The following is a 115,343-nucleotide window of genomic DNA, read 5'->3' as shown; positions in this document are numbered from 1 at the left end:
ACTTTCAACATTAACGATGACTTCATCGCCCTTTTCAGCAATAGCCAAAATTGCGCTGATCTCTTCGCGTAGTGAAGCGACTTCACCCGCGTCAATACTGCCTTTAAAGTCGACAACAAAGACTTTAGGCTCTGCTTCTTCAACCTTGTCTTTCTGCTCTTTCTCTTTGGCTTTCTCGTCTGCCTTTAACTGCTTCTCATAAGCCTTAAATGCTTTTTTCGAAAGCAGTTCTTCTTTAAGGTCATGCTTTAATGATTTTAAGTTATCGCTTAAATTAGTTAGCTTAAGCTCACCTTTATCGGTTTTATGTTTAATCGTTGAAGCCAGTACCACAATCACTACTGCTAGAATGGCTACAACGATAGTCACCGCTTTAGCTAAAAACAAACCGTACTCGTACAGGAATTCCAAAATATTCTCCAGCTTAAACTGATTATCTCTTCAATTGAGGCCTATTCTAGCAGCCTATTTGGCAATAAAACACGCCAATAAAAAACCCAGCTTTCGCTGGGTCTTTTTTTGTACAAATACGCTCTTTATTAGGCGTATTTTGCCTATGGGCAGCTTTGAAGCACTGAGCTATCTTGCACTAAGATAGTCGCAGAGCCTTTACCTGCTGTTAGCGCAAATGCGGCAACTTGTTGCTGCATTTCAACGGTTGCTTGTGCTGCCATACCATCTGTTACCCCATCGATTTCATCAGGGCTTACAATTGAGCTGTGGTGACCTTTACTAAAGCGCACTGCACCAGAACCTGCTTCAGTGCTATCTACACACTTAAGGCCAAGGCTAGCGATTAACGGCTCAGTACCTGACAGTGGGAAACCTTCTACTGTATTTGGCAATACCTGATCAGGCTTGTTAGTTGCATCACCCACCACTTCAATTAAGTGAATTGGTAATTGAGTGCTAGCAAGCGACACTGCATGGTTAATTGGATCTGCACTATCAAAGGCTGTTTGTACTGCAAAAGCAAAGGTTGGAATAAACTCTGCGTATACTGCAGCCACAATCGCGTTATATTCATCACTACCCGGTTCAGCACCATTTACGTTGGCTTCATCAACCAGCGCTTGGAACGACTCTGTAGCAACAATAGTGTCAAACAATACTGGGCCAAATGTTGGCGAACCTGCAAATGCACCGGCAAGTCCTCCCGCTGGTGCCACTAATGATGCAGCATTTAAGCCGTAAGCATTTGGCAGCTCAGTACCGCTAGCTGGGTCGCGAAGACCTGTTGCAGCGTAGTTAGAGAATGTTGAACCAACAATACCGCCTAAACTTAAGCCTTGAGCGCTAATTTGGCTGATATCAAAAATCTGCTGACCACCCGCTTGAGCGATCCCCATGTATAGACCTGTCAAGGCTGCACGTAGCGCTAAGTGATCTACCGTTGCTTGGCGGAAGTTATCACGAACAGTTAAGGTGCTAGCGATGTTAACAAAAGCTAGTGGATTACCATTTTTAAATGCATCTGGTGTACCAACAACAGCGCCATAGCTTGGATCTGTTGCTGAAACCTCATAAATACCATCACCGTTTGCATCAAATGAACGCGCACCATGCAATGGCATATCAATCGCTATCGTTGCAATACCAGAAGCTGCATAAGTTCCCGCATATGCTAGCGCCATCTCTTTACCACCACCTAAACCGTGCATCGCCACAGTTGTTGGCCAACCATTAGTTGGTGCAGTGAAAGGTAGGTTCTGTTCAGAATAAAATTCAGCTAGCTTCGTGACATTAGGAACCGTAATTTGCACTGGGACCTTTTCATAGCCTTTGATGGCAGGGATTGGATTAAACTTAGTCAGGTGCTTAGTGGTATCTGCAGGAGTGCCATCATCAAGTAACCATGCTTTACCAGCTAATAGTGCTGGGTTTGCAATACCTGCAGCAGGGTCAATACCATAAGCCATGGCTTGGCCTGCATAATTAGCTTGGCTTAAGCTGCCAGCTTCTAACGCAAGTAATACTGAAACAGGGCTATCACCTTGTGCTTTCCAGTGGCCATTAATCAATGGGTTTAAATTAGCGTCTAAACAAGCTGTAGATGAACAATCGCCATAAATGGGAATTTGAATCTCTGCAGCATATACATCGGCTATGTTTGAAATAGTATAAGCTAATTTATCAGCTGGCGTTAGGCCTATAGCCTGCGCAACTGTATAACCGAGTGGTGTTGGCATTGCTGTTAGCTTAGGCGCATAAGGGTTACCGTCTGTTGGGTCAACCATCAATAATTTAGTAGTCTCATACACATCGGCCACTGACTGAGTGGTAAACAAGCCTGAGTAAGTTACCTCTTCAACACTTGGGCCACCGGCTGCAGCCATGCCCTTCTCATAGCTGTTTACTAGAGTTTGTAAAAATAACTGATCAGGGGTTTCTAATGGCTTAGTTTCAATGTCTAACTTTAATAAATCATAAGAAGCAGACGGCGCAATTGGGCGGCCTGCAGAATCTTGAATAAGTGTGGTAGTCGCATAAATGTATGATTGACCAGCCTTAAGTGGCTTAAGTGGAATAATCGCAACTTTGTTACCTGAAGCCTGAGAAATGTAATCGACACCAAACTGTAGTTCGGCACCGACTTTACAGGCTGATACTGAAGGGGCTGCGCTACATTCTAGATCTGAAGAAAGTGCTCCACCTACTGTTGCCTCAAATACACGTACCGCACCTGGTTGTGCAACTGAAGCAGCATCAATTGTCAGCATTGTGCCGTCGCTATCTTTCGCTGGAACAACATCAATCGTTATTGGCGATGTTAGAGACCAACCATCTAACGCGCCTAATGCAATTTGAGGATCGACGTAATCACCCGACTCTTCACCAGGAATGGCTAAAGTACCGTCAGTCGTGCCGTTAAACAATAAGTCATTAGGTAATGGAACTTCACTATTTGCGGGGTCAAAGACAAAAACGGACTGAGGGATCAGTGGTTCGGTTTTGTCTACTAACTCGTTATAACTGTCTTCGCTACAAGCCGTGAGCCCCAGTGCTGAGGTGATTGCTACGCCCAAAAAGAGTTTTTTCATCTTTTTTCCCCAAATCTTGTTGTAATAATTTTGTTTTCACTAAGAAATTGGTCACAATAGTCAACAATGTATACCAATAGGACTTATTGTTAGTCCTTAACTAAGTTCAAGTTAACGTAAAATTATTGACTTAGCTACATTTTTGTCACAACCAAGCATTAATTGAACGCATAAAAATTAATCGTTTGTTTAAAACAACTGTTTAACACATCAGCGATTCTAGAAGTGACGGGCGTTTGAGCTCTGAGGAAGTATTAACTCATGTTGGAATATCAAGCAGCAAAAGATTTACTAAAAAACAAGACCATTTTAGTTACAGGTGCTGGTGACGGTATCGGTAAAGCAGCAGCAATAGCTTATGCAAAACATGGCGCCACCGTGATCTTATTAGGCAAAACAGTAAAAAAACTAGAAGCAGTTTATGACCTAATCGAACAAGCCGGTTACCCTACACCAGCCATTGTGCCTCTCGACTTAAAAGGCGCGACAGAGCAAAACTACAAGGATATGGCTGAAACGATTGAAGAACAGTTTGGTAAGCTTGACGGCCTATTGCATAACGCAAGCTTACTTGGCGTATTAGGCCCGTTCGAACACATCACCATGAGTACGGTAAATGATGTTCTACAAGTTAACCTTATTGCTGAAATAATGCTAACCAAAGCAATGTTGCCAATTATGCGCAAGTCAGAGAGTGCTTCTTTACTATTTACTTCTAGCAGTGTCGGTCGCCAAGGCCGTGCTTACTGGGGCGAATATGCAATTTCTAAGTTTGCTACCGAAGGCATGATGCAATCACTGGCTCATGAGTATGAAGATACGGTTATTCGCGTAAACAGCATTAACCCGGGCGCGACTCGTACTGGTATGCGCGCTAATGCTTACCCAGCTGAAAACCCACAAACTTTAAAAGCACCAGAAGACATTATGGCGACTTATCTGTATTTAATGGGTGATGATTCTAAAGACGTGAATGGTCAGCAGTTAAACGCGCAATAATTGTCAATTATGCGCAAAAAAGCTAACAAAAAGGCCGCTAATTAGCGGCCTTTTTAATCTTCATCATCAGTAACTTAATAAATTAAGTACGCTGACGCGATGGCTTTGGCTTACTTGTAGCAACTTTATGCTTGTGTACAGCACGCTTAATTTTAGCGCTACGTACTTTATTACGCGCCACACTGTGCTTGTCAGTACCAAGTAATGTACGCGTTTCTTCGTCCATACCAGCTGTTTTACGCAAGTAGTTTACTTCTTCAATTGGTAACTCAATCCAACCACCACGTGGTAGGGCTTTAGGTAGCTCAATCATACCGTAACGAATACGGATAAGACGGCTTACCTGAACTTCTTGAGATTCCCATAAACGACGAACTTCACGGTTACGGCCTTCAGCTAAGCTAACGTGCCACCATTTGTTCATGCCTTCGCCACCAGCAGCTTTAACTTTATCAAAGTTTGCTGGGCCGTCTTCCAAGGTTACGCCCATGCGTAAACGTTGAATACAAGCATCAGTCACTTCACCAAATGTACGCACAGCGTATTCACGCTCTACTTCATTTGATGGGTGCATTAGGCGGTTTGCTAATTCACCGTCAGAGGTGAATAACAATAAACCTGAAGTGTTAATATCCAAACGCCCTACTGCAACCCAGCGTGAATCGCGAGTTTTTGGTAGACGGTCAAATACTGTTGGACGCCCTTCAGGATCTTTACGACTACAAATTTCACCTTCAGGCTTGTGGTATGCAATAACGCGGCACACAACATCTTCTTCAGAACGAATTGAAACTGTACGGCCATCGATACGAATTTTTGCGTCTGATTCAACGCGATCGCCTAGGCTTGCAATTTCGCCGTCAACACTAACTCGACCTGCAGCAATCCATGCCTCCATCTCACGACGGGAGCCATGGCCTGCACGGGCCAAGACTTTCTGCAATTTTTCACTCATTAGTAGACTCTTCTGTTTTTTCGCTCACACTCTTTTCTGTTGAAAATAGTGCAGCTAATGATTCAGCATCAGATAAAGGCGGTAAGTCCGCAATGGTATCTAAGCCGAAATAAGCTAAAAAATCGGTCGTCGTTGCATAAAGTGCCGGTCTGCCCGGAACCTCTTTATGGCCAACAACTTTAATCCAATTTCTATCGTTTAAACTTTTGATAATGTGGCTACTAATAGCCACGCCACGCACAAATTCAATGTCACCACGGGTAACAGGTTGACGATACGCAATTACCGCCAATGTTTCTAAAGTCGCACGTGAATATTTTGGGGCCTTTTCTTGCCACAAGGGCTGTAAAAATGGACTCAGTTCAGCCAATGTCTGAAAACGATAACCACCAGCCACTTTTACTAATTGTACACCTCGATTCTCATAATCGAGCTGTAACTCTTCAATACATGCCTTAATTTTTACCCGTGACACATTAAAGTTAGCCAATACGCTTTCTTTTAATGCTTTAATTGTCATTGGTTTAGCTAACACAAATAGGCTAGCCTCGATTAACTGCTTAAGCTGATCTGGATTTATCTGCGACAACTTAATAGGCCCTAACATGTATCGTTGAAAACGGCTCAGCTTGTACCAGCTCAACCAGTAACTCTTTTACCAGCTCCATTAATGCCAAAAAGCTGACTACAACCCCACTGCGGCCTTCTTCAAAATCAAATAAGGCTTCAAATGGTAAGTAAGTCTCAGCATTGAGCTTAGCTAAAATTTGCGCCATGCGTTCACGAGTCGACAGGACTTCACGAACAACATGATGACTTTCAGTGGCTTCTATACGCTTTAATACTGAAGAAAACGCCCGAGCAATCTCAGTGAGAGACACCTCAGGAGGTAATAATTCAGGCTTGATATTCGCTGCGGGAACCGCTTTAGCTTGGAACATATCGCGTTCCATTCTCGGCAATTCATCCAGCTTTTCTTGCGCATCTTTGATCACTTCATAGGCTTTAAGTTGACGGATCAACTGTGCCCGTGGATCTTCTTCATCTTCTTGCTCAACCTCAGGTCTTGGCAGTAATAGTCGAGATTTAATCTCGGCTAAGGTAGCCGCCATCACCAAGTAATCTGCTGCAAGCTCCACTTTGGCGCCTTGCAGAAGATTCACATACTCTAAGTACTGTTGAGTAATTGAGAAAATCGGTAAATCAACAACATCAAGTTTTTGTTTACGGATTAAATAAAGCAAAAGATCTAACGGCCCTTCAAAGGACTCAAGAAAAACCTCTAATGCCTCTGGCGGAATAAAAAGGTCTTTCGGCATCACCTTAAAAGGTTCACCCCGAACCACGGCTAAAGGCAATTTTTGCTGAACGCCCTCCATCCGTAACACCCTCTATTTTCGCAAACGCGCGATTATACCTGTAAATGTTCACCGATTAAAGCCATCAACGCAGGCAATTAATCGCGCCGCAGTAATCGCGTTAAAGGAACGGTGTTACGTCGCCAGCACCTTCACGGATAACTTCAATCGTATCATCCGATAAATCAATCACTGTCGTTGGTTTTTCACCTAGATAACCACCATGAATAATCAAGTCAACTTGGTGTTCTAAGATGTCACGGATATGCTCAGGATCTGACTCAGTGAAGTCTTGCCCAGGCAGAATTAAACTGGTCGACATTAACGGCTCGTCTAGCGCTTCAAGCAAAGCCAGAGCAATCACGTTATCAGGTACACGGATACCTATAGTCTTCTTCTTTGGGTTTTGTAATCTTTTAGGTACCTCTTTTGAAGCCTTAAAGATAAAGGTGTAAGGGCCTGGTGTATTTTGCTTAAGTAAGCGGTATGCCTGATTGTCTACACGAGCATAATTAGCAAGTTCAGACTGATCGCGGCACATGAGTGAAAAGTTATGATCATTTTCAATCTGTCTAATGCGAGCAATCTTGCTCATTGCATCTTTGTCACCAATCAAGCAGCCAAGGGCATAACCTGAATCCGTTGGATAAACAATGACACCACCGCTTTTAATGACGTTCACTGCTTGACTAATTAAGCGCGCTTGAGGGTTTTCCTCATGCATATAAAAGAACTGACTCATTGCACTACCTTCCATTTTTCTGAATGCCAAACCCAATTTACGCCTTGGGGTTGGAACATATTTTTGCCGATCTCAATCCAGCTACCTGGAAAATGAAAATCGCTGCCTAACGAGCACGTTAAGCCATTATTTATGCTAAGCGAGATGAGGTTGTTACGATCATCAATGGTTTGCTGGCCTAACACCACTTCCATTGCATCACCACCAGCCTCTTTAAATTCACGCACTAAACGCTTAAGCCATTTAGCCGATAATTTGTAGCCACTTGGATGGGCAAGTACCGCGACCCCACCCGCTTGGTGAACTATGTCTATGGCACTGGCCATATCGCCCCAATTGTTAGGCACATAGCCGGTTTTACCGCGGGCTAAATACTTTTTAAATACATTAGCGGTATTAGTGGCATAGCCCTTTTCAGCTAACCAGCGCGCATAATGCCCGCGACTAATGGCAGCTTCACCCGCGTAACCTTTAGCACCTTCATAAGCGCCCTCAATACCGGCTTTAGCTAAGCGCTCACCTATCTCTTTAGCACGACTTGATCGTAGCTCACGTTGGTTAACTAAAAATGCGGCCAACTCGACATTATCGATATCAACATTGAGCGCAACGATATGAATATCAAAATTATTCCAGCGAGTTGAAATTTCAACCCCATTAATAAGTTCTAAAGGTGTGTCATGACGCTGATTAAAATGGTGAGCTTCTTTTAATCCATCTATGGTGTCGTGATCTGTAATGGCAAACATTTGCACGCCTTTAGATATCGCACGCTCAACCAATTCTGAAGGGGACAGTTGACCATCGGATGCGGTCGTATGGCTGTGTAAATCAACCAATCTTACATCTGTATTATTTTCATCTTTCATGTGCCTATGATACTTGAGTTTAGCCGCTAAGGGTGATTTTAATCCGCTTTTTAGTAATTTAATCCCGTGTATAAGCTTTTCTCTCATCATTGTTAGCCAGATTTTCCCCGACTTGCAGATGCTAACAAACGACTTAACCACTATTAACCACAATCACTTCAATATGACTAAACATAAAATATGTTCCTAGCATCTAACTTGCTAACTCATTAATAAACATGCGTTTAATTTGTACTTTTAAGCTCTCCTATCAAGTATTGGTTATTCTAGGTAGCAAATTGTTTATTTTTATTCAATTTCTTGAGAAAGCTCAAGAAATGTAAATTAATTCAATAACTTTATGTGCTGCAGCTTGCAGAACCCTTTTGAAGATTTCATTACTATGCTCACGCCTGACTAGGCTGACACCTGCCAATCTACAGTGATTGTTTAGATTGAGCTTTCGAGTAATTTAGTTAGTTATTGGATAAAAATAACCACATGAAAAAAACATACCTAGCTTTAGCGCTTTTGTGCGCTATGCCTGTGCTAGCTCACGCCGAAAAAGAGATGGAATTTGCGCCGTCATACCTAAGTGTTGAAGGTGATAAAAAGCCTGAGTTAAAACAATGGCGCGACTCAAACACTTGTAAAGGCTGTCACCCTCGTCAATGGAACGGCTGGCAAGGTTCGATGCATTCAATCGCCTTTATCGATCCAGTGTTCCAAGCTGAGTGGGCTATGGGTGAGAAAGAAACTAACGGCGCAGCTAAAAACCTTTGTGGTGGCTGTCATACAGTGCTAGGTACTGTTACTCAAACGGTTGAATTTAAATCTGAATCAGGCAAGTTTGGTGGTTTCACCACTCAAGCAATCGCGAATCAAGGCGTATCGTGTGAAGTGTGCCACAGCGTGGTTGATACCAACATGCAACACACAGCTATGGGTGAGCATGGTAATGCTTCATTAGAAATCGCTAACGACAAAGTTAAACGTGGCCCATTTGACGATGCTAAGCCACGTGGCCATAAGGCTGAATACTCAGAGCTACATACTAAGTCTGAATTCTGCGCTAACTGCCACAACGTATTTAACCCTGTTCACGACAACTTTGCCCTTGAACATACCTATGACGAGTGGAAGAAATCACCATACGCCGCAGCAGACATTCAATGTCAAGACTGTCACATGGTGCCTGTTGAAACAGCAATGCGCGTTGCAGACGAAATGCTACCGGCTAAAAAGCTTGAAGAGCACCGCTTAGGTGGTAAAGCTGCACGTGGCGGCCCTGTGCGTAGCTTAGTGCACGACCATGGTTTTGTGGGTGGTAATGCTGTTATCGCTCCACTTTTAGGAGTTAAAAACGGCCAAGCTCACGCAGATGAAGCGGTTAAGCGCTTAAAGTCTGCTGCAGCACTTGAAGCTAAAGTAACAGGTTCTGCCAATGCTCCAGTATTAGAAGTTACCGTATTTAACCGCCGCGCTGGCCATGATTTACCAACTAGCTTAACCTTTATCCGCCAGATCTGGTTGGAAGTTATCGTTCGTGATGTAAATGGCAAAGAGCTTTTACGCTCTGGTACATTAACGGCTGAAAACGCGTTACCAGAAGGTACTGTTATTTTCCAAGACACTGCGGTTGATGTGCATGGCAAGTCTGAACACAAACCATGGAAAGTGGCTAGCTTCTCAGTACAAAACACAATCCCTGCAAAAGGGTCTAAAACAGTTAAGTACCCGTTCAGCCTACCAGCAGGTGTAACAGACTACAGTGTTGAGACTAAACTACATTACCGCTCATTCGACCAAAGCGTTGCCGATCTACTACTTGAAGATAAAGTGATTGTACCTTCGGTTGAAATGGCTGAGTTAAGCCAGACTTATCAAGGTTTAGCGCTTAAGTAAGCAGCTTAATTAATTGTCACAATGAAAGATAACTCTGGGGTTATCGGCAAAACTAAAAAGGCCCACTCATCAATAATGAATGGGCCTTTTTAATGTCAAAATTCTATATCTCAATCAGCTTTAGCCTAAGCCCTAACTCAACTATCCTCGACTCAGCAAGATAAGCCTCATACTAACTTATAACGCATGATTTTATGCAGTTGATACTTAATAATCCTTTGATCAAGCTTTGTGGTACATAAGCTACCAAAGGTAACGACCGGCACAAAACATAACCAGTAACTAAACTCTTCAAATGGCACAACACCATTTGCCGCTAATACGGTATTAAGTAAAACAATTACAATGACTAAAAATGACGTTGATAACAAAAAACGTAAAAATCGACTCGTCGATTTAGCTAGATTAATAAGCGCATAAGTATCTGCACTAGAAGTGTATTTTAATTGAGGATACTTATTTTTAAGCCATAGACTGTAATTCAATTGCTGACCCTAGTTTCAGAAAGCAGATCTCGAGTGAAAATACCACTAGTCTAACGCCAAGTACAGCGACTCCTAAATCAATACATGCTAAACAAAACTTTAGTGCAGAAAAACAGCTGTACTTAATGCTATGCACAATTTAACAGAACTTGCTTCGCGCATTGCTCTTTCGTTGCCTCGGTAGAAATATCACCTAAGCAATAATCTAAACGGATAATGCGCTTTTCTGCTCTTGCAGTATTCTCACCCAATAACTCCCAGTCCATGCGTTTTACAGCTTTAAGAGCGAATTTCGCTAGGGGCTTTTTAGGTACAGAGCTTTCTACTTTAAGATTTTCTGCTCTCCCTTCTTCAGAGATATCAAATGATATAACGCTGCAGCCAGTGACACTAGTTCTAGCAAGTTCAATGGGATACAGAGTCTGTTTTTCTGAAATTCGACTCCATAACATTGAATCTTGACCTTGAAGGTTAGTAACTAACACTTCTCCATAAATAGATCTTGCATTACCGAGTTGAGGTATAAATAACATTAGTAAAACGACTATATTTAGGGCTTTCATAAACATTCCTTTGTTTTTAAATTGTTAAATAACCTATCACTTTAGAAAAAGGATATAAAGTCACAACTAAGAAATAAGGCAAGAGATAAGAAACCACTAATTAAGGGGTTAACTCTATATTTTAAAGGGGACTTTCATCAATCAAAGTTTATTTCCCATTAAATATAGCCTCGTTTGCGGATCAAGCTTTTCAATCGCGTATCTTAGGGTGTTTCTTGGCATGACTGCCGAGTTTTGCTCAATAAACGCTGGTTATATGTTACTTAATAAGCGATTTTTAACCATCTGCGTTTCATCTCCTCAACTACGACAACAAGCTGCGCTGATGATAAGCCTTTCACTTTTGCCAGTTAGGCTTGCATGCTACACTCAGCCACAGTTAAATTCATTCTAACTGATACAAATCTATGAAACAGTTGCTCGACTTTTTACCTCTTGTGATCTTCTTTGCAGTCTACAAGTTTTTCGATATTTACATTGCCAGTGGCGCCTTGATAGCAGCAACCGCATTACAACTTGTCATCAGCTACATGCTTTATAAAAAGCTTGAAAAGATGCACCTTATAACCTTTGTAATGGTTAGCGTATTTGGCTCGCTCACCCTCATTTTACATGATGACTCATTTATCAAATGGAAAGTGACCATAGTTTACGCCCTATTCGCGATTGCGTTAGCTATTAGCCAATTAATGAAAAAGCCGATTTTAAAAAGCATGCTCGGCAAAGAGCTCGTGGTTGCAGACAAGATCTGGGCCCACGTTACTTGGTACTGGGTAGCATTTTTCGTGATTTGTGGCTTAGTTAACGTCTATGTAGCATTTAGCCTTTCGCAAGAAACCTGGGTTAACTTTAAAGTATTTGGCTTAACGGCACTCACATTGCTTAATACCGTACTAACCGTTATTTACTTATTTAAAAACATGTCTGAAGAAGATCGTAAGGAACTCAAATAATGTGGTATATGATTTCATCGCAAGATATTGAAAATAGCTTAGAAAAACGTCTATCCGTTCGCGCAGACCACTTGGCTCGCTTGCAAACACTAGCAGATGAAGGACGCTTACTCATTGCCGGCCCTCATCCTGCAATTGATAGTGAAAATCCTGGTGAAGCAGGCTTTACTGGCTCATTGGTAGTTGCGGACTTTGCATCGCTTGAAGATGCACAGTGCTGGGCGGATGCTGATCCATATATCGCAGCTGGCGTTTATGAAAGCGTGATTGTAAAACCTTACAAATTGGTTTTACCTTAATAAAAGGACCTAATAATGAAAATTGTTTCATTTAACATCAACGGACTGCGCGCAAGATTGCACCAATTACAGGCACTAATTGATAGCCATCAGCCTGATATTATTGGTCTACAAGAAACCAAAGTGCATGATGAAGCGTTTCCAGTTGCTGATGTTGAAGCTATGGGCTACAAAGTGCATTACCATGGCGGCAAAGCCCATTACGGCGTTGCAATGCTATCAAAGGCTGAGCCCGTCAAACTACAAAAAGGTTTTCCAACAGATGAAGACGATGCACAGCGTCGTATGATTATAGGAACTTTTACTCAAGAAAATGGGCGTCCACTAACGGTACTTAACGGTTACTTTCCTCAAGGCGATAACATCAGCCACGAGACTAAATACCCTGCTAAGCGTAAGTTCTACAAAGATCTTATGCAGTACTTAAATGAACACCACAGTGCTGACGAAGATATCGCAATTATTGGTGACATCAATATCTCACCTGTAGATCTAGATATTGGTATTGGTGAGCCAAATGCCAAGCGTTGGCTGAAAACCGGTAAATGTAGTTTCCAACCTGAAGAGCGTGAATGGCTAAAAACCTTAATGGATTGGGGCTTGGTCGATACTTTCCGCGAACTTCATCCAACACGCACTGAGCGATACTCATGGTTTGATTATCGCAGCAAAGGTTTTGATGATAACCGTGGCCTACGTATTGACGTAGTGTTAGCCACTAAATCACTTGCAGAACGTCTTGTTGAATCAGATGTAGACTACGATTTACGCGGTATTGAAAAGCCATCTGATCATGCGCCTATCTGGAGCACATTTAGCTAGTTTTATAGCTATAAGTAAACCTAAAGACCAAACTAAAAGTTAGGCTCTAATTGAGGTTACATATAAAAAATGCCAGCAATATTGCTGGCATTTTTTATATGTCCGAGTTAAATCTCAGTGTCATTAGCGATTTAAAAATAAATCCTTACGACTCTTCAACAGTTGGCTCTGGCGTAACGCCTTGAAATTTGTTGGTTAAGGTTATCAACTGGCCTGTTAGCAAACTCATGCTGTAACCTAAAACCGCCCCTATCAATAATGGTGGAATAATCGCAGCGACATCACCGCCCATAGCAAAGGTGATGCAACAACCGATAAATGCGCCGGGAATAAATGCCAACTTTTGGTAGCTCGCCTGCAAACACATAGCCGAAGTAGCAATAGCCGTGAAAATGTAGCCAAATAACGGAGATACAAAGAAGCTACTACCAGAGATGATTAACCAGCCCCAGAATACACCTGATAAATTGGTACTCATCGCCATAAACATGCCTTTTAGGCCTGAATGCGTTTGAGCAAAAAAAGTGCTACAGCTTAAAAAACCAATCCAAGTTACTAAATGAAGCGCGTCCGCAACCCCCGCCCAAATACCTGCGAGTAATCCAGCTGATATAGCAATTTGCCAACGATGTTCCATAGCTCACCTCTTAACGTATAACTCACGTAACGCTCAACTCACTGACTAACGATTAGTGACATACTTTGTTAGTGAGTTAAATTCAGGCTAGCTAAACTACCTTTTTTATCTGTAAAAAAACACGATCTAGACCTAACTCCTGTACTCAAACGTCGATTTATCGCACAAAAACTTAAATTTTGTAGTAAAAGTACCTACAAATAGCTACTCAGCTATATTAATTATTAACAATACAAGCATTAAAAGTTTGTTTAAAACTGATGCTCCAGATCAGCCAATCTGTGTGTCAAAGAATACTTGAATGCTGAAAACAAAAAAGCGCCAGAAGGCGCTTCGTTTTTAGGCTACAGTTATGAGCTCTTTTGCTTACAACTATGGCCTAGCAAATATAACCAATCTAAATTGATTCTTATTTACCCAAACAGCTGATCAGCAACAAATGGGTTTTGCAAACGCTCATCACCAAAAGTCGATAATGGGCCATGACCGGGAATAAACTGCACATCTTTACCTAAAGGCCATAACTTTTGGGTGATCGAGTCAATTAAATCCTGATGATTAGATAACGGGAAGTCTGTGCGACCAATTGAGCCTCTAAATAATACATCCCCAACCCATGCAGTTTTGCTCGACTCTGCAAAAAACACCACGTGGCCCGGCGTATGCCCAGGGCAATGTAATACCTTTAATACTTGATTACCAACGGTAACCTCATCGCCTTCTTCTAAATACTGAGCAGGCGTAAACGCATCGCAATGAACAAAACCAAAATGCTGGCTCTGCTTTGGTAAACTGTCTAACCAGTAGTCATCAGCTTTATGTGGACCAACGATTGGCACATTAAGTTGTGCAGCTAACGCTGCCGCGCCACCAACATGATCAATATGGCCATGAGTCAGCAATACCTTTTCCACTACCACATTATTTTTGGCTGCTTCTTCTAAAATACGCTCAATATTTCCACCAGGATCGACAACCGCCGCTTTCATGGTTTCTGAACACCAAATTAAACTACAGTTTTGCTGAAATGGGGTAACGGGTATTAACTGATACTTCATCGATAAACACCTAAGGCTCTTTTTCGCTGTGAATGGCTAAAGGGTACGTTATGTTGGCCAATTCCACTATCTATTATTAGGATAATTTGCCCCATAGCTCACAAAAACTGCATTATATTTTTTACTCTGCACCCGTCGCTTTGTGGCAATTTGTTTCCATTTAGATAATCCTGATTAATGCCTCATATTTGGTATACAATCAGCGCAACCAGCACAATAGCTTGATGATTTTATCCAGTGCGATTAATCGCCGACTCCATCTCGCGGTGCTCACTTACTAGCGCATTGAAAAGGTCGATACCATGAACTCAGCTTGTTCAGCTCAGCTTACTTTCGCAGGTATGATTGCCCGTAAGCATTATTTTAGTTTACCTCTAGACTACCAACGCCCTGATGGCGAGAAAATCAGCGTATTTGCACGTGAAATATCAAGCCCTGATAACTGCGATAAAGACCTGCCCTTTATTGTATTCTTTCAAGGGGGGCCAGGTTTTGGTGCTGTGCGCCCAGCAGCAAATGGCGGCTGGATTAAGCGTGCCCTGCAAGAATATCGCGTGTTATTGCTCGACCAACGCGGCACAGGCCTTTCAACGCCAGTTAACTTTGCTAGCTTGTCGCACCTTACAAGCGATGAACAAACACAATATTTAAGCCACTTTAGGGCCGACAATATTATTCGTGATGCAGAGGCTATTCGTCAGCAGCTGACTGACAATCAAAAGTGGACAATTCTTGGGCAAAGCTTTGGTGGCTTTTGTGTCTTAAAATATTTAAGTGATGCGCCAGAGGGGCTAGCAGAAGCTTATATTACCGGCGGTATACCGTCGCTAACTCGTCACGCTGATGAGGTTTACCAAGCAACCTATAAGCGCGTTTTGGCAAAAAACCAAGATTTCTTCAGCAGGTTTACCGACGCACAAACACTGGTTAAATCACTGGCAAGCCATATAGAAAGCAACGAAGTGATTTTAGCAACCGGTGAGCGTTTAACCATTGAAATGCTGCAATTACTGGGCATTAATATTGGCATGGAGCAAGGGCCTGAAAGCGTTTACTACCTATTGGAGCAAGCGTTAATTGATACGCCATCTGGCACTCAAGTTAATCCGCTATTTTTGGCACATTTCTGCCAGTTACTCGACTTTAATACCAACCCTATTTTTGCTTTATTGCATGAGTCAATCTACTGTCAAAACACTGCGTCAAATTGGGCGGCGCACCGAGTAAGAAATGAGTTTGCAGAGTTTAATTATCAAGCGGATAAACCATTTTTATTTACTGGTGAAATGGTCTATCCGTGGATGTTTGAGCAATTTAATAATTTAAAACCGTTAAAGCAGGCTGCTGATGCATTGGCGCAAAAGCAAGACTGGCCGATGCTTTATGATTTAGACAAACTTGCCACCAACAAAGTGCCTGTTACGGCCGCAATATACAGTGAAGATATGTTTGTTGAGATGCGGTACAGCTTAGAAACAGCCACCCAAGTTGGCAACTTAAAATACTGGGTTACCTCCGAGTATGAACACAATGGGATCCGTATGGATGGTGAACATATTCTAGATAGATTAATTACAATTAATCGTGGGGAAAAGCTGCGTTAATTAATAAAGGCTTAAGCTTAATACGACATTATGTAATCTGTTCCTCACCTGTATCACTTTAGCAAGTCTTAACCAAGACTTGCTTTTTTTTGTGTAAAAATTACAGCTAGTTTTTACTACACAAATGACTCTCTCTCCGTGCTCTCACATTGGCAATTTTGCATTTCACGATTCATACTTTGAAGGTGAAAAAGCCAACTAAAAGTAACGACGGAGCCATTATGAATATTGATAAGCTCGATACACTATCTGCCGAAGTCCTCGTCGGTATTGCAAACGAACACCTACGTTTAAATTGTAAAGACCAGCAAGCACTGTTTTACGACTTAGATATTGATAGCAAGTTACTTGAGCAAAAACTCGCTGCTAGCGGATTTGAATATGACCCAATATGTAATCAATACAAAAATCGATAATTACCGAGATATAACGTTAAAAATTCATCGCCACCGAAAGCCTTCATCTTCAGTACACCATAATAATTTGTCGCCTTCTGCAACAGAATCATGACGCCAAACTTACTCGAATATCCACTAATAAACGGGTTTTTAGCGAGTACATTTGCTAGAATCCGTGCTAATTTTTTGGCAGCGACATGACTGCCCCACTCTGAACCACAAAAACAGCGTGGTATTGAGTCCCAAAGTTTTACTATTTAAGGCAGGCTATGACCGTTCTTCTAATGACTCCACCTATGACCCAGCTAAATACGCCCTACCCGGCAACAGCGTATTTAACGGGCTTTTTACGCTCTCGTGGCTATGAGGCGGTGCAACGTGATCCTGCGATTGAACTCTTTCTTGAGATGATGACCGCACCGGCGCTTGAAGTTATTCGTCAGCACGTAGAACAAAACTTTGAACATTTTGAAGACGATGAACTGCCCGATGCGATTTTTAACTTTTTGGCTGAATTTGACCGTTACCATCTCACCGTAGAGCCAGCAATTCGCTTTTTACAAGGCAAAGATCCAAGCCTTGCTATGCGCATTAATTCGCGCCGCTTTTTACCTGAAGGACCTGCCTTTGACACCATTGCACAAATGGAAGCCGTATCAGGTGATGTACTTCAAGCCGCATTTGGTAACCTTGGAGTACAAGACAAAGCAAAATATTTAGCAACCTTATTTATTAATGACCTTTCAACTGTTATTACCCAAGGTGTTGACCCTTACTTTGAAGTAAGCCGTTACGGGGAGCAATTAGCCGCGGCAAACCCAAGCTTTGATAACCTCTATGACACCTTGATGGATGAGCCTAGCTTTAGTTCAGAGATCTTAGAGCAACTTGTTGAGCAATACCTTGAAGAAACCCAACCTAGCGTAGTCGCATTAACCGTACCGTTCCCCGGTAATATGCTAGGAGCGCTGCGAATTGCGCAAACCTGTAAAGCTATCAACCCAGAGATCCCAATTGTTATGGGCGGTGGTTTTATCAATACCGAGCTTCGTGCCTTAAAAGATCCTCGGGTATTTGAGTTTGTTGACTTTATCTGTCTCGATGACGGCGAGCGACCTTTTATTACCCTGTTAGAGTACTTTCAAGGTCAGCGTGAAGTCGACGACTTGGTTCGCACTTACTTCCTTGCTGAAGATGAAAATGGCGAAGCCTATGTTCACTTTAATGAAAATGCTGAGCTACACGATATTCCGCAATCAGATGTTGGTGCGCCTGTTTACGATGGCTTACCGCTGGATGAATACCTCTCTTTGTGTGAAATGCTCAACCCTATGCACAGAATTTGGAGCGATGGTCGCTGGAACAAATTAACCATTGCCCATGGCTGCTACTGGCGGAAATGCAGCTTTTGCGATGTTAGCCTAGATTATATCGACCGTTTTGACTCCGCGAGTGCAGATGTGTTGGTAGACAGAATTGAGCAACTCATCGAAGAAACCGGTGAGACAGGCTTCCATTTTGTTGACGAAGCATTACCGCCAAAGCTGTTATTTACCATGGCCAAAAGACTTATCGAGCGCGGAGTGGTGATCAGTTGGTGGGGTAATATTCGTTTTGAGCGCACCTTTAGCAAAGCCCGTTGCCAGTTGTTAGCTGATTCTGGTTGTATCGCTGTCAGTGGTGGTCTTGAAGTTGCGTCAGATCGCTTATTAAAACTAATGAAAAAAGGCGTCAGTGTTGAGCGAGTTGCGCAAGTGACTAAAGCCTTTAGTGATGCAGGTATTTTGGTGCATGCTTACCTTATGTATGGTTTCCCAACACAAACTGAGCAAGAAACTGTCGACTCATTAGAGATGGTGCGCCAAATGATGCAGCAAGGCTGCTTCCAATCAGCATACTGGCATCGCTTTGTTGCAACAGTGCACAGCCCGATAGGCATTAATCCTGAGCAATTTGGTATCACACTTGAAGAGCGACCAGAAATCTTATTTGCTGAAAACGATGTTAATTTTACCGATCCGACGGGCACTGACCATGAAATGCTCGGTGAAGGTCTGCGTAAAGCGATTTACAACTATATGCATGGCATAGGTTTTGAACAGCCAATGAGCTTTTGGTTTAACCAAAAAGTGACACCGACAAAGATGAAAAAAGATCTGATTTCAAGAGCCATTACTAACTTAATTGAAACTGACTAACTGATTAACTGATTAACTGATTAACTCAGTTTGGTGCAATAAACCACTACAAGCCACTGTTTACAGTGGCTTGTTTGTTATCAATCAGCTTAAACAGCTTATATATCAATACAATAGCAATTACATTAATAAGCGTAGGCAGCGATTTTGAAAGCTCATACAGATTTGCAAAATCAATTGGTAAACCATTCACCTCTATCACCAGCAGCGATAGAGGTAATTGCATTAAGATAATTGCCAACCAATTAAATGGAAATTGGCTTAATAGTCGTCGATAAATAAAGACAATCGCCACTGCGCTCAAAAGCGTAATAGCACTATCTTGCAGTATGACTAGCAACCACTCAGGGCTATTGCTATTTAAGCCCTCCACCTCAATTAAATAACTCAATAGTGGCGAATAACTCGCAGCAATGCTAAAGGTAACGGCAGGTAGGCCGGCCGCAATCAAGCCTAATACCATAGCGGGAACATATTTCATCGCAAATCCTTTGCTTAGTCAAAATGATACAGATTAGAATTATGGCTCAAACCTTAACATAGTTAAAACGGGTTAACCCTGAACCTGTAAATATTTGCGTAACCCTATGCGGCTATGTCCTGTAGGAAAACCTTCAAAACGAGTAAACTCCTCAAAGCCTAAACGCTGATAAAACTCTGGCGCTTGCCAGCTTTGAGTCCACAGCCATAAACCGGACAGCTTTTCGCTCACAGCGTATAACTCTGCTTGTTGCATCAACTGCCTTCCCATACCGCTGCCACGACAACTATCAGCAACCCACAGTTCATCAATATATAACCAATCCCAAAGTAGATCAGCGGTTAAGGCTGCGACAAGATTGCCGTGTTCATCTTGCACTGTCCAATTAAGGCGTTGCTGTTCATATGCAGGTGCCAATTGTTGCTGGCTATGAGATTCAAACCCAGCTGATAACTGCACTTGTAATTGTGGGGCTAATTGGCCGTTACTAAATTCAATATTCATCATTTTAATCTCTAAAATTAACCGGCTAAATCTACACGATAAATAGCTCAACTTGTCACTATTATCGCCTATTTGTAGGGTTAAACTTATCAATACTTCTCATTTCAATAATGGTAAATTATTATTTAACTTATCAGCTTAATTCAATTCTTGTGTATCTTAGTGAATCTCAGATCACAGTAAGGCCTTAACATGCTCAATCCTACTTGGCTCAATACCTTTAAAACACTCATTGATGTTGGCCACTTTACTCAAACAGCTGAAAAGTTATATATGACTCAACCAGGTGTTAGCCAGCAAATTAAAAAGTTAGAGCAAGCTTGCGGCCACCCGCTAATTAAGCGTATTAACAAGCAATTTGAGATCACCGAACAAGGTAGGCAAGTTTACCAATATGCGCTAGATGTGGCGCAACATGAAGCTAAGCTTATCGAAAGTTTAAACTTTGATGATCCCTATTCAGGGCAATGCCGTCTATCCTGCTCAGGCTCTTTAGCATTGCTGTATTACCCTGAATTACTCAAGTTGCAGCAGCGCCACCCCAATTTATCCATTCATCTAGAGGCGGCGCCAAATAGCAAAGTCCTAAAAGACATAACTGAAGCGAGTATTGATCTTGGCATTGTGACCCATAAACCAAACGCCTGTGAGTTTAATATTGAACCATTAGGCTGTGAATATTTATGCCTGATTTTGCCAAAGCACTTTGAAGGTAAACAAGTTACCGCACAAACTCTGATGGAATGTGGCGTAGTAAAACATCCTGACTCAGCCCATTACTTATCACTCTACTTTGACCAATGTGGCGTAGCCGAATTCGCCGACATCAATATCGACAAACTACCCACCGCAAGTTATGTCAATCAACTCAGCCAAATTCTATTACCCGTATCGCAAGGCATTGGTTTTACTGTGCTCCCTAAAAGTGCTTTCGACAGTTTTATTCACAAGCAAGAGCTCACTTTACATCAAGCACCACAAAAAGTGACTGAGCAACTCTATTTGGTCAATAAGCGTAATCGCCAGCTACCTGCACGTTACCAAACCTTGCTAAAAGTGCTTAAAGCTAACGTATCACCGCTTTAAATAGACGCTCTAAATGCGATATAAAGCTACTCAGCCATAGCGCTGATTAGCTTTATACCCAATTAACGTTTCTTTGTTGCAGCGGCTTTAGTCGATTTACTTCTTGATGAGCTTGCTCTAGCACTTTTCGTTGTAGCGCTGACACCTTTAGTTGATGTACTTTTTCTCGCTGATGAACGGCGCTTTTTTAAACCTGCATCAGGAGATTTTACTCCTTGTAATGATGTTGGTAATTGCGCGCCAGCTTGTTCAATTAGAGCATGGATTGAGTTAATTAATGGCTGCATAAAGTTTTGATATTTGGCCTCTTTACGACTTATCGCATCGAGATTATTCTCCCATAACGCAGTCATATCTGGCGTAGTGGCACTTTGTGGCAAGCTATTGACTAATCCCTTACCGACTTCAGTTGCTAAGATGGACTTACCTTGGCGTGTTAAATAAGTGCGCTTAAATAACAACTCAATGATCCCCGCACGTGTTGCTTCAGTCCCTAAACCATCTGTATCTTTAAGGATTTTTCTAATTTCAGGATCGGTCACATAGCGGCTAATCCCCGTCATCGCACTAAGCAAGGTCGCATCAGTAAAATGCTTTGGTGGCTGAGTTTGTTTTTCGAGTAATTCGCCGCGCTCACAAAGTAATACTTGGCCTTTTTTCAGCGCTGGTATATTAGCCAGATGCTCGTCATCATCGGTTTGTTGGTCGCTGCTTGTATTACGACTCTCTTTATCTTTGCTTTGCTTTAACAGCTGTTTCCAACCTAAGGCAACTTCTTGCTTGGCCTTAGTTTTAAATAAACCACCGGCAATAATAATGTCGACTTGGGTCTCTTTATAAAGATACGCGGGGTAAAACTGCATCAGGTATTGCCGCGCAATTTGCAGGTATAACTGTTTCTCTGCCTGACTTAAACTGGCTAAATTGGCGGTTTTTTCTGTCGGCACAATCGCATGATGCGCGTCGACTTTTTTATCGTTCCATGCTTTAGATTTTAACTTGGTATTTGGGTCATCACAGCCAGCCACTAGCTCGCTCGCCCCACTCATAACGGCACGTACAACACTTGGCGCTAAGCCATGCTGCTCTACAGGTAGATAACGGCTATCTGAGCGTGGATAAGTAATAAGCTTATGTTTTTCATACAATGACTGACAGGTATCAAGCACCGCTTTGGCGCTCATACCAAAACGTTTAGCGGCGTCAATTTGCAGTGCAGATAAGCTATATGGCAGGGGGGCATTTTGTTTCTTATCTTGTGCGACAACTTTTTCGACAGTGCCGTTTTGGCCGTTTATCCGCCCTACTACATTTTGCGCTAAGCCTTTAGACAGTACTCGCCCTTCCTCATCCATATAGGGCTGACAGGCTTCACTAGGTTGCCATTTAGCGCTAAAGCGTTCTTGTTTATCTGTCGCTAAGTGCGCTAACACCTCATAAAAAGGCTTAGAAACAAATTCGGCAATCTCGGCATCACGGCGCACCACAAGCCCAAGCACAGGCGTTTGCACTCGGCCAACTGATAACACACCTTGATAACCGACTTTTCGTCCCTGAATGGTATAAGCTCTGGTCATATTCATGCCATATAACCAGTCAGCACGAGAACGCGCTAATGCTGACGTTGATAAAGGCACAAACTCTTTATTTAAGCGTAATTGGCCTAAAGCTCTTTTCACCGCTTGCGGGTTTAAGTCGCTTATCAATAATCGTTGTGCATTTTGTAATTTAGCGCCTTTAACCCCAAGGTGAGCAATGATCTCATCAACTAAAAGCTGACCTTCTCTATCAGGATCGCCTGCGTTAACTAGCTGGCTTGCTTCTTTAACTAGACCTCTAAGTACAGCAATTTGGCCACGCATCTTATACTTAGGCTTCATCTTCCAAGTTTCAGGAACGATTGGTAGATGTTCGAACTTCCAAGATTTGTATTCTGGAGCGTAAGCATCTGGCTCAGCTTGCTCAAGCAGGTGCCCGACACACCACGAAACACAGTCGCCATTGGCTGCACGAATAAAACCATCACCTTTCTTTAATGGCTTAGGTAAAACATCGGCTATCGCCCTGCCCAAACTTGGTTTTTCAGCAATATATAAGATCATCGGTAACAAAAAGATTACTGTATAAATTAACAGTAACTGTACATTGAAGTACTTGAAGGTGCAAACAAAAGCCGATAACTCAAGCGAGTTTGCCATTTGAAATGAACTGCCTGCTCAAAGATTGTAAATTTAGTTGAGAACCATTCTCATTAAGTGCTCTAATGGCGATATCTTAAACAGGGGGGATAAAGATGTTAGCGACTTTAAGTAACCATGGAGTTAGGCTCGATAAATTGATGCTATTTCATTTTTTATTAGTCACATCTTGGCTATTAATACTCTCTCCATTTGTACATTTAACCTTAGGTGCCGCGCCGCTATTACTGACCAGCCTTATCGTGCCATTAACCTGTATTAGCAGCTTAATTGGTCTTAAGATTGGCCATGGTTTTGATAAAAGACCCTGCAGCCTACTTTTTGCAAGCTGGATGTTAGTTTGGGCCATGCATTTATTCTAGAGCTTGAAATCGATGTATAAAAAAAGCCGAGCAATTGCTCGGCTTTTTCGTCAACCTCTTTCGAGGCTAACAGGCTTTATTATGGATGACAAACGTTATGCATCTCTAAGTTAGTGCCAATATCTTTACTGCGATTAGCTTTAGCGTCATCGTTACGCAATTGCGTAATATAATCTAGGTATTCTTGGTTTACGTCGTTAGTAACATATTTACCGTCAAATACAGAGGTTTCAAAACGCTTAATCGCTGGGTTTTCTTTACGTACCGCTTCAATTAGATCCGGTAGCGATTGGAAAATCATGCCATCGGCACCGATTAGCTTGGTGATCTCTTCAACATCACGACCGTGGGCAATAAGCTCATTAGTGGTTGGCATATCAATGCCGTATACGTTCGGGAAGCGAATTTCAGGGGCTGCTGATGCAAAGTACACTTTGTTAGCACCTGCTTCACGCGCCATCTCAATGATCTGCTCAGACGTAGTGCCACGAACAATTGAGTCATCAACCAGCAAGACGTTTTTGCCCTTAAACTCAGCGTTAATAGCGTTAAGTTTACGACGTACTGACTTTTTACGCTCTTGCTGACCCGGCATAATAAAGGTACGGCCGATATAACGGTTTTTCACAAAACCTTGGCGGTAAGGTAAGTCCATGTGGCGAGCGATCTCTAAGGCGATATCACACGAGGTTTCTGGGATTGGAATAACCACATCAATATCGTGATCTTCCCATTCTTTGTTGATCTTCTCACCCAGCATAGTCCCCATATTCACACGGCTGCTATAAACAGAAATGTTGTCAATGGTCGAATCCGGACGGGCAAAGTAAACGAACTCAAAAATACACGGTGCATAGCTTGGAGAATGTGCACATTGGCGGGTGTAAAGCTCACCTTCTAAGGTAATATAAACAGCTTCACCAGGTGCAACATCGCGCATAAACTCAAAGCCAACAGCATCAAGTGCTACGCTTTCAGAGGCAACCATATATTCAGTACCTGTCTCAGTTTCGTGCTTACCTAGCACAAGTGGACGAATACCAAATGGGTCTCTAAATGCAACCAAGCCCTGACCGATAATCATTGCCACAACCGCATAAGCACCGCGGGTTAATTCGTGAACTTGGGTGACGGCATTAAACACTTCATCAGGGCTTAGATTGTGAGTGGTGGTATTTTGTAACTCGTCGGCTAGCAGGTTCAGTAGCACTTCAGAGTCAGAAGTCGTATTAACGTGACGGCGTTGCTTCACTAGGCGCTCATGCAACTCAACCGTGTTGGTTAAGTTACCATTATGAGCAAGTGAAATACCAAATGGCGAGTTTACATAAAACGGCTGCGCCTCTGACGCACTTGAGCTACCTGCCGTAGGGTAACGCACATGCCCTATACCTGAATTACCTTGCAGGCGTTGCATATGCTTTGGCTCAAAAACATCCTTAACCAAACCATTAGCTTTACGTAATCTAAACGCATAGCCATCTACAGTCACAATGCCTGCAGCATCCTGTCCACGATGCTGAAGCACGGTCAGTGCATCATAAATGGTTTGATTAACCGATGTCTGACCTACTATTCCGACGATACCACACATGGGTGAGTTTCCTCATTGTAAGATGTTCTATTATTTAATATTTATTGCCGTAATCGCTTATCTAAACTCGACTATGACCAAGTAATGCTTTAATGCATTTTATATTTTGGGTACAAAGCTTGAGGTGTTTTCCACGTAGTCAAAAAACCACTGGATCACAACTCCAAATTCGGGCACGAGTGTAGAATCCTGCCACCAATCTGTGTTGGGTGCTCCGGTAAAAGCATCCATAAAAAACAGTAACGCGCTAACGATTAATGCGCCCCTAAGCGCACCAAAACATAAGCCCAATACTCTATCTGTGCCTGACAATCCGGTTTTAGAAACCAATTGACCAATTAAGTAGTTAACTAATGCGCCAAGCACCAGCGTTGCGACAAATAAGATAGCAATGGCTACACCATTACGTACCATTTCATCCTGCATCTGAGTGAGATGTTCTGCGAGCTTAAGATAGAACTGGCTTGCAATAAAAAAGGCGGCAAACCAAACAACGAGAGACATGGCTTCTTTTACAAAACCACGGACCAAACTTATCAGAGTTGATAGTCCGATAACGATAATGATGGCGTAATCAATCCAAACCATTTAAGAAATAATCCAGCAAAGGGGTTAAGACGGCGCGATTCTATCAGAGACAGAGTTATTTCTCACCCTTTGGCAACGAAATAACTTTTTCTCTGATAAAGACAATCGCAATTTACTATTTTTCCACAGGATTATAGGCAACAATGCGCCCTTTTAGCTCTGTGAGTTTATAGATATCGTTCTGCATACGGCTCAATTTATCTTTGGAGATATTGGGCCCAACAAACACTTTAGTTAACTGGCCATCAACAGGCTTTGTTGGCAAAGTATAAGCAGTAAAGCCTTTTGCTCTGAGTCGATTAACAAGACCTTTAACGTTGGCGGCATTATTGAAACTGCCTAGCTGAATCGTCCACGCGGCAGAAGGTTTTGTTACTGGCTTTGGTTGCGGTTTAGCTTCAGTTTTTGCGACCACTTTTTCAGTGACTTTAGCTGACTCAGTTGCTGGAGCTTTGGCAGCCGATTGCGCTTCATTAGCCTCTTCAGTTTCAGCGATATGCCAAGAATCATCACCATTTGAGTCCGCAGTTTCGCCCTCACCAAGATCAAGTGAATTAATATCTTGATCAGGCAAGTTGTCTTGCTCAGATAAACTGCTTTGTTCTATTTCAGGCCTTAGGGGAATTTCTGCAAACTGCTCCTCTTCGCGCTGTTTTTTGCCATCCAATATATCGGGTAAAAATATAACCCCTAGTGCCACAATTACAATGACGCCCACTAGACGGTTTTGAAATTGACTAGACAAGCTCTTCCCCCTTAAACAAATCTTTAAAACCCGCTACTGTGTAAAACGAGCCAAAAACAATAACAACATCATCGGCTTGTAACTGAGCTTTAATAGCCTGCCAAGCATCTTGCATCTGCGCAAATGTTTGTGCACTTGCGCCTTGAGGCATAAGTGCATTTAGCTCAATCGCTGATGCGCCGCGAGGCCCAGCTAAATCACATAAAAACCATTCATCCACATCTGTAGCTAGCACTTGTAATACTGAGCGTGCATCTTTATCTTTTAACATGCCGCAAAGCGCAAATAAACGCGCTTTTGGCATTGCCGCTAAACGCGACTTTAAATAACGGGCTGCATGAGGATTATGGGCAACGTCCACAATAACCTTTGGTGACTGACTCAAATGCTCTAATCGACCTGCAAGCTGAGTTTCGCCAACCGCTTTAGCAACTATCGCCGCAGGAATAGTCGGACATAAATGCTCTAGTACCGCGATAACGGTTGCAGCATTAGGTTGCGGCAAAAACGGCAATGGAAGTTGACTTAAATTAAACCGCTGACCTTGGTAGTGCCAATCTTGTGCCGTACATTGATAGCTAAACTCGCTGCCAACTCGATACAATAACGCGCCGGTATTTTCAGCTACTTGAATTAATGATTCTGGGCAATCTCCCTCACCAACAATAGCCGGTTTGTTTGCTCTAAAAATTCCTGCTTTTTCTGCGCCAACCAGCTCCCGGGTATCACCTAAATACTCTTGATGGTCTAAATCAATTGAAGTGACAACTGCAATGTCAGCGTCAATTAAATTTGTAGCATCTAAGCGACCGCCAAGACCGACTTCGAGTAACACAACATCAAGTTTGGCTGCTTTAAATAAATACAAACCAGCAAGCGTTGCGTACTCAAAGAAAGTTAATGAGATCTCAGCTCTTGCTAATTCAATCGCTTCAAACGCTGCAACTAATGCCACATCAGTTGCATCAACACCATTGATCCGCACTCGCTCATTGTAATTAAGCAAATGAGGCGAGCTATATACGCCAACACTTTTACCAGACAATTGCAGTGCGGCTTCAATCATGGCGCAAGTTGTGCCTTTACCGTTAGTCCCTGCAACCGTCACGACTTTTGTGTCAGCTAAGTGGTCAAGCTCCATACGCTTTGCCACTGCCTGCACTCGCGCTAACCCCATATCAATTTCAGTTGGGTGTATAGCGAGTAAAAAATCTAACCAAGTGGTTAGCGCTGCTCCGCTTGGCGGCGCAGCTTGCATAAGTGTATCGTTTTCAATCACAAAATTTATCCATTAACATCGTAAAAGGTTGCAAGCTTACGTTACAAAAAGGCATTCAAAGCAAGTTGGATTAATCCAACATAAATAACGGCCCTAGGGCGAGCTTTGGTAATTGGTAACTCTCAGGATAGGTCACATCAACTAAATACAGACCGTTCGGCTTGGCTGTTGCTGCGGCTTGATTTCTATCTTTCAGCGCAAGTAACTGCTCAATCCACTCGATAGGTTGATTGCCGTAACCGACTTCCAGCAAAGATCCCACAATATTACGCACCATGTGATGCAAAAATGCATTGGCTTTAATATCAACACAAATATACATACCTTGGCGAGTCACATTGACTTCGTGCACGCAGCGAAATGGCGTATTCGATTGGCAATGAACAGCTCTGAAACTAGTAAAGTCTTGCTCACCTAATAGGTATTGAGCCGCTTGATGCATTTTAGTTTCATCAATATCACCTGGGTAGTGACTCACGCCACCACGCAAAATACCAGGGCGTAATTGGTGATTATAAATCATGTAACGGTAACGTCTTGCAGTTGCAGTAAAGCGAGCGTGAAACTCATCATCAACAACTTTTACCCAGCGCACAGCGATATTATCAGGAAGGTGAACATTCACACCCAAGGTCCATGCAGTGTCTTTACGTATAGCGTTGGTTTCAAAGTGAACCACTTGACCTGTGGCCGAAACACCGGCATCGGTGCGCCCTGCACATTGCACAGCGATAGGCTCATTGGCGACTTTGGATAATGCCTTTTCTAAACGCGCCTGTACTGTGTCAACTTCCGCCTGACGTTGCCATCCGAAATATTGACTACCATCGTACTCTATACCTAGTACAACCCGCATTTCACACCTCTATCACTCGGTTAAACTGCTATAAGACTGTTAGCATTTTCGTAAAACAATCAAATAGGCAAAATCTATTAATTGGCGGCGATTCTAGCACACTCAGGACAAACGATGAGTATAAAAAAGGCGCCAAAGGCGCCGTTTTTACAATGTGATATTTATACTAACTCTTTCAGTAAGCCGACAGCTTCTGCCTGTTGGCGATCATTACCATCTAGCTCAACTTCTTTAAGTAGGGCTCGAGCGCTGTCATTATCATCAATTTCGATATAAGCACGGGCCAAGTCTAACTTAGCGTTGACAGAGTTCTCTTCATCATCAACATCGACCATTGAAGAGTTACCCATCAACGAGTTGAGCTCTCCCATATCAACATCAAACTGTTTATAAAGATCGGTTTCACCATTGTCTTCATCGGCTTCACTTAACAGCATATCAATATCGATAAAGCCATTATCACGTTGGAAATTGCTTAAATCTTGCTGCTCTGTCGCTTCATCGCTTGGCTTATGCTCAACATACTCTTCAGCATCGAGCGCGGCTAATGCTTCATCGACCGTCATTTTACTATCGCTGTCGAGCGTAAAGCTGTCATCAGATAAATCGAGTGAACTATCTTCAACATCACCGGCTTGAGCTAAATTACTCAGCAACTCTTCATCTGTTAACTCTGTTGCCGCTGCAATATCTAAATCAAAGTCTGAGTTTAACGCTTCAAGATTATTTTCTTTTTCCTTGAAACTATCGTCGTTAACAAGGCCGATTTCATTATCAGTTGATGTAGACAGAGGTGCAGAAATTGATTCCCAATCAAGCGAATTATCCGTGGTTTGATTGTCTGCTTTTAAATCGTCAAAGAACCCTGATTCTTTTTCGCTAACTTGTGACGCTTCTGTGGACTCAAACTCTGTTTTAGGCGCTAAAAATGCATCAATATCTGCTTGCTTGGCAAGTTCAACTTGTTCTTGCTGCGCTGCAGCCTCTTGTAGCTCTCGAGTTAAAAAGTCTTGTTCGTTCTCTGAACCATGCTTATCTGAATCAACTGTCTCGCTATCTTGATCTGCGCTACTGAAGTTAATGTTATCGAAATCTATACTTTCAACATCACTACTTAAATCAGAATCACTTGCTTCGGCTGTAAAGCTCTGAGTTTCTGTTTCTGTTTCTGTTTCTGTTTCTGGCTCAAGCTCAGGTACTAGCTCTGTTACAGGCTCAAGAGTATTTTCCGTTGTTGCAAGCTCTAGATCATCGCTTTCATTAGGATCAAATTTTGTTGTTTCTTCCGCGGTGTCAGTATGCTCTAAACCGCCTGTAATCTCGGGGCTGTCAGAGTCACTTGGCATATCAAACTCTGCCAACAAAGCATCAATTTCACTGTCTAATTCGCTATCAAGTTTTTGTTGCTCAGTGCTATCTTCATCTTCTAGCTCTGCCGCAATTTCAAAACCTAACGCAAGCTCGGCAGCCATTTCATCAGATAACGAATCAATATCTTGTTGAGATCCTGCATCATTCGAATCGTTTTCTAATGATGCTAATAATGCTTCTAATTCGTCATCAGTATTTACCGCATCATCGTCAGTGACAGTGTCTTGCGCCTGAGCTTCAGGTTCATCAAAACCTACAAGCAGCGCATCTAAATCATCGTCATCAGTATTTACCGCATCATCGCCTGTGACAGTGTCTTGCGCCTGAGTTTCTGGCTCATCAAAACCTGCAAATAATGAATCTAAATCGTCATCACTATTTACCGCATCATCGCCAGTGACAGTGTCTTGCGCCTGAGCTTCAGGTTCATCAAAACCTGCAAGCAGCGCATCTAAATCATCGTCATCAGTATTTACCGCATCATCGCCTGTGACAGTGTCTTGCGCCTGAGTTTCTGGCTCATCAAAACCTGCAAGCAGCGCATCTAAATCGTCATTATCACTATTTACCGCATCACCGCCTGTGACAGTGTCTTGCGCCTGAGCTTCAGGTTCATCAAAACCTGCAAGCAGCGCATCTAAATCATCATCTGTATTTACCTCATCATCGCCAATAACTGAATCTTGCGCTTGAGTTTCAGGTTCATCAAAACCTGCTAATAATGAATCTAAGTCATCGTCTGTACTAGAGTTAGTGTCAAACCCATCAAGAGAGTCAGCTTGGTCTTGCTCACCCATTGCTTCAGCCCACAAATCATCGAGAGACTGACCATCATCCTGACTATCTTCAACAACAATATCTTGTTCATGTGCAACAGCACCAGCGGCGATACCTGCAGCACCCACGGCAGCAATTTCTTTTAGCGGAAGATCATCGGCGCCACTGTCAGTATCTAGGTGAACAGCCATATCATCAGCGTCATCTGCTGTAGGCTCAGCATTATTAACTGGCTTATCTGCATCAGACGCGCTGTTCTCAACTTGTTGCTCTGCCGTTGAGTCTTGTGCTACTGGCTCCTTTTTACGACGTAAGAACAGCCAGAAAATCCCAATAACAATAATCGCTGGAAGCACAGCCCCTAGGACCAACAATAGTGGATTGTCCATTATGGTGCGCCACAGATTACTCGTTGGCTCGTTTTGTGATTCTGTAGCCTTAGCCATTTGTTGCTGACTGACTTGAATTTCTTGCTCTAGAGCCGCGGTTTCAGCTTTTGCCTCTTGCAGTGCTTGCTTTAACAGTGCGTTTTCTTGCTTAAGCTGACTGATTTCATCTTGAAACGCAGCTGTATCAGAAGAGCCCACCACGATTTCATCACTCGCTCGTGCCAGTTCGTCGGTAAGTTCTAAATTTTTAGCTTGGATTGATTCAACTTGTGCAGTTAAGCTCTTAACCTCTTCAGATAGCTCTGCAATCAGCGGGTTAGACTTTGAACTGCTATTTGGACTTACTGTATTTGCTGCAATTACTGGCTTAGGAGCCGCTTTAGCTGGAGTGCTAGGTTGAGTAACAACAGAACTTGAAGACCATCTTTGATCATTGTTTTCAGCACGAGCTTTGGCATCAGCAGCAGGCGTTTGTTGCATGACGGATTTACTCGGCACCAACAAAATCATGCCGCGCTCTAAACTGTTGTAATTTTTGCTTGAGAAAGCGTGCGGGTTAGCATCAAAAAGTGCTGACATAACTTGATAAACAGTAACACTATTATCAGGCTTTACAGCTTGAGCAATACTCCAAAAGGTATCCGCTGATGTTGTCGGACCATACTGGCGAACACCTTGAGGATCACTCTGATTTACTTGCGCATTTGTTTGAATATTACTTTTTACTTGGCCGTCGGGCCCGGTAATTTTCAGTGGCTCAGCGGCCGTCGCAGAATGAATCGAAGGAGCAGCAATAGCCACTATTCCAGTAGCTATTAAGCCAACAAGATACGAAGTGCGAAAGTTCATCAATCCTTCCCTTTAAAGCACGCTTGTGTCACCACCCTGGTGACGAGCTTTAGGCAATTGTATTTATTGAGATTACTATAAACTAGATTCCGATGCCCTGCTACTGTTCACATCTTTAAAACATAAAAAGCCCGCATTCTGCGGGCTTTTTCATCATTTACTTATATTAAAAACAGCGATTAATAATAATCTCTGATTAAAACCTCAGCAATTTGTACGCTGTTTAGTGCTGCACCTTTACGGATATTATCTGATACAACCCAAAGGTTTATGCCGTTTTCATGAGAGATATCTTTACGAATACGGCCAACATACACAGGATCACTGCCAGCGCCTTCAGTCACTGCCGTTGGGTAATCTTCATCACCTCCAAACAGTTCAACACCCGCTGCGCCGCGAAGTACTGACTTAACATCTTCAGCATCAACAGGTTGAAGTGTTTCTAAATGAATTGCTTCTGAGTGGCCATAAAACACTGGTACGCGCACTGCGGTTGGGTTCACAACGATATTGTCGTCGCCAAAGATTTTTTGCGTTTCCCACACCATCTTCATCTCTTCTTTGGTGTAGCCGTTTTCCATAAATTTATCAATTTGTGGTAATACGTTAAACGCGATTTGCTTTGGATACGCTTTTGGCTCTACTGGTAGGCCCTGCAATAACTTAGCGCACTGACCCGCTAATTCTTCAATCGCTTGCTTACCAGAACCAGACACTGATTGATAAGTCGCTACGTTAATACGCGAAATACCGTATGTATCGTAAATAGGCTTAAGTGCAACCAGCATTTGGATAGTTGAACAGTTTGGGTTGGCGATAATATTGCGATTTCTAAAATCAGCAATCGCTTCTGGGTTCACTTCTGGGATCACCAAAGGTACGTCAATGTCGTATCTAAAGTGCGAAGTGTTATCAATCACAACACAACCATTTTCAGCGGCAATTGGTGCCCACTTAGCAGAGACATCGCCACCAGCAGAAAAGAAACCGATCTGAGCCTGTGACCAGTCAAAGGTGTCTACGTCTAAAATTTCGACCTGTTTACCGTGGAAGCTGACCGTATCACCGGCACTGCGGCTGCTGGCTAATGGATATAAATTTGCAACCGGAAAGTTACGCTCTTCTAGGATCTCAATCATTGTTTGACCCACTGCGCCCGATGCACCTAATACGACAACATTAAATTCCTGCGACATAATTACAGCTCGACTCCTGAAAACCCTAAATTGGACAACCAATTTACATCAGTTTGCCCCGTGTTGCCTACCTTTAATGCACTAAATTCACGGCGATGTGTGTGATTTTTTCTCATCTGATCAAACCCCTGTGGATTTAAGAACTGTTTTCTAAATAATTCATCGTCATCGCGCAAATCATAGACAAATCTAGCCAGCTGTAATAACGCTCTTTCATTGCTCATTTCAGCGACTGAGAGCTGCTCACTCCAAAGGTTAGGAAGCAAACTATCCATTTGTTTATCTGCCGTTAAATTTAGCACTTTTGCTAATTGCTGGTAGAGCATGTAGGTGCCGCGGGCTTTGCCCTCGAGTGAGTAACCTGCAATGTGCGGCGTACAAAATTCAATATAGGGTACAAGCTCTGCCATAGGATTAGGCTCACCTTCCCACACATCGAGTACAACTTTAACATCGTCTCGCTGTTGCTTGAATTTAATCAAGGCGCGGTTATCGATAACTTCACCACGGCAACAGTTAAGTAACCAAGTATTTTGCTTTAAACTATTCAAACGCTGCTCATCGAACAAATACCAAGTCTTATGCTCACCTTGCTTGGTTATAGGCACATGTAAGCTAATGACATCAGATTTCTCTATTAGGCTATCTAAAGATACAAACTCTCGTCTGTCGCCACTTTGCTGTAATAGCGGATCACATAACAACACCTCAATACCATAGGCTTCAAGGCATTTAGCCACTGCCGTACCGGTATTACCTGCCCCCACAATCCCCACCACTTTGCCTTTTAGTGGGCTATTAAAGCGCTGCGCTAACTCAAGCATGGCGATAAATGCAAACTCGCCCACTGCTGTTGCGTTACAACCTGGCGCATTTGAAAAAGGTACATTACGACTTGCAAGGTACTCTTGATCAATATGATCGGTGCCTATGGTTGCGCTACCTACAAATTTAAGCTTGGAATTAAGTGCTAATAACTCTGGATTCACCCGAGTGACTGAACGCACTAACAGCACATCTGCATCTTGTACTTGCTCTGCGGTTAACTTCCTACCGTTTACAGTTTCAATCCTGCCAAAATCGGCAAATAACTGTTGTACATAAGGCATATTTTCATCGGCAAGGATTTTCATTAGGGTGTCCAATAACAGCTATAGTAGGTGTGGGACCATTCTAGCAAGAGGAACTATCCAATAGAAACAAAGGATTAAAATTTGCTTACATTACTAGTATTTAGTTTCTACTCAATTTCACTCTAGAAATTAGCGTGTTAATGATTGCTTATTCGCATCTCCAAAGTACATAACTGCAAGCGTGAGATTATCGCTCAATTTGCAGCCACTTTCGTTGATTACTCAACTATTCGCTGGTCAGTTAAGCAGCGTTTTTTGGTGATCTCGCTCTAAATTAATTCAGACAACCAATAGCAATAATCCAGAAATGTGACATTCCGCTTACAAGGGGGCTACCAATCCCACTTGATTAAACGTATATATAACTAGGTGCATATACGCAATTTTATATATCTAAAATTATTTAAAGTTGTGGGTTTATGAGCGAGAAAATCGATACACGCAGAAGAACGCTATTAAAAACAACAGCTGCGACAACGGCTTTAGCAACAGTAGGCTGCAGTAGCTCAATGACACCTGTCATTGAAGGAATTGAGCACGAGCTGCCAAAGTCAGACAAGATCACTGGCACCGGTAAATGGGTGGCTACAACCTGCCAAGGTTGTACCTCATGGTGTGCTAAACAAACGTACATTATTGAAGGGCGAGCTGTAAAAGTAAGAGGTAACCTAAACTCTCATGTTCATGGCGAGTCTAGCTGCCCAAGACAGCACCTAAGTCTGCAACAAGTTTATGATCCTGACAGAGTCCGAAGTCCTTTAATGCGTACCAACCCTAAAAAAGGCAAAGAACATGATCCTATGTTCAAGCCAATTTCTTGGGATGAAGCATTCGATCTACTCGCCGATAAGATCATCGCATTGCGTAATGCCGGTGAAGCGCACCAATACGCATTACTTCGTGGTAGATATTCGCATATCAATGAGTTTATCTATAAACACCTCACCAATATGATTGGCTCGCCAAACAACATATCTCACAGCTCGATTTGCGCAGAGGCGCATAAAATGGGGCCTTATTATCAGGATGGTAACTGGGGCTATAACCAATATGATATCGAGAATACCAAGTTTATTTTATCATTTGGTGCAGATCCTATCGCCAGTAACCGCCAAGTATCTTATTACTCAAAAACATGGGGCAGCGCGTTAGATAATGCCAAGGTCGTGGTGGTTGATCCGCGCCTATCCATTTCGGCGAGTAAAGCGCATAAATGTATCCCAATTGAACCAGCTCAAGACAGTGTGCTTGCACTTGCTATAGCACACGTCGCGTTAGTTGAAGGCATTTGGCATAAACCGTTTGTAGGTGACTTTAAGTCGGGTAGCAACCTCTTTAAAGCGGGACAAACCGTTGACCCAACACTCTTTGAGGAAAAGCACACTTACGGCCTTGTTGAGTGGTGGAACTTAACCCTAAAGGATTACACCCCTGAATGGGCAGAATCTATTAGCCAAATTCCTGCACAAACCATTGTGCAAATTGCTAAAGACATGGGCCAAGCTGCACCCGCAGTGCAAGTGTGGACATCTCGCGGCGCGGTAATGCATACGCGAGGTACTTATACCTCTTTAGCTTGCCATGCACTAAACGGACTATTTGGTGGTATCGACAGTAAAGGCGGCGTATTCCCCGCGAATAAAATCGCACTAAATAAAAAATTCCCAGACTCTAAGCCCTACCTTGACGACATCGCGGCTAAGAGTATTAAGCAACCTAAGATTGACCAGCGCGGCACCTTAGCCGTTCCAGCATTAAAGAAAGGCAAACCCGGCGGCGGTGTTGTTACCAGCAATACAGCAAATGGCATGTTAAGTGGCGACCCATACAAAATTAAAGTGATGTTGGCTTACTTCAATAACTTTAACTTCTCCTCCCCTGAGGGGCAGCGCTGGAATGATGCCTTGAGTGAAGTGGAGTTTATGGCTCACGTAACCACTAACATTTCTGAATTCAGCTGGTTTGCCGATATTATCTTGCCTGCAAATCATCACATGTTCGAAAAATGGGGCGTATTAGATTCAATTGGCAACAGTGTCCATCAAGTATCAGTACAGCAACCGTCAATTGATCGCTTGTGGAATACTAAAGATGACGAGTCCGAAATCCCCTATCTTCTCGCGAAAAAGCTAGCAGAAAAAGGCTTCGATAAACCATGGCGTTACATCAACGAGCAGTTGCTGGATCCAGAAACTAAACAGCCCGCTAGCAATGAGCTAGATTTCGGCAAGCTTCTTGTCAGATACGTTACCTCTCCTCTATGGCTCAATGCCTCGGATAAATATGGTCCACCTATGGCAGGCTGGGATGACTTTATCGACAAAGGTGTGTGGAATAGTCATCCATACAAACTTGGGTCACGCTGGGGCAATTTTAAAACTGAAACCAAACAGTTTGAGTTTTATAGCAAAACTTTAGAAAAAGCCTTAACTAAGCATGCCAAAAATCACCACGTTAGCGTAGATGATGTGATGCAAGCTTGTGATTATGATGCGAGAGGTCAGATAGCATTTGTGCCTCATTATGAAATGCCATACCGTTTTGGCGACGCTAAGCAATATCCGTTTTTACTAGTAGATCAAAAGTCACGCCTAAATAAAGAAGGCCGCTCAGCGAATACGCCATGGTACTACGAATTTAAAGATCTCGATCCTGGGGATATCGCCCAAGAAGACAGCGCCAAAATAAATCCAGTCGATGCAGAGCAACTCGGCATTAAAACTGGCGATCAAATTATGGTCACGAGTCCTGTAGGCCAACTCACTTGTACCGCAGTGTTATGGGAAGGCGTTAGACCTGGCACCATTGCAAAATGCTTTGGTCAAGGGCATTGGGCTTATGGCCGCAACGCCAGCAAAATATTTGGTAAAGCAGCACGGGGCGGCGCCAATAACGATATTATCGCCGATCGTTATGACCGCCTAAGCGGTGCATCAGCGTTTTATGGACATATTCGAATTCAAATAGCAAAGGTCTAAGGGGAATATTATGAGACTTGGAATGGTAATAGACCTACAGAAATGTGTTGGTTGTGGTGGCTGTGATTTAGCCTGTAAGACCGAAAATAACACGCCTGATGGCATAAAATGGTCAAATCATATCAATCAAACCGAAGGCCGTTTTCCGGATGTAAAGTACAGTTACATACCAACGCTTTGTAACCATTGTAGCGATGCCGCTTGTGTGAAAGTATGTCCAACTGGTGCAATGTACAAAGATAAACGTGGCTTAACTTTACAAGATAACGACAAGTGCATTGGCTGTAGAAAGTGCATGCGCGCCTGCCCTTACGGCGTAATAAGTTATAACAAGCAGATCCCACATCGCCAATGGCAAGACGATGAAGCGCTGATCAACAAAGGAATGGCATCACCTTATGATGTGTTAAAACAGGTAAACAGCAAAACCTTGCCTTACCTTAACCCTGAGCGTGGCGATACTTACCCAAATACCCGCTCAAGACGTACCACCGAAAAATGTACCTTGTGTGATCACCGCTTGGACCAAGGGCTAAAACCTGCATGTGTCTCAGCTTGTCCATCAGGTGCTCGAGTATTTGGCGATTTTGACGATCCAAACAGTGAAGCAGCAAGATTGGTAAAAATGCACAAAACTCAACAGTTAAACTTAGATGCGAATACTCGCCCTAATGTTTACTACATCCGCAGCTTCAATGTTAAAAACCTTTACTAACATTACATAGGCCAAGGAGCTGAGTCTTTCAGCTCCTTACTTTGATTCACATAGGAGCATTGGTCGCGCTTCATGCTCACCAATTTTGTTTAGTTTGGCTAACGCCTGTTCAATATATTGCTGATTTCCAGAATATGTCTCGCTAAGCGTGTTAAGTGCCCACTGTGGCAATTCATCATTAATAGAATAATAGATCCATTGGCCTTGACGACGATTAACAACGAGTCCAGCTGTTTTTAGCAAGGCTAAATTACGCGAGATCTTAGGCTGAATTTCATCAAGTGCTTCACTAAATTCGCAAACGCAAAGCTCTTTCTCAACATGCAAAAGTAAAATAATCGATAAACGAATTTTATCTGATAGTGCTTTAAATAAGCTAATAGGCTCAAGCTTAGTAGTCATGGGATCTTCTATTTGTAATTGAGGCTGTACATTATGAGTTGTAAATTTATTTAGTCAATTTCGCCGTTTAATTCATGACTCAATTTAAACCCAAGATTGCGATTTGCAGCAAGCTATATTGCTTACACGAATATACAGGCTTCCTTATGGCGCAACAGATAATAAAAAAGGGAGCCAATGCTCCCTTTACACTCACTTAGAGAAAGTCTAAATGCTTATTTGTACTTGCGCATTACCAAAGTTGCGTTTGTACCACCAAAACCAAAGCTGTTACTCATAACTGTGTTTAGTTCTTTTTCAGTCATTTCAGTCACAATTGGCATACCTGCAGCTTTTTCATCTAAATTATCGATGTTGATGCTTGGCGCAATGAAATTGCTTTCCATCATGATTAGGCTGTAAATCGCCTCATGTGCACCTGCAGCACCTAAAGCGTGACCAGTCAGTGACTTAGTCGATGCGATTGCTGGTAGGTTATCACCAAAGGTTTCACGTAGTGCTTCAAGCTCACGCATATCACCCACTGGCGTTGATGTACCATGCGTGTTGATGTAGTCAATTGGAGTATCAACATCCGCAAGTGCCATCTGCATACAACGAACAGCACCTTCACCTGATGGAGCAACCATGTCATAACCATCTGATGATGCGCCATAACCGATAACTTCAGCGTAGATTTTTGCACCACGAGCAAGAGCGTGCTCTAACTCTTCAACAACAACAATACCGCCGCCGCCAGAGATAACAAAACCATCACGGTCAGCATCATAAGTACGTGATGCTTTAGTTGGCTCATCATTATACTTAGTCGATAGTGCGCCCATAGCATCAAAGCCCATGGTTAGCGTCCAATCCACTTCTTCAGAACCACCAGCAAATACCATATCTTGCTTACCCATTTGGATAAGTTCGACTGCGTGGCCAATACAGTGGGCACTGGTTGCACAAGCAGAACTGATTGAGTAGTTCATGCCTTTAATTTTAAATGGCGTTGCCAAACACGCACTCGCAGTGCTCGACATAATGCGTGGCACGATATACGGGCCAACACGTTTAACGCCTTTTTCACGTAATGTGTCTGCTGCTTGAACCTGGTTTGCTGAAGATGCGCCACCTGTACCGACAATAATGCCAACACGTGGGTCTGAATACTGCTCTTCAGTTAAATCAGCGTCTTTAATCGCTTCTTGCATAGCGATATGTGCATATGCTGCAGCATTACCCATAAAGCGCAGTGCTTTACGGTCAATATATTCTGATGGGTCAATCTTAATGTCGCCCCAAACATGACTACGCAGCTTCATTTCTTCAAACTGATCTGAGTGGGTAATACCACTACGACCTGCTTTTAATGATTCAGTGACTTCTTGCTTGTTGTTACCGATACTTGACACTACGCCAAGTCCAGTGATCACGACTCTTTTCATTATTAACTTTCCATTCTGTACATCTAGTACCAATTTTGCTGAACCAATGGTATCGCTTTTAATCCATATAAGTGGTCAGCTTTCCATAAGGAACACAAAAATAATGCCGATTATGAGACCTTACGTATAATCTTTGCCAAAATCTACCCGTAAAAAGGTACACTTCCGACAAGTAAAAGCGATTGTAACGCATATTTGTGAGCGTTTAATTTAACATTAAAGACGGAACCATGACAGTAAGTAAAATTGTTCAGCAAATTATTGATACAAATTCCACCAATTCAGTAGTGATTGCTCAACTTGGATTAAGCTCGCTTAATAATTTAAAAGCGCTGGTTTTAAATCAAAGCAGCGCTCGAGTGTGCTTGAAAATATTCAGCCCAATTGACCAAACATTAGCTCAGGTTATAAAAGATAAACAGTTTGAACAAATTTGTGCTCATGAAAGCGTCTTACCAATACTTGCCATTGAAGGTTGCCAACGTCGCATATTAAATAACGGTCGCTTAGTGATTGATTTTCACTTTGGTCCGTTATTGCAACAGTTACAACAAATCCCAATGGTAAATTCTGGCTTTATCAATCATTGGTGCTTTGCAGAAAACCTTGATTATGAACTACTGACACTGGATATTTTTTGGCAGATGGCGAAGCTTAGCCAAGACAATGCCCAGCTTGATTTAGATAATCTAAATTGTTTACAGACTTCCGCTGAGGCCAATCTAAGTACTAATAACCATGCTAGTACTGAGCCAAACTCTAAAGTTAATACCGAGCAAACAATTATATCTTGGGCAAAACTGGTTGGCTTATATCAAAATGATCACCTTAAGGCCGATGATATTACCTTGTTAGAGCGCAGTGCGCTTCGCTCACAGCAGCAACAAAAACAAGCGCCCTATCCAATCAGCAGTATCTCTTCGCCTCAAGCAAGTGAGAATGCCCTGCCTATCGCAATTATTGGCGGCGGGGTTGCCAGTGCCAATTTGGCGCTTTCATTAGCGGAGCGCAGCCAGAAAGTGCATTTATTTTGTGAAGATAGCGCATTAGCTCAAGCAGCATCGGGCAACAAACAAGGTGCTATTTATCCGCTATTAACGCCGGATAACAATCATTTAAGTCAGTATTTTCAACAGGCATATTTGTTTAGCTTGCAAAGGCTAAAAACACTCGCTGCTCAAGGCCACTCAATTGATTATGATCTGTGTGGTGTGGTTCATACTGGGCATGATGAACGCAGCCGAAAACGCGTAGCCAAGATCATCGACAGCTATGACTGGCAATCACTTATCGCAACGAAGATCACTTCAGAGCAAGCATCCGAAATTGCCTCAGTGAAAATAGACGACGCAGGGATCTTATATCCGCTAGGAGGCTGGGTATCACCGCAAGACTTCACCCAAGCAGCATTTAAACAAGCTCAAGCCATTGCCGATGTAAAACTGGCGCTTGAAACACAAATTACTGCAATTGATTATCAAAACAATGCTTGGTACCTAAGTAATAAGCACCAGCGTTTTGGCCCATTTAGTGCGCTAGTTGTCGCCAATGGCAAATCACTTACTCAATACAATCAAACTCAGTACTTACAAGCTACAGGCTTTAGAGGACAAGTCAGTCATGCACCGAGTCGCGCTAAGTTATCCAAGCTAAGTACAGTATTGTGCGCGCATGGTTACATGACGCCTGGCAATAATGCACTGCACTGCTTAGGTGCCAGCTATGTGAAAAATGCAGAACATTTAGATTACTGCCCAACAGAGCAAATCGAGAATCTTAAAAAGATCCAACACAGTTATCTAGAGCAAGATTGGGTAAAAGATATTGATATTTCAGGGCACAGCGCCCGCGTGGGTGTACGCATGGTGACCCGTGATCACGCACCTATGATGGGACCTGCGCCAGATATAGACAGCATTCTCGCGCTTTATAAAAATCACCAGTTAACACCTGAAAGTCGAAAGTTTTGGCAGTCACACCCAGCCCCAACTTATCCAAAGCTATACGTATTAGGCGGCCTAGGCTCTCGTGGATTAAGCTCTGGCCCATTAGCAGCAGAAGCCCTTGCCGCACAAATTTGTGGTGAAAATCTTCCTATTAGCACTGATTTTGTGGCACTACTCAACCCAAATAGAATGTGGCTACGCAAACTGTTAAAAGGCAAGGCATTAGATAACAGTGAAACTAATGTTTAATTAGTTTCACTTCACAACAAACAAAGCGCCAATTAGGCGCTTTGTTTTTGACGACCATCGTGGGTTAAAGCTATTGCGCTCCCGCTTCCATCAGTGCGTTTTTAAAATCATTCACCCAACGGCGGTATACGGTTTTCACGTCTCCCCAATTAAAGACCTGAGTATTTTGACTCCATTGATCAAAACCTTGGCCTCTATCTGCAGCTTTTGCGAGGATCTCGCCGCTTTCACCATCTTTAATCACCGCTAATAGCATCATCGAACCTGAGTTTTCAGTATAGGTACGCCCCATAGAGCTATAGCTTCGGCGACTCGACTCAATGGGCGCACTCAAACGAATATCGGTAACTGCCGCTTCTATCACTAATGTGTTCGCGCCAGCTTTATCAACAAGCTCAAATGGTTGCTCACTATTAAACACATCTTTTACGGTGGTTTGAAATTGAGCCGACATTTTCTCTAGCGCTTCAGGCGGCAGATCGTAAGTCGCATTTAATCCATCAGCTCTTTTATCAATTCGAGGCGGCTTATAATCTGCTGGGTGATCATTGGTCACTTTTACGGGAGCAAAATATAACTTGGTGTATTTTTTCCACTCAACGTTCGGCCTTGCATAGGACAAGTCTAATTTTGAGTGGTCCACTTTAACTAACCCATCTTTGGTTGTTTCTGCATTAGGCCCCTGCTCTAGCCTAGCAGGTTCAGTGCTACAGGCCCCCAAACTCACTAAAGCTAATACCACTGCAGCCTTAATAGCTAAATTCTTTAATACTGGTGTTCGCATCAATAGTAATCCTTTTCTAGATGAACTTTTATCCCTCACGGTTACCCCGCTGTGCAGCTAAAAACAATCCCTAATCATAGTCAGCATACTTAAATATGGTCAGGAACGCAGTGACAGTCAAATAAAGGTAATACTTATTTAAAATTAAGAGGCTAGATAGTTTACGGCAGGGAGGAAACAATAAAGCCACTATAAAAGTGGCTTTAGGAGCTAACCTTGCAAATAGAGGCTCAACTTAGCGTTTTACTCGTACGCGGTTATTGGTATCACGACTGCTGCGAATAAGTTCATCGCTAGCAATTGAAGCCGATTTAGCTAAGCGGTCATATAGCAAAACATTGACTGATGCCGCTAAGTTCATACAGCCAACGGTTGGTACATAAACGACTGCATCAGCACTATTAACAATTTGCTGATTAATTGTGCCATCTTCTGGGCCAAAGATATAAATCGCTTTTTCTGGGTGTTCAAACTCTGGCAGCGCAATTGCACCTTCAACAAGATCGACACAGACCACTTTAACGTCAGATGCAATTGCATCGAGTAAAGACTCAACCTTAGTTAAAGGAATTGAGCTGCTAGCACGCTTGGTGTCAGTGTTATATTGCGCTGTGCCATTGCTGGCTGCTAGCTCATAGCGTTTACCTGTATAAAATACTGCATCGGCACTGTAGCAACCTACAGCGCGCATGATCCCACCAACATTTGTCGGGCTTTTTGGATTGACTAAGCCAATACCAACGTAACTACTCTTACTCATAACAGGGTAAACTCTTTCACTCTATCGATTGGCAAACACATTAATTAATAGGTTTGCCTTAACTGGCGAGGTTTAATAAGTTGCCAGCTTTTACTTATGCAGCTAATTTAGTGCTTAACTGTGCCCAAGCATCACTCACTAATGCATAATCAGCGTCGCTAAGCTCTTCTCTTGCTAATGCTAAACACTCGGTCATTTTCACTTCAAGTGCAGCCATATCTTGTTCGCTTTCAACTTCAAGCTGAGACAACACAACCGCAAAATGACCTTGTAAATAACCACTTGCAAATAATGCATCATCATCACCTTCAGCAACGATATTCTCAATCCAATCTTGTAGTGTCTGCTCGTACTTCTCAATCATCGAGGGCTCCGCTTTTTATCTGTATAGTAGGCAGCAACTATTCGCTGCCTGCTTAAGTATTCTTTCAAACAGTTTTTAAACATATCCGTGGTTATTAACTCAATCTTACTCAGTCTCAGTGTTAGCGGCGTTGCCCACAACAACTAAGCTAGATCTGGATTCGCAACTTGATACATCACGTAATCATGGTAGCCAGTGACCACCTTATAATAACCCGTTAACTGCTTATCTAATTCAGGGTCGCCACTATCCACAATTAATGGCCTACCTTCAAGTGCTTTTAACTTTGTTTTTGTCGCCAAGATTACAATATTGTCCTTACCGACACGTCGTATTAGCTCGGGACTCAACTGCTGATTACCTCGACCAAGAATGTGGCCTTGGCCGCCAATCAGCGTGATAAACAGCTTTAGTTGTTTATTTTCAGTGAGCTGCAATAGCTCATTCGCCGATAAGTCACTTGCAACTAAGGCTTCATCTTGAATGAGATCAACCCCCAACAAGGTATTTTCAAGTGCAAGTTCAGCCATAACCGCTGCTACAGTGCTACCTGACCCCATAATGCAAAAGTTATCTTCCATCAGCTCAATGGCTTCCGCAGCGAGATCGGCAAGCACTAACTCATCACTTTCTTTACCGCCCATTTTTACCGCTTGCACATATCTTGGCTCCGCCGGTACTTGCATCTCGCCAAAACGACGAGCACGCACAACACCTGTTCTGAAAGCAGCTTCATCAATATCCATTACATCTGCGCTCATTAGGCTAACTAATTCACCATCAAGCAGCATTTTAACCACCATGCCCGATGCATGCGGAGTAATGCCATAAACACCAGAGTGAATCTTCACCCCCGCAGGCACACCTAGTACAGGAATATTCTCGTCCGCAATCGCAAACACATCACGGGCAGTTCCATCCCCTCCAGCAAACAACAACAAATCTAAGGTTTCATTTAATAGCTCTGCCACCACTTTTTGGGTATCTTGCGCAGCAGTTTGATTCGGAGCTTGGTAAACCACGCGGGTTGTAAAGCCCATTGTCACCGCCAAGTCTTCACCCATCACGCCAGATGCGGTTATCACTTCAATGCTATCTTTGTAGGGTTCAATAACAGCTAATGCTTGCTGCATACGTAGGTGTGCTTTAGGCACTGCACCTTTAGCAATCGCTTGCTCAGCAACACCATCGCTACCTTTAAGTGCTACGCTACCACCTAGGCCGGCAAGTGGATTAATGATCAATCCAAGACGAAATGTGCTCACTATCAATACTCCGTTTTTGACATATTTTAATTATTATTGCGTCGCTAAATAATTATATTGCTATTCAATTAACTTAATTAGTTCAAAGTTAACATGCTACCTAATTAGCCTTGTTCGGCGACCTGTGCTACCGGCTTTGCTTTAGGAATAAATAACACGGCTAACATAGATAGAAACGCGCATCCTGCGGCAAAAATCCACGTTGAAACGGCACCGGAGCCGTCGCCCCAAATAATGCCACACAGCCAAGTGCCTAACGCGCCACCAACACCAAAGCTTAAGCTGGCATAGAGTGCCTGGCCTTGGCTACGCCTGTTGATATCAAAATGCTTGTGCACAAACTGAATTGAAGCCGCGTGGGTTAAACCAAAGGTAAAGGCATGCAATAACTGACTAATGCTGAGATAAAGGATATTTTCAACGCCATACGCCAACAATAACCAACGTACGGCTGTTAAACCTATGCTGACAATAAGCAGCAACTGAACACCAAAGCGACCGAGAAGTTTTGGGGCGTACATAAACATGAAAATTTCAGCGACCACACCCAGTGCCACAAAAATACCAGCAGCCGATTCTGAGTAACCCGCTTGTTTAAGGTAGAGTACAAAAAAGCCATAAAAAGGACCGGCACTCATTTGTAGCAACATGGCTGAAACTAAAAACCAAATCAGCGCTCTGTCGAATACCAGCGGTTTACGCTTAACCGTTTTGTCTACCACGGCTCTATTTGACGGTAACGGCAATGCACTAATCAGCATACCGATAAACAATGTCATGCCGATATAGGGCAAAATTTGCGGTCCCCAGTGACCAATCGCAAAACCACCACTGACCACCAGCACGATATAACCGACACTGCCCCAGCTGCGAATAGCACCATACCGATTCGCATCATCACCTAAGGTTTCAAGGGTTATCACTTCAAGCTGAGCAAGAATGGCATTCCAAAAGAAAGTATATACCGCCAAACTGATAGCTAGGTAGGCTAAACCACCATCATAGAAGAAGGTAAGATAAGTCAGAGCTGCTGCCCCAGCGCCAATTTTAACTAACTCTGAACGCATGCCCGTTTTGTCAGCGACTATCGCCCACAGGTTTGGCGCGATAATTCGTGTGCCCATTAAAATGGCGAGTAGAAAACCGATTTCCTGAGCGTCAAAACCACGACTATCAAAAAAAACGCCAAGGTAAGGCACCATGATGCCAAGGATAGAAAAGAAGAAGAAATAACATGCACAGAGCCAGCGAAGTTGCTGCTCTGTGCTTTTTGGTTGAAACATTAACGCATTCCGATAATAGGGGTACTGCTGTTGACATCCATATTTTGCGCACGGTGACGTAATAAGTGATCCATCAATACAATGGCTAACATAGCTTCAGCAATAGGTACTGCACGAATGCCTACACAAGGATCGTGACGCCCTTTAGTTACCACTTCTGCAGTTTCACCTTGAGCTGTCATGCTTTCACCTGGCACGCTTATGCTCGACGTCGGTTTCATTGCAATATGGGCGACAATCGGTTGCCCTGATGAAATGCCACCTAAAATGCCGCCAGCATGGTTAGAGGCAAAGCCTGCTGGCGACATTAAATCACGGTGCTCAGAACCTTTTTGGTTAACCACTTCAAAGCCATCACCAATTTCAACACCTTTAACCGCGTTAATTCCCATCAGCGCATGGGCAATATCCGCATCGAGTCTGTCAAATACCGGCTCGCCTAGGCCAACAGGCACACCCGTTGCCACCACTGAGACTTTTGCGCCGATTGAGTCGCCGCTCTTTTTCAGATCGCGCATATACTCATCTAATGAATCTAGCTTTGATGCATCAGGAAAGAAAAAGGCATTTTGCTCAATTTGCTCAAAATCAACTGTCTCTGCCGAAATAGGTCCAAGCTGTGATAAGTAAGCATGAATTTCTACTCCATGAACTTGCTTAAGGTATTTTTTAGCAACTGCACCTGCTGCAACGCGCATTGCAGTTTCACGGGCAGATGAACGGCCACCACCGCGATAATCCCGCTGACCATATTTTTGCTGGTAGGTGTAATCTGCATGCCCCGGGCGGAACAAGTCTTTAATGTTTGAGTAATCCTTGCTGCGCTGATCGGTGTTTTCAATCATTAAACCAATTGAAGTACCTGTAGTTTGACCTTCGAAAATGCCAGAAAGAATGCGCACCTCATCCGGTTCACGGCGAGCTGTTGTATAACGAGAGGTACCTGGGCGGCGTCTATCTAAATCGTGCTGCATATCAGCTTCTGTCAGCTCAACACCTGGAGGACAGCCATCAATAATACAGCCAATTGCAACGCCGTGGCTTTCACCGAATGTTGTTACTACGAAATTTTGTCCAATGCTGTTTCCCGACATTCGCTTTATCGCCCTCTATCTCTTTATTCTAATTTTCATTTACCCGCGTTTTATCGGTAAATTCCTCATCTAATACCAATCTAATGTAGGAGTACTGATTGGTATATACCTAAATAACCACAAGGCACTTAGATATAAGCCGCAGCTCTCACTGCGGCTAAACACTATTATTCACTATCTTTGTAGATAGCGAAAAGTGATTCATTTTCAACTAGCTGATCACGAGTTAACACAAACACACCGTCACCGCCGTTTTCAAAGTTAACCCAAGTAAATGGCACATCTGGGAATTGCTCGCTCAAGTGCACCATTGAATTACCGACTTCAACGACTAGTAAGCCATCTTCTGTCAGATAATCAGCCGCATTAGCAAGGATACGCTTGGTCAAATCTAAACCGTCACGGCCCGAAGCCAAGCCAATAGCTGGTTCATGGTGATACTCATCTGGCATATCGCCGATATCTTCCGCATCAACATAAGGAGGGTTAGATACGATTAGATCGTAGTGTGGCCCTTTTGGAATAGCCGAGAATAGATCAGATTCCATTGGGAATACTCTATCCATTACCTCAAGCGTTTCAATGTTAATTTGCGCCACTTCTAGTGCATCAACGCTAATATCAAGGGCATCTACTTCTGCATCTTCAAACTCATAAGCACAAGCAATTGCAATACATGCGCTACCGGTACATAAATCCAATACGCGGTTTACTGGCTTGTTGTATAACCAAGGGCTAAAACGATTAGCAATTAACTCTGCAATTGGTGAGCGCGGAACCAGTACGCGTTCATCGACATAAAACTCTAAGCCGGCAAAACGTGCTTGGTTTGTTAGGTATGGCACTGGCAAACGCTCTCTTACTCGGCGAATGATCAGTTCAACAATCTTATGTTTTTCACTAATAGTTAGATTAGAGTGAATAACTTGCTGACCAATTTCTTCTGGTAGGTGCAATGCGTGAAAAACTAACGCGACGGCCTCGTCCCATGCGTTGTCTGTACCATGGCCATAGTAAATATTTGCATCATTAAAACGACTGACACCCCAACGTAGCATATCGCCAATAGTGCGTAACTCTGTAACCGCTTCATCAACAAAAATCTTATCCAAAATTCACTCCAACTTTTTAATTCCGAATCATTGTAACTGAAGTCTATTCATAAGGCATCGGATTCAATAAAATAGAGGGATGAATAAAAACAAAGATCATGATGAATGGGCGCTTTTTGCAGAGTTGACTAAGGGTATTACCCCTTTACAACAAAATAAACGCCATTTTATCGCGGCACCTAAAGACCGCAAAATCATTGAAGAGAAAGAGCAGCAACTGCATGCTGATAGCTACTTTTCTGACACCTACCAACCGCTATTACCTGTGGATGGCCCAATGAAGTGGGCTCGAGACGATGTAGATAGCTATGATGTTAAGCGTCTTAGACGAGGAGATTACGTGCCCGATCTTTTATTAGATATGCACGGTATGCGTCAAACAGAAGCTAAACTAGAACTTGCTGCGCTTATCCAAGCCTGTATTAAGCAGCAAAGTCATTGTTGCTGCGTCATGCATGGTCATGGTACCGGTATATTAAAGCAAAATATTCCGATGTGGTTAGCTCAGCACCCGCATGTAAAAGCATTTCATCAAGCCACTAAAGAATGGGGGGGCGACGCTGCACTGCTGGTACTGATTGATATTGGCGATCAGCCCTATCGTCGTTAGATAATAAAAACACATTGTTGTAAAACGAAAAAAGTGAGTCACATTAGACTCACTTTTTAGGTGTTTGTAGCAGACGAAACCAATAACGCTAAATTAATACCCTGCCCTTACCGAATAAAAATCATCTATTAGTTAAAAGCATCAACTAATTGAGTGCGGCGCATGTTGCCATACAAGATCATTTTTTTCGTTTTCCCTACTAATCAAGGCGACCCCAGATGTGGCAAATAGCGGCGGTTCCTCTCCAGCAACAAGCTCACTAACAAGGTAACCAAGTAGTGGCATATGCGCTAATACCAGTACACTTTTTGCTTGATATTGCTCAGCATAAGCAAGTACCAGATCTGCTACTTGACCAGGATTACCAGAGGGGACTAACTCATCAAGCGTTATCCAATGCAACGGCTCAGGGAAGTGCTTACTGACTTCCTGCCAGCTCTGCTGCGCACGCAAGTAAGGACTGACTAAGACTAAATCAAACTCTGTGACTGAGCGCCCTAACCAGTTACTCATCAAGGCCGTGTGATGCCGACCTAAGTCGGTTAGTTTGCGTTCCCTGTCTGAATGCGCGTTATAACCCGCTTCACCATGACGCATTAAAAATAGCTGCATACTGCTTGGCTACTCCCAATTCTTTTATTGTTATAGACCAATTGTAGTCTGAATTGGTTCGCCAACATACCGTTATTTAGTTATTAATTAGTCGAATAGAAAGCCGAGCTTTAAAACAAGAGACTCCACCAAGCACAGTGCATAACTAAACTACTCACCTACCATTTTTTGCTTTGATTTGCCGTTCGATTTATTAAAACAAAATTAAAGTGTAAAAAATTTAGTCAAACTGGTAGCTAATTTAAACATTTGTAACGGTTGTGTTTGAAGATAATCGAAAATAATGGCAAGTTAGTTCAATAGTTTAATCAACTATACTTTCCTCAATTAGTTACGCGTATGGGTACATCTACATCTAGACTTGAGCAATCAAGATACGTTGTCTCACCTGTTGGTAATATTGGAGCCATGCATTGTCAAAAGTTACACAAATTAAAATCAGCCCAAATGATCATCGACGCTATCGCCATTTAACTCTAAAAAACGGTTTATCTGTTTTACTGGTTGAAGATAACGAAGCGACGCAATCGGCAGCTTCTATGGCTGTGGCTGTTGGCCATTTTGATGATCCGGTGGCACGCCCAGGCATGGCGCATTTTCTTGAACATATGTTGTTTCTTGGCACCGAAAAATATCCAGAATCTGGCGAATATTCTGCTTTTATTAATCAACATGGTGGCACCAATAACGCGTGGACTGGTACCGAACACACTAATTTTTTCTACAGCATTAACGCCGAGCAATTTGAAGATTCTCTAGATAGGTTTAGTCAGTTTTTTATTGCACCACTGTTTAACATTGATCTTGTCGATCGTGAACGTCATGCCATCGAGTCAGAATTTAGCATGAAGTTAAAAGATGATGTACGCCGCGTATATCAAGTGCAAAAGGAAACGGTAAACCCAGCTCATCCCTTCTCAAAATTTTCAGTCGGCAATCTTAAGACCTTGGCCGGCGAAGAAGAGGAGCTTAGACAGGAACTGCTTGAGTTTTACCAGCAGAAATACAGCGCAAATATCATGACCTTGTGTTTGGTAGCACCTAAAAGTCTAGATGAATTAGCCTCTTTAGCAGAACAGTATTTCAGTGATATTAGTGATCATACACGCACTGATCTTTACCCTGACGTTGCCATTTACTTACCAGAGCAGCTACAAAGTCAGATAAATATTATTCCATTAAAGGAGCAAAAACGCGTTGCTATTACTTTCGCTCTTCCTGAGCTTGAACGTTTTTACAAGCACAAACCGCTCACTTTTGTCAGTCATTTATTAGGCTATGAAGGTAAAGGCAGTTTACTGTCTTATTTGAAAGAATCTGGATTGGCGAATAACCTCTCCGCAGGCGGCGGCGTTAATGGTTATAACTTTAAAGATTACAATATCAGTATTCAACTTACTGACCGCGGTCTAGCAGACTTAGATGAGGTGATTAGCGCTACATTTGAGTATATTAACCTCATCAAAACCCAAGGATTACAGTCTTGGCGCTATGATGAACGTGCAGCATTACTCCAAATTGCATTTCAGTATCAAGAACAGGTCAACGCGTTAGATTTAGCGAGTCATTTAAGCATCAATATGCATCACTATGATATTGAGGATGTTATCTACGGTGACTACCGTATGGATGGTTTGCACCTTGAGGAAACCCAAGCGTTATTATCGTTAATGACACCAGAAAATATGCGTTTACAACTTATCGCATCTGGGCTTAATACCAATAAAAAGGCTGCGTGGTATCATTCTCCATATCAAATAAAATCAATTGCTCGCGAACGTTTAGCTCGCTGGTCGCAAACCGATGTTCGTGAACAATTGTATTTGCCGAGTAAAAACCCTTTCATTATCAATGAATGCGTTGCAAGACCAGATAAAAGTAACCATCCAGTACCAACTGTAGTGGCGCAAAAGCCCGGTTACCGGATTTGGCACCGTAAAGACGACGAGTTTAATGTGCCAAAAGGCCATCTATATTTATCACTCGATTCGGCTCAAGCGGCAGCGTCACCTAAACATGCAGCCTTAACCCGCTTGTATGTAGAAATGTTGCTCGACTACCTAACAGAGTGTACTTATCAAGCGGAAGTTGCCGGGCTAAGTTATAATATCTACCCACATCAAGGCGGAATAACACTGCACCTAACAGGCTTTACTGGCAAACAAGAAACTTTACTAGAACTCGTTATAGAAAAAGCACGTGAACGTAACTTTACCCAAAGCCGCTTTGAATTGATTAAGCGTCAAATCCTACGTGCTTGGTACAATCACTCTCAAGCAAAGCCTATATCACAACTGTTTACTAGCCTGACAGTAACGCTACAAAAACGTAGCTTTGAACCTACTAGAATGGCTGAGATTCTCGAAGAAATAACGCTGGACGACTTACACGCGCACGTGAAAAGTTTCTATGAAAAGATCCATCTTGAAGGTCTGGTCTATGGTGATTGGTTAGAAAGTGAAACTAAGGTATTAGGTGATCGACTAGAACGTATTTTATCTCTAGTCACAACACCAAGCCGAGAGTCATCTCGAGAGCTAATCGACCTTTCAAACAAAGGAACATTACTCCGAGAAATTCCGGTAGCACATCCTGATAGCAGCATTATTGTTTATTACCAATCTGACGTAGCCACGCCCGAAACAATGGCGTTATTCAGCTTGTTAAACCACACCATGTCGTCGACTTTCTTCCATGAGCTTCGAACTCAAAGACAGCTTGGTTATATGGTTGGCACAGGCTACCTACCTCTTAATCGTTATCCGGGAATTATTTTTTACATACAATCGCCAACGTGTGGACCTCAGCTTTTACTTGAAGCTATCGATGAATTTATTGCAGATTTTACTTATGCCGTATTACAAATTACAAATGAACAGTGGGAAGCAACGAAACACGGTTTGGTGAACCAAGTACTGGTAAAGGACTCGAGCCTTAAAGTCCGCAGTCAACGCTACTGGTCTAGCATTGGCAATAAAGACTATGACTTTAACCAACGCGAACTAGTAGCAGAGCAAATTAAGCTGCTAACTCGCGCAGATTTAATCAAGTTTATTATGCAAAGGATGCGTACTAAACATTGTGACCGTTTAGTGCTATTCAGCACTGGCGACTCTCACCACGACCAAGTCCCACTAGAGTCGGACAAAATGATCACCGACTTAAGAGCCTTTAAACAAGATGCAGCTCAGTTTGACTACTGAGCCATTTCTCATTGCTCTTTAGCATCTAGCGTCATGTAAAAACCTAAATATTTACCACATGAATAAACTCAAAAATAACTAACTGAATATAGTTGTTCTGACCACTAAAGGTTCGGAACAAAACAGATCAAGCCAGACTACGGTAAATTAGTAGATTAACTAGCATTACTATTCTCATAAATGCAATGATTATCAACTACAATTAACTCTCATTTTTTTGACAATGACGTCACTTTCTGAAAAAGTGTAATCAACAAATAATTTATCCTTTCTATTGGCGAATAATCAAACAAAAACATATGCCTAAAATTATTTTGCAAGCGATTTTTTTGTTCATTATCACTCTCGTTTGGGCTTCGCCTTTACGAGCACTCACCCTTAATTCAACGGCATTAGGTGTACCCGATGGCCTATCCCAGAGTAATGTAACCTCGATTGTGGAAGATCAAGATGGATATATCTGGATCGGCACCGTAAATGGACTGAATCGCTACGATGGAAAAGACTTTAAACACTACTTTCCGTCTGTCGATAATCAACTTCCGAGCGCATTTATACGCAGTCTGTTTATAAGTGACAGCGGCACCATGTATATAGGCACAGACAAAGGTCTAGCGATATACGATAGAATTAAAGATAAAGTTATATCTTCCAGCTCACTAGGAGCAAAAGTCGACAATGCAATCTGGAGTATTAGCCAATCTAATAATCATCTCTATTTAGGTTCTGAAAACTCCATTACAGTGGTCGATGAACTCGCAATCTCGTCAAGTTTACCTAAATTAAAAATCAAAGAGTTGATCTCCGGAGAGTTTGGTGCAGCCAAGCAAATTATTGAAATAAAAAATGATTTATTTATTAGGAATTATGCTGGAACAGTCATAAAGTTATCAAACATTTCCACTCCTATTACTAAATCAGCTACCTCTATGTATAGCATTAAGGATCAGCTATACATATTTTCTCCCGAAGGAGTTTTTAGCGTAAAAGATGAAAAGCTAGAGATAGTAAGCAAAAATATATACCAAAGTGCCAGTTACCAAGGAAAGTCTATCATTGCTCTATCTAAAAACGAAGTTTTTGATGTTTCATCAATAAACTCACCTGTTTTATTGGGAAGTTTTGAAGATAACGTTACAGACATCGAGTCCCCTCTTGTCATAAAGGGCATTACCAAGGATTTTATAATTAACCAGAATAGTGGACTAATTATAATCGATAAAAGTAGTAATATAATTAAGACAAAAAAGCTAACAACAAAAAATGTCTGGTCAATAGCAACGCATAAAGAGTCATTACTCGTTGCAACTGACGACCCCATAATCAAAGCTTACAGTACCGATTTGAAATTACTTGGTTCCTTCAATTCAAAATCACAAGGACCTAAATCGGCTATTTTAATAGATAGTTCTATATATGTAGCGAGCGCTAGTGGATTTATATCTATTGATACAATAACTGGAATTATTGAGACATTAGATCCAGAACCTTCATTTATTGTAAAATCAAGCACTGATAAAACAAAAGTAATAGTAGGTACCAACTCAGGCTCAATTATCAATTTTCAAATAAAAACAAAACTCAAAGAAAAATTCATAATCGACCAAGGTAACCCTGTCTTTGAAATAAAGACCTATAGAGATACTGTTTTTATTGCAACTCAAGGAGGACTCTTTAGGTTTGCAAACAATGAAGTGACCTCCGTGTTCTCCGAACAACTCGTTATTAGCCTTGCAATTAGTGGTAACAAAGTGTACTTCGGAACAGGTACAGGGCTAAATACCTTAAATGTCGATACAGGTCATATTGAAAATATTTATAAGAATAACAAACCAATTTTCTCGATATCAAAAAATGCTGACAACATCATAGCGTCATCTGTAAGTGAATTAATAATTACAAATAGTAAAAGAACATTTGTTGTAAATACAGATTTAGGTGTCCAAGAAGAATACAATGTACATGCAATACTGAGCAAGGATGATAAAACCTATGTTGGTGGTTTTTTTAGTATCACTATAATCCCAATTGATAAGTTAATGAGTTATCTACGAGATAATACTCCTCCTAAAGTAACATTAAGTGACCTTAAAATATTCAATATTTCAGAGAATGTTGATCAAGGTATACTGAAGAGCCAACTATCAAAAACGGCTGAAATCCAATTAAAATATTCTGACTACCCATTTACTATTTATTTCAACAGTCCAGGTAGTACATTCAGTAATATTGACTATGTGTATCAAATGCAAGGGCTCTCAGAGTCTTTGATACACTCCAAAGGCACAAATTCAGCAACCTACACCAATCTATCTCCTGGTGAATATAACTTCTTAATTTACGCCATAGATCCAATTACAGGTAAGCGGGGAGAAACAACCGAGCTAAAAATAGAAATCACCCCTCCTTGGTGGCTATCTAACTCAGCAAAGTCCGTCTACTTCCTTTGTGCCTTACTCATATCCATCATGATAGTCAGAACAATTTTACGTCGCCGTGAAATTCAAAAACAGATAGCTAAAAGTGAAGAGCGCCTCAAACTATCCTTATGGGGCAGTGGCGATGAAATGTGGGATTGGGATATTGAAACAGGTCAAATTTATCGTTCTAACATATGGGGATCATTAGAATTCCCTCAAGATGGTCAGCGTTCAGGAAACGAAAGTGGTGAAAGTAATATTCACCCTATGGATCAAGAAAGAGTTAGAGAAGCGTTAAATAAACATTTCTATGGCGAAACCGATCACTTTGAAGCAGCATACCGAGTTAAGGGCAAGGCTGAAGGCTGGGTGTGGATTTTAGATAGAGCCAAAATTGTTGAACGTGATGAGCACGATAATGCGCTACGAATGACTGGCACGATTAAAAATATCACTCACTTTAAACAAGCAGAAGAGCAACTAAAGCTATTTGAACGCGCGATTCAAAATATTTCAGAAGGCATGTTTATCCTTGATAGTGACTTTAGGTTTGTAGAGGTCAATGAAGCATGTTGCGATCAAATCATGCTTCACAAAAATGAGTTTACCGGCACTCTCTTCAACTTTGATTTATACCCTGATAGCTACTCCGAACAGATCCGCTCAATCTTAAAGCAGCAAGGACGTTGGAATAATGAAGTCGAAGCATTAAAAGGTAATGGCACAAGTTTTCTGATGGAGCTTTCCATTGATGCTATTTACGATGAACAAGGAGAGCTTTCTCACTACGTTGGGGTATTTTCTGATATTAGTCGCCGTAAACAACAGGAAGAGGAACTGAGAAAACTTACCAACAATGATTTACTCACTAACCTCCCCAACCGTTCAAACTTAATGGTGACATTAGGCAACTTAGTAAAGAGAGACTCCCACCATACATTAATGGTATTAGATTTAGATAACTTTAAGAAAATTAATGACTCTTTAGGTCATCAAGTCGGTGATGACCTGTTAATTCAAGTTGCAAAAAGAATTGAAGCGGCCGTACCCGGACATACTAGCATTTACCGCCTTGGCGGAGACGAGTTCGCAATTCTTATCGATAAAAATCCAGATATCGGTACGAGTGCCGTAATTGCTAAAACCGTTATCCATGCTTTTGAAGTACCTTTTGAATTAATCAATGAGAAAGTTGTTGTTGGTGTCAGTATCGGTATTGTGCTTTACCCTGAAGATGACCAGAACGAACAAGCTCTTTTACGAAAAGCAGATATTGCCATGTACCATGCAAAATCTGCCGGAGGTAATAGATATCAGTTTTACTCCGAATCACTAAATAAAAATGCTATTAGACAGCTCGAAGTTGAAAACCTTATTCGCGAAGGCTTGAAAGACGATCTGTTTGAAGTGTATTACCAACCTAAAATTGATTTAAAGTCTGGGCAAATGGCGGGGATGGAAGCTTTAGTTCGTTTAAATCACCCAGAACACGGTCTCATTCCGCCTAATAAGTTTATCCCTTTGGCTGAAGAGAATGGCTTAATTGTAGAAATTGGTGATCATGTACTTAAAAAGGCTTGTTTTGCAGCGCAGAAATGGCGAAGTCAGGGCTTATTTAATGGTCGAGTCGCCGTCAATTTATCGTCGAAACAATTCGCATTACCCGATCTTCAGCAGCGAATAGAGTCAATTTTACGACTTACTCAATTACCAGCAGCTAATTTAGAGTTAGAAATAACCGAAGGCACGGTAATTAGAGAACCAGAAAAAGCCATAAAGGTAATGCAGCAACTTGCTAAAATGGGAGTGAGTTTAGCACTAGATGATTTTGGTACTGGCTATTCTTCATTATCTTATTTAAAGCAATTTCCTATCCATACATTAAAAATTGATAAAGCATTTGTTGATGACATTGATAAATCAGATCGCGATTTAAAAATGGTGGATTCAATTATCACTATCGCCCATAACATGGGGCTTTCTGTAGTTGGCGAAGGCGTTGAAGAAACCTCTCAGCTTAATATATTAAAGGCTCTTAAGTGTGAAGAGATCCAAGGTTATATATTTAGTAAAGCTGTCACTGAATCCGAATTTACCAAGCTATTACGCCTAGACGCAAATAACCAATATCTGCCTCCAATTGACGGAACAAGAAACTAAACAACAACAATCTTTTATCATTGGCACAACAACTGCAAGTACCTTTTCATTAAGTCAAGAATATAACTTTATATTTAATACTCTATGAGAAGGTACAAAATGAAAAACACAATTAAAGGATTAATTACATCTGTTGCACTTGTTGGCGCATTTTCAGCTACAGCGTCTCAAAATAGCTTAGAGATAACATCTCTTCATGTTAATTCAGTAGAAACTAGCCAGATTAGTCTGTTAGCTGGTATTCCAAACATCAAGTTTAAGTCAGTAGAAACCGCAGCTATCCCAAACATTAAGTTTAAGCCTGTTCAAACTGCTGCTATCCCAAACATTAAGTTTAAGCCTGTACAAACTGCTGCTATCCCGAACATTAAGTTTAAGCCTGTTCAAACTGCTGCTATCCCAAACATTAAGTTCAAGCCTGTTCAAACTGCTGCTATCCCGAACATCAAGTTTGAGCCTGTGCAAACAGCAGCTATCCCGAACATCAAGTTTAAGCCTGTGCAAACAGCAGCTATCCCGAACATCAAGTTCAAGCCTGCTCAAACTGCAGCTATCCCGAACATCAAGTTCAAGCCTGCTCAAACTGCAGCTATCCCGAACATCAAGTTCAAGCCTATGCAAACAGCAGCTATCCCGAATATCAAGTTTAAGCCTGTTCAAACTGCAGCTATCCCGAATATTAAGTTTAAGCCTGTTCAAACTGCAGCTATCCCGAACATCAAGTTCAAGCCTGTTCAAACTGCAGCTATCCCGAACATCAAGTTCAAGCCTGTTCAAACTGCAGCTATCCCGAATATTAAGTTTAAGCCTGTTCAAACTGCTGCTATCCCGAACATCAAGTTCAAGCCTGTTCAAACTGCAGCTATCCCGAACATTAAGTTCAAGCCTGTTCAAACTGCTGCTATTCCGAACATTAAGTTTAAGCCACTACAAACAGCAGCTATCCCGAACATTAAGTTTAAGCCACTACAAACAGCAGCTATCCCGAACATTAAGTTTAAGCCAGTTCAAACTGCAGCTATCCCGAACATTAAGTTTAAGCCTGTTCAAACAGCAGCTATCCCGAACATTAAGTTCAAGCCTGTTCAAACTGCAGCTATCCCGAACATTAAGTTTAAGCCTGTTCAAACTGCTGCTATCCCGAACATCAAGTTTAAGCCTGTTCAAACTGCTGTTATCCCAAACAACAAGTTTAAGCCTGTTCAAACAGCAGCTATCCCGAACATTAAGTTTAAGCCAGTTCAAACAGCAGCTATCCCGAACATCAAGTTTATTAATCAAGTAACTGCTTAAGTAGGGAGTTTGATTATGTTTGATTCAATTATTAAAGCCCTAGGATTCGAGAAGCCTGTTCGTAAGAAGGAGCCTCTACCTGCAGGACTAAACAATTTAAAAGTTATTCCAGCCAAGGGTTGGTGGAACTAAAGCTAAAAATGAAAGACAGAGAGGTGAAATTATGTTTGATTCATTAATGAAAATATTTGGATTAGCAAAGCCTGCTCGTAAAAAAGTTCAGCTTCCAGAAGGCTTGAACCATTTAGAAGTTATTCCAGCAAAAGGTTGGTGGAATTAGTCGATTACCTTAAAGTAATTGATGACGACCTAAGTGGTTAATGAATAACAAAAAGGAGCCTAAGCTCCTTTTTTGTTATGTTCTACTCAGCCATATTGCTTCAATTCAATCATAAATATTTCGCTAGGTGCAGTGAGTAAGAACCTAAAATGAATAATCATATCCATTAAGCTATAAACGTATGAGTATGCCCTGCTTTCCCATCGCTTTGCGGTAAGCCAGCTGTTTATGTGAGTTCAGTAGCGGATAGGCTACAGGACCTACCGCTAAGCCTAATAACGCCCAGCGTTTAACTGGCAATCCTGCATTGAACGCAGAGTTTCCGAGCAAGTAACTTGAATAAACTAATATAAATCCAATAACAAATTCCACTTATCTACACCTCACTTCAAATAAGCTTGCCATCCTAGCCATAGCCAAGGCGGTCATTATATAGACAAAACACATTAAAAGAGAATGTTTTTTAGGCACCCCCTTACCTTTGGCACAAAAAAAGACGGCAAAATGTTGCCGCCTTGTTAATTCAAACAGTATCAGTTTAGCTAAAGCAAGTACTTTCTTTGTGCAATAGCATTGTTCGGTACATCGATACTTATTTGCTTAAGCATCGAAAAAACGGGTTCCTTCACTGGCCATCTGCTTGAGTTTTGCGGCTGGCTCAAATCGGTCGCCATATCGCGTTTGATAATTTTCTAACATCTTAACCAAATTACCTGCGCCTAATGTATCGATATAGTGGAAAGGGCCGCCTAAGAATGGTGGGAACCCAATGCCGAAAATAGCACCGATATCACCATCTCTAGCTGAAGCAATAATGCCTTCATCTAAACAGCGAACCGCTTCATTGAGCATTTGTACCACGCAGCGCTGAGCGACTTCTGAAGCTTCAGTGTCAACACCAGGTTTTAAACCCAAAACGCTATAGACTGTTTCATCTACTTCTTTAGTCTTCTTTTTACCACCATAGAGATAGAAACCTTTGCCATTTTTACGGCCTTTACGATCATCGGCAAGCAACTTGTCAAACGCGGCAGGTGCCATAAAGCGCTCACCTAACTCATTCTCTAGAATCGGTGAGATCTTAGCTCCTACATCAATCCCGACCTCATCGAGCAATGTCATGGGCCCAACAGGAAAGCCAAACTTAACCAGTGCCTTATCAAGGTGCTCAACGCTCTGCCCTTCTAACAGTAATTGCGCGGCCTCATTCATATACAAGGCTAAAATACGGTTAACATAAAAACCTGCACCGTCTTGAACTACGATTGGCGTCTTACCTTGTTTTTTCGCAAATGCTACCGTAGTCGCAATGGTTTCAGCCGATGTTTTTTCATGTGCAATGACTTCAACTAAAGGCATTTTTTCAACTGGCGAAAAGTAGTGCAAACCAATGACATTTTCTGGTCGACTAGCCACCTCTGCGATCTGTGATATCGGCAAAGATGACGTGTTCGATGCAAAAATAGTATTTTCACCACACTCACGCTCAACATCTTTAACCATTTGATGCTTGAGGGCTAAATCTTCAAACACAGCTTCAACAACAATATCGGCATCTTTAATGCCTTTATATTCTGTTGTGGTTGTCATCAATGCCATAGTGTTATCACGTACAGCTGGCGTCATATGGCGACGCTTAACGCCTTTATCTAACAATTTATATGCATAGGCTAATGCGTTACTCAGCCCAGCTTCATTAATGTCTTTAACTCGAGCTGGGATCTTTGCTTTAGTCGTGGTTACAGAGGCAATACCCCCCCCCATAAGCCCACCACCGAGTACCATTGCCTTTTTAACCTGCCGTGGCTCAACATCACCTGCGCCAGTTTCCTTTTTCATCTCAGTTGTAGCAAAGAAAATACTGCGTAGCGCTGCAGATTCTTTTGACATAACAAGTTCAGCAAAATGGCTGGCTTCAACCTCAAGGCCTTTTATCATGCCTTTAGTCATACCTTGTCGAACACAATCAATAATCTTGTTTGGCGCAGGATAATTACCTTGGGTTTTCTTAGCGACTTGTTTTGTAGCTTGATCAAAAATGATATTTCGTCCAGCGCTGGTGCCTTCAAGCACTTGGTTAACGATGGACTGTTTCTTTTTCTTTGTTGGGCGCTTATCGGCCAACGCCATTTCGACTGCAGTACGCAATAAAATAGACTCGGGTACAGCATCATCGACAAGACCCAACTTTACAGCTTGCTTAGGACGAAGTTGCTTACCCGTTAGCATCATATCCAGTGCTTTAGTCACACCAACTAACCGCGGTAAACGCTGAGTACCGCCACCACCTGGTAATAAACCTAATTGAACTTCTGGCACCCCCATCATAGTTTTAGGATGCAGTGAACACACACGCTTATGACACGCTAACGCTAGCTCTAATCCGCCACCAAGACACGCACCGTTAATCGCAGCAACAACCGGAATTGAAAGGTTTTCTAATTCGTTAAATACCACATGGCCTTGTTGCGATAAAAACTTTGCATCTTCAGCTGTTTTGCAGGCATCAAGCATTGAAATATCAGCGCCAGCAACAAAAGAGTCTTGTTTGCCAGAAATGAGCACTAAACCTTTAATACTGCTATCAGACTTGATTTCCGCTAATACTTCAGAGATCTCCGGACCAAATTCACTGCGTAGTGTATTCATGGTTTCGCCAGGCACGTCCATTGTCAGTACAGCGATCCCGTCTTCTCGACGGCTTAAATTAAATGTCTTTTCCATGTGATTACTCCACCTCAACAATCATTGCCGCACCTAAACCACCCGCAGCACATGCTGTTGCGAGACCTGTACCGCCGCCGCGGCGTTTAAGCTCATGACATACTTGGGTAACCAAGCGTGTACCGGTTGCAGCAAATGGATGACCATAAGCAAGAGAGCCACCAAGAACATTGAACTTAGCCATGTCAATTTCACCAATTGCACGATTCCGGCCAAGCTTTTCGGCAGCAAATTTTTTCGAAGCAAACATCTGCATATTCGCTAGTGTTTGCGCCGCAAATGCTTCATGCATCTCAATAAGTGTAAGATCTTCCAGCTCCATACCTGCGCGCTTTAGCGCTAACGGTGTTGCATAAGATGGGCCCATTAACATGTCTTGCCATACATCAATTGCCGTAAACGCATAACTTTTTATATAACCAATAGGTGTATAACCTAGAGCTTTAGCGCGGCCTTCGCTCATTAACAATACCGCTGAAGCACCATCAGTTAACGGCGTACTATTTGCTGCAGTAACCGAGCCATGCTTACGATCAAATGCAGGGCGCAGCTTAGCGTAAGATTCAAGTTTTGAGTCTTCACGAATATTGTTATCGCGATCAATAAATGCCTTGTATGGCGGCACGTGGGCTGTCATCACTTCTTCAGCTAACTTACCTGCATTCCAGGTTTCTGTAGCCAAAGAGTGAGAACGATGAGCTAAAGCGTCTTGATCAGCACGGCTAATATTGTAGGTCTTTGCCATCTGCTCAGCGGTTTGCCCCATCGACAAGCCTGTTGAGTATTCAGCCACTGCAGGCGGAACCGGCAACAGATCTTTTAATCCTAACCGACGGAAGATCGCCATTTTCTGGCCAAAGCTGCGCGCTTTATTCAAATCAACTAATGCATGAGCAAGCTTTTTAGAAACACCAATAGGCAAAACAGAAGAAGAATCTGCGCCACCAGCAATACCAATATCCATGTTGCCAGTCATTATTGACTCAGCAACATTAACGGTAGACTGAAAACTTGTCGCACACGCACGAGTAACACTATAAGCATCAGTACTCACATTCATGCCAGTACCAAGTACAATTTCGCGGGCGATATTGGGTGCTGCAGGCATTTGCACAACCTGGCCATATACCAATTGCTCAATTTCTTTAGGGTCAAGCTCAGAGCGAGACAGCAGCTCATTTACAACCATCTTGCCCATATCTAATGCAGAGACACCATGAAAGGCCGTTGCTTGTTTTGCAAATGGCGTGCGCAAACCGGAAACAATCGCTATCCGCTCGCCTCTGGCATTTGTCACCTGTTGTCTATCACTCATTTTTTGCCCTCTTATTCTGCGCGTGGTGTATTCACACGCTTTTTTATATCCTTGAGAAACCTATTTGCCGCAAATTAAACAGGTCTGACCATTAAAGTGTGATCTGATTCTAACTTCTTAATGAAAAGTTTTAAACACCTGTTTGTTTTTTTGTCTATAAAATATAAGAAAATTGTTAGTTAACAATGATTAATCTAACGTTTTCTCGATATTAAACTCATTAAGCTACGCCATTAAAGGCTTTATAAAGCGTTAGTTAGCTATTAAAGCTGTCATTTTGTCACCAAGTAAAGCTCTCCTTGCCCTATTAACATCAATTGGTACTAGCCAAACCCATAGGGAATTTTTTAGTATGTGGTTGGTCTATACCTTACTAACTTTAAATAAACCGAGTAGCATCATGCCTTTGAGTCGATTTCACGCGTTACGCGAATACTTAAACACTGTCATTTTAGGACAGCCTGTTCTCACCGAGAATCTACTAATTGCATTAATCGCCGACGGCCACTTGTTAGTTGAAGGCCCACCAGGTCTTGCAAAAACTCGTGCAGTTAAAGCACTTTGTGACGGCGTTGAAGGTGATTTTCATCGTATCCAGTTTACGCCTGACTTGTTACCAGCTGATTTAACTGGTACCGATATTTATCGTGCACAAACGGCAACCTTTGAATTCGAAGCGGGTCCAATTTTCCACAACCTCATTCTGGCGGACGAGATCAACCGCGCACCAGCTAAAGTGCAATCAGCGCTATTAGAGGCCATGGCCGAAGGCCAAGTCACCGTCGGTAAACATAGCTACCCACTACCAGAACTATTTCTGGTTATGGCAACCCAGAATCCATTAGAGAATGAAGGAACCTACCCATTACCTGAAGCGCAATTAGACCGCTTTTTAATGCATCTGAATTTAGATTACCCAAGTGCAGAGACTGAATTTGAGATCATGAGAATGTCTCGTAACGAAGCTCTAAAACAAGCAGCACCGCATGTAGAACCAATTATTCAGGGAGATATATTTGCTGCGCGCGAACATGCACTGCAAATATATTTGGCTGAGCCTCTCGAAAAATACATCGTCGACATCATTATGGCCACACGTAAACCCGAAGCTTATAGCCAAGAGCTAGCAAGCTGGCTTGAATACGGTGTAAGTCCTCGAGCAACCCTATCTTTAGAGCGTTGTGCCCGTGCTCGCGCATATTTATATGAGCGTGACTTTGTGTCACCGGAAGATATTCAAGCCGTTGCACCTAACGTACTGCGTCATCGCCTATTGCTGAGTTATCAAGCACAAGCTGATGGTGTGAGCGCCGATGATGTAATCAACCATATTCTTTCTCAAGTTGCGGTTCCTTAATGGTCGATACAGCACTGCCGTTGTTTAGCGACGGCATTCATATTACTGAAAAAGAACTCCTAGCCTGCCAAAGCTTAGCCAAAGCGCTGCCAGAAAAACGCGCCAAGGCGAAAGCAAGCCTTGCTGGTCACCGCGCCAGTTTGATTAAAGGCAGAGGTATGGAGTTTGCCGAGGTGCGCCATTACCAAAGTGGTGATGATGTGCGCACTATAGATTGGCGCGTCACCGCACGAACCGGTCAGGCACACACCAAACTTTTTGTCGAAGAGCGTGAACGTCCGGTACTTTTGTTACTTGATTTAAGTAGCAGCTTATATTTTGGCTCAAGCCTTATGTTGCAATCAGTACAAGCAGCACATCTTGCCACTACACTGGGTTGGAATGCGATTATGCATGGCGATCGTCTAGGCGCGTTAATCGCTACTGAACATGAGCATATAGAGCTTAAACCACGCAGTCGTCAGCAAGGCATTTTGCAAGTAGTATCAGCAATTAAAAAGCTGCACCACAATCAATTGCAAAACCTGACTCAAGAGCCTGAACCAGATCATATGGCCAAAGCCTGTCAGCGTTTGCGCCGCCTAGCCAAACCCGGATCATTAATTTGGATCGTTACAGACGGTAGTCACTTTTCACCCGCCTGCTTAGCTGCGTTGTCAGATTTAAAACGGCACTGTGATATTGGCGCGTTTTTAGTTACCGACCCGCTGCGCCAAGGCGAGCTAACGCTACCTAAGCATTTTCAATTGCCGGTTAGAGAAGGTGCTAAAGAGCTAATTATTGATCGTAACAGTTACGAGCAATGGCTTTTGAGCCAAAAAACGCTACAAAACAACTTTATTGAAATGATGCAAAAATTGAACGTTCAAACTCGAGTCGTCGATGCTGGTCGTCGTTTAAATCAACAATTAGGAGCGTTGAGATAAATGACTAGCTTAGCTAATCCTGCACTCGCTGGCATGCAGGATATCCAAACGCCAGCAGAGATCGGCCTTTGGCCATTTGCATACGGATATTGGATTGCTCTAATCCTTATTATTAGCTGCATTGCTGTTACGGTAATTTGGTATAAAAACCGCCGTAAAATTCATGCAGCTAAAAATGCAGCACTAACCGAACTAACAAAATTAGAGCTGCAAAATGAACAGTTTGTTTATGAAGTCAGCGCCATTCTAAAACGTGCTGCACTCAGTTACTCTCCGCGCAGCCAAGTTGCGCAACTTAGCGGTAATGATTGGTATAAATGGTTAAATGAGCAAGTCAGTACACCGCAAGATGAGTTGTGCGAATTACTGGCCAAACGTTTTCAAGCCAATGCATTTAGCGAATCAGATAAGACACAACTTAGAAATTGTGCCCAGCGCTGGATAAAATCCGCCTTGCCGTTAAAAAAGGCAGTAAAAAGTGAGGGAGCAACATGTTAACCCTTGCTTGGCCTTTATTATTGATATTATTACCTTTACCTCTGCTGTTTAGAAAAAAACAGCAAAGCAAGCCAATGACAGGCCACTTAGTGTTACCCGGTGCAAGTCAGTCATCTAATCAAGTGGTCACAGAGACGCGTCAGCGTACCCAAAAACGTTACTGGGTTGTTTGGTGCCTATTAGTGTTAGCCTGCGCGAGACCATTATGGGTTGGTGAGCCAATTGAGCTGCCTAGTAAAGGTCGCGATTTAATGCTGTCGGTGGATCTGTCTGGCAGTATGCAGATTGAGGATATGGTACTCGATGGTAAAACGGTTGATCGCTTTACCCTTATTCAGCATGTCATCAGTGACTTTATCGAACGCAGAAAAGGCGATCGAATTGGTCTTATCTTATTTGCAGATCATGCATATCTACAATCACCGCTCACTCAAGATAGACGCACTGTAGCGCAATATTTAAAAGAAGCGCAAATCGGCTTAGTCGGCAAGCAAACCGCAATTGGTGAAGCCATTGCTTTAGGGGTAAAGCGCTTTGATAAAGTAGAGCAAAGTAACCGCGTACTGATTCTGCTTACCGATGGCTCCAACAATGCTGGTGCTATCTCGCCTGAGCAAGCAACTGAAATTGCTAAGCAGCGTGGGATCACCATATACACCATAGGCGTTGGCGCAGATGTTATGGAGCGCAGAACCTTGTTTGGCAAAGAGCGCGTCAATCCATCGATGGATCTAGACGAAACTCAGCTACAGCAAATCGCTAGTGTCACAGGTGGCCAGTACTTCAGAGCACGTAATACCGAAGAGCTGGAAAAGATCTATCAAGTGATTGATAGCCTTGAGCCCGTAGCACGTGACCAACTTAGCTATCGCCCGCAAGCCGAGCTTTTTTATTGGCCACTAGCTTTAGCCCTTTTAGCATCAATTATTATGTCTTTTAGTTACATCACTTTTGGCATCAACCGCCGTAAAACCACCAATAAAGCTAACGCAGCTAAAGGAGGACGTTAACCATGCATTTTTTACGTCCAGAATGGTTTATAGCACTTGTGCCGTTGGCACTACTGTTATTTATTCTTTTTAAAAGCAAAGCCGCAAGCTCAAGTTGGGATCATTATATCGCACCGCACCTAGCCAAAATATTAGTCGGTGGCGTAAGCAGTAAAAAACGCAACAATGTATATTACCTAGCAATAGCATGGTTTATTGCAGTATTTGCACTAACAGGCCCAGCATTCGAAAAGCGCTCACTGCCAGTATATGAGTCAACCCAAGGTCGAGTGCTGGTGATGGATATGTCTCTATCTATGTACGCCGACGACTTAGCGCCAAATCGCTTAACCCAAGCTAAATATCGTGCAACCGATCTAATTGGTGAACTCAGTGACGGCGAAACCGGGTTAATTGCTTATGCCGGTGATGCATTTGCCATTAGTCCCCTTACCCGCGACAAAGCTACATTGCTAAATCTACTGCCAACATTAACCCCGAGCATTATGCCGGTTAGAGGCTCAAACCTTGAAGCCGCGATTACTCAGGCGCAGTCTTTACTCAGCCAAGGTGGCCACCTTCGTGGTGATATTGTGTTATTTACCGATGGCATTTCAACGGCACAGTTCAAACGTGCACAGTCAGCCGTAAAAGACAGCCCTTATCGTTTAGCTATCTTTGCTTTTGGTAGTCAACAAGGTGCGCCCATAAAATTACCAGATGGGCAACTGCTGCGCGATAACGCAAATCAAGTGGTCATAGCAAAAACTGACTATAGCCTATTAGACGAGCTAGCAAGTGATGCTAATGGCATCATGGTCGCAAACCGTGCCGACGGTAGCGATATAACACAAATAAAACAGTGGCTTGCTAATACAAATGACACCAAGGCCAGTGATTTACAAGGTGAAACCTGGGTCGACCTAGGCCCTTATGTCGCCTTGTTATTATTACTTCCCGCACTATTGAGTTTTAGAAATGGCATGTTAGCTGCCATAGCACTATTGATTATTGTGCAGCCAAACAATGTGGTCTATGCCAGCACTTGGGATAACTTATGGCAAACCCAAGACCAACAAGCGATGCAAGCCTACAAAACCGAGGAGTATGAAGCTGCAGCTAACCAGTTTGTTGAGCCTCAATGGCAAGCCAGCGCGTTATACAAAGCCGGCAAATATGCAGAAGCACTGACAGCTTTTGAGCAAGATAACTCAGCCAAAGGTTTATATAACCAAGGTAATGCCTTAATGCAACAAGGCCAATATCAACAAGCGCAAAAACGTTACGAAGCCGCTCTAGAGCAAACAGCCGGCTTTACTCAAGCGCAAACGAATTTGGATTTAGCCAAAAAACTGCAACAGCAACAAGAGCAAAATAGCGATCAGAATCAAGAGTCTGATCAGCAAAACAAAGACGGTGATCCTCAAGGTCAGCAGTCGCAAAGTGATCAGTCACACAATGATCAATCACAAGGTGAACAATCGCAGGATAGTCAGTCGCAAGCTCAGGATAAGCAATCTAATGACCAGCAACAGTCTGATTCAGAGCAGCAATCATCAGATAATGAGCAAACTTCAGAGCAAGATAGCGAGCAACAATCTCAACAAGATGAAGCTCAAAATGAACAGCAAAATAGTGAGCAACAAAGCGGTCAAAGTGAAGCAAATGAGCAGCAGCCAAACAATGAAGCGGAAATGCAAGCCTCTGCGAGCGAACCGCAAGCTCAACAATCTGAACAGCAAAAACAACTGACAGAGCAACAAGCTCAATCAAACTCAGCAGCGCAAACTGAAGAAAACCCAGAGCAGTCAGCTGAACTGTCTGAACAAGTTGCCGCAACAGCATTAGCCACAGATGAGCCGCTGCCACCAGAAATGGAGCGAGCGCTTCGCGCTATTGCCGATGATCCGCAGGTATTACTGCGCAACAAAATGCAACTTGAGTATCAGAAACGTCGCCATCAAGGCATCAATTCTAAGGAAAACGAACAGTGGTAATACGGTCTATTTTTGTGTTGGCGCTTCTCGCCCTAACTGCCTTTCCAGCAAGTGCGCTGACGCAACTGCAAGCATCAGTTGACAGCAACCCAATTATGGAAGGCGAAACTCTGGTGCTCACCGTCACAGCTGATGACGATATCAATAGTGGTAAATTAAACACTTCAGCACTGCTCAAAGACTTTATGGTGGGCCGCACCAGCATCAGTCGTAGCAAGAAGATCATGAATTTTGATGCTTCAAATGAAACACGCTGGCAAGTTTTGTTGTCGCCTAAAAAAGCTGGGAATGTTGTTATTCCAGCATTTACTATTGATGGGGTTAGCTCAACACCAATCAAGCTTTCAGTGCTGAAAGCAGGCTCTCAGCCACAACAAATGCAAAATATATTTATGCGCGCCAGCCTCTCAAATGAAGAGGTCTATGTCGGGCAAATGCTCACCTATAAAGTGAAGCTATATTTGGCTCTAGAACTACAGCGTGGTGTATTAAATGCTCCCGATCTCAATGGCGCTCAAATCAAGCAGCTTGGTGAAGACAGCGACAGCACCGAAATTGTTAACGGCCGCCGCTACCGAGTCATCGAGCGAAATTATTCAATTATTGCCGACCAACCAGGTGAGCTGAGCATCACTGGCGCCAGCTTTGCTGGTGACGTGTTAGTGCAATCAAGACGCAATGGTGCCATGTTCTCGTTTAACGAAAGCAAGCCAACTCAAACTCAAGCGCCAGATATAAAAGTACAAATAAAGCCGATCCCCCAAGATTATCATGGCGAATGGTTAGTATCAGATTTGGTGGTATTAAAAGAAGATTGGCCTGATAAAACTGTTGAATACAACATTGGCGATCCGATCACCCGTACAATTACCCTTTTAGCATCAAATACCGACGAAACGAGTCTGCCGGAAATTAGTCTATCGACACCTGCAGCATTAAAAACCTATCCAGAAAAAGCGCAGCGCAATACGTTCTTACGTGAAAATCAAATGGTGGCTCAACTAACACAGACCACTGCGATTGTAGCAACAAGCGGCGGCACTTATACTCTGCCAGAGATAAAAGTACCTTGGTGGAATCCGCACTTAAATAAGCAGCAATTTGCCACTTTGCCTGCACGCACTATTGTAATAAAAGGCGCTATTGCAGCCGCTCCGCAACAGCAACAACAGCTACAAACACCAGAGCCCGCAACCAACACCAGTGCAGGATTCTGGCCATGGTTATCTCTAGTGTTAGCGCTGTTATGGCTAATTACGTTAATGCTATGGATAAATGCACGTAAACAAAACAAAGCAAAACCTACAACTAAAGCGGTAATTACCAGCGCATCACCAAGCTCAAGTTTTGCAGAGTTAAAAGCCGCTTGTGATGCTAATAACCCTACCCGAGTATTAAATAGTATAAGCCGTTACTACACCGAGCTTTATCAGCGACCAATGTCATTAAGTCAAATTGCAATGACCGATGACTTTATCGCTAAAAGCATTAACCTTATACAAAAAGCGGCTTATGCACCTGTAAATACTAGCTCGGTTAATACTAGCCCAGTAAGCGGCTTGCAAAGCCAAGCTGAAGCAGTTGATTACGCCAAGCTAATTAATGTGGTTAAAGCGGCAAAAGCACAGCAGCAAAGCGTTAATACATCAGCGTTGGGTAAGTTAAATCCTTAATCAGCAATAAAGCGCTCCTGACTCGGTTTAGCCATAATAGTTTTAGCACTTTAAACCTAAAAAGCCCGAAGGTGCATCAAGCGCTTTCGGGCTTAATTTTCTGCCTGCCTTGTTTATTACAAGTCTTATTTATTGGCAGCCTCAATAGCTTCACACGCTTGTTTTTAACCCTGCTATTCCGCGCCTATCCACAAATCTACTTTCTCGAACCCCTCACTGCTATCTACAGCAATCCTTTTACCTCCCCCCGTTTTCAAACTCCTTTTCCATATCTAATGTCAGTCCAGGGCAAGGTTAACTGGAACTATGTTCTAAATCTGCAGCTAGCGCTAAATAAACAGCGTAATTGGTATTCCTCAAGTAACAAGGTTAAGCTGTGTTTTATTGATCCAATTAGAAAAATTAAAAATGTTTGAAAGTTGGCGAAATAAAAAGTCACAGTCCACGGTCTCTTCAGACATGGTTAGCAAACAACGACGATACGATAGCCTTGTCAGGGCACTTCATGCAGATATATATCGCTTTGCCTATTGGCTATGCGGCGATAAACATATTGCAGAAGACATCACTCAGGAAACCTTCCTTCGGGCTTGGCGTTCGCTTGATTCTTTAAAAGATGAAAAAGCCGCGAAGTCTTGGTTAATAACGATTTTACGCCGTGAAAACGCAAGGCGTTTTGAACGTAAGCAATTTAACTATTCAGATGTCGAGCAAGAGTTTATCGAAGATACCTTGTCATGCAGCACCGAGGAGCATGCTGAACAGCACTTGTTGCGTCGACAAATTGCCAAACTTGAGCTGGAATACCGTGAACCATTGTTACTACAAGTTATTGGTGGATTCAGCGGCGATGAAATAGCTAAGCTCCTCGACTTAAATCGTAATACCGTAATGACGCGACTATTTCGCGCGAGAAACCAATTGAAAGATGTACTTGAACAACCAAGTCACAGGGGGCAATCCAATGGATGAGCTAAAATTCCGCCGCCAGGCCTACAGTGAACCAAATAACCAAGATCCTGACTTTCTTAAAGCTGCTAAAGACTCACCGGAACATGATGCGTTTTTAAATGATCTAAAGCAGCTCGATAGTAAAATCGACCAAGCATTGAAAATTGATGTGCCCGATGAGCTTGCCGCCAAATTGCTACTTAAACAGCAATTGCAACACCATCACACACAGCGTCGCAAAACCGGTTTTGCCTTTGCTCTTGTCGCATCTGTGGCTTTTCTGGCTGGTATGACATTTACCTTACTCAGAATGGGACCGGTTGACTTAAGTCAGCATGCCCTTGCTCACGTGTATCACGAAGACAAAGCGCTGCATATTGACCACGACGTGCAATATCAAGATGTTAACTTTCAATTGGCTTCGCTTCGCGGCGGTCAAAATATGAAATTTACCCAGCAACCTGGCAAAGTTTTTTATAGCACTTATTGTGACTTCCAAGGCGTGCAAAGCCTGCATCTAGTAATGCAAGGCGAACAAGGTAAAGTCACCTTGTTTATTGTTCCACTAGAAGACAGGTTAGTGCTGGAAGAAGCTTTTGCCGATAATAAGTACAAAGGCATGGGCTTTGAAACAGATAATGCCTATATGTTACTTGTCGGTGAGCAAAGCCAAGATCTCAACTTCGTTAAAAACGAAATTAAGCAAACCTTTATCTAAATTCTTTACAACCAATAATGTCAAACTGCCATTATTGGTTGTAATTCATCACATTTCCCCCCTTTATTGGGCTCCAGCTCATACTTCTGTTAACATAGCGCTCCCACACATCGAAAATAAAAGAAGCGTGAATCACACATGACAATTGAATTACCCATTTTAATAACTTTTATAGGCTATCTCTCTTTAATGATGGGAATTGGCTTATGGGCTTATAAAGCGACAGATTCGGTCGACGATTACATTCTAGGCGGACGTGGCATGGGGCCGGGCGTAACAGCATTGAGTGTTGGTGCATCAGATATGTCAGGCTGGCTACTACTAGGCTTACCCGGCGCTGTATATCTAGGCGGACTCGGTGAAGCATGGATTGGTTTTGGTCTTGTGTTTGGCGCATGGCTTAACTGGTTGTTTGTTGCGCAGCGACTACGTGTTTATACCGAGTTTACTGATAACGCATTGACCCTGCCTGACTTCTTTGAAAAACGTTTTGAAGATAACAAAGGCATATTAAAACTCGTTTCAGCCGTTACTATTTTAGTATTCTTCACCTTCTATGCTTCGTCGGGCATGGTAGGCGGCGCTATCTTATTTGAAAAAGTATTCGGTTTAGATTACACCCTAGCGTTAATCATAGGCTCAACCATTATTGTTGCTTATACTTTCGTGGGTGGCTTTTTTGCGGTGAGCTGGACCGATTTTTTCCAAGGTTGTTTGATGTTAGTTGCCCTCCTAATAGTGCCTGTTGCTATTATGAGCCAGCCAGAAACACAAGCAGGATTGGAAAACATCGATCCAAAGATGCTTGCGTTTATCAGTGAAGACACGACTGTGCTTGGGATTGTTTCACTGCTCGCTTGGGGATTAGGTTACTTTGGTCAACCACATATTCTATCGCGCTTTATGGCCATCGCCACACCAAAAGATATCCCAGTTTCTCGCCGTATTGCCATGAGCTGGATGTTACTTGCTCTTATTGGTGCATTGGCAACAGGTATTGCAGGTAGCTTATATTTTGCTGCTGAGCCATTAACGAATCCAGAAACAGTATTTATCCATCTTGCACATGCTGCATTTAATCCATGGATTGGTGGCCTGCTAATTGCTGCAATTCTTTCAGCAATTATGAGTACCATCGATTCTCAGCTGCTTGTTTGTTCAAGCGTTATCACTGAGGATTTCTATAAGAAGTGGTTACGCCCACAAGCCCAAAGTAACGAACTTATGCTAGTTGGCCGCATCGGTGTACTCGCTATTGCTGTCATTGCCGGCATTGTAGCACTCAATCCGGAAAGCAGTGTGTTAGGCTTAGTGAGCTATGCTTGGGCTGGTTTTGGCGCCGCATTTGGTCCAGTTGTATTGTTAGCACTATTTTGGCGCGATTATAGTCGTAACGGCGCCATTGCCACTATCGTGGTAGGTGCGTTAACAGTAGTAATATGGAAACAGCTAGACGGTGGTATTTTCGATATTTATGAGATCTTGCCAGGCTTTATTTTAGCCAGTCTAGCAGGTGTTATTGTAAGTAAGATTAATGCCCCTTCTGAGACAATCAAACAGCAGTTTGACCACTTCGAAGCTAAGCTATAAGCACAGTAAATAGCTAAAGTTGACAAAAAGCGTACACTTGTACGCTTTTTTATTTTTCAGAATAAGAACCTTAACTTTCTTATAGTTACATCCCATTAACTAATAGTGAAACCTGCTGCTTGCTGCAAGTCCGTGTTGGCTATGCCTTCTTTTAGCTGTTTCAATTAACTGCTTTATATATAAGCAGGCACCGATGCTGTAATTAACTAATAGTTAACAAAAAACAATCTCTGGTCGGAGTTGTTAGCTTGCCCTCTACTACCTACTATGCACTGGTCTAATAAGTGGATCTTGCCGTCAATCACAATGAATTGACCTAAAATAAGCAGGACCAAAAATAATAGAGATGAATAATAATGAAGTATTTCAACAAGACTCTTATTGCAGTATCAGTAGCTCTAGCAAGCACACAAACAATGGCAGCCGGCTTCCAACTAAACAGCCAATCAGCAACAGGTATCGGTCGTGCATTCGCCGGTGACGCTGTAATTGCAGATAACGCATCTGTTTTAGCGCGTAACCCTGCAGCAATGGCTATGTTCGATGACAAAGCTATCTCAGTAGGTATGACCTACGCCGATGTAACAGTTGAAGTGCAGGACGCGAACTGGACTCGTCCTCCTCTTGAAACTGTTGAGTACGGCCATGTAGCCAATGCCGCTGAAGGAAAAGTTATTCCAAACGCATATTATATTCAGCCAATCAATGACACTTTCGCATTTGGCCTAGCAGCATTTTCTAATTACGGTACTGGTACTGACACAAGTGACTTAACGGCAGGTGGAAACCTACCTGTTCCAGGTGATCTTGTTGGTAATACCGAAGTCACAACAGTAAACTTTAACGCTAGCGTATCGGCCCGCATTAACGACCAATGGAGCGTAGGTTTAGGCCTAGATATTATTCACGGTGAAGGTGTACTGACTCGTGACGGTCAAACAGTTCTTACTGGTCCAAACTCAGTAAACTTTGTTGATGTTGAAGCAGATGGTATCGGTTTTGGTGGTATCGTGGGTGTCACCTATGAAATGAACGCTAATAACCGTTTTGGTCTTAGCTACCGCTTCAGTCCTGATATCGAAGCTGAAGGCACCCTAAACCGACTTGGTACTGAATATGATGAACTGACAGTACCACTAGCTGATATTGCTCAGTTTGCCGGTTTCCACCAGCTAACAGATGCCTTTGCTGTGCACTACACGGCGCAATGGACTCAGTGGAGCAATTTTACATCTGTTGATTTACACGACAACAATGGCACTACAGTGCTTAAAGAATACCAATGGAACGATTCTTGGTTCCTAAGTGCCGGTGTAACTTACCAATTAGATGAAAAAATGACACTACGTGCAGGTATTGCATACGACCAAGGTGTTGTTGGTGATATCGAGTCAATCTCTATCCCAGATTCTGACCGTAACTGGTTTACTGCTGGTGCAACTTATAAGTTAAACAAACACTCATCAGTTGATTTTGGTTATGCATACGTAACTGGCCGTGATACTGAAGTGACGGAAAAATCGTTAGGCGGCCTAAATGGCACACTAACCGCAACAACTAGCACTGGTGCTAACTACTTCTCGTTAGCATACAACTATCAGTTTTAAGCTAAGCGCTTAATTGTAGATAGCTTAAAAGCCGCACTCAGTGCGGCTTTTTTATTGACCGAAATACGTAAAACTAAATTCATTTGTTTTACTTGCTCAATCCTTGTTAACGTAAAGGCATAATTTTTCAGCGAGAAAATACCATGTCTAAAAACAATGCCCTACCAGCGCTTATTCTTGGCGGTTTACTATGTATAGGCCTAATCATGTTAGGTAACACTGTTGGCGATAAACTTATCAAAATGAAAGCCATGGAGCGGACTGTAACCGTTAAAGGTTTAGCTGAAAAAGAAGTGCGCGCCAACGTCGCCATTTGGCCCATACGCTTTACCGAAGTCAGTAACGATCTTACTCAACTGTATCAAAGTGTTGAGAGTAAAACCGCTAAAGTGGTCAGCTTCTTGAAACAACAAGGCTTCAGTGATGATGAAATAACCGTAGCCCTACCAGCTATAAACGACAGGCAAGCACAGGGTTATGTCGATCCGAATGTGAAATACCGCTACTCAGCTGCAATCTCCATTTCCCTTTATACTGAGCAAGTTGATTTACTCCTAAGCACTCGCAGTAATATGCTCAGCCTAGCTAAAGATGGCATCGCCATATCTGATCAAGATTACAATAGCAAAGCACAGTTTCTCTTTACCAAGCTCAATGATGTCAAACCTGAAATGATCCAATCGGCAACTCAAAATGCTCGACAGGTTGCGGAGAAGTTTGCCAAAGATTCAGACTCTAAACTGGGTAAAATCAAAAAAGCAGCTCAAGGGCAATTTAGTATTAATGATCGCGATAGCAATACGCCTTACATCAAAAAAGTACGTATCGTATCTACCCTAACCTACTATCTAAATGACTAAATAAGTTAATAATCAAGTAATTAACTGGTTAAGTGACACCAAGGTTAATTAGTGATTAGATTAACTCTCTATATCTAAGGCTTTTCAAGCCTAGCGTTGAGTTTTCATCCTAAGGTTTACTTTTGGCTAGCCAAAAGTAAACTTCGGTCAGCTCAATAAAACACTTCTCTCGCGCCAACGCTCGCTACTGCCATATACGGTAAATACCGTCTGCATTGCAGCAGCTTGTTTCTAAAAATGTTAAATACCTCTCCCCTCTTCTATTGACCCAACTGCCGAGCCCTAACAACTATAGCTTTTCTTCATAGCTACTGATTCAGACCATCCTAATAAATAAGCACGCTACAGGGCCGACACTCTACTCAACCAACATTCGGTATTAAATTATCTACAACCAATTCATCGTATTTTTCTAATGAATATTTATTGCATATAAAAAATACATCCATTAGAATTATTGCATGAATGAGTTTTTGGTATAAATTACAATGAAAAACGCCCTACACAACTCGAAGATAATCCCAGCGCTACTGATAAGCGCATTAATTTCCGTCAGTACCACAGCGCAATCAGCTGAGGCAATGCAGACAATAAAGGTTGAATTAACCCCGTCAGCAAATATTGTATCTCTTGATGCCTATGTTGAACCTGTAAAAGCTGCAACCGTGTCAGCGCAAACATCGGGGCGAATATTAAAACTGAATTATGACATTAACGATGTAGTAGTAAATGGTGCGCCACTATTAGAGATCACCAGTGTAGAACAAGGTGCAGCGCTTGCTACAGCCAATGCCGAACGTGCAAAGGCACAAGCAATAAACATTGAAGCGCAGCGTCAATTAACTCGCTATCAAACATTGTTTCCTCAAGGCGCCATTTCTCAAGGAGCAATGGACGAAGCTGAAGCCAATGCTAAATCGGCGGAGCAACAACTTAGCGCTGCAAATGCCAGAATCACTCAGGCGACAGAGTCGGTAAAATACACGGTTGTCACCGCCCCATTTTCAGGCATTGTGAGCCAAAGGCACGTTGAAGAAGGCGAAACGGTTAGCCCAGGGCAAGCCTTATATTCCGGTTACTCGCTAAACCAGATGCGCGCAGTTGCCCATGTACCACAGCGTTATATTGATGCATTAAAATCTCAGCCCCAAATTACGCTGCTACTGCCCAATGGCGAGCAAGTAGAAAGTCAGCAGCTCACATTGTTTAGCTTTGTCGACTCGAATACTCATAGCTATAAAGTACGGATTAACCTACCTGAAAACCTGACGAGCGTCATTCCTGGTAGCTTAGTCAAAGCACAGTTTTTAGCTACTAGCCGCCCAGCCATATTCTTACCTGAGTCATCACTGCTCACCATGAATGAGTTGAGCGCTGTTTATATCTTGCAAAATAACAGTTGGGTACTCACTCAAGTGAGAACGGGACAAAGTAACAGCGGTAACGTCGAGATCTTAGCAGGGCTTTCAAGCGGTGATGTTGTGGCTAAAGAAGCCTATCAAGCCCTGCAAACGCTCGACAAAAATAACTAGTCATCGTTCACGCTCAAGCCATGCAGTAAATACACAAATTGCTAACCAATAGCTTGCCGCTGATTATTTTAAATTTTACTTAGCGCCAACTCTTATTCAGAAACAAGCAAAGCGAATCAATATTTACCGCAGATGCTTGTACCTATACAGCATTGAAATTAGTAAGTTCAAACTAGGATAGTCGTTATGCCAACTCAACAGGATTTAGGAATTTCAGGCCGTATTGCACGTGCCTTTCAGTCCAGTGCCATCACGCCGTTATTAGCGATTTTAGGTTTATTATTCGGACTGTTTGCCGTGGTGGTCACGCCTAAAGAGGAAGAGCCGCAAATCGATGTGACGTTTGCCGATGTGTTTGTGCCCTTTCCCGGTGCCACACCACGCGAGGTTGAAAGCTTAGTGACCTTGCCGACCGAACAAATCATTTCAGAACTCAAAGGTATCGATACCCTATATTCTTTCTCTCAACCTGATGGTGCGCTGTTTATTGTGGCCTTCGACGTAGGGATTTCACGTAATGATGCCATTGTAAAACTCTATAACCAGCTTTACTCAAACCAATACAAGTTGCCCCTTGCAGCGGGGGTGGGCGAACCGCAGATTAAGCCACGCGGCATAGATGATGTACCAATTGTTAGCCTAACCTTATGGTCAAAAGACTCATCAGTGTCAGCAGAAATGCTCACTCAAGTCGCGAATGGATTAGAAACTGAGATAAAACGGATCCCCGGTACCAGAGAGATCAGTTCGTTTGGCGATCATCAGCTAAGTCTTAACGTCAGAATCGATCCAGTAAAAATGAATTACTACGGCGTATCGTTCGATGAAATGAGCCAAAGCTTACTCAGCAATAATCACATTTCAATGCCAAGCTCATTGGTTCAAGGTAACCAAGAAATAAAAGTCCAAGCCGGGCAATTCCTGCAAAATATTGAAGACGTTAAACAACTTGTGGTTGCAGTGAAGCAAGACAGCCAAGGTCATTCAGCACCGGTATATCTAGCTGATTTTGCAGACATCACTCTTAAAGCAGCGCTGCCAACCCAAAGTGCTTGGCATGGTGATAAACAAGATATCTACCCAGCTGTCACCTTAGCTATTGGCAAACAACCCGGTGAAAACGCCGTTGATGTCGCCAATAATATTATGCAGCGCATCGAGACAGTGCAAAACGTATTGCTCCCAAAGGGGGTTGAAGTCAGTGTGTCGCGTAACTACGGCGAAACCGCTGGTGAAAAAGCCAATACGCTGATCTTAAAACTAATGTTTGCCACCGCAGCAGTAGTATTGTTAGTGCTAATTACCATGGGACTTAGAGAGTCTGCAGTCGTTGGCATTGCCATTATCATTACTTTGGCACTCACTTTGTTTGCCTCTTGGGCGTGGGGCTTTACCTTAAATCGTATTTCCCTATTCGCACTGATTTTTTCGATAGGTATTCTCGTCGACGATGCCATTGTGGTAGTTGAAAATATTCACCGCCATATGGCAATGGGCAAACGCTCATTTACTGAGTTGATCCCAATAGCTGTGGATGAAGTTGGCGGCCCGACAATTTTGGCAACCTTTACCGTGATTGCCGCCCTGCTGCCTATGGCTTTTGTATCTGGGCTAATGGGTCCGTATATGAGCCCAATTCCAATCAACGCCAGTATGGGAATGCTGATTTCGCTGGCGGTTGCTTTTATGGTAACCCCTTGGCTTAGCCGTAAGTTATTGCGTAAACCACCTAGTGAAAATACAACAAGTCATGCCGCTGATGATAATCAAGGGGTGATGTTTAGATTGTTTAATCACTTAATTGGACCATTCGTAAAGGGGCTACATGCCCGCAAAGCACGTTTTGGTTTAGCGGCTGCGATTTTCATTTTAATTGCAGGCGCCGTTGCTTTGCCTATGGCAAAACTCGTGGTACTTAAAATGCTGCCTTTTGATAATAAATCAGAGTTTCAAATCATGGTCGACCTACCTGAAGGCACCCCAGTGGAACAAACTCAAAAGGCGCTGAAAGAACTTGGCCGCTATCTTAATCAAGTTGAGGAAGTTGCAAACTATCAGCTTTACGCCGGTACCAGTGCACCCATTAACTTTAATGGTTTAGTACGCCACTATTTCTTACGTCAAACCCAAGAGCTGGGCGATATTCAAGTTAACTTAGTTGATAAAAAACATCGTGACCGTGACAGTCATAGTATTGCGCTATCAGTTAGAGCTCCGCTGCAAACCATTGGTGCAAAATACAATGCCAATATAAAGGTCGTTGAAGTGCCTCCTGGCCCGCCTGTATGGTCACCTATTCTTGCAGAGGTCTATGGTCCTAGCGAAGCGATTCGCGAGCAAGCCGCGGAGCAATTACTTGGCATATTCAAGCAAACTCAAGATGTCGTCGATATTGACATCTACTTACCTGCTGCAGCGCAAAAGTGGCAGGTCATCATCGACAGAAGTAAGGCCAGCTTGTTAGGCGTGCCCTATCAGCAAGTGGTCGATTTAATCGCGACCTCTGTTGGTGGCAAAAATGTCAGCTACCTGCATAAGAGTAATCAAAAATACCCAGTCCCGATAAACCTTCAATTACAAGAAGGTGCCAAAGTGGACTTAGACCAAGTGTTAAACCTTACTTTACGCGGCAGTAACGGTAAAACCATTGCCGTATCTGAGCTGGTCAGGATCAACAAAGGCCATATTGATGCGCCGATCATTCATAAAAATATGATCCCTATGATCATGGTGGTTGCAGATATGGCAGGACCACTCGACAGTCCACTGTATGGCATGTTCGATATGGTGGGGCAAATCAACAAGCAAAACCAGTCGAATGACCACGCAGGCTTTGCGTTCAAGCAACATTACATTGAGCAACCCAGCGGTATAGACAGCGTCGCGGTGCTTTGGGACGGCGAATGGAAAATCACCTATGAAACCTTTAGAGACATGGGCATAGCTTATGCTGTCGGTATGATAGCCATTTACCTACTAGTGGTTGCACAATTTAAGTCCTATCTGGTACCGCTCATCATCATGGCGCCTATCCCACTGACCATTATCGGTGTTATGCCTGGCCATGCGCTCTTGGGAGCACAATTTACTGCCACTTCCATGATAGGCATGATTGCACTCGCCGGGATAATAGTGCGCAACTCAATATTGTTGGTGGACTTTATTCATCAACAAACCGCGGCAGGCGTTGCGTTTCAGCAAGCTGTGATTCATTCCGGCGCGGTGCGGGCAAAACCCATCATGCTCACAGCTCTCGCGGCTATGATAGGTGCGCTATTTATTATCGATGATCCGATTTTTAATGGACTCGCCATTAGCCTTATTTTCGGCATTCTGATCTCCACCCTACTCACTTTAGTGGTGATCCCAGTACTGTATTACGCCGTGATGAAAAAGCGCTACCCGTAATTTAAAACAGCTTGGCTCGCTATAGAGCCAAGCTAACGTACAAAACTAATCCCTCAATCAAAATCAAAAATAAGGAAGCACTATGTCAGTCGAACGCGCAACCATAGCTTTTGCCGGATTAATGGTATTACTATCAGTAGCTTTAACTATATGGATTAACGATAATTTTATCTGGTTCACAGTTTTTATAGGGGCAAATTTATTACAAAGCGCCTATACTCAATTTTGTCCCGCGGCGATTATTTTATGCAAAATTGGCTTTCAATCTGAAGCCCAATTAGCAACAGCCGAACATTGATCAATAACAACAATAAGGTATTTTGATGAGTAACGCGTTTAGATTACAATTTTCACAGCCAAAAGTGATGGCTTTCTTATTAGGGTTAAGCTTGCTACTTACAGTATATAGTTCTGTAGTATCAGCTGCAGAGCTTGATGCAAAAGTCGCTTGGCAAAAAATTGACTCCGGCGCATTAGTTATTGATGTGCGCACAGCAGAAGAGTTCGCTCAAGGCCATCTACCAGACGCTATCAACATTCCTTACCAACAGATTAATCAAGCCTTTGCACAACAAGAAATCGCAAAAGACCGCTCAGTCGTGGTTTACTGCCGTAGCGGTAATCGCAGTGGTATCGCTGACAAAATGTTAGAAAATGCAGGTTTTACTAATGTTTACAACGGTGGAGGCTACCAAACCTTGATGATGGAAAAGCGCTAATAACCACTTTATTTAATTTACGCCATAAAAAGCTGCTTACGCAGCTTTTTTTATATAAAAGACATTAAAATACTTAATTTTATAAAAAACAGTTAACTTAGCGAGTTCACCCACTATTTTTATTCTAAATAGCAATAACATATAACGAAAGTTACATTATCTATTTAAACTATGATTTCATACACTTAATATTAGCCACATCTAAATAAAACTTTTTGACTACTTTATACAAATACAGCAATTCATAAATAGAAAAATAACCACTGACAATACTAACCCAACAAAACCGACTAAAAAGCTAAAATAAGACGCCTATTTAGCATAATTAATCATTAGTGGGTTTTATTCTGCTTAGAACTTTCTATTTATTCCTTCCTCATCATCGAGTTAACATTTTATTTACAATTAGCATTTCCATGGATACATTCTTTATCCCAAGAGCATTTTTTCAAGATTTTGCTCTACAAAAAATACTAAAAACAAATAAATAACCTAAAAACATGGAAGACAGTAATGACTAAAAGAAATGTCAAACAGGCAGCACTATCGCTATCGGTACTCGCACTTGCTATCTCTACAAGCATAAATGCGACCCCCTCTTTGGATCTTAAGCTTCAAGGTAATTCGCAACAGCTCACTCAAGAAAACCCTTTACCTAAGCGTTATATCGTCAAATTTAAAAATGCTAACCCTAGCGTGGGGTTTACCCAATCTATTAATGGGATCCAAAATGCGCAATATGAACCAAGAACCAATGAAGTGTTCTCACACTTTCGTGCTCTTAACAGTGTTGCAGCGAAAGAAATGAAACGTATTGGTCGCAGTAATAGTTACTCAGTAAAATTAGATGACACCAACATACAACAACTTAGATTTCGCGCCGATGTAGATTATGTAGAAGAAGATGTGCCACGCCGATTATTGGCAGAAACGACTCCTTGGGGGCAAACCTACGTAGGAGCAACCAGCATTAGCGATAATCTTACAGGTAACCGTACTATTTGTATTATTGACTCAGGCTATGACAGAGCTCATAACGATCTTAACGCTAACAATGTTACCGGTAGCAATAATTCAGGGACAGGTAACTGGTTTGATCCAGGAGCAGGAAATGCTCACGGCACCCACGTAGCAGGTACAATTGCGGCGATAGCAAATAATGAGGGCGTAGTCGGTGTTATGCCTAATCAAAATGCCAATATTCACGTGATTAAGGTATTTAATGCATCGGGCTGGGGTTACTCATCATCTCTGATCTCTGCAGTAGATACTTGCGTTAATAATGGCGCCAATGTAGTAACAATGAGTTTAGGCGGAGCAAGCTCAAGCAACAGCGAAAGAAATGCGCTCGCCGCGCACCAAGATAATGGCGTACTGCTGATTGCCGCAGCAGGTAACGACGGTAACAGCACTCATAGCTATCCAGCATCTTATGATTCGGTGATGTCAGTGGCAGCTGTTGATAGCAATAAAGATCACGCAGCGTTTTCACAATACACTGATCAAGTTGAAATTTCTGGCCCAGGTGAAGCAATTCTTTCAACTGTTACACGCGGCGAAGGACGCCTTGCAGATATCACTATTGCGGGTCAGTCTTACTTTGATAATGGCATAGTACCCCACAATCGTTATGTAAAATCAGGTACCAGCCACGTAAGCTCACCATTTATCGGCAGCGCCAGTGGTACGCTAGCAGAATGTACTATCAATGGCAGCAGTTTTAATTGCGGCAACATGAGCAATAAAGTTTGTTTAGTTGAGCGTGTAGGAAATCAAGGAGCAAGCTATCCTGAAATCGACGCAGTAAAAGCCTGTGCTAACGCTGGCGCACAAGCCACTATCGTTTACAGTAATAGTGCACTACCTGGTCTGCAAAATCCTTTTTTAGTCGACAGTAATAACGAAGCCCCAATCGTGTCAGTTTCAGTCGATCGCGCTACGGGTTTAGCACTAAAAAATCAATTAGGTAGTAATGTTACTGTATCTAATACAGATAATGAAGACTATGAATATTACAACGGTACTTCAATGGCAACTCCACATGTATCTGGAGTTGCGACGTTAGTTTGGAGCCATCATACCCAATGTAACTCTGAGCAAATTCGACAAGCACTAAAAACCACAGCTGAAGATTTGGATGCTGCTGGGCGCGATAATAAAACAGGTTATGGTCTAGTGAATGCTGCTGCAGCAAAAGCCTATTTAGATGCCTCATGCGATGGCCCAACCGATCCAGGTACAGGTCCTGGAGATAATGTGCTAACAAATGGCGTCGCTAAAGTTAATTTAGCGGGCGCTAAAGGTGATGAACTTTATTACTCACTTGATGTTCCTGCTGGCGCCAGCGAACTAAGCTTTAACATGAGTGGTGGTAATGGCGATGCTGATCTCTATGTGCAATACGGCGCTTCACCCACCACAAGTGATTACGACTGCCGACCTTGGAAAAACGGTAACCTCGAGTCTTGCCCAATAACTACAGCGCAATCAGGCACTTACTACGTGATGGTGCAAGGTTACAGCGCCTTTAACGGGGTTAATTTAGTGGCAAGTTACAATGAATCTTCAGGTGGAGGCGATACCGGAGGCCCTGCAACTTATAGCAATACCAACAGCTACAATATCCCAGATAATAGCAGTGTCGGTGTTGAAAGTGTGATTACAGCCACTCGCTCAGGTGATTCAGGAACGGTTACTGTAAAAGTAAACATCAGTCATACCTATATTGGCGATCTGCAAGTTGAATTACATAGCCCATCAGGTCAAATAGCAATATTGCACGACAACTCTGGTGGCAGCAGCAATGACATAATCAAAACATACACTGTTGATATGTCTGGCGTCGACTCTGCTGGTAACTGGAAACTGAAAGCCGTTGATAGTGCGCGCCGTGACACTGGTAGCATTAACTCATGGGAATTAAGTTTCCAATAAACTCGTAATAACAAAACGATTAAAGAGAGCCTAATAGGCTCTCTTTTTATTTAGGATGATAACTTAAATAGTATAGATTGATTTATGCCAATAGCAGCTCTATTCAATCTATAAAGATCTGCCACAAATAAGCTGATATAATTACACCATTCAGGCAAGTACCAACAAGATGATTGCAACAACACTATGACTCAAGCAAACAACCCACTGCACGGAATTAAGCTCGAAGATCTATTAACTGATCTCGTCGACCATTATGGTTGGGAAGAGCTCGGTAGCCGCATTGATATCCGCTGCTTTAATCACGACCCAAGTATTAAGTCTAGCTTAAAGTTTTTACGTAAAACTCAATGGGCACGTGACAAGGTTGAGTATCTTTACCTGAAGATGAATAACTTACCGCTACCAGCACCAAAAGCCTACGACGGCGAATATAAAGACAAAGCGCCTAAGCCGCAAAAGTCTAAACAGCCACTACCAGAAATTAATGCCAAGATCTGGGGCAAGTAATTTAAGCACTAAAGCAAAATACGCATTGGTTTACTAGCAATGCGTATTTTATCTTCAACAACATTTGGGCAATTGAATTAAATTGGAAACTCAAATATCAAGCGCCACACTTCGACACCATCTCCAGCTCGGTAACTGAAACCAAAACGGTCAATACTAAATAAATCCCAGCCCACTGGCTTTGAAAACGCTAAAGTAACACCAACCTCATAGCTATTTGCCACTAATACATCATCTTCAAATGGTGTAGCAAAACTCAGCTTATCAAAATACCAATAACCGGCAGCAAAAAAACGTGGTTCAATCTCAACGCCTTTGACCTGAACGAAGTAGTTAGTACCGATATCGACACCAGACTGCACTGCAGAATAGGTCTCACTGCTGTTGTCATGCAAGGTGGTATAACCGGCAAAAAATACTCGATTAACCCAAACCGGTGAAGTATCGCCCAACTCGAAATCAAGTAAGCTCGACATACCCGCAGAATAGATAAGTACATCATTACCATTGGTAAAGTTAGTGCCAAAGCCTAAATCAGCGTAGGTTTGAAACTCGTGGGTATCGGAAGTTTTGACTCGATATTCAATGCCCGGAGTGACCGTTAATGTTCCCACGCTTGAAGGAAGCTCGCCGTCTGGCAAGTCGCTCCATTTGAAATTAAAGAAACCTAAGGAAATAGGCGTTTTTAACACTAATGATTCAGTATCACTGCGCTGCAGATCAAAACTAATGGGGATATTGGCGACGGTTGCATCTTGGCCTGAGGTTCGATAGATACCGCTACCCAGGTAATTGGCAAACGCGTAATGGGTATAGTCCGTTTCAGCGGCTACTGGAAATGCACAAACTAACGCAGAAGGAGCAAGGTAACGCAATCGGGCCATAGACTAAATTAAAGGTAATAAAGTACTGAGTGATAGCCCGAATATAGCGGTATAACTGGATAAAAGCCAAGAAAATTCACGCTTTTACCCATCATGGGTTACTCTTTACTGTCGTCCTGTTCGGTTTCAGTAAAGTGATGTTCAGACATCATATGACCCAATTGTGTCGATTTAGTCTTTAGGTAGTTTTCGTTATAACGATTTTTACCAACTTGCAGCGGTACGCGCTCAACCACTTCCAGGCCAAAGCTTTGCATCGCTTTAACTTTACGTGGATTGTTAGTCATTAATCGTACTTTATCGATCCCAATTTTTTGCATCATTGGAATGATCATGTCGTACTTACGCATATCCGCTTCAAAGCCTAAACGCTCGTTTGCTTCAACAGTATTGGCACCTTGATCTTGCAATTCATAGGCACGAATTTTATTAAGCAAGCCAATTCCGCGGCCTTCTTGGCGTAAGTAAAGAATAAAACCCTGACCTTCTTCAGCAATATTTTGCATCGCCGTTTGCAGCTGAAAACCGCAATCGCAACGCAAGCTAAACAGTGCATCGCCAGTAAGACATTCTGAGTGAATACGCCCTAAAACTGCTGCGCCCGGAGAAAACGTACCAAAGGTAAGTGCAACGTGCTCTTTACCCGTCTCACTATCTTCAAAACCATGCATTTCGAAAACACCCCAAGGGGTTGGTAATTTTGAAGACGCGATGTATTTAATCGACATGAAAAAACCTTAACGACAACTCTCATTCCTTGAGACTGCAAACATCCTGATAAAGAAAATAAATGCTTGAGACGAAACTCTTGCTAGCTCTATGACTTTAACCGGTTAAGTGCACCATTAAAGATGATGTCCCCTCAACCTATCATCGAGCCAGCATAAGCCTACTATCTAGTGATAACCTTGAAGCGGCTCACTAAATCGATAACTAAACAGCCTTAAAACTCTTTTGGAGCAAAACCTGTGACTTGCTTAATACCCATTTCACGGCCTAGCGCCGTCATTGGGTGCACAACAACCAAACCTTTAACTGACTTTTTCAACTTGCCCATGTCAGCTTGCTCTGCTTTGGTCAACACACGGTTAAACTTAAGGCCAGCAACTGTGCCGCCTTGCTTGCTTAGTTCGCGTGTTTGTTGCGCTTTAACGCTGCCAATTCGCTTGGTGATCGCTGCAATCTCTTGCTTAAATTGGATCACAACGGTTGGATCGCTGCGTTTTTCAGCTGCTGCTAGCTTACGACGAAATTTGTCTAACTTATCGTTGAGCGTTTGCAGCTCCTGCTTTAAATTCATTTACAAACCTTAAATTCAAATCTAAATAACACGTTTAGAAACAAAAACAGCACCAGATAACTGACGCCGCTTTTCTATATATTGCCACATTATAACAGCATCTAAGCCAATTTTACCTAGGTTTATAACGAAACACTTTCATACAGTATAAAGTGCTTGGGTTTCCAGCTTATCTCAAGTAGTGGATCTGCTGGTTGCTACTGCCTTTAAACACTAAACTTGGATCAGCTAATGCCTGCTCAAATTTCCCGTCAACTACCACATTGACTAGGTCAACAACCTGTTGCTGCTCCGGGCTTAAACTCGCTAAAGTGTAGCCAGTCCAAAGCCAGATATCTTTGCCCGGACATTCCGCATTCACTCGCTTAACCAAAGCTAAAATCGCCATGAGATTAGCAGGAAATAACGGGTCGCCACCAGAAAGTGACAAGCCACGACGCTTAATACGATCATCATTTAAATCATCAATAATTCGCTGCTGCATCTGCTCGTCAAACTCATGGCCAGAGCATGCATTCCAAGTTGACTGGTTATAACAACCACGGCATTGATGTTCACAGCCCGACACAAAAAGTGTTGCTCGGGTACCAGGGCCATTAATCACATCGGTTTGATAATATTGATGATAATTCATAATAAACTCGCTTTAGCCAAAAAGACAAAAAGGTGCTGATAACAGCACCTTTAGTTCAACTAACACCTTTAGAAGCATTAGCTAATGAGACTCACATTTAGTCCAACTAGACTATAAATGCTTAACTCGGCGCTTCACTTCTTCTTGCTTACCGTAGTTAAACGGTCTCGCGTCTGGGCTGCCTAAGTAACCACATACACGACGGGTTACTGATACACGGCTTGGCTCATGGTTGCCACATTTAGGGCAAGTAAAACCTTTGCTGGTACAGCTAAATTCGCCGGTATAGCCACAGTCATAACACTCATCAATTGGCGTGTTAGTACCGTAATATGGTACGCGGCTGTAACTGTAATCCCATACGTTTTCTAACGCTTCCACGTTATTTTGCATGTTCGGGAATTCGCCGTAACAAATAAAGCCGCCATTCGCTAACTCTGGGTATGGTTGTTCAAAGTCGATTTTGTCATACGGGTTAACCTGCTTTTCAACATCTAAGTGAAAGCTGTTGGTGTAGTAACCTTTTGCAGTTACGCCTTCAACTACACCAAATACTTTAGTGTCTAATGCGCAGAAACGGCTACATAGGTTTTCACTTGGCGTGCTATATAAGCTAAACGCATAACCTGATTCAGCTTTCCAGCTGTCAGTAGCTTGCTTCATGTACTTAATAACAGCAATGGCTTTTTCACGTAACATTTCGCTGTCGTAAACATGCTCTTCAGTACCATAAAGTGCATTAATGGTTTCGTGCAGACCAATGTAGCCCAGTGAAATTGACGCGCGACCATTTTTAAAGATCTCAGACACATCATCATCAGCACGTAAACGCACACCACATGCACCTTCCATATAAAGGATTGGCGCAACGCGAGCTTTAACACCTTCAAGACGAGAAATACGCGTATCCAATGCTTTACGAGCCATCACGAGGCGCGCATCAAGAATGCGGTAGAACTCAGCTTCATCGCCATTTGCTTCAAGCGCAATACGTGGCAAGTTCAAGCTTACAACACCTAAGTTGTTACGGCCTTCATGTACTAACTCACCATCTTGCTCGTAAGTACCTAAGAAGCTACGACAACCCATAGGCGTCTTAAATGAACCTGTTACGCGCTCAACTTGCTCGTAGTTCAGGATGTCTGGGTACATACGGGTTGAAGCACACTTAAGCGCTAATTGCTTAATGTCGTAGTTGCAATCGCCTGCCTTGTGGTTAACACCGTCACGAATAGCAAATACCAGCTTAGGGAATACCGCTGTTTTACGATTTTTACCAAGACCTGCAATACGTACTTTCATCATCGACTGTTGGATTAGACGTGATTCCCACGATGTACCTAAACCAAAACCAAAGGTCACAAATGGCGTTTGACCGTTAGCAGTGTGCAGCGTATTTACTTCATACTCTAGTGACTGGAATGCATCGTGACACTCTTTTTCAGTCTGCGCTGTCGCAAAGGCTTTGGCATCTGTAATGCCCCAGTTTAAAGCGATTTGGTAATGCTTGTCGTAGCTCTTAGCAACAAACGGCGCTAGTACTTCGTCGATACGGTTAATTGTGGTGCCGCCATAAATATGGCTAGCCACTTGGGCAATAATTTGTGCAGTAACCGCAGTAGCTGTTGAAATTGACTTAGGCGTTTCAATTTCAGCGTTACCCATTTTAAAGCCGTGCGTTAACATGCCACTTAAATCGATAAGCATGCAGTTAAACATTGGGAAAAATGGTGCGTAATCTAGATCATGGTAGTGAATTTCACCCGACTCATGAGCTGCAACAACATCTTTTGGCAGAATATGGCACTTAGCATAATGCTTAGCCACAATACCGGCTAACAAGTCACGTTGAGTAGGAATAACTTTAGAGTCTTTATTGGCGTTTTCATTTAATAAAGCCGCGTTGCTTTGTTCAACCAAGCCACGGATCTCTTTATTTAAACGACTGCTCACTTCACGATGAGTATCGCGATCATGACGGTACTCAATATACATACGCGCAAGCGATTTATATGGACCTTCCATCAGTAAGTTTTCAACAGTATCTTGTAAGTCATGGATCTTAACTTCATCCAATTCTGCGACACTTTGTTTTACTTTTTCTGCCACTTGCTGTGCGTACTCAACGCATTCAATGCCTGCCGAGTTAGCAGCTGCTATCACGGCATCTTTAATCCTTGTTTCGTCAAAAGGCGTACGGTAACCATCCCGTTTAATAACCACTGGCATTGTATAAATCCTCTTCAGCTCTCGTTACTAAGCAACACTATATATAGTGCCACTTTTTCAATACATCACAATATGTGGCGCATTAAGCTATAAAACAGGGTTCATTACTTTGATCCAGATCATTATTTCAAAAGAGGAAGACAATAAGAAAACAGTTCTGCAAATAAACCCGCTTATCTCAAATTATGACCTTGACGCGGAGCGTTTGGCGGGCTAGTAACAGGATAATAAAGGTATAAATTGTGGATAAAAATCAGTGAAAATATCTGCAGTTGCCCTCAGGCAACTGCAACTCTTTGGCAGGTTTAATAAAGGTGCAGCAATACGCACTAAAAGCCTAGCTTGCTAGAGCAGTTTTAACTAAGTATTACCGCTATACAAAGTGCCATTTGGCGTAAAACACTATTGGCTTTAATGACGTTTTGCTAACGCCAAATAACTATTGAGTTGCCCATGATCTTGTTGATGCTCTCCGGTCATCGCGGTTAACTGCATGAGCGACTTGATCCCTTGATATTGGTTTCTTTGCTCATCAGTTAATGGTCTGTCAGATTGCAACAAATCGGTTATCTGGCTTGAAACACGATTAGCCTTTTGCGCAACAAGTGGCGATTGCGACACATCCATCGCCCCCATCACCCATTTTGCATCATCAAGCATTTCTGAAAGCTTTTTATCTTCATCACTATCGCTTAATCCTTTACGCTGCTCATCAATAAAGTTTGCCAGTGATTGCTCGCTAGCAGGCGGAATATCAAAACCACTTTGAGATAAACGATTGAGCTGGCCTTCCGACAAAATACCGTCTTGATACAAGCGTTGAATAAGCTGTGGTAATTGGGCCGAGGTGAAGTTACCGCCTTTAAAAAAATCATTCGCCATGGCTTCGATTTTTTGTGCACGTTCGGCGCGGCCAGACAACACTAGAGTATTATCGCTTTTGGTTAACTCATTATTGACTGTATCTGGCGTTTTGGCAGGCAAGTTAGCAATAGCGCCTGCCCCACCGACATTTGACTGACCACTATTAACGCCGTAGGCGTCAGATAGCGCATTGTTATTAATAGGAGTGTTAATACTGCTCAATGGATTCATCGTCAAAATGCCGGCGTAAAATAGGATTACCCCGAATAAAGCATTTAACGTGCCGATTTAACGACGAAAAGATTGGTTGCTTGTTTTTGCAGCGATATAGCAATAATCCTCTAAGTTGCAATGGCGGCAGCTGTTTATGCCAGCTGTTTATGCCAGCTGTTTATGCCAGCTGTTGAGTCGCTGTTTGTTTAGCCTTTACGTTAGCTCTTGGGTCAGCGTCAAGCAAAGCTGCCTAAGCTGCTCAACATCGTCATTGCTCATCGCCACTTTATCAAGCAAGGTTTGCTTAAGCGCTAAAGCTTCAACCTTTAACTGTTTACCAGAGTCTGTTAGCGCGATAACTTTTTTACGCTCATCAGTTGTATCCGCAAGGCGTTGTAAAAAACCTTTAGCTTCAAGCCGTTTAACAATTGGCGTCAGAGTGCCCATATCAAGGCGAGTAGAAAGTGATACTTGAGTAAGGCTAATTCTGTCTTGTAGCCATAGCGCTTGCATCACCAAGTATTGCGGGTAAGTTAATTCATAGCGCTCTAATAATGGACGATACGCGCGCATCAAAGCATTGGCAGCGGTATAAAGCGCAAAGCAGACATTGTCTGAAAGAGTGGCATTTTCCTGAGTATTTTGTAGCGGGTCTGTCACAACGAATAACTTAAATTTAGGCGAGATAAAGCCAATATTACCCCACATCAATAGCTAACACTAGCCAAGTGCCAGCTGTTTGTGAGCGAGCTATTTGCAAACAAGTAGTTTGCGCGCAAAGCATTTGCAATATAACTAAGCTTTACTTATGATGCTGACAATTACTTTGCGCACAAAACAAATTAAGGAGTGATATGAAATCTCAAGTGATTCAGCTTAAATCTCGCCCTGAAGGCCTGCCAACAAGCGACAACTTTAGCCAAGCAGAACAAACTCTAGCAGCGATAAAAACCGGCGAGTTTCTGGTAAAAAACCAGTGGATGTCTGTCGACCCTTATATGCGTGGGCGGATGATTGACAGAAAAAGTTACATTGCGCCATTTGAGATCGGTAACACGTTAGAAGGCGGCGCAATTGGTGAAGTTATTGAGTCTCTTAACCCTGACTTTCCGGTTGGCAGCAAAGTAAGCAGCATGCTGGGTTGGCGCAGCCACTTTGTCAGTGATGGCACAGAGATCACCCGCTTACCAGAAACGCCACTGTGCCCATCGCACTTTTTAGGCGTATTAGGTATGCCAGGCATGACAGCCTGGACAGGCCTTAATCGTATTGCGGAGTTAAAAGCAGGTGAAACCTTGTTCGTATCAGCAGCATCTGGCGCTGTAGGCAGTGTTGTGGCGCAAATTGGTAAACTGATGGGCGCACGTGTTGTTGCATCCGTTGGCAGCGACGAGAAAGCCGCATACCTTACTAATCTTGGCATAGACGCTGTTATTAACTACAAAACCTGTGGCGACTTAAGCACCGCGCTTGGTCAAGCGGCGCCAGAAGGCATAGATGTTTATTTTGAAAACGTGGGCGGAGAGCATCTAACTGCAGCGTTAAACCATATGAAAGATCATGGCCGAATTGCAGTGTGCGGCATGATTGCACAGTACAATGACACTACACCAACACCAGGGCCGAGTAACCTTGCGCAGATCATTATTAAAAAGCTAAAAATTGAAGGCTTTATTGTATTTGAGCATTGGGATCATTACGGCGAGTTTGCAGCGCAAATGGGACAATGGCTCGCTAGCGGCAAAGTACAAGCTGAGCAAACTATCTATGAAGGTTTAGACAATGCAGCAGATGCGTTTATCGGCTTATTTGAAGGTAAAAACAAAGGCAAAATGATAGTTAAGATCGCTTAACTTCCTGAGCTAATTAGCCGGAATAAGCTAAAAGCTTTAAGCATATAAAAGGCGCAATTAAGCGCCTTTTTTGTGTGCAAGGGTTATGCGAGCAATTAACTCTTTGTCGTTACAAGCTCGGTCGAGTGCTGCGCTAATGCAGCCTCAATCAAATGCGCTACTTTTTCAACTGCAGCTTCACCGGCGGCAATCGCCTCTTCTGCACGGTGAAACTCCATGGTACCGATATCACCTAAATCCGGCACAATGCAGATATCTGGCGGGTCGCCCATTAAGCGCGCACGCTTATGGCGCTGCTCTAAAATATCCATCGATTGTGACATTACAGCGAGCATTCCTGGATTAGGGTTTTGCGCCGTATGGGCTTTGCCACCAAGAGAGAACTTATCTGTTAAGCCAGAAATATAATCACGGCCACGGGCTAATAGATCGGTAAAGCCTTTATCTTGATGCTTTTCAGCTTCTTTCGCTTCTTCAACAGTTGGCTTATCGCTTTTCATATTGACCGGTAACACTTGCATACGGCCACGCTTTAAGCCGTGTAAATCAACCGCAATCACTAAATCAACATCCATTGCACGGCTAACCGATACCGGCACAGGATTCACTACAGCGCCATCAACCAACCATCTGTTACCCACTTTTACTGGCGGTAAAATGCCCGGCATAGAGCACGATGCGCGCACCGCATGACGTAAATCACCTTCAGTAAACCAAATCTCTTGCCCAGAATAAAGGTCAGTTGCGACCGCTGCAAAGGGTCTTTTTAAGTCATTAATTTGCAAATCGCCGATGCGCTTTTGCAAAACATCAAATACTCGCTCACCGCCAATTAAACCACCGCGGCCCCAGCTAAGATCCATTAACCCTAACACGTCCCAACTACTAAAACTGCGCACCCAATCTTCAAGCTCTTCAAGATGATCGTTTGCGTATGCTGCGCCAACGAGCGCACCAATTGAACAACCAGCAATTTTATCTGGATAAATACCTAGCTTTGCCAAGCCATTAAGCACGCCGATATGGGCCCAACCTTTTGCCGCGCCGCTGCCGAGCGCTAATCCGATTCGTACAGCTTGTTTATTTGTCGACATCTAAAATGACCCCATAACTCTATTAAAATAACGCTAAGCACCACTCACCTAGTGTAAATAGGTAAGCAAAAGCCGCTATAAATATGCCATTAAAGGATTAACGATTAATGTCAATTACAGTGCTTTAATTGCAAAGCCGAGTATTTTAGCAGATTTATCTGCATCTGAAGAACAAAGTTGATGGGTATTCGTAGCGCAATCATAAATCTGTAGGTTATAATACGCGGTCGTATCATTTATGGAGTACACCTTTGCAATTTACCGATTTCGCACTGGATCAACGTCTGTTACAAAGTCTTAAGCACATGGGCATTGACACCCCAACAGAGATCCAAGAGCAAGCCATTCCTGTAGCCCTAGCGGGTAAAGACTTAATGGCGTCTTCTAAAACAGGCTCAGGTAAAACATTAGCCTTTTTATTGCCGGCGATGCAAAGACTGATTTCGTGTAAAGCATTGAGTAAGCGCGATCCGCGTGTGGTAATTCTATTGCCAACCCGTGAGCTTGCCACTCAAGTGTACAGCCAACTACGTTTATTAGTTGCCAACACTCAGTTTAAAGCCACTAAAATTTTAGGTGGTGAAAACTTCAATGATCAAGCAAAGGCCTTAGCCCGTGATCCACATTTTGTTGTGGCAACCCCAGGCCGTTTAGCTGACCACCTAAAACAGCACCACCTGCACCTTAATGGTCTAGAGCTACTGATTTTAGATGAAGCAGACCGTATGCTTGATTTAGGTTTTGCTGAGCAGCTAAAAATGATTAACGCTGCAGCAGACCACAAACGTCGCCAAACACTGATGTTCTCAGCAACATTGGATCATGGTGATGTAAACGATATCGCTAACGAGTTATTAAAGTTCCCAGAGCACGTTGCAATTGGTGCTGGCAATTTAGAGCACAAAGATATTACCCAGCGTATCTTCTTAGCAGATCATTTAGATCATAAAGAAGCGCTACTGACTCGTATTTTGAAAGAAGAGCAGCAAAAACAGATCATCATCTTTACTGCAACTCGCCAAGACACTGACCGTTTAGCTAAAAAACTGGCTGATGAAGGCTTTAAAACCGCATCATTAAGTGGTGAGCTAAAGCAAAACGCTCGTAACCAAATCATGGATGAGTTTAGCCGTGGTCTACAGCAAATTCTAGTTACCACCGACGTTGCTTCTCGTGGTCTAGATTTACTCAACGTTTCTTTAGTGATCAACTTTGACATGCCAAAGTTTGCTGAAGAATACGTACACCGTATTGGCCGTACTGGCCGCGCCGGTGCTAAAGGTGATGCTATTTCACTTGTTGGCCCAAAAGACTGGGTTAACTTTACTCAAGTGCAAACTTTCTTAAATAAGAAGTTTAGCTTTAGCGAGCTAGAAGGTCTTAAAGGCAAGTTTAACGGCTTAAAACCAAAAGCACCGAGCAAACATAAAGCCAAGCCAGCCGCTGCGGCGAAAAAGAAAGCTGCAAGCGCGAAGAAAAAGTCAGCAGCAAAAGCTGCCGCAAATCGCGATAAACGCTTTGCAACCGGTATTGATGTTGGTGACGCGCCAATGCTTAGAAAACCTAAATCTAAGCTACAAGACACACCAGAAGATTAAGCAATTAGCTTGTAGCCAATACATGCTGAATATCAAAAGCCGCCGTGAGCCACCTCACCGCGGCTTTTGTCTTTATTGGCCATGTATCCCCTCGCTTTAGTGCGCTTTGCTTGCAAAAAAATCAATCAAGTTGATAGCGACTAATCACTTCATCGCAAAAAATGATTTGAATACATTAGAAAGCGCATTAAAACGCTGACCGTTTCGAGAAATAGCGTTACAATACAGCTAATATTGTTTTTTTAAGGTTTATCATGAGAGTTTGTGGCGTAGAGTTAAAAGGTGGCGAAGCCATCATCAGTTTATTAAGTTATGAAGGCGAAACGTATAACGTGCCCGATTGCCGTCAAAAGTCGTTCGCGATTTCAAACTCTGAAAGCACCGAAACTATGCGTGATTTTCACTTCGCATTCGGTAAGCTGATTGAAGACTATCGCGTAGATGAGATTGTTATCATCCAGCGTGAACAAAAAGGTAAAGGCGCAGGTAGCGTAACAAGCTTTAAACTTGAAGCATTGATCCAAGTATTACCTGTACCAGTATCAATTGTGTCACCTGTTGCCATTAAAGAGCAGCTAAAGCGTAATCCTCCGCAAGTAGATTTTGAAGGTCTAGAGCTTAAGCGTTTCCAAAAGAGTGCATTTGAAGCAGCTTACGCTTTCCACAACATGACTATCTACAAAACTGACGAAGAATAAGTTTATAAGTAATAAGTAGAGACTAATGGGCGCACTAATAGCGCCCTTTTTATTTCTAATTATCAACCATACTTTAAGAGACTGAGCACAAGATGCAGCCACTTAAATACCTAGCAGGCTACTCAAGCGAAATACAAGATCAAGTACAAAACTTAATTGCTCAAGACAAACTTGGCCAATTTTTGCTAAAGCGTCACCCACAGATCCATGATGTGCGCACAGACAAAGCACTGTACGACTACACCATAGAGATAAAAAACCAGTATTTACGTAAATCGCAGCCACTGTCTAAAGTGATCTTTGACGATAAGATATCGCTGAGTCACCAAGCGCTTGGCTTACACTCTTATGTGGCGCGTAAGCAAGGCGCCAAGATAAAAGCCAAGAATGAAATTCGTATTTCATCTAGGCTCAAAAAAGTCCCAGAAGGACTTTTACGCATGGTGGTTGTGCATGAGCTAGCTCACTTAAAAGAGAAAGATCATAACAAAGCATTCTATCAGCTTTGCTGCCACATGGATGGTGATTACCACCAGCTTGAGTTTGAGTTAAGGCTACTGCTCACCTTAATTGATGCCGGTAAAAACCCGTACAATTAACTAAGCAGTTTGTTCGCCATTCACAGCTCTAGCTAAAACAAGAAGTACAGCTAACGATGTAGCGCTTTAACCAAGCGCTCATTTCTCAACTTGCCCAAGTTGGGGTCACCATGTTTGTTATTGATCCATCCCCTACTCCAATTAATCCCCGCCGACTACAGCAGCAAAAGGCTGAGGTATATGCTTTTTTCAAATAACGCTTTAACGATAATGATTTTCATTTGAGTCAAATTGAATTACACTCTTTACATTAGCGCTAAGCGTCAATTAAGAACGTTCTATCTGCGGAGGATTAATCCTAGATAGTCCGTTAACTGTCCACCATCAAAGGTAGTTTTTGGGTCGTAGAAATGAGTGATGATTTAATTAAAAAGCAGCATAAATCAAGCCGCAAACTGGCAAAATACCAGCATAAAATTAACTATTACACTCAATTGACTGATAGTGATATTTCACTTAAAAAGCGTGCTGCAAAACTATGTAAATACCGCCTAAAAATGATTAAGCGTCAATTGAAGCTTATGCGAATTGAAGCAAAAATTAGTCAATTATCAATTTACACTAAACTCATTCCCGCAAACGATGGCTTGAGAATAAATGTTAGCCAAGCTAATAGTCGTCACCCAAGCCATGCTAACAATAGTATCTATACCGTTAAGCATTCAGCGCAAATCAACCTGTACCAGCCATACAAAACCAAGCCTTGTCAGAGCTGCCCCGCCCTGCGCGGTAAAGCCTGTTTATGTGCGATGAAAGTCCAGCAACGTAAACAAGCTTAGCTTTCGCCTTAAAATGAAGGCTGGTTACATTTCCTGTGTATCATTGCCATGGGTTAACCCGTTTGAACTTCTAGCTATGTAGTTATTAATCGCCTGCAGCGGGCGCATGTGCAGATACTGCTGCGAGACGCTGTGAATATGTCCCTATACGCTCTGCGGTTTCATCCCTGAAACCGAAGCCCGCAGCCGTATCTGCACTCGGTTAGCCAAGCATAATTCTGCTGATTAGGAGTAATGGCTATAAGGCTAGTTCACTATTCATATCTATCGCTTATTCGCTCCGCCCCCTTTATGTATGTTCAAAACCTGCCTCGGAATTATCATTTAGGCCGGAGCCTAGTGATTGTTCTTTCTGTGTGAATATTGCACTTTATGCAATGTAGGAGCTTCTTTGTTTCACTCAGATAAAGAAACAAGGAATCAGTTCTTTCTATACTATAACTCATTGTTAATAATCTAGTTTACTGTTAGTCTTGAGTGATTAAAGTATTGGCGACCTGTTCTTATTAAGAGCGTTCTTATTCGGAATTCAGCCTAATATACTGTTATATTTTCCGGAGGTTTTGATGAAAGGTTGTGCTTTATTTCAGTTTATTTACCCAGGCAATATTCGAATTTTGCCGGGAGAAGCTTTTTTTGATTTTCAAGGAGACAGATTTTGCATCAGTGTTAGCCCACACTTAAACGCTGTCAATACACTTTCAGTAAATGACAAAATAGTCCGAGTTCCTGCCGAAAATTCCAAGGGTTTTAAATATGCGTTTGATGCTCCAAGATATGCAGCTGACAATCAAATATGTAATTACGTAGAAAATCAGGATGGTTTCCTTGATGTAAGTCTTATGATGGATACTGATGGTAAAGGACATACTCAACTTAGCAACTCTAGCACGGTTACCCATGTTCGAATTGCGTTAGAATCAAATCAGCTGTGTTATGAAACCGAGTTAAAAGCAATTGGTGCGTTAAACCATTTCATTCGTGTATACAGATACGCGACTCTTGATACATCCATCAAAGAAACTGCTTATATGACTGGCTTTAAGCCTTTTATATACGCAGGATTCAAGCCATATACTGAGCAGCATTTAGAAAAAATCACAGATCAACGAATTCACGAACTATTTAATGATTGGGTTGCTGATGCAACTCGTTTTTCATCGATGCAACCTCGCAATCTGTCAGATGCCGAATTTGGTAATATTAATCGCAATGAAGTGACGGGACATGTTGCTTATTACCTTAACTCTGGTGATTTTCCAAGCTGGCGTATTACGTTGATACGAGCTTATGAAATGGCAAATGAGCAAGAGAATTACAGTGCAGCAGTGCTTGAATCATTTATTGCGTTAGAAGTTGCATTATTTGACATGCTTAATTTATTACGAACTCATGGTCGCCAAATTAAGAAATACAAAAAAATCTTCGATGTAATTGAAAAGGCTTTGCCTGAGTTGTTTGGTGACGAAGTTTCTGAGTTAGTAGTAAAGCTTAATCAATTCCGTACAGTTAGGAATAATATTGTTCATAATGGATATGTTCCGACAGAGGAAGAGTGCTCGTTATGTTTATCTGTGGCAGACGAAGCTTTTAAGTTTATAGACACAAAAATATAACAAACTGTTTAAGTGTGATTTACAACGCGTAGCATTTTTACTACGCGTTAGGTTTAGTGTTTAAGGTGGTAAGCGGAGGCTTTCGTATTGCGTTGCTCACACCTTAATGCGGCGTTAAGGCTCATAGAGGTCGAGCTATGTACAAGGAAGCAGAAGAAAAACTTAATGAAGGCCTAAGTCCTGTATCGAGATGGATCTTGGGCTTCGTTTCAGGATTGTTCGGCTTGGCAATGATACTCATGGCGCCGGAATCAAGTGCCCCTTTAGGTTTTATCGGCTTTGGTGCCTTTTTCTTGTTAATTGCTATGGCTTGCATTTTTAAAGGTCGTATTCGTCAGTTCGTTGGTAGCCTTATCGGTACCGCTGTTTTTTGTGCTGCACTTGGTTATGTATATTCTCAAGTCACTGGCGGCCCAGTCGACTCAGGCAGCCGAAGCCAGCCATCTATTATAAATTCGCTATTATTCCTTTTGGTGTTCGGCATACCTGGTATCTCGTATGCAATAAAAGCAAAATTTGGTCTAGTAGGTCCCCGGCAATGAGTAAAGCCTTAACAAGTTGCTCAAGCGTGACAATTTTAAACGTGGCTTCGCCATAAAGTTGCCCCTTAGCAAGGCGTTACCACATATCTGATTGCCATAGTTCCCTTAATGGCAGCAGTCATTTTCAGAGCTTTAACGCTAACTAATTTCTCTCCAAAACCGAGTTAGGGAACAAAACTAGCACTGCAATAGCCATAGATATGCTGCCATTGTTCATCCCAGTCTAAAAGACTTTCAACTTGGGTCGGAGTCCCGCGCTGCTGATCAAATCAATATGGCCGAGATTGAGGGAATGGTCACTCTTAAAGGCAATCAGATACTTTACGTTATAGACGGTTGCACGCTACAGATCGTTTTAGCGCCAAATGGGCTATCTGTTAGCAGAATCTTGTTTCTATTAACAACAGAATGGGTGTGACGGGTTAAATGTCTCATTTGATGGCAAATACTTAAAGGTTGAGCAAACTCAATTGTCTGACAAATAACGATAATGTAAGCTACTAAACCGCAACCAAATAACTAGCTGACGGTAAGCACGGCAATTTAAGCTTATGGTCAATTCCCTACTAAAACCATTCAATCAGAGTTGTAATATGCACGATATTCAAGAGTTAAGTGAACTTTATGAAAAGCAGGTAAGCCGATTAATTGAAGAAAATATTGAAGGCTTAACATTCTATGTTAAGCAAGAAGCCTTCTCACACATGACTATCTCTGCAGCCTTTTGGCATGGCGATTTATACTGGAATATTTGGAATAAAGACGGCAGTAAGTTTGAGCCACACACTAGACTCTCACATGATGAGTTTATTGTTGAAGACGTATATTTTAATAAAGATGAAGCAACTGTGAAGCTGCGAGCAGTTTATGCCAAATGGAATGAAGCCACAGCAAACGATGAAGATGATGAAGAAGACGCTAATGGTGAACATTTATTCTCACGGCTGATCAGACAATCTCATCAAGCATTGGCTATTGCATTTCACAGCGATACTGTTACCCAGCAACTAATGAGTATATTAGTGCAAAACCCACACTTTGAAGCGGCGCAGTTTAATCAAGTCGTCCGAGTTGAAGATCCAGATGGTCAATTTGAATTTAACTTTTTGGATGTTACCAATAAAGAATAACGGATAAAAATAGCTGCCTCGCCTTAACAGTTTATTACCTGCTTGGTGGACAATTCAACTGCCTTAAGATTAGAATGCCCGCTCGCGGCTGCACATAAATTTCAGTCAACTTTAAAGAGAATGCGATGATTGTAGAAAATGTGCTTCCTGAAAATTACGCTGAAATGCTTAATGTTTGGGAAAATTCAGTCCGAGCGACTCATGACTTCATAACAGAAGAAGATATTGAGTTTTTTAAACCTATTATCATGCAGCAAGCTTTTCCTGCTGTAACCTTGAGATGTGTTAAAAGCGCAGCAGGTTCAATTTTAGGCTTTGTGGGCAGCCACGATGTAAAGGTTGAAATGCTGTTTATCTCAAATGAAGCCAGAGGAAAAGGCATTGGTAAGCTGCTACTGCAGTACGCTATAGAGCAGTTCGGCATCAGCAAAGTCGACGTCAATGAACAGAATCCACAAGCTGTTGGTTTTTACCAGCATATGGGGTTCAAAGTCGCTTCACGCTCGCCACTTGATGATATGGGAAAACCTTTTCCAATTCTGCACATGACACTTTAACGCTCGGTTTGTCGTCACCCGATTGCTAGAAGATCCGCCCAAAGCTAATAACTTTGGGCGTTTCCGTATCTGCGGCTCAAAATCTCTCAATAGCCGATTTTGTGTCAGGGACTTACCTAAGTGAATAGTCTAATTGAATAGCCTAGACGTATAGCCTAGATAAATAGCGCTCCAATCAGTATAAGTTGCGTGCTCAACATGCAAAAGCCACCTACTGTATACTCCTAATAGGTGGCTTTTATTGTTCATGTCGATGCTTAGAAAACTTAGGCTATACCCATCATCATCTTACGTATTTTCACTATATGGCTAAATTCAGTCATCTCTTTTGACGATAGCTTACTCGCCATTGGGATCTTAGCTTTCATCGGATCGACTGGGCGGCCATTAATGTGGAACTCATAATGCAGGTGTGGACCGGTAATACGCCCTGTATTGCCTGAAAGTGCAATCACTTGGCCACGAGATACTCGTTGACCTTTATGCACCAGTGATTTAGACAAATGCAGATAACGGGTACGATACTTATTACCGTGCTCTATCACTACGTATTTACCAGCATAACGATGATCAGTAACCAAAGACACGATACCATCGCCTGGTGCGACAATCTTAGTGCCGATTGGTGTAGCAAAGTCAGTACCATTATGCGGCGATGTACGGCCTGTTACTGGGTGGTGACGGTGACGATTAAAGCGTGAGCTTATGCGGTAGTTTTTCATCAGCGGAATACGCTGAAACGCTCGTGCTAGGCTTTCGCCTTTCTCATCATAAAAGTTACCATCGGTATGCTGATAAGCATTTATACTGCTTGAGCCGCGTTCAATCGTAACACCAAGTACATGGCTGTTACCTGTAGCTTCGCCATCAATAAACTGATCGTTCATCAGCACCGAAAACTTGTCACCTGCTCGTAAGTCTCTGGCGAAATTTAACTTCTCTTTTAATAGCGATTCAACTCGTTGAATTTCACCGGCATTTAAGCCCATCTTTTGTGCTGACACATAAAAAGAGCCATGAATTTGGCCCGATATCGCTCTATCACGCCAAATACCTTCAATATTGACCTCTTCAACATTGAATGAGCCGTCATCGAATCGGCTAAAAATCACTTGGCGTGCAGCGTTAAAGTACAGGCTTAGTTTTTCTAACTCGCCAGCATCATTAAGCCAAAACTGAATGTTGTTGCCCGGCATTAATGTATCTAAAGCCAATACATTTAAATCGGCTTCTAACACGCGGTACATTGTCTGTTGATCTACACCACCTTGCTCAAATAAGCCGCTTAAGGTGTCACCTTTAACAATCTGCTTTTGAAAATCGGCAACGGGCTCTAATACTTCAGCACTGGGTATGGTGGCGCTTTTTTCGAGAATAGATTCAATATCTAACTGAACGGGGATCCTTTGCGGTAATAATTCAGAATGCTTTGGCAGCAACAATGCGGTACCAATCACTAACACTGACCCCAGTAGCAGTTTACGATGTATTGGTGGCAGTGCTGCCAAACGGTTTCGAGACATATTTAACATAGAAAATTTACTTGCGCGCAACCTGGGCCTCAACTTTCATTATTCTGATTATCTTTTTGACTATAAAACCCCGCTAAAACGAGGTTTGATGCCAAGTTATATCAAAATAATTGCTATTTACAAACTGATCCGCTGCACAAAATAGTTAACTCAGTTGCGAAAGGCTATGGTTACCACAGCTATAAACAAAGAAACCCCGCTGTATTTGCTATAAAAAATCCACAAATACAGCAGGGTTTCTAATAAATTTAATCGCACTGACTATGTTGAATCATTATGACAGCTAGCCCTCATAGCGAAGTGCATTTGCTAACTATCTATTGATATACCAGCTAACCACAAGTTAACCTCTATCAGCGAGTAAGCTTAAGGTAAAACAATATTAACCTCGCTGCCCATGGCAGTCTTTTTAAGGTCAATACGGCTGCCAATTTGCTCTTTCATCTCAGTTACATGCGAGATCACCCCAACCATGCGCCCTGCCGACTGTAAGTCCATCAAGGTGCGAATAGCCAGTTCGAGCGAGTCTTGATCTAAACTGCCAAAGCCTTCGTCAATAAATAAGGTATCTAACTTAATGCCACCAGCATAAGCTTGCACCACATCAGACAATCCGAGTGCCATTGAAAGTGCCGCCATAAAGCTTTCGCCGCCGCTTAGCGTGGCAATCGAGCGTACTTTGGCGGTATAAGCATCTTCCACTTCAAGCTCTAAGCCGGACGCTTTATTGCCTTTGGCACGTTCTTCTTTACGCAATAAACGGTAACGGCCTTTACTCATAAGCTGTAAACGCTGGCTCGCCGCTAGCAATACATCATCGAGCAACACACTGAGCACAAAGCGCTGCAAGCTGATCTTATTGCCCGTTTGGCCATTCGCGATATCAGATAAAGTACCTACAACAGCATATTGCGACTCAAGCTGCTTTGCCTGTGTGTTTAGCTCCGTTAGCTGATGCTGAGTTTGCGCCAGTTGTTGTACCCGAGCGCGAAGTTTCTGCCATTGATCTAACACTTGGTTAGCTTTAGCGCTGATCTCAGTTTTCTCTTGGCTAAGCTTATCAACATCAAGCTGTTCAATATCCGTTAATTGGCTATCAAGTTGTTCGATATTCGCTTGGTTGCTAATTTTGCGTTGTTCAAAATCTTTAATCAGCAATTCAAGTTGCGACTGGCTAGCACTATCTAACAGTGCGGCTTCATAGGCGGCTAAATCAACAAACTGAGATTCTTGCAACTGAGTACTAAACTCCGCATGCGCTTGCTCAAATAGTTGCTCTGCGGTGACTTGCGTTTGCTGCGCCGCTTTTAACGCCTCTTTTATCGCGGCATGGTTTTGCTGCGCGTTGGCATGCTCAGTACGCAGGTTTTGTAACTTACTTTGCTCCGCTTCAATGCTTTGTTTTAGTCTGTCAATTTCTTGGTTGAGCTTATCAGCGCTTGCAATATCATCTGGCAGATTAGCTTTAAGTTGTTGCAACTGACCTTTATCACTGGCCATTTGCTCTTTTAGTCCGGTGTAATGCTCTCTTACTTGGTCTAACTGCTGAGTTAATGCCTGCTCTTGTTGCTGCATATTAATCAGCTGAGATTCTACCTGAGCTTGGTTTTGCTGCGCTTTTTCTGCGTCATTAAACTGCTGACTAACTTGAGCGAATTTAGCACTGAGCTCTTCAAAGCTACTCTTTGCGACATCTGCTAATTGACTTTGTAACTCATTAGCGCGCTGCTCTAAATTACTCACGCTTTGTTGCAATAAGCGGTAATCATTACGGGCTTGATTTAGCTTATTAAACGCCTCATTTTCAGCTTGCTGCGCTTGCTCTCTAGCTTCATCCGATGGCGGTGTTTCTTGGCTACTGGCAAGATTTGGATGCTCTAAGCTGCCACAAACTGGGCAAGCGTCACCAGGATTTAATTTGGCGGCAAGAATCGCTGCCTGACCTGTATGCCATTTAAACTGCAAAGTTTCATTTTCGGTTTTCAGCGCTTGATGATGCTGACTAAGCTCAGCACCATTGCGCTTAGCTTGTTGCAATTTAGTTAAGTTATTAGCGATGTCATTGTTCAGGCTTTGCCACTGCTGATAAATACTCAAGTGCTGCTTAGTATCGTTGAGCTGTTGCTGCAATGATAACAGCGGCGCGGCTTGCGCTTTTAATCCATCTAGCTGATTTTGCGCTGCCAGCTTTTGCTCGCTTAATGCTTCAGCTTGCTGCTTAAGCCCTTTACCCTGCTGCTCGCTATGCTGCATTGCTTGCTCTTTTTGGGCAAGCTTAGCAACGAGTCGATCTATCTCTGTAAGCTGCGGGATCAGATCTTGGCGCTGCTTCATCTGTTGCTGCGCGGCTAAAATCTGGCTTTCTATTTCAGGCAACTGGCTAATATTGGTTTCTGAATCCGCTAAGGCTTTAGCGCTTTGTTGCTCTTGCTGCTGCTTTGCTACAAGCGCTGATTTAGCTTGGGTGAACTCAGCTTGTCGTGCGTTTACCGACTGCTGCAAGGGTTGCAGTAATTGCGCCCGCTTAGCAAGCTGCAATGCCTGTTGTTGCAGGTCAATATGCGGCTGCTGACTTAACAGCTCAGCTGAAAGCGCTTTAAGCTGAGTTAACTTATTTAAGTCAGCTTGCTGCTGCAAGGCTTTATCAAGCTTTTGATTACACGCTAATACCTGCTGCTCAGTTTCGGATTTTAATTGCTCTGCAGCAAGTAGCTCTGGCTGTAGCAGAGTTTGCTCATCAATAAGTGCTTGTTCATTTTCTATCTCAGCACCTTGGAATATACCGTCACGGCGATTACGCATGGCTTCGACGTCTTTGCGAATACCGCTTGCTTGCTGCTTTAATTTGTCTTCAATTTTGCGATAGATATGAGTTTGAAATAGCTGACTAAAGATCTTTTCTCGAGCTTTAGAATCTGCCATTAACAGCTCACGAAACTTACCTTGAGGTAGCACCATCACTTGGCGAAATTGATCGACATCTAGGCCAGTAAACTCTTCAATTTTTGCTGTGGCATCGGAGACTTTCGCCGCCACTAATGGTACTTCAGTGCCGTCTGCTTCTATTTTATAAAGCTGCGCTTCACTTTTTTGTACCGTAAAGCCTTCACCGCTTTTCTTGGCGCGTGGCTGCTCTGGCACTCGGCGAATATGAAAGTGTTGCTCACCAAGTTCAAACTTAAAACTGACTTCGGTTAGTAAACTATCATCTGCTAAATCGCAGCGCATTTGGCTGCCTTCACGCTCATCGCCTGTGGTTTTGCCATATAAGGCAAAACAGATAGCATCTAAAATCGTGGTTTTACCGGCGCCTGTGGGGCCGTTAATCAAAAACAAAGGGTTTTTACCCAAAGCTTCAAAATCAATAACTTGCTTAGCAGCAAACGGGCCAAAGGCCACCATAGTTAACGATAATGGTCTCATTGGTTATCCTCCGATTTATGCAGTGCATCTATCGTATCGACCATCATCTGCTGTTGTGCTTGAGTTAATGGCTCACCAGATACTTGACTAAAAAAGTCAGCAAACATTTCTAATTCGCCTTTTTTAATATGATCCGCTCGAATGCCCAATTGCTCATTACTCGCCATTAACCCTGTGCGCTCTAAGTGCAATACATTAGGGTAAACACTGCGCAGCTTACCCATAGCATCTAAAATGGCGTGTTTGTCAGATAAACGCACCATTAAATAATCATCGCGATTAGCATCGTTTTCAGCCGCTGCCAGCAGTTCATCGAGAGCGCCATCAACAATACGCACATCACGCATTGCTGTTAGCGGTAGTAAACTGATTTGGGGCTTATTGTCTGCGTCAAATTCCACCAAAGTCACTGACTTCTTTTGCTTTTGCTCACTAAATGAATATTTAAGAATGGAGCCAGAATAACGGGTATGCTCTTGCCCTTTATATTGCGGGCCATGCAAATGACCAAGTGCGGTGTAATCAAAATCCTTAAATAGACTTGGTGAGATCTTATCGGCGCCGCCAATACTTAATGGTCGCTCTGATTCCGACTCACTACCGCCATCTAAAAAGCAGTGACCTATCACCACTTTAGGTAGGCCTTGACTGTCGTGAGCCGTCACAGCCTCAAGCAGTGCTATCATCGCCTCTTCATGGGTGCTGGCAGCACAATCATATAAATGCCTTACTGTTGCAGGTTCTGCGTACGGTAGCGGATAAAACGCCGCCCCTCCCTGCTTACCTTGCAAAACAATCGGCTCAATATGAGACGTTAACGGACCAATAATATACAGGCCACTTTGCTGCATTTGGCGTGAAGCAAAACCCAGACGTTCATGTCCATCATGGTTACCAGCAATCATGATCACTTTAATGCCTAGCTCATTCACCAACTGATTAACCACCTCATCGAGCAGTGCCACGGCATTGGCTGGCGGTACTGAACGGTCGTATATATCCCCGGCAATGACAACGGCATCAACTTCATTAGACTTGGCCAACTCAACTATCTGCGTCAATACATGGCGCTGATCTTCTAACAAACTCTGGTTATGAAGCTGCCTGCCTATATGCCAGTCAGATGTATGGATAAATTTCATGGGATCTCGTATATCAATGCGGGGCTCGAGAAGAGTGAGCATGTTGTTTTTTAATTTGCATTGATAGTAAGAAAACTCAGCCAGTTTAACAATAGTCGCTGACGCAAGTTCGCCCCAGTAAAGTCTAGCGAGTTAGATTCTGCGCAAATTGAGCGCTTTTGCTTCAAATTAAATAACTGCGTAAAAAATTTACGATTTCATCAGTAAAATATGACTTATGCCAAATTAGTCACTAAAAACTGAAAAAATAAGTGCCTTTTACTCTGAGTATTGTTACTACAGGCATACATAGGCAATAGTGGTACGAGATAGCATGCAGTTTTCAAAGTTTGGTGAAAAATTTAATCGTTACTCCGGCATTACTCAGTTGATGGATGATCTTAATGAAGGCTTATCGACTCCCGGAGCAATTATGCTTGGTGGTGGCAATCCTGCCGCAATACCGGCAATGCAAGATTATTTTCAACAAGCGACCACTGATATGCTGGCCAATGGCGAACTTGTTGCCGCGCTCAGTAACTATGACGGCCCACAAGGCAAAGATGGCTTTCTTAAAGCGTTAGCAACACTTTTACGTGAAACCTACGGCTGGGATATTAGTGAAAAAAATATCAGCCTGAGTAACGGCAGCCAAAGCGCCTTCTTTTACCTGTTTAATCTGTTAGCGGGTAAGCAAGTTGATGGTAAATATAAGAAGATTTTATTGCCATTAGCGCCAGAGTATATCGGCTACGCCGACGCCGGCCTTGATGACGATATTTTTGTGTCTTATCGCCCTGATATTGAAATGCTAGAAAACCGCATGTTCAAGTATCATGTTGATTTTAAGCAGTTAGAAGTCGATGAGTCTATCGCTGCAATTTGCGTGTCACGACCAACCAACCCAACAGGCAATGTACTTACCGACCGTGAGGTTGCCCAGCTTGATGAGTTAGCCCGCGCTCACAATATTCCACTGATTATTGATAATGCTTATGGTACGCCTTTTCCTAACATTATCTTTGAAGATGTAACCCCGTTTTGGAACAGCAATACCATTTTGTGTATGAGTTTATCTAAACTAGGCTTACCCGGCGTGCGCTGCGGTATTGTTATCGCAAGTGAAGAAATCACTCAAGCACTCACGAATCTAAACGGTATTATTAGCTTAGCACCTGGCGGCTTTGGCCCTGCTATTGCCAAACATATGATTGAGTCAGGTGATTTATTGCGTTTAAGTGAAGAGGTTATCAAGCCTTTTTATCAGCAAAAATCCGAATTTGCGGTCGATTTATTACAGCAATCGATTAGCGACAGTCGTTTTAAAATCCATAAGCCAGAAGGCGCGATGTTCCTTTGGTTGTGGTTTGATGAATTGCCTATCAACACCATGGAGCTTTATCAGCGCCTAAAAGCGCGTGGAGTATTGATTGTTCCGGGCGAGTATTTCTTCTTTGGCCAAAAACAACAATGGCAACACGCGCACCAATGTTTGCGTATGAACTATGTGCAAGACGAAGCTAAAATGCGCGCTGGTATTGCGATTATTAGTGAAGAAGTAAATAAAGCCTACGCCGGCTTATAAGCCGCATTTTAATCTAATGATTACTTACTGCCACACTTAGCACCGACTTTTAAAGCCAGCTATTTAAATGAGCTTTTTAAAATGGGCCTAATGTGCGCAGTGAGTTGAATGCTCAAAACTCAAAAGATTGCAGCGCAGGATTTAAGCTAATAGCACTAGCGTTCAATTGACGTGCCTTTTAATCTGCAAAAGTTCACTTAATAACGCCAGTGTTAAATTTGCGCAAGAAAACACTATTTAGATGCACTATTACCGCAATAAATATTAACCCCATTCCCTGCTTACAGAGCATCAGGCCAGATGCTAATTTAACCAACATAGTTAATCACTTAGTGAAATAATATTATATTTCCGGGCAGTTTATTGAGATAATATCCGGCCTTTTTATTTGGATTTGCGCTAAAAACTCAATATTTAAACTTTCCTGTCGCCTTAACGTTTAATCATCACCTCGATTAATTAACGCTTAAAACCTGTAGTTAACACACGTTTAAATTTAAAGAGCTTTTCTCTAAGGCCTAATCGCGATCGCGGATAGGTTTTAAAGAAAGCACCTTTGCTTTTGGTAATGAGATTATAGAATGAAAAAATTAATACTTGCTGTAGTAATAGGCAATTTATTGACCGCTTGTGGGGACGGCTCTGACGGCACAGTCAATCCTACTCTTCCATCATTTGACATCATTGATGACAAACTTTGCGAAGAGACTTTTAAGCAAACGCTATCCACTAGTGAACACTTTTTCTGTAGCACTGACTCAAAAGAGCAAATTAGTAACAGCGATGCACTAAAAGCAAACGCTTACCCAAGCACAGAAGCTTGCCAAAGCGCACTAACAAGCTTAGTTGCAGAGCAAGATACCTATACCAATAAGCAATGTTTTAGTGGCACAACTGAAACCATTCCACCAACAGAAATTCTGCCTGCGATAAAAACCTATCAAGGTAGTTTATTACTAAATGGTAAAACCCTATCAGGCCACATTAGCTGTAATGGTCAAGCTTTAGGCGATACAGGGCACTTTACCTTTAAAGATGGCGATAACGTAAGCTGCTCTTATGGTTCATTAGAGCTGTTAAACCAAGATATTCCGCTACCTGAAGGCTGGACACGTGATACTCATAACGCAATGGCGTTAGACATGAAAGATGAGTGGTCACATGCAATCAGTGTCACTGATGGCGCAAACGTCATGGCAAAAATTAGCACCTGCCCTGCTATCACAACTGAGATCTGTTTAGATGAATTAGATAGCTTTGATGTTGCACCGCTATTTTCTAGCGGAAACAGCCAAGATATTGATGCATTTTTAAATCCACCAGCTGCTGAAGAAACGGACGAAGTCGATAAAGCACCTAGCTCACACGTCGACAACACCCTAACACCAGAAGTCACAGAGGGAGCCAAGCCAGACATCAACGCTGGTTTTGTTTCTGCAGCAGCAGAAGATGCCTACACTTACAAGCCTAGCAGCGACGCACAAGTGTTAACTACAAGTGTATTAACTGATGCTTACGGTAAACCAGTCAAAGGCGTAAACTACTACACCAAATCATCCCGTGGTATCACTGATGAGACAGGTGCTATTGCCTATGTTTGGGGTGAAACAATCACCTTTGGTATCGATACATTTACCTTTGGTTCAGTCAAAGGTAATCAAGTTGACTACAAGTTATCGGATGTTTCTGAAAATGAAATCGTTAAGCGCAATATTGATGCGCTAACCGCACGTTACGCAACCCATTCACATGAAGTAGTTAGCTTTGATGACAAGGTGCATCAAGTTTTCGCTCAGTATCCAAATGCGATTAATGAAATCATTAATATCAATCTGCCAAACGGCGCGCAAATTGAAGATACCGAGTTCCGCGTACCAAATGAGTTTAATGCCCAGTTTGATAATGGCTTAGCGCAAATCATTGATACTGAACTAAATCAAAACCCAGCAGCACGCTATCAGGTTGCAAGTCCGCTATTGCAAAAGAGCCAGTATGTAACTGATACACTGCAACAACTGTATACCGATGTAGATCAGTTCCATGTTTTCCATGATAACACTGCATTTTATGGTGAAGTGGGTTACGCACGTTTCATGCGCTCAATGAACACCTCTAATACTGCATTCCCAGTATTAATGCCACGCAGTGATGTTAACTTCTGGCTACCTTTTGGTGCAGAGCAAGCTAACCGTCGTAATGATGGCTTCCCTTATGTTACGGATGCAAAGATCATTGATGCCGAATCTGATGTTGTATTAAAAAGACCTGAGTTAGTTGGCAAAGATACCGCGACCTACAATTTACCTGTGATTACAGCGGGCGAAATTGGTAAAGGCCATGTGGTATTTATGGGTAACAGCCTGTACCCAAATATCCTAAGTAAACCAGATAACTACTGGGCCGGTGGTGAAGATGCGGGTAAAGATAACGGCAGTATGCCAACCTTCTTTATGAACATGTTTACTTGGTTTGCGCCAGAGTATAACCATGGCAGCAATAGCGTTACTGTGGGTTCGAACATAGGTAAAGTGTGGGAGTCAAATGTTAACTCAAACAAGCAATATGACTTCTTTGTTGACGACTCATACAAGCTAACTGTCGAACCTATTACTAGCGGTGGTTACGACAGTCTTGATCCAAAAACGATGCCGCTCTTGATCCTACAAGCTTATGAAACGGCTATTTTTGGTGACGGTATGAGCGGTAAAGTACTGGCAGATATTGAGCAACCTAAACTAAATATAACCGACATTACAGCACTGATTAACTATATCAATGCTGGCGGTAATGTATTGTTTATGGATGCTATTGAGCAATTAAACCCAGAGCCTATTGCGCGCTTAGCTGACACTGCAGGGATTTCTTTAGGTGGCGCCAACCTTGCCCGCACTAAACAGGGATTCTGCGGTGAAAGTTACTATTGCCAAGCACCTAAGGCAAATACACGTGCGGTGTTGGAAGATACGCTAGTGACTTATGAAAAATTCGATGATATGTCGAAGTTTGTCATCAACCAAGATGGCACAGTCACATTCCCACGCCCTATCGACAAGCCAACTTTTGATGTAGCGACCTATACAAGCAAAAACAGTGACGGCACAGAGAAAACCAATTTTGCATTTTTCAGCGTTAAAAATGAGCAAGAACGCTTAGCCGCTGTTGCCAAAATCAAAGCTGAATTCCCGAAAGTCAAAGAGTGTACAGACGCTAGCTATGACTATGAAATTGGTTGTATTGAAACTCGTAAAGGTCATGGTGTATCGACAGGTGGCACCTACTTTAGGCCACGCTTTAGCCGTTATGAGATCTCACCAGAAGTTGTAAGCACTATGGTGAAAGCGGCAAACCTTGGCGCAAACGTTGAAAAACTATACCAACATGAAATCTACTACCGCAGTAAAGGCATTGAAGGCACACGTTTATCGCTAAATGAGTTAAACCAAACCTACGATAACCTGTCTATTTGGTTCTGGAATGACGAGCAGTACAAGTACGATCCAAGTGCTCAAGACGAACTAGGATTTAAAAAAGCGGTTGAGTTTTTAAACTGTTATACCTCTAATGAGCATCAGCCTGATAGTGCTTGTAGCAAGCAAACTCATCAAAAGTTAACTGACTACGGCATGCTGACGGAAATTGGCGAGCTTAACCCTAGTTATCCACTAAATTACCAAGAGAAACCGTTAACTCGTATTATGCTTGGTCGTTCATATTGGGATAACGAAATTAGCGTTGATACTAGCATTTACCCTGGTAACACCGCTACAGTTGGCAGCAATGCAAGCGTTGAAATTGAAACATTCAACAATGCCGTTATCGGTACAGCAAACAACATGCAATCGACTGGTCTTTGGGCAATTAAACATGCTCCAGTGACAGTAACAGGCGCTCATGATGCAACGATTACCGTTGCGCTAGTTGATGATGTTACCGGTAAACATCAGCATGAAGTCGCACTTAAGCGTCCTTCTCGCGTACAAAAATCATGGACACATAAAGCAGGAGCAAGCACTGAAATCATCGCACCTTATGGCGGTCTGATTTATATCAAACCCGCTAAAACTGACACCCAAAACTTGGTAGAGTTTGGCTTTAGCAATGTGTTACAAGCCTCTTTGTGGAAAGACGGTGACTGGCAAAACCCTGTTAACTCAGAAGTTCCTTTAGCTGAAATTGTTACAGGTCACTTTGTTTACACTACACCAGTGAAAAACGTTGCAGAGACTAACATCCAAGAGTTTGCTGATGGCATGAACAGCTTTGCTAACAAAGCCAGTGACTTCCATGCTCGCGATAACTCAGAAGGTAATATGCGCTTTACCGACAAGTCATTACCTGAGCATAGTCACCGTTTTGTAAACGATGTGCAGATCTCAATTGGCGCAGCGCACTCTGGCTATCCGGTTATGAGCACCACCTACAAGCCTAATAGCAACATCATACCAACTAACCCGGTTAATGACTGGTTATTGTGGCATGAAGTGGGTCATAACTTGGCGGCAGCACCATTTAACGTAAAAGGTGCCACCGAAGTTGCTAACAACATCCTAGCGCTATACATGCAAGAGCAGCGTGATAATGGCATGGGCGAAATGGATCGCATTAAAACTGACATTCAAAAAGCGCCTATGATGATTGACCGCTATCACGGCCATGTTTGGAGTCACGGTGATGCAGGTTCACGCTTAGTGATGTTTGCGCAGTTAAAGATTTGGGGCGAAAGCCACTTTAAGATTGCCGATCATTTTGCAGCAGACGCAATTCCTAGCTATTACGGTAAAGACGAAGGCTGGAACATGATTAAAATGATGCACCGCGAAGCACGCAACATCAATAATCAAGCTTGTTCTGCACGAAACTCACTAGGTCTGCGTGAAGGTGATTTGCTTATGGCCTGTGCCTCTCAAGTATCTGGTTATGATCTAACTAGCTTCTTTGAAGCATGGAACCCAAGCGAAGTGTCTGTAATCACACCTGATGGAAGTCGTGATTACGAAGGCGGGATCACAACTCAAGGAACAAGCTATGTTGGTTCACTAGAACTTGCTATTCCAGAGGTGAAACCAGAGTCAATTGCATCAACTAATGCTAAGTTCTAACTCCATTGCTAGCAACTTAGAATAACAACATAATAAAGCCCCTTTGTAACGATAGGGGCTTTTTATTTTGTCGCATTAAGGCTCATTCACTTGCTGTCTTCGGGTATAAGTTGGGATCTCTAACACCGATGTTGCATGTTCGCCTTTATTGCCCGGCAAAGGGTTTGCTGCAGGACTTGAGATAGCTTTTTGTTTTAAAAAATCATGCACATTAACCAACTCTGAACTAACAAACCTTGGCTTAACCATGCTTTCTGTTGTGTCTGTTTCACTAATTACTTCATGAGTGTTTACGTTATTATCAGCCATGTTTGCTTGTGCTTGGATCCCAGTTGCAATAACCATTAGCTCTAGCTCACAATCAAGCTCCGGGACTATGGTCAAACCGATAATCACAAATGCTCCAGGAGCCAGTTGCTGATGTAAAGTTTCACCTATTTTATGGTATTGGCTTA

At 42.6% G+C, this 115,343-nt stretch carries 92 protein-coding genes (2 of these 92 running past the window's edge); 45 read left to right on the top strand and 47 right to left on the bottom strand.

Features of this window, described 5'->3' with window-relative positions:
• Positions 1–411: the 5' end (the start) of a protease SohB gene (gene sohB / locus L2740_RS12050; protein ID WP_248950445.1), read on the bottom strand. 618 nt of this gene lie to the left of the window's left edge; 411 of the gene's 1,029 nt are visible here — the first part of the coding sequence; the start codon lies at positions 409–411; its stop codon lies off the left edge, out of view.
• A 143-nt stretch (positions 412–554) separates the two neighbouring features.
• Positions 555–3,041, bottom strand: a complete 2,487-nt coding sequence (locus L2740_RS12045; protein ID WP_248950444.1) for a VolA/Pla-1 family phospholipase — start codon at positions 3,039–3,041, stop codon at positions 555–557.
• Between the two features lie 261 nt (positions 3,042–3,302).
• On the opposite strand from L2740_RS12045, the gene L2740_RS12040 reads away from it, so the two are divergent.
• Positions 3,303–4,040, top strand: a complete 738-nt coding sequence (locus L2740_RS12040) for a YciK family oxidoreductase (RefSeq protein ID WP_248950443.1) — start codon at positions 3,303–3,305, stop codon at positions 4,038–4,040.
• An 82-nt stretch (positions 4,041–4,122) separates the two neighbouring features.
• Here L2740_RS12040 and rluB read toward each other — a convergent pair whose 3' ends face one another.
• The 5 genes from rluB to rnm form a co-directional block, all read right to left on the bottom strand.
• Positions 4,123–4,995: a 23S rRNA pseudouridine(2605) synthase RluB gene (gene rluB / locus L2740_RS12035; RefSeq protein ID WP_248950442.1), complete on the bottom strand. Its 873-nt coding sequence runs from the start codon at positions 4,993–4,995 to the stop codon at positions 4,123–4,125.
• Positions 4,988–5,602, bottom strand: a complete 615-nt coding sequence (gene scpB, locus L2740_RS12030; protein ID WP_248469253.1) for an SMC-Scp complex subunit ScpB — start codon at positions 5,600–5,602, stop codon at positions 4,988–4,990. The genes rluB and scpB overlap by 8 nt, the downstream gene beginning before the upstream one ends.
• Entirely contained in the window at positions 5,586–6,374 is a 789-nt protein-coding gene (locus L2740_RS12025) for a segregation and condensation protein A (protein ID WP_248469254.1), read from the bottom strand. The genes scpB and L2740_RS12025 overlap by 17 nt, the downstream gene beginning before the upstream one ends.
• A gap of 100 nt (positions 6,375–6,474) precedes the next feature.
• Complete coding sequence (locus L2740_RS12020; RefSeq protein WP_248469255.1) at positions 6,475–7,095, bottom strand: L-threonylcarbamoyladenylate synthase; 621 nt, start codon at positions 7,093–7,095, stop codon at positions 6,475–6,477.
• Complete coding sequence (rnm, locus tag L2740_RS12015) at positions 7,092–7,964, bottom strand: RNase RNM (RefSeq protein WP_248950441.1); 873 nt, start codon at positions 7,962–7,964, stop codon at positions 7,092–7,094. The genes L2740_RS12020 and rnm overlap by 4 nt, the downstream gene beginning before the upstream one ends.
• Before the next feature lie 480 nt (positions 7,965–8,444).
• Between rnm and L2740_RS12010 the strand changes: the two genes are divergently transcribed.
• Positions 8,445–9,848 carry a multiheme c-type cytochrome gene (locus tag L2740_RS12010; protein WP_248950440.1) on the top strand — a complete coding sequence of 468 codons (1,404 nt, stop codon included), beginning with the start codon at positions 8,445–8,447 and terminating at the stop codon, positions 9,846–9,848.
• Between the two features lie 167 nt (positions 9,849–10,015).
• Here the strand turns inward: L2740_RS12010 and L2740_RS12005 are convergent, their stop codons facing one another.
• Together L2740_RS12005 and L2740_RS12000 are read right to left on the bottom strand one after the other, a co-directional pair.
• Positions 10,016–10,333: a hypothetical protein gene (locus L2740_RS12005; RefSeq protein WP_248950439.1), complete on the bottom strand. Its 318-nt coding sequence runs from the start codon at positions 10,331–10,333 to the stop codon at positions 10,016–10,018.
• Positions 10,334–10,461: 128 nt separating this feature from the next.
• Entirely contained in the window at positions 10,462–10,896 is a 435-nt protein-coding gene (locus L2740_RS12000; RefSeq protein WP_248950438.1) for an energy transducer TonB, read from the bottom strand.
• 407 nt (positions 10,897–11,303) lie between these two features.
• Here L2740_RS12000 and L2740_RS11995 point away from each other — a divergent pair, with 407 nt between their 5' ends.
• Genes L2740_RS11995 through xthA form a run of 3 tightly spaced genes read left to right on the top strand, consistent with a single transcriptional unit; the run spans position 11,304 to position 12,970 of the window.
• Positions 11,304–11,849, top strand: a complete 546-nt coding sequence (locus L2740_RS11995) for a septation protein A (RefSeq protein ID WP_248950437.1) — start codon at positions 11,304–11,306, stop codon at positions 11,847–11,849.
• Positions 11,849–12,148: a YciI family protein gene (locus L2740_RS11990; RefSeq protein WP_248950436.1), complete on the top strand. Its 300-nt coding sequence runs from the start codon at positions 11,849–11,851 to the stop codon at positions 12,146–12,148. The genes L2740_RS11995 and L2740_RS11990 overlap by 1 nt, the downstream gene beginning before the upstream one ends.
• 15 nt (positions 12,149–12,163) lie before the next feature.
• The gene (gene xthA, locus L2740_RS11985) at positions 12,164–12,970 is read left to right on the top strand and encodes an exodeoxyribonuclease III (protein WP_248950435.1); all 807 of its coding nucleotides are present in this window, start codon (positions 12,164–12,166) and stop codon (positions 12,968–12,970) included.
• Positions 12,971–13,115: 145 nt separating this feature from the next.
• On the opposite strand, the gene L2740_RS11980 is transcribed toward xthA, so the two are convergent.
• Both L2740_RS11980 and L2740_RS11975 read right to left on the bottom strand, forming a co-directional pair.
• On the bottom strand, positions 13,116–13,607 hold the full coding sequence (locus L2740_RS11980) for a DUF1097 domain-containing protein (protein ID WP_248950434.1): 492 nt from the start codon (positions 13,605–13,607) through the stop codon (positions 13,116–13,118).
• Between the two features lie 413 nt (positions 13,608–14,020).
• Positions 14,021–14,665, bottom strand: coding sequence for an MBL fold metallo-hydrolase (locus L2740_RS11975; RefSeq protein WP_248950433.1), 645 nt, complete (start codon positions 14,663–14,665; stop codon positions 14,021–14,023).
• A 302-nt stretch (positions 14,666–14,967) separates the two neighbouring features.
• Between L2740_RS11975 and L2740_RS11970 the strand changes: the two genes are divergently transcribed.
• The 3 genes from L2740_RS11970 (at position 14,968) to L2740_RS11960 (ending at position 18,865) form a co-directional block, all read left to right on the top strand.
• Complete coding sequence (locus tag L2740_RS11970; protein ID WP_248950432.1) at positions 14,968–16,269, top strand: alpha/beta fold hydrolase; 1,302 nt, start codon at positions 14,968–14,970, stop codon at positions 16,267–16,269.
• Positions 16,270–16,490: 221 nt separating this feature from the next.
• Positions 16,491–16,685: a DUF4250 domain-containing protein gene (locus L2740_RS11965; protein ID WP_248950431.1), complete on the top strand. Its 195-nt coding sequence runs from the start codon at positions 16,491–16,493 to the stop codon at positions 16,683–16,685.
• 251 nt (positions 16,686–16,936) lie between these two features.
• Positions 16,937–18,865 (top strand): B12-binding domain-containing radical SAM protein, encoded by a 1,929-nt coding sequence (locus L2740_RS11960; RefSeq protein ID WP_248950430.1) that lies wholly within the window; start codon positions 16,937–16,939, stop codon positions 18,863–18,865.
• A gap of 46 nt (positions 18,866–18,911) precedes the next feature.
• On the opposite strand, the gene L2740_RS11955 is transcribed toward L2740_RS11960, so the two are convergent.
• Complete coding sequence (locus L2740_RS11955) at positions 18,912–19,346, bottom strand: hypothetical protein (protein WP_248950429.1); 435 nt, start codon at positions 19,344–19,346, stop codon at positions 18,912–18,914.
• 72 nt (positions 19,347–19,418) lie between these two features.
• The gene (locus L2740_RS11950; RefSeq protein ID WP_248950428.1) at positions 19,419–19,853 is read right to left on the bottom strand and encodes a GNAT family N-acetyltransferase; all 435 of its coding nucleotides are present in this window, start codon (positions 19,851–19,853) and stop codon (positions 19,419–19,421) included.
• A 189-nt stretch (positions 19,854–20,042) separates the two neighbouring features.
• Here L2740_RS11950 and L2740_RS11945 point away from each other — a divergent pair, with 189 nt between their 5' ends.
• Entirely contained in the window at positions 20,043–20,936 is an 894-nt protein-coding gene (locus tag L2740_RS11945) for a LysR family transcriptional regulator (protein WP_248950427.1), read from the top strand.
• A gap of 62 nt (positions 20,937–20,998) precedes the next feature.
• Here the strand turns inward: L2740_RS11945 and L2740_RS11940 are convergent, their stop codons facing one another.
• Positions 20,999–23,038, bottom strand: coding sequence for a DNA topoisomerase III (locus L2740_RS11940; protein ID WP_248950451.1), 2,040 nt, complete (start codon positions 23,036–23,038; stop codon positions 20,999–21,001).
• Between the two features lie 191 nt (positions 23,039–23,229).
• Between L2740_RS11940 and L2740_RS11935 the strand changes: the two genes are divergently transcribed.
• Positions 23,230–23,496, top strand: coding sequence for a hypothetical protein (locus L2740_RS11935; protein ID WP_248950426.1), 267 nt, complete (start codon positions 23,230–23,232; stop codon positions 23,494–23,496).
• Positions 23,497–23,575: 79 nt separating this feature from the next.
• Here the strand turns inward: L2740_RS11935 and purF are convergent, their stop codons facing one another.
• The 8 genes from purF to L2740_RS11895 all read right to left on the bottom strand — a co-directional run bounded on the left by purF (position 23,576) and on the right by L2740_RS11895 (position 34,273).
• Positions 23,576–25,090, bottom strand: a complete 1,515-nt coding sequence (gene purF, locus L2740_RS11930; protein WP_248950425.1) for an amidophosphoribosyltransferase — start codon at positions 25,088–25,090, stop codon at positions 23,576–23,578.
• A gap of 99 nt (positions 25,091–25,189) precedes the next feature.
• The gene (locus tag L2740_RS11925; RefSeq protein WP_248469273.1) at positions 25,190–25,678 is read right to left on the bottom strand and encodes a CvpA family protein; all 489 of its coding nucleotides are present in this window, start codon (positions 25,676–25,678) and stop codon (positions 25,190–25,192) included.
• A 115-nt stretch (positions 25,679–25,793) separates the two neighbouring features.
• Complete coding sequence (gene dedD / locus L2740_RS11920) at positions 25,794–26,423, bottom strand: cell division protein DedD (protein ID WP_248950424.1); 630 nt, start codon at positions 26,421–26,423, stop codon at positions 25,794–25,796.
• Entirely contained in the window at positions 26,416–27,681 is a 1,266-nt protein-coding gene (gene folC, locus L2740_RS11915; protein WP_248950450.1) for a bifunctional tetrahydrofolate synthase/dihydrofolate synthase, read from the bottom strand. The genes dedD and folC overlap by 8 nt, the downstream gene beginning before the upstream one ends.
• 91 nt (positions 27,682–27,772) lie before the next feature.
• A complete protein-coding gene (gene truA, locus L2740_RS11910) occupies positions 27,773–28,558 on the bottom strand; it encodes a tRNA pseudouridine(38-40) synthase TruA (protein ID WP_248950423.1) in 786 nt (261 codons plus the stop codon).
• A 161-nt stretch (positions 28,559–28,719) separates the two neighbouring features.
• Entirely contained in the window at positions 28,720–31,944 is a 3,225-nt protein-coding gene (locus L2740_RS11905; protein ID WP_248950422.1) for a FimV/HubP family polar landmark protein, read from the bottom strand.
• Between the two features lie 179 nt (positions 31,945–32,123).
• The gene (locus tag L2740_RS11900; RefSeq protein WP_248950421.1) at positions 32,124–33,140 is read right to left on the bottom strand and encodes an aspartate-semialdehyde dehydrogenase; all 1,017 of its coding nucleotides are present in this window, start codon (positions 33,138–33,140) and stop codon (positions 32,124–32,126) included.
• 2 nt (positions 33,141–33,142) lie between these two features.
• Positions 33,143–34,273: a 4-phosphoerythronate dehydrogenase gene (locus L2740_RS11895; protein ID WP_248950420.1), complete on the bottom strand. Its 1,131-nt coding sequence runs from the start codon at positions 34,271–34,273 to the stop codon at positions 33,143–33,145.
• Positions 34,274–34,692: 419 nt separating this feature from the next.
• Here L2740_RS11895 and arrA point away from each other — a divergent pair, with 419 nt between their 5' ends.
• Complete coding sequence (arrA, locus tag L2740_RS11890; RefSeq protein ID WP_248950419.1) at positions 34,693–37,251, top strand: arsenate respiratory reductase molybdopterin-containing subunit ArrA; 2,559 nt, start codon at positions 34,693–34,695, stop codon at positions 37,249–37,251.
• 10 nt (positions 37,252–37,261) lie between these two features.
• A complete protein-coding gene (arrB, locus tag L2740_RS11885; RefSeq protein WP_248950418.1) occupies positions 37,262–37,966 on the top strand; it encodes an arsenate respiratory reductase iron-sulfur subunit ArrB in 705 nt (234 codons plus the stop codon).
• Between the two features lie 36 nt (positions 37,967–38,002).
• Here arrB and L2740_RS11880 read toward each other — a convergent pair whose 3' ends face one another.
• Both L2740_RS11880 and fabB read right to left on the bottom strand, forming a co-directional pair.
• Positions 38,003–38,368, bottom strand: a complete 366-nt coding sequence (locus tag L2740_RS11880) for a metalloregulator ArsR/SmtB family transcription factor (protein WP_248950417.1) — start codon at positions 38,366–38,368, stop codon at positions 38,003–38,005.
• 215 nt (positions 38,369–38,583) lie between these two features.
• On the bottom strand, positions 38,584–39,795 hold the full coding sequence (fabB, locus tag L2740_RS11875) for a beta-ketoacyl-ACP synthase I (protein WP_248950416.1): 1,212 nt from the start codon (positions 39,793–39,795) through the stop codon (positions 38,584–38,586).
• 230 nt (positions 39,796–40,025) lie between these two features.
• On the opposite strand from fabB, the gene mnmC1 reads away from it, so the two are divergent.
• The gene (mnmC1, locus tag L2740_RS11870; protein WP_248950415.1) at positions 40,026–41,990 is read left to right on the top strand and encodes an FAD-dependent 5-carboxymethylaminomethyl-2-thiouridine(34) oxidoreductase MnmC1; all 1,965 of its coding nucleotides are present in this window, start codon (positions 40,026–40,028) and stop codon (positions 41,988–41,990) included.
• A 70-nt stretch (positions 41,991–42,060) separates the two neighbouring features.
• Here mnmC1 and L2740_RS11865 read toward each other — a convergent pair whose 3' ends face one another.
• From L2740_RS11865 to prmB, 7 genes are all read right to left on the bottom strand, one after another.
• Positions 42,061–42,774 carry a DUF3313 family protein gene (locus tag L2740_RS11865; RefSeq protein WP_248950414.1) on the bottom strand — a complete coding sequence of 238 codons (714 nt, stop codon included), beginning with the start codon at positions 42,772–42,774 and terminating at the stop codon, positions 42,061–42,063.
• A 235-nt stretch (positions 42,775–43,009) separates the two neighbouring features.
• Positions 43,010–43,534 (bottom strand): RNA methyltransferase, encoded by a 525-nt coding sequence (locus L2740_RS11860; RefSeq protein ID WP_248950413.1) that lies wholly within the window; start codon positions 43,532–43,534, stop codon positions 43,010–43,012.
• 94 nt (positions 43,535–43,628) lie between these two features.
• The gene (locus L2740_RS11855) at positions 43,629–43,898 is read right to left on the bottom strand and encodes a YfcL family protein (RefSeq protein ID WP_248950412.1); all 270 of its coding nucleotides are present in this window, start codon (positions 43,896–43,898) and stop codon (positions 43,629–43,631) included.
• Between the two features lie 143 nt (positions 43,899–44,041).
• Positions 44,042–45,163 (bottom strand): ATP-NAD kinase family protein, encoded by a 1,122-nt coding sequence (locus tag L2740_RS11850; RefSeq protein WP_248950411.1) that lies wholly within the window; start codon positions 45,161–45,163, stop codon positions 44,042–44,044.
• A 104-nt stretch (positions 45,164–45,267) separates the two neighbouring features.
• Positions 45,268–46,446 (bottom strand): MFS transporter, encoded by a 1,179-nt coding sequence (locus tag L2740_RS11845; protein WP_248950410.1) that lies wholly within the window; start codon positions 46,444–46,446, stop codon positions 45,268–45,270.
• The gene (gene aroC, locus L2740_RS11840) at positions 46,446–47,540 is read right to left on the bottom strand and encodes a chorismate synthase (protein WP_248950409.1); all 1,095 of its coding nucleotides are present in this window, start codon (positions 47,538–47,540) and stop codon (positions 46,446–46,448) included. The genes L2740_RS11845 and aroC overlap by 1 nt, the downstream gene beginning before the upstream one ends.
• Before the next feature lie 167 nt (positions 47,541–47,707).
• The gene (prmB, locus tag L2740_RS11835) at positions 47,708–48,652 is read right to left on the bottom strand and encodes a 50S ribosomal protein L3 N(5)-glutamine methyltransferase (RefSeq protein ID WP_248469293.1); all 945 of its coding nucleotides are present in this window, start codon (positions 48,650–48,652) and stop codon (positions 47,708–47,710) included.
• 79 nt (positions 48,653–48,731) lie between these two features.
• Between prmB and smrB the strand changes: the two genes are divergently transcribed.
• Entirely contained in the window at positions 48,732–49,262 is a 531-nt protein-coding gene (gene smrB, locus L2740_RS11830; RefSeq protein ID WP_248950408.1) for an endonuclease SmrB, read from the top strand.
• Positions 49,263–49,403: 141 nt separating this feature from the next.
• On the opposite strand, the gene sixA is transcribed toward smrB, so the two are convergent.
• Positions 49,404–49,874, bottom strand: a complete 471-nt coding sequence (gene sixA, locus L2740_RS11825; RefSeq protein WP_248950407.1) for a phosphohistidine phosphatase SixA — start codon at positions 49,872–49,874, stop codon at positions 49,404–49,406.
• Between the two features lie 413 nt (positions 49,875–50,287).
• Here sixA and L2740_RS11820 point away from each other — a divergent pair, with 413 nt between their 5' ends.
• From L2740_RS11820 to L2740_RS11810, 3 genes are all read left to right on the top strand, one after another.
• Complete coding sequence (locus L2740_RS11820; protein WP_248950406.1) at positions 50,288–53,077, top strand: insulinase family protein; 2,790 nt, start codon at positions 50,288–50,290, stop codon at positions 53,075–53,077.
• 299 nt (positions 53,078–53,376) lie between these two features.
• Positions 53,377–57,657: an EAL domain-containing protein gene (locus L2740_RS11815; protein ID WP_248950405.1), complete on the top strand. Its 4,281-nt coding sequence runs from the start codon at positions 53,377–53,379 to the stop codon at positions 57,655–57,657.
• Between the two features lie 99 nt (positions 57,658–57,756).
• Complete coding sequence (locus L2740_RS11810; RefSeq protein WP_248950404.1) at positions 57,757–58,950, top strand: hypothetical protein; 1,194 nt, start codon at positions 57,757–57,759, stop codon at positions 58,948–58,950.
• A 451-nt stretch (positions 58,951–59,401) separates the two neighbouring features.
• Here L2740_RS11810 and L2740_RS11805 read toward each other — a convergent pair whose 3' ends face one another.
• The 3 genes from L2740_RS11805 to fadI form a co-directional block, all read right to left on the bottom strand.
• Positions 59,402–59,602, bottom strand: a complete 201-nt coding sequence (locus L2740_RS11805) for a hypothetical protein (protein WP_248950403.1) — start codon at positions 59,600–59,602, stop codon at positions 59,402–59,404.
• Between the two features lie 228 nt (positions 59,603–59,830).
• The gene (gene fadJ, locus L2740_RS11800; protein WP_248950402.1) at positions 59,831–61,954 is read right to left on the bottom strand and encodes a fatty acid oxidation complex subunit alpha FadJ; all 2,124 of its coding nucleotides are present in this window, start codon (positions 61,952–61,954) and stop codon (positions 59,831–59,833) included.
• Between the two features lie 4 nt (positions 61,955–61,958).
• A complete protein-coding gene (gene fadI / locus L2740_RS11795; RefSeq protein ID WP_248950401.1) occupies positions 61,959–63,269 on the bottom strand; it encodes an acetyl-CoA C-acyltransferase FadI in 1,311 nt (436 codons plus the stop codon).
• A gap of 400 nt (positions 63,270–63,669) precedes the next feature.
• On the opposite strand from fadI, the gene L2740_RS11790 reads away from it, so the two are divergent.
• From L2740_RS11790 to L2740_RS11710, 17 genes are all read left to right on the top strand, one after another.
• Positions 63,670–64,626, top strand: a complete 957-nt coding sequence (locus L2740_RS11790) for an AAA family ATPase (RefSeq protein ID WP_248950449.1) — start codon at positions 63,670–63,672, stop codon at positions 64,624–64,626.
• Positions 64,626–65,552, top strand: a complete 927-nt coding sequence (locus L2740_RS11785) for a DUF58 domain-containing protein (protein ID WP_248950400.1) — start codon at positions 64,626–64,628, stop codon at positions 65,550–65,552. The genes L2740_RS11790 and L2740_RS11785 overlap by 1 nt, the downstream gene beginning before the upstream one ends.
• On the top strand, positions 65,553–66,050 hold the full coding sequence (locus tag L2740_RS11780; protein WP_248950399.1) for a DUF4381 domain-containing protein: 498 nt from the start codon (positions 65,553–65,555) through the stop codon (positions 66,048–66,050).
• Positions 66,044–67,060: a vWA domain-containing protein gene (locus tag L2740_RS11775; RefSeq protein WP_248950398.1), complete on the top strand. Its 1,017-nt coding sequence runs from the start codon at positions 66,044–66,046 to the stop codon at positions 67,058–67,060. Before L2740_RS11780 ends, L2740_RS11775 begins: the two co-directional genes overlap by 7 nt.
• 2 nt (positions 67,061–67,062) lie before the next feature.
• Positions 67,063–69,036, top strand: coding sequence for a vWA domain-containing protein (locus tag L2740_RS11770; protein WP_248950397.1), 1,974 nt, complete (start codon positions 67,063–67,065; stop codon positions 69,034–69,036).
• A complete protein-coding gene (locus L2740_RS11765; protein ID WP_248950396.1) occupies positions 69,030–70,709 on the top strand; it encodes a BatD family protein in 1,680 nt (559 codons plus the stop codon). Before L2740_RS11770 ends, L2740_RS11765 begins: the two co-directional genes overlap by 7 nt.
• A gap of 408 nt (positions 70,710–71,117) precedes the next feature.
• On the top strand, positions 71,118–71,681 hold the full coding sequence (locus L2740_RS11760) for a sigma-70 family RNA polymerase sigma factor (RefSeq protein ID WP_248950395.1): 564 nt from the start codon (positions 71,118–71,120) through the stop codon (positions 71,679–71,681).
• Positions 71,674–72,378, top strand: coding sequence for a DUF3379 domain-containing protein (locus tag L2740_RS11755; protein ID WP_248950394.1), 705 nt, complete (start codon positions 71,674–71,676; stop codon positions 72,376–72,378). Before L2740_RS11760 ends, L2740_RS11755 begins: the two co-directional genes overlap by 8 nt.
• A 138-nt stretch (positions 72,379–72,516) precedes the next feature.
• Positions 72,517–73,968 carry a sodium/proline symporter PutP gene (gene putP / locus L2740_RS11750; RefSeq protein WP_248950393.1) on the top strand — a complete coding sequence of 484 codons (1,452 nt, stop codon included), beginning with the start codon at positions 72,517–72,519 and terminating at the stop codon, positions 73,966–73,968.
• A 356-nt stretch (positions 73,969–74,324) separates the two neighbouring features.
• Complete coding sequence (locus L2740_RS11745) at positions 74,325–75,575, top strand: OmpP1/FadL family transporter (RefSeq protein ID WP_248950392.1); 1,251 nt, start codon at positions 74,325–74,327, stop codon at positions 75,573–75,575.
• Between the two features lie 143 nt (positions 75,576–75,718).
• Positions 75,719–76,435, top strand: coding sequence for an SIMPL domain-containing protein (locus L2740_RS11740; protein ID WP_248950391.1), 717 nt, complete (start codon positions 75,719–75,721; stop codon positions 76,433–76,435).
• 488 nt (positions 76,436–76,923) lie between these two features.
• Entirely contained in the window at positions 76,924–77,967 is a 1,044-nt protein-coding gene (locus L2740_RS11735; RefSeq protein ID WP_248950390.1) for an efflux RND transporter periplasmic adaptor subunit, read from the top strand.
• 186 nt (positions 77,968–78,153) lie between these two features.
• Positions 78,154–81,375: an efflux RND transporter permease subunit gene (locus L2740_RS11730; protein ID WP_248950389.1), complete on the top strand. Its 3,222-nt coding sequence runs from the start codon at positions 78,154–78,156 to the stop codon at positions 81,373–81,375.
• An 82-nt stretch (positions 81,376–81,457) separates the two neighbouring features.
• Entirely contained in the window at positions 81,458–81,673 is a 216-nt protein-coding gene (locus tag L2740_RS11725) for a YgaP family membrane protein (protein WP_248950388.1), read from the top strand.
• 25 nt (positions 81,674–81,698) lie between these two features.
• Positions 81,699–82,094, top strand: a complete 396-nt coding sequence (locus tag L2740_RS11720; RefSeq protein ID WP_248950387.1) for a rhodanese-like domain-containing protein — start codon at positions 81,699–81,701, stop codon at positions 82,092–82,094.
• Between the two features lie 513 nt (positions 82,095–82,607).
• Positions 82,608–85,028 carry a S8 family serine peptidase gene (locus tag L2740_RS11715; protein ID WP_248950386.1) on the top strand — a complete coding sequence of 807 codons (2,421 nt, stop codon included), beginning with the start codon at positions 82,608–82,610 and terminating at the stop codon, positions 85,026–85,028.
• 186 nt (positions 85,029–85,214) lie between these two features.
• Positions 85,215–85,538 (top strand): VF530 family protein, encoded by a 324-nt coding sequence (locus L2740_RS11710; protein ID WP_248950385.1) that lies wholly within the window; start codon positions 85,215–85,217, stop codon positions 85,536–85,538.
• Between the two features lie 77 nt (positions 85,539–85,615).
• Here the strand turns inward: L2740_RS11710 and L2740_RS11705 are convergent, their stop codons facing one another.
• The 7 genes from L2740_RS11705 to L2740_RS11675 form a co-directional block, all read right to left on the bottom strand.
• Positions 85,616–86,422: a hypothetical protein gene (locus tag L2740_RS11705; protein ID WP_248950384.1), complete on the bottom strand. Its 807-nt coding sequence runs from the start codon at positions 86,420–86,422 to the stop codon at positions 85,616–85,618.
• A 98-nt stretch (positions 86,423–86,520) separates the two neighbouring features.
• Positions 86,521–87,150: a GTP cyclohydrolase II gene (ribA, locus tag L2740_RS11700; protein ID WP_248469321.1), complete on the bottom strand. Its 630-nt coding sequence runs from the start codon at positions 87,148–87,150 to the stop codon at positions 86,521–86,523.
• A gap of 215 nt (positions 87,151–87,365) precedes the next feature.
• On the bottom strand, positions 87,366–87,722 hold the full coding sequence (locus tag L2740_RS11695) for a YibL family ribosome-associated protein (protein ID WP_248950383.1): 357 nt from the start codon (positions 87,720–87,722) through the stop codon (positions 87,366–87,368).
• 169 nt (positions 87,723–87,891) lie between these two features.
• A complete protein-coding gene (gene nrdG, locus L2740_RS11690; protein ID WP_248950382.1) occupies positions 87,892–88,356 on the bottom strand; it encodes an anaerobic ribonucleoside-triphosphate reductase-activating protein in 465 nt (154 codons plus the stop codon).
• Positions 88,357–88,467: 111 nt separating this feature from the next.
• A complete protein-coding gene (nrdD, locus tag L2740_RS11685) occupies positions 88,468–90,585 on the bottom strand; it encodes an anaerobic ribonucleoside-triphosphate reductase (protein ID WP_248469324.1) in 2,118 nt (705 codons plus the stop codon).
• Positions 90,586–90,996: 411 nt separating this feature from the next.
• Positions 90,997–91,680 (bottom strand): hypothetical protein, encoded by a 684-nt coding sequence (locus L2740_RS11680; protein WP_248950380.1) that lies wholly within the window; start codon positions 91,678–91,680, stop codon positions 90,997–90,999.
• Between the two features lie 195 nt (positions 91,681–91,875).
• Positions 91,876–92,370, bottom strand: a complete 495-nt coding sequence (locus L2740_RS11675) for a MarR family winged helix-turn-helix transcriptional regulator (protein ID WP_248950379.1) — start codon at positions 92,368–92,370, stop codon at positions 91,876–91,878.
• A gap of 146 nt (positions 92,371–92,516) precedes the next feature.
• Here L2740_RS11675 and L2740_RS11670 point away from each other — a divergent pair, with 146 nt between their 5' ends.
• The gene (locus L2740_RS11670) at positions 92,517–93,515 is read left to right on the top strand and encodes an NADP-dependent oxidoreductase (RefSeq protein ID WP_248950378.1); all 999 of its coding nucleotides are present in this window, start codon (positions 92,517–92,519) and stop codon (positions 93,513–93,515) included.
• Positions 93,516–93,610: 95 nt separating this feature from the next.
• On the opposite strand, the gene rssA is transcribed toward L2740_RS11670, so the two are convergent.
• A complete protein-coding gene (gene rssA, locus L2740_RS11665; protein ID WP_248950377.1) occupies positions 93,611–94,609 on the bottom strand; it encodes a patatin-like phospholipase RssA in 999 nt (332 codons plus the stop codon).
• 251 nt (positions 94,610–94,860) lie between these two features.
• Here rssA and L2740_RS11660 point away from each other — a divergent pair, with 251 nt between their 5' ends.
• The 8 genes from L2740_RS11660 (at position 94,861) to L2740_RS11625 (ending at position 102,128) form a co-directional block, all read left to right on the top strand.
• Positions 94,861–96,207, top strand: a complete 1,347-nt coding sequence (locus tag L2740_RS11660) for a DEAD/DEAH box helicase (protein ID WP_248469329.1) — start codon at positions 94,861–94,863, stop codon at positions 96,205–96,207.
• Between the two features lie 254 nt (positions 96,208–96,461).
• Positions 96,462–96,905 (top strand): DUF3010 family protein, encoded by a 444-nt coding sequence (locus L2740_RS11655; protein WP_248950376.1) that lies wholly within the window; start codon positions 96,462–96,464, stop codon positions 96,903–96,905.
• A 92-nt stretch (positions 96,906–96,997) separates the two neighbouring features.
• Positions 96,998–97,504 carry a M48 metallopeptidase family protein gene (locus L2740_RS11650; protein ID WP_248950375.1) on the top strand — a complete coding sequence of 169 codons (507 nt, stop codon included), beginning with the start codon at positions 96,998–97,000 and terminating at the stop codon, positions 97,502–97,504.
• A 350-nt stretch (positions 97,505–97,854) separates the two neighbouring features.
• Positions 97,855–98,283 (top strand): hypothetical protein, encoded by a 429-nt coding sequence (locus tag L2740_RS11645; protein ID WP_248950374.1) that lies wholly within the window; start codon positions 97,855–97,857, stop codon positions 98,281–98,283.
• Between the two features lie 566 nt (positions 98,284–98,849).
• The gene (locus L2740_RS11640) at positions 98,850–99,899 is read left to right on the top strand and encodes a hypothetical protein (RefSeq protein WP_248950373.1); all 1,050 of its coding nucleotides are present in this window, start codon (positions 98,850–98,852) and stop codon (positions 99,897–99,899) included.
• A 137-nt stretch (positions 99,900–100,036) separates the two neighbouring features.
• Positions 100,037–100,441, top strand: a complete 405-nt coding sequence (locus tag L2740_RS11635) for a hypothetical protein (RefSeq protein WP_248950372.1) — start codon at positions 100,037–100,039, stop codon at positions 100,439–100,441.
• Between the two features lie 593 nt (positions 100,442–101,034).
• Positions 101,035–101,571 carry a hypothetical protein gene (locus L2740_RS11630; RefSeq protein ID WP_248950371.1) on the top strand — a complete coding sequence of 179 codons (537 nt, stop codon included), beginning with the start codon at positions 101,035–101,037 and terminating at the stop codon, positions 101,569–101,571.
• Positions 101,572–101,696: 125 nt separating this feature from the next.
• Complete coding sequence (locus L2740_RS11625) at positions 101,697–102,128, top strand: GNAT family N-acetyltransferase (protein ID WP_248950370.1); 432 nt, start codon at positions 101,697–101,699, stop codon at positions 102,126–102,128.
• Positions 102,129–102,394: 266 nt separating this feature from the next.
• Here L2740_RS11625 and L2740_RS11620 read toward each other — a convergent pair whose 3' ends face one another.
• The 3 genes from L2740_RS11620 to L2740_RS11610 form a co-directional block, all read right to left on the bottom strand.
• Positions 102,395–103,651 carry a peptidoglycan DD-metalloendopeptidase family protein gene (locus L2740_RS11620; RefSeq protein WP_248950448.1) on the bottom strand — a complete coding sequence of 419 codons (1,257 nt, stop codon included), beginning with the start codon at positions 103,649–103,651 and terminating at the stop codon, positions 102,395–102,397.
• 375 nt (positions 103,652–104,026) lie between these two features.
• Positions 104,027–107,083 (bottom strand): SbcC/MukB-like Walker B domain-containing protein, encoded by a 3,057-nt coding sequence (locus tag L2740_RS11615; RefSeq protein ID WP_248950368.1) that lies wholly within the window; start codon positions 107,081–107,083, stop codon positions 104,027–104,029.
• Positions 107,080–108,225, bottom strand: coding sequence for an exonuclease SbcCD subunit D (locus L2740_RS11610; protein WP_248950367.1), 1,146 nt, complete (start codon positions 108,223–108,225; stop codon positions 107,080–107,082). Before L2740_RS11610 ends, L2740_RS11615 begins: the two co-directional genes overlap by 4 nt.
• Positions 108,226–108,538: 313 nt before the next feature.
• On the opposite strand from L2740_RS11610, the gene L2740_RS11605 reads away from it, so the two are divergent.
• Positions 108,539–109,789, top strand: a complete 1,251-nt coding sequence (locus tag L2740_RS11605; protein ID WP_248950365.1) for a valine--pyruvate transaminase — start codon at positions 108,539–108,541, stop codon at positions 109,787–109,789.
• Between the two features lie 581 nt (positions 109,790–110,370).
• On the top strand, positions 110,371–114,888 hold the full coding sequence (locus tag L2740_RS11600; RefSeq protein ID WP_248950363.1) for an SslE/AcfD family lipoprotein zinc metalloprotease: 4,518 nt from the start codon (positions 110,371–110,373) through the stop codon (positions 114,886–114,888).
• Positions 114,889–114,963: 75 nt separating this feature from the next.
• On the opposite strand, the gene ftsZ is transcribed toward L2740_RS11600, so the two are convergent.
• Positions 114,964–115,343 carry the 3' end of a cell division protein FtsZ gene (ftsZ, locus tag L2740_RS11595; protein WP_248950361.1) on the bottom strand. It continues 820 nt past the right edge of the window, so the window shows 380 of its 1,200 coding nt (coding positions 821–1,200); its start codon lies off the right edge, out of view — the gene reads right to left on this strand; the stop codon is at positions 114,964–114,966.

Origin of the sequence: Shewanella pneumatophori, from assembly GCF_023283895.1 — a bacterium.
Taxonomy (GTDB): domain Bacteria; phylum Pseudomonadota; class Gammaproteobacteria; order Enterobacterales; family Shewanellaceae; genus Shewanella; species Shewanella pneumatophori.
The sequence above is the reverse complement of the archived record's forward strand: the minus strand, read 5'-3'. Positions and strand labels throughout refer to the sequence as shown.

Bases quoted from the DNA above. Each gene is read 5' to 3' on its own strand.
- L2740_RS12045 (WP_248950444.1), bottom strand. From the start codon at position 3,041: ATGAAAAAACTCTTTTTGGGCGTAGCAATCACCTCAGCACTGGGGCTC.
- L2740_RS12040 (WP_248950443.1), top strand. From the start codon at position 3,303: ATGTTGGAATATCAAGCAGCAAAAGATTTACTAAAAAACAAGACCATT.
- rluB (WP_248950442.1), bottom strand. From the start codon at position 4,995: ATGAGTGAAAAATTGCAGAAAGTCTTGGCCCGTGCAGGCCATGGCTCC.
- scpB (WP_248469253.1), bottom strand. From the start codon at position 5,602: ATGTTAGGGCCTATTAAGTTGTCGCAGATAAATCCAGATCAGCTTAAG.
- L2740_RS12025 (WP_248469254.1), bottom strand. From the start codon at position 6,374: ATGGAGGGCGTTCAGCAAAAATTGCCTTTAGCCGTGGTTCGGGGTGAA.
- L2740_RS12020 (WP_248469255.1), bottom strand. From the start codon at position 7,095: ATGAGTCAGTTCTTTTATATGCATGAGGAAAACCCTCAAGCGCGCTTA.
- rnm (WP_248950441.1), bottom strand. From the start codon at position 7,964: ATGAAAGATGAAAATAATACAGATGTAAGATTGGTTGATTTACACAGC.
- L2740_RS12010 (WP_248950440.1), top strand. From the start codon at position 8,445: ATGAAAAAAACATACCTAGCTTTAGCGCTTTTGTGCGCTATGCCTGTG.
- L2740_RS12000 (WP_248950438.1), bottom strand. From the start codon at position 10,896: ATGAAAGCCCTAAATATAGTCGTTTTACTAATGTTATTTATACCTCAA.
- L2740_RS11995 (WP_248950437.1), top strand. From the start codon at position 11,304: ATGAAACAGTTGCTCGACTTTTTACCTCTTGTGATCTTCTTTGCAGTC.
- L2740_RS11990 (WP_248950436.1), top strand. From the start codon at position 11,849: ATGTGGTATATGATTTCATCGCAAGATATTGAAAATAGCTTAGAAAAA.
- xthA (WP_248950435.1), top strand. From the start codon at position 12,164: ATGAAAATTGTTTCATTTAACATCAACGGACTGCGCGCAAGATTGCAC.
- L2740_RS11980 (WP_248950434.1), bottom strand. From the start codon at position 13,607: ATGGAACATCGTTGGCAAATTGCTATATCAGCTGGATTACTCGCAGGT.
- L2740_RS11975 (WP_248950433.1), bottom strand. From the start codon at position 14,665: ATGAAGTATCAGTTAATACCCGTTACCCCATTTCAGCAAAACTGTAGT.
- L2740_RS11970 (WP_248950432.1), top strand. From the start codon at position 14,968: ATGAACTCAGCTTGTTCAGCTCAGCTTACTTTCGCAGGTATGATTGCC.
- L2740_RS11965 (WP_248950431.1), top strand. From the start codon at position 16,491: ATGAATATTGATAAGCTCGATACACTATCTGCCGAAGTCCTCGTCGGT.
- L2740_RS11960 (WP_248950430.1), top strand. From the start codon at position 16,937: ATGACCGTTCTTCTAATGACTCCACCTATGACCCAGCTAAATACGCCC.
- L2740_RS11955 (WP_248950429.1), bottom strand. From the start codon at position 19,346: ATGAAATATGTTCCCGCTATGGTATTAGGCTTGATTGCGGCCGGCCTA.
- L2740_RS11950 (WP_248950428.1), bottom strand. From the start codon at position 19,853: ATGATGAATATTGAATTTAGTAACGGCCAATTAGCCCCACAATTACAA.
- L2740_RS11945 (WP_248950427.1), top strand. From the start codon at position 20,043: ATGCTCAATCCTACTTGGCTCAATACCTTTAAAACACTCATTGATGTT.
- L2740_RS11940 (WP_248950451.1), bottom strand. From the start codon at position 23,038: ATGATCTTATATATTGCTGAAAAACCAAGTTTGGGCAGGGCGATAGCC.
- L2740_RS11935 (WP_248950426.1), top strand. From the start codon at position 23,230: ATGTTAGCGACTTTAAGTAACCATGGAGTTAGGCTCGATAAATTGATG.
- purF (WP_248950425.1), bottom strand. From the start codon at position 25,090: ATGTGTGGTATCGTCGGAATAGTAGGTCAGACATCGGTTAATCAAACC.
- L2740_RS11925 (WP_248469273.1), bottom strand. From the start codon at position 25,678: ATGGTTTGGATTGATTACGCCATCATTATCGTTATCGGACTATCAACT.
- folC (WP_248950450.1), bottom strand. From the start codon at position 27,681: ATGCAAGCTGCGCCGCCAAGCGGAGCAGCGCTAACCACTTGGTTAGAT.
- truA (WP_248950423.1), bottom strand. From the start codon at position 28,558: ATGCGGGTTGTACTAGGTATAGAGTACGATGGTAGTCAATATTTCGGA.
- L2740_RS11905 (WP_248950422.1), bottom strand. From the start codon at position 31,944: ATGAACTTTCGCACTTCGTATCTTGTTGGCTTAATAGCTACTGGAATA.
- L2740_RS11900 (WP_248950421.1), bottom strand. From the start codon at position 33,140: ATGTCGCAGGAATTTAATGTTGTCGTATTAGGTGCATCGGGCGCAGTG.
- L2740_RS11895 (WP_248950420.1), bottom strand. From the start codon at position 34,273: ATGAAAATCCTTGCCGATGAAAATATGCCTTATGTACAACAGTTATTT.
- arrA (WP_248950419.1), top strand. From the start codon at position 34,693: ATGAGCGAGAAAATCGATACACGCAGAAGAACGCTATTAAAAACAACA.
- arrB (WP_248950418.1), top strand. From the start codon at position 37,262: ATGAGACTTGGAATGGTAATAGACCTACAGAAATGTGTTGGTTGTGGT.
- L2740_RS11880 (WP_248950417.1), bottom strand. From the start codon at position 38,368: ATGACTACTAAGCTTGAGCCTATTAGCTTATTTAAAGCACTATCAGAT.
- fabB (WP_248950416.1), bottom strand. From the start codon at position 39,795: ATGAAAAGAGTCGTGATCACTGGACTTGGCGTAGTGTCAAGTATCGGT.
- mnmC1 (WP_248950415.1), top strand. From the start codon at position 40,026: ATGACAGTAAGTAAAATTGTTCAGCAAATTATTGATACAAATTCCACC.
- L2740_RS11865 (WP_248950414.1), bottom strand. From the start codon at position 42,774: ATGCGAACACCAGTATTAAAGAATTTAGCTATTAAGGCTGCAGTGGTA.
- L2740_RS11860 (WP_248950413.1), bottom strand. From the start codon at position 43,534: ATGAGTAAGAGTAGTTACGTTGGTATTGGCTTAGTCAATCCAAAAAGC.
- L2740_RS11855 (WP_248950412.1), bottom strand. From the start codon at position 43,898: ATGATTGAGAAGTACGAGCAGACACTACAAGATTGGATTGAGAATATC.
- L2740_RS11845 (WP_248950410.1), bottom strand. From the start codon at position 46,446: ATGTTTCAACCAAAAAGCACAGAGCAGCAACTTCGCTGGCTCTGTGCA.
- aroC (WP_248950409.1), bottom strand. From the start codon at position 47,540: ATGTCGGGAAACAGCATTGGACAAAATTTCGTAGTAACAACATTCGGT.
- smrB (WP_248950408.1), top strand. From the start codon at position 48,732: ATGAATAAAAACAAAGATCATGATGAATGGGCGCTTTTTGCAGAGTTG.
- sixA (WP_248950407.1), bottom strand. From the start codon at position 49,874: ATGCAGCTATTTTTAATGCGTCATGGTGAAGCGGGTTATAACGCGCAT.
- L2740_RS11815 (WP_248950405.1), top strand. From the start codon at position 53,377: ATGCCTAAAATTATTTTGCAAGCGATTTTTTTGTTCATTATCACTCTC.
- L2740_RS11810 (WP_248950404.1), top strand. From the start codon at position 57,757: ATGAAAAACACAATTAAAGGATTAATTACATCTGTTGCACTTGTTGGC.
- fadJ (WP_248950402.1), bottom strand. From the start codon at position 61,954: ATGGAAAAGACATTTAATTTAAGCCGTCGAGAAGACGGGATCGCTGTA.
- fadI (WP_248950401.1), bottom strand. From the start codon at position 63,269: ATGAGTGATAGACAACAGGTGACAAATGCCAGAGGCGAGCGGATAGCG.
- L2740_RS11790 (WP_248950449.1), top strand. From the start codon at position 63,670: ATGCCTTTGAGTCGATTTCACGCGTTACGCGAATACTTAAACACTGTC.
- L2740_RS11785 (WP_248950400.1), top strand. From the start codon at position 64,626: ATGGTCGATACAGCACTGCCGTTGTTTAGCGACGGCATTCATATTACT.
- L2740_RS11780 (WP_248950399.1), top strand. From the start codon at position 65,553: ATGACTAGCTTAGCTAATCCTGCACTCGCTGGCATGCAGGATATCCAA.
- L2740_RS11775 (WP_248950398.1), top strand. From the start codon at position 66,044: ATGTTAACCCTTGCTTGGCCTTTATTATTGATATTATTACCTTTACCT.
- L2740_RS11770 (WP_248950397.1), top strand. From the start codon at position 67,063: ATGCATTTTTTACGTCCAGAATGGTTTATAGCACTTGTGCCGTTGGCA.
- L2740_RS11760 (WP_248950395.1), top strand. From the start codon at position 71,118: ATGTTTGAAAGTTGGCGAAATAAAAAGTCACAGTCCACGGTCTCTTCA.
- L2740_RS11755 (WP_248950394.1), top strand. From the start codon at position 71,674: ATGGATGAGCTAAAATTCCGCCGCCAGGCCTACAGTGAACCAAATAAC.
- putP (WP_248950393.1), top strand. From the start codon at position 72,517: ATGACAATTGAATTACCCATTTTAATAACTTTTATAGGCTATCTCTCT.
- L2740_RS11745 (WP_248950392.1), top strand. From the start codon at position 74,325: ATGAAGTATTTCAACAAGACTCTTATTGCAGTATCAGTAGCTCTAGCA.
- L2740_RS11740 (WP_248950391.1), top strand. From the start codon at position 75,719: ATGTCTAAAAACAATGCCCTACCAGCGCTTATTCTTGGCGGTTTACTA.
- L2740_RS11735 (WP_248950390.1), top strand. From the start codon at position 76,924: ATGAAAAACGCCCTACACAACTCGAAGATAATCCCAGCGCTACTGATA.
- L2740_RS11730 (WP_248950389.1), top strand. From the start codon at position 78,154: ATGCCAACTCAACAGGATTTAGGAATTTCAGGCCGTATTGCACGTGCC.
- L2740_RS11725 (WP_248950388.1), top strand. From the start codon at position 81,458: ATGTCAGTCGAACGCGCAACCATAGCTTTTGCCGGATTAATGGTATTA.
- L2740_RS11720 (WP_248950387.1), top strand. From the start codon at position 81,699: ATGAGTAACGCGTTTAGATTACAATTTTCACAGCCAAAAGTGATGGCT.
- L2740_RS11715 (WP_248950386.1), top strand. From the start codon at position 82,608: ATGACTAAAAGAAATGTCAAACAGGCAGCACTATCGCTATCGGTACTC.
- L2740_RS11710 (WP_248950385.1), top strand. From the start codon at position 85,215: ATGACTCAAGCAAACAACCCACTGCACGGAATTAAGCTCGAAGATCTA.
- L2740_RS11705 (WP_248950384.1), bottom strand. From the start codon at position 86,422: ATGGCCCGATTGCGTTACCTTGCTCCTTCTGCGTTAGTTTGTGCATTT.
- ribA (WP_248469321.1), bottom strand. From the start codon at position 87,150: ATGTCGATTAAATACATCGCGTCTTCAAAATTACCAACCCCTTGGGGT.
- L2740_RS11695 (WP_248950383.1), bottom strand. From the start codon at position 87,722: ATGAATTTAAAGCAGGAGCTGCAAACGCTCAACGATAAGTTAGACAAA.
- nrdG (WP_248950382.1), bottom strand. From the start codon at position 88,356: ATGAATTATCATCAATATTATCAAACCGATGTGATTAATGGCCCTGGT.
- nrdD (WP_248469324.1), bottom strand. From the start codon at position 90,585: ATGCCAGTGGTTATTAAACGGGATGGTTACCGTACGCCTTTTGACGAA.
- L2740_RS11680 (WP_248950380.1), bottom strand. From the start codon at position 91,680: ATGAATCCATTGAGCAGTATTAACACTCCTATTAATAACAATGCGCTA.
- L2740_RS11675 (WP_248950379.1), bottom strand. From the start codon at position 92,370: ATGTGGGGTAATATTGGCTTTATCTCGCCTAAATTTAAGTTATTCGTT.
- L2740_RS11670 (WP_248950378.1), top strand. From the start codon at position 92,517: ATGAAATCTCAAGTGATTCAGCTTAAATCTCGCCCTGAAGGCCTGCCA.
- rssA (WP_248950377.1), bottom strand. From the start codon at position 94,609: ATGTCGACAAATAAACAAGCTGTACGAATCGGATTAGCGCTCGGCAGC.
- L2740_RS11655 (WP_248950376.1), top strand. From the start codon at position 96,462: ATGAGAGTTTGTGGCGTAGAGTTAAAAGGTGGCGAAGCCATCATCAGT.
- L2740_RS11650 (WP_248950375.1), top strand. From the start codon at position 96,998: ATGCAGCCACTTAAATACCTAGCAGGCTACTCAAGCGAAATACAAGAT.
- L2740_RS11645 (WP_248950374.1), top strand. From the start codon at position 97,855: ATGAGTGATGATTTAATTAAAAAGCAGCATAAATCAAGCCGCAAACTG.
- L2740_RS11640 (WP_248950373.1), top strand. From the start codon at position 98,850: ATGAAAGGTTGTGCTTTATTTCAGTTTATTTACCCAGGCAATATTCGA.
- L2740_RS11635 (WP_248950372.1), top strand. From the start codon at position 100,037: ATGTACAAGGAAGCAGAAGAAAAACTTAATGAAGGCCTAAGTCCTGTA.
- L2740_RS11630 (WP_248950371.1), top strand. From the start codon at position 101,035: ATGCACGATATTCAAGAGTTAAGTGAACTTTATGAAAAGCAGGTAAGC.
- L2740_RS11625 (WP_248950370.1), top strand. From the start codon at position 101,697: ATGATTGTAGAAAATGTGCTTCCTGAAAATTACGCTGAAATGCTTAAT.
- L2740_RS11620 (WP_248950448.1), bottom strand. From the start codon at position 103,651: ATGTCTCGAAACCGTTTGGCAGCACTGCCACCAATACATCGTAAACTG.
- L2740_RS11615 (WP_248950368.1), bottom strand. From the start codon at position 107,083: ATGAGACCATTATCGTTAACTATGGTGGCCTTTGGCCCGTTTGCTGCT.
- L2740_RS11610 (WP_248950367.1), bottom strand. From the start codon at position 108,225: ATGAAATTTATCCATACATCTGACTGGCATATAGGCAGGCAGCTTCAT.
- L2740_RS11605 (WP_248950365.1), top strand. From the start codon at position 108,539: ATGCAGTTTTCAAAGTTTGGTGAAAAATTTAATCGTTACTCCGGCATT.
- L2740_RS11600 (WP_248950363.1), top strand. From the start codon at position 110,371: ATGAAAAAATTAATACTTGCTGTAGTAATAGGCAATTTATTGACCGCT.